This is a genomic window from Mycobacterium shunyiense, assembly GCF_058270035.1.
The window spans coordinates 53752-166848 of record NZ_JBZDPT010000001.1 but is presented as its reverse complement, the minus strand read 5'-3'; the positions used below and the strand labels follow the sequence as shown (position 1 = coordinate 166848).

The 113097-nt window shown below is 66.3% G+C and carries 113 protein-coding genes (2 of these 113 cut by a window edge); 40 read left to right on the top strand and 73 right to left on the bottom strand.

All coding sequences use genetic code 11. The features are described 5' to 3' along the window. Positions 1-225, bottom strand: the beginning of a protein-coding gene (locus tag AC4ELS_RS00865) for an SOS response-associated peptidase (RefSeq protein ID WP_448442978.1). Its footprint begins 573 nt before the window's first position; 225 of the gene's 798 nt are visible here — the first part of the coding sequence; the start codon lies at positions 223-225; the stop codon falls past the left edge of the window. A 45-nt stretch (positions 226-270) separates the two neighbouring features. Between AC4ELS_RS00865 and aroA the strand changes: the two genes are divergently transcribed. The 3 genes from aroA to AC4ELS_RS00850 are packed head-to-tail and all read left to right on the top strand — an operon-like array spanning position 271 to position 3435. Continuing rightward, positions 271-1605, top strand: coding sequence for a 3-phosphoshikimate 1-carboxyvinyltransferase (gene aroA, locus AC4ELS_RS00860; RefSeq protein WP_499045286.1), 1335 nt, complete (start codon positions 271-273; stop codon positions 1603-1605). Positions 1606-1611: 6 nt separating this feature from the next. Continuing rightward, on the top strand, positions 1612-2592 hold the full coding sequence (gene rsgA, locus AC4ELS_RS00855; RefSeq protein ID WP_064959518.1) for a ribosome small subunit-dependent GTPase A: 981 nt from the start codon (positions 1612-1614) through the stop codon (positions 2590-2592). A 36-nt stretch (positions 2593-2628) separates the two neighbouring features. Continuing rightward, a complete protein-coding gene (locus AC4ELS_RS00850; RefSeq protein ID WP_448442609.1) occupies positions 2629-3435 on the top strand; it encodes an SDR family oxidoreductase in 807 nt (268 codons plus the stop codon). A 5-nt stretch (positions 3436-3440) separates the two neighbouring features. Here the strand turns inward: AC4ELS_RS00850 and AC4ELS_RS00845 are convergent, their stop codons facing one another. The 8 genes from AC4ELS_RS00845 to AC4ELS_RS00810 form a co-directional block, all read right to left on the bottom strand. Next, the gene (locus tag AC4ELS_RS00845; RefSeq protein WP_174554268.1) at positions 3441-3839 is read right to left on the bottom strand and encodes a hypothetical protein; all 399 of its coding nucleotides are present in this window, start codon (positions 3837-3839) and stop codon (positions 3441-3443) included. 156 nt (positions 3840-3995) lie between these two features. Continuing rightward, positions 3996-5234, bottom strand: a complete 1239-nt coding sequence (locus AC4ELS_RS00840) for a fatty acid desaturase family protein (RefSeq protein ID WP_499045282.1) — start codon at positions 5232-5234, stop codon at positions 3996-3998. Positions 5235-5302: 68 nt separating this feature from the next. Beyond that, on the bottom strand, positions 5303-6439 hold the full coding sequence (locus tag AC4ELS_RS00835; protein ID WP_064886418.1) for a ferredoxin reductase: 1137 nt from the start codon (positions 6437-6439) through the stop codon (positions 5303-5305). Positions 6440-6497: 58 nt separating this feature from the next. Further along, positions 6498-7919, bottom strand: a complete 1422-nt coding sequence (locus AC4ELS_RS00830) for a metal-dependent hydrolase family protein (RefSeq protein WP_499045279.1) — start codon at positions 7917-7919, stop codon at positions 6498-6500. Positions 7920-7939: 20 nt separating this feature from the next. Beyond that, a complete protein-coding gene (locus AC4ELS_RS00825) occupies positions 7940-8449 on the bottom strand; it encodes a DUF6912 family protein (protein WP_064959520.1) in 510 nt (169 codons plus the stop codon). A 9-nt stretch (positions 8450-8458) separates the two neighbouring features. Then, positions 8459-10246, bottom strand: coding sequence for a BCCT family transporter (locus tag AC4ELS_RS00820; RefSeq protein ID WP_499045276.1), 1788 nt, complete (start codon positions 10244-10246; stop codon positions 8459-8461). A gap of 61 nt (positions 10247-10307) precedes the next feature. After that, complete coding sequence (locus tag AC4ELS_RS00815) at positions 10308-11717, bottom strand: WS/DGAT/MGAT family O-acyltransferase (protein WP_499045274.1); 1410 nt, start codon at positions 11715-11717, stop codon at positions 10308-10310. Positions 11718-11833: 116 nt separating this feature from the next. Beyond that, positions 11834-13687: an ABC transporter ATP-binding protein/permease gene (locus AC4ELS_RS00810; RefSeq protein WP_499045272.1), complete on the bottom strand. Its 1854-nt coding sequence runs from the start codon at positions 13685-13687 to the stop codon at positions 11834-11836. A gap of 156 nt (positions 13688-13843) precedes the next feature. Here AC4ELS_RS00810 and AC4ELS_RS00805 point away from each other — a divergent pair, with 156 nt between their 5' ends. Continuing rightward, positions 13844-14338, top strand: a complete 495-nt coding sequence (locus tag AC4ELS_RS00805; RefSeq protein ID WP_499045270.1) for an Rv3235 family protein — start codon at positions 13844-13846, stop codon at positions 14336-14338. Here the strand turns inward: AC4ELS_RS00805 and secA are convergent. From secA to AC4ELS_RS00755, 10 genes are all read right to left on the bottom strand, one after another. Further along, positions 14335-17202 (bottom strand): preprotein translocase subunit SecA, encoded by a 2868-nt coding sequence (gene secA, locus AC4ELS_RS00800; RefSeq protein WP_064886424.1) that lies wholly within the window; start codon positions 17200-17202, stop codon positions 14335-14337. The two genes, AC4ELS_RS00805 and secA, sit on opposite strands and share 4 nt — an antisense overlap. Positions 17203-17363: 161 nt before the next feature. Continuing rightward, on the bottom strand, positions 17364-18014 hold the full coding sequence (hpf, locus tag AC4ELS_RS00795; protein WP_499045565.1) for a ribosome hibernation-promoting factor, HPF/YfiA family: 651 nt from the start codon (positions 18012-18014) through the stop codon (positions 17364-17366). Positions 18015-18344: 330 nt separating this feature from the next. After that, positions 18345-18974, bottom strand: a complete 630-nt coding sequence (locus AC4ELS_RS00790; RefSeq protein ID WP_448442592.1) for a ComF family protein — start codon at positions 18972-18974, stop codon at positions 18345-18347. A 43-nt stretch (positions 18975-19017) separates the two neighbouring features. Beyond that, positions 19018-20778, bottom strand: coding sequence for an MtrAB system accessory lipoprotein LpqB (lpqB, locus tag AC4ELS_RS00785; protein ID WP_499045267.1), 1761 nt, complete (start codon positions 20776-20778; stop codon positions 19018-19020). After that, a complete protein-coding gene (mtrB, locus tag AC4ELS_RS00780; protein ID WP_064886498.1) occupies positions 20775-22436 on the bottom strand; it encodes an MtrAB system histidine kinase MtrB in 1662 nt (553 codons plus the stop codon). Before mtrB ends, lpqB begins: the two co-directional genes overlap by 4 nt. Positions 22437-22482: 46 nt before the next feature. Beyond that, positions 22483-23169, bottom strand: coding sequence for a two-component system response regulator MtrA (mtrA, locus tag AC4ELS_RS00775; RefSeq protein ID WP_019343547.1), 687 nt, complete (start codon positions 23167-23169; stop codon positions 22483-22485). A 52-nt stretch (positions 23170-23221) separates the two neighbouring features. Further along, the gene (locus AC4ELS_RS00770; RefSeq protein WP_064886428.1) at positions 23222-23854 is read right to left on the bottom strand and encodes a dTMP kinase; all 633 of its coding nucleotides are present in this window, start codon (positions 23852-23854) and stop codon (positions 23222-23224) included. Between the two features lie 94 nt (positions 23855-23948). Next, a complete protein-coding gene (locus AC4ELS_RS00765) occupies positions 23949-24338 on the bottom strand; it encodes a hypothetical protein (protein WP_499045265.1) in 390 nt (129 codons plus the stop codon). Between the two features lie 11 nt (positions 24339-24349). Next, positions 24350-25372: a tetratricopeptide repeat protein gene (locus AC4ELS_RS00760; RefSeq protein WP_499045263.1), complete on the bottom strand. Its 1023-nt coding sequence runs from the start codon at positions 25370-25372 to the stop codon at positions 24350-24352. Beyond that, a complete protein-coding gene (locus tag AC4ELS_RS00755) occupies positions 25369-26589 on the bottom strand; it encodes an AAA family ATPase (protein ID WP_064886431.1) in 1221 nt (406 codons plus the stop codon). Before AC4ELS_RS00755 ends, AC4ELS_RS00760 begins: the two co-directional genes overlap by 4 nt. A gap of 133 nt (positions 26590-26722) precedes the next feature. Between AC4ELS_RS00755 and AC4ELS_RS00750 the strand changes: the two genes are divergently transcribed. Both AC4ELS_RS00750 and gjpA read left to right on the top strand, forming a co-directional pair. After that, the gene (locus AC4ELS_RS00750; RefSeq protein ID WP_499045261.1) at positions 26723-28582 is read left to right on the top strand and encodes a fatty acyl-AMP ligase; all 1860 of its coding nucleotides are present in this window, start codon (positions 26723-26725) and stop codon (positions 28580-28582) included. A 523-nt stretch (positions 28583-29105) separates the two neighbouring features. Beyond that, positions 29106-30893: an outer membrane porin GjpA gene (gene gjpA / locus AC4ELS_RS00745; RefSeq protein WP_499045258.1), complete on the top strand. Its 1788-nt coding sequence runs from the start codon at positions 29106-29108 to the stop codon at positions 30891-30893. Between the two features lie 77 nt (positions 30894-30970). Here the strand turns inward: gjpA and ahcY are convergent, their stop codons facing one another. The 6 genes from ahcY to AC4ELS_RS00715 all read right to left on the bottom strand — a co-directional run bounded on the left by ahcY (position 30971) and on the right by AC4ELS_RS00715 (position 36481). Then, positions 30971-32431: an adenosylhomocysteinase gene (ahcY, locus tag AC4ELS_RS00740; protein WP_055111998.1), complete on the bottom strand. Its 1461-nt coding sequence runs from the start codon at positions 32429-32431 to the stop codon at positions 30971-30973. 136 nt (positions 32432-32567) lie between these two features. Beyond that, a complete protein-coding gene (alkX, locus tag AC4ELS_RS00735) occupies positions 32568-33191 on the bottom strand; it encodes a TetR family transcriptional regulator AlkX (protein WP_055111995.1) in 624 nt (207 codons plus the stop codon). Positions 33192-33244: 53 nt separating this feature from the next. Then, the gene (locus AC4ELS_RS00730; RefSeq protein ID WP_055111993.1) at positions 33245-33463 is read right to left on the bottom strand and encodes a rubredoxin; all 219 of its coding nucleotides are present in this window, start codon (positions 33461-33463) and stop codon (positions 33245-33247) included. Then, positions 33460-33633: a rubredoxin gene (locus AC4ELS_RS00725; RefSeq protein WP_082448908.1), complete on the bottom strand. Its 174-nt coding sequence runs from the start codon at positions 33631-33633 to the stop codon at positions 33460-33462. The genes AC4ELS_RS00730 and AC4ELS_RS00725 overlap by 4 nt, the downstream gene beginning before the upstream one ends. Further along, positions 33630-34784, bottom strand: a complete 1155-nt coding sequence (locus AC4ELS_RS00720) for an alkane 1-monooxygenase (RefSeq protein ID WP_498886164.1) — start codon at positions 34782-34784, stop codon at positions 33630-33632. The genes AC4ELS_RS00725 and AC4ELS_RS00720 overlap by 4 nt, the downstream gene beginning before the upstream one ends. 218 nt (positions 34785-35002) lie before the next feature. After that, a complete protein-coding gene (locus AC4ELS_RS00715; RefSeq protein WP_498885125.1) occupies positions 35003-36481 on the bottom strand; it encodes an amino acid permease in 1479 nt (492 codons plus the stop codon). Between the two features lie 123 nt (positions 36482-36604). On the opposite strand from AC4ELS_RS00715, the gene AC4ELS_RS00710 reads away from it, so the two are divergent. After that, a complete protein-coding gene (locus tag AC4ELS_RS00710) occupies positions 36605-37438 on the top strand; it encodes a class I SAM-dependent methyltransferase (protein ID WP_064886436.1) in 834 nt (277 codons plus the stop codon). Positions 37439-37619: 181 nt separating this feature from the next. Here AC4ELS_RS00710 and AC4ELS_RS00705 read toward each other — a convergent pair whose 3' ends face one another. After that, positions 37620-38927, bottom strand: a complete 1308-nt coding sequence (locus AC4ELS_RS00705; protein ID WP_135360962.1) for an AurF N-oxygenase family protein — start codon at positions 38925-38927, stop codon at positions 37620-37622. A gap of 297 nt (positions 38928-39224) precedes the next feature. Here AC4ELS_RS00705 and AC4ELS_RS00700 point away from each other — a divergent pair, with 297 nt between their 5' ends. Beyond that, positions 39225-40625, top strand: a complete 1401-nt coding sequence (locus tag AC4ELS_RS00700) for an FAD-dependent oxidoreductase (RefSeq protein ID WP_499045255.1) — start codon at positions 39225-39227, stop codon at positions 40623-40625. Here AC4ELS_RS00700 and manA read toward each other — a convergent pair. From manA to AC4ELS_RS00680, 4 genes are all read right to left on the bottom strand, one after another. Then, positions 40622-41848, bottom strand: a complete 1227-nt coding sequence (gene manA / locus AC4ELS_RS00695; RefSeq protein ID WP_064886439.1) for a mannose-6-phosphate isomerase, class I — start codon at positions 41846-41848, stop codon at positions 40622-40624. The two genes, AC4ELS_RS00700 and manA, sit on opposite strands and share 4 nt — an antisense overlap. Before the next feature lie 3 nt (positions 41849-41851). After that, positions 41852-42922, bottom strand: coding sequence for a hypothetical protein (locus tag AC4ELS_RS00690; RefSeq protein ID WP_064959537.1), 1071 nt, complete (start codon positions 42920-42922; stop codon positions 41852-41854). Continuing rightward, positions 42919-44307, bottom strand: a complete 1389-nt coding sequence (locus AC4ELS_RS00685) for a phosphomannomutase/phosphoglucomutase (RefSeq protein WP_498885130.1) — start codon at positions 44305-44307, stop codon at positions 42919-42921. The genes AC4ELS_RS00690 and AC4ELS_RS00685 overlap by 4 nt, the downstream gene beginning before the upstream one ends. A gap of 117 nt (positions 44308-44424) precedes the next feature. After that, on the bottom strand, positions 44425-44844 hold the full coding sequence (locus AC4ELS_RS00680) for a DUF3499 domain-containing protein (RefSeq protein ID WP_055111973.1): 420 nt from the start codon (positions 44842-44844) through the stop codon (positions 44425-44427). A 131-nt stretch (positions 44845-44975) separates the two neighbouring features. Between AC4ELS_RS00680 and AC4ELS_RS00675 the strand changes: the two genes are divergently transcribed. Then, positions 44976-45398: a metallopeptidase family protein gene (locus AC4ELS_RS00675; RefSeq protein ID WP_055111971.1), complete on the top strand. Its 423-nt coding sequence runs from the start codon at positions 44976-44978 to the stop codon at positions 45396-45398. Positions 45399-45441: 43 nt separating this feature from the next. Here AC4ELS_RS00675 and AC4ELS_RS00670 read toward each other — a convergent pair whose 3' ends face one another. After that, positions 45442-45846: a WhiB family transcriptional regulator gene (locus AC4ELS_RS00670; protein WP_064886442.1), complete on the bottom strand. Its 405-nt coding sequence runs from the start codon at positions 45844-45846 to the stop codon at positions 45442-45444. 294 nt (positions 45847-46140) lie between these two features. Here AC4ELS_RS00670 and cofD point away from each other — a divergent pair, with 294 nt between their 5' ends. Genes cofD through AC4ELS_RS00655 form a run of 3 tightly spaced genes read left to right on the top strand, consistent with a single transcriptional unit; the run spans position 46141 to position 49027 of the window. Further along, positions 46141-47130, top strand: a complete 990-nt coding sequence (cofD, locus tag AC4ELS_RS00665; RefSeq protein ID WP_499045252.1) for a 2-phospho-L-lactate transferase — start codon at positions 46141-46143, stop codon at positions 47128-47130. An 8-nt stretch (positions 47131-47138) separates the two neighbouring features. Next, positions 47139-48482, top strand: coding sequence for a coenzyme F420-0:L-glutamate ligase (locus tag AC4ELS_RS00660; RefSeq protein WP_499045562.1), 1344 nt, complete (start codon positions 47139-47141; stop codon positions 48480-48482). After that, on the top strand, positions 48479-49027 hold the full coding sequence (locus AC4ELS_RS00655; protein ID WP_499045250.1) for an NUDIX hydrolase: 549 nt from the start codon (positions 48479-48481) through the stop codon (positions 49025-49027). Before AC4ELS_RS00660 ends, AC4ELS_RS00655 begins: the two co-directional genes overlap by 4 nt. Here the strand turns inward: AC4ELS_RS00655 and AC4ELS_RS00650 are convergent. After that, positions 49024-49371, bottom strand: a complete 348-nt coding sequence (locus AC4ELS_RS00650) for a DUF732 domain-containing protein (protein WP_064886446.1) — start codon at positions 49369-49371, stop codon at positions 49024-49026. The genes AC4ELS_RS00655 and AC4ELS_RS00650 overlap by 4 nt on opposite strands. A 163-nt stretch (positions 49372-49534) precedes the next feature. On the opposite strand from AC4ELS_RS00650, the gene AC4ELS_RS00645 reads away from it, so the two are divergent. After that, positions 49535-50884, top strand: coding sequence for a hypothetical protein (locus tag AC4ELS_RS00645; protein WP_064959541.1), 1350 nt, complete (start codon positions 49535-49537; stop codon positions 50882-50884). Between the two features lie 80 nt (positions 50885-50964). Here AC4ELS_RS00645 and manB read toward each other — a convergent pair whose 3' ends face one another. Genes manB through rfbD form a run of 3 tightly spaced genes read right to left on the bottom strand, consistent with a single transcriptional unit; the run spans position 50965 to position 53814 of the window. Continuing rightward, entirely contained in the window at positions 50965-52044 is a 1080-nt protein-coding gene (gene manB, locus AC4ELS_RS00640; protein ID WP_064886448.1) for a mannose-1-phosphate guanylyltransferase ManB, read from the bottom strand. Between the two features lies 1 nt (position 52045). Further along, complete coding sequence (locus AC4ELS_RS00635) at positions 52046-52936, bottom strand: glycosyltransferase family 2 protein (RefSeq protein ID WP_064886449.1); 891 nt, start codon at positions 52934-52936, stop codon at positions 52046-52048. Then, positions 52933-53814 carry a dTDP-4-dehydrorhamnose reductase gene (rfbD, locus tag AC4ELS_RS00630; protein WP_499045247.1) on the bottom strand — a complete coding sequence of 294 codons (882 nt, stop codon included), beginning with the start codon at positions 53812-53814 and terminating at the stop codon, positions 52933-52935. Before rfbD ends, AC4ELS_RS00635 begins: the two co-directional genes overlap by 4 nt. Positions 53815-53881: 67 nt before the next feature. On the opposite strand from rfbD, the gene AC4ELS_RS00625 reads away from it, so the two are divergent. Then, positions 53882-55369: an LCP family glycopolymer transferase gene (locus tag AC4ELS_RS00625; protein WP_448442555.1), complete on the top strand. Its 1488-nt coding sequence runs from the start codon at positions 53882-53884 to the stop codon at positions 55367-55369. A gap of 25 nt (positions 55370-55394) precedes the next feature. Continuing rightward, the gene (locus tag AC4ELS_RS00620) at positions 55395-56099 is read left to right on the top strand and encodes a TIGR03089 family protein (RefSeq protein WP_499045244.1); all 705 of its coding nucleotides are present in this window, start codon (positions 55395-55397) and stop codon (positions 56097-56099) included. 86 nt (positions 56100-56185) lie between these two features. On the opposite strand, the gene AC4ELS_RS00615 is transcribed toward AC4ELS_RS00620, so the two are convergent. Continuing rightward, positions 56186-57355, bottom strand: coding sequence for an acyl-CoA dehydrogenase (locus AC4ELS_RS00615; RefSeq protein ID WP_055111946.1), 1170 nt, complete (start codon positions 57353-57355; stop codon positions 56186-56188). A gap of 136 nt (positions 57356-57491) precedes the next feature. Here AC4ELS_RS00615 and AC4ELS_RS00610 point away from each other — a divergent pair, with 136 nt between their 5' ends. Then, positions 57492-58148, top strand: coding sequence for a TetR family transcriptional regulator (locus AC4ELS_RS00610; RefSeq protein WP_448442549.1), 657 nt, complete (start codon positions 57492-57494; stop codon positions 58146-58148). A gap of 15 nt (positions 58149-58163) precedes the next feature. Here AC4ELS_RS00610 and purE read toward each other — a convergent pair whose 3' ends face one another. Then, entirely contained in the window at positions 58164-58673 is a 510-nt protein-coding gene (gene purE, locus AC4ELS_RS00605) for a 5-(carboxyamino)imidazole ribonucleotide mutase (protein ID WP_082963521.1), read from the bottom strand. Next, on the bottom strand, positions 58660-59892 hold the full coding sequence (locus tag AC4ELS_RS00600) for a 5-(carboxyamino)imidazole ribonucleotide synthase (RefSeq protein ID WP_082941845.1): 1233 nt from the start codon (positions 59890-59892) through the stop codon (positions 58660-58662). Before AC4ELS_RS00600 ends, purE begins: the two co-directional genes overlap by 14 nt. 114 nt (positions 59893-60006) lie before the next feature. On the opposite strand from AC4ELS_RS00600, the gene AC4ELS_RS00595 reads away from it, so the two are divergent. Together AC4ELS_RS00595 and AC4ELS_RS00590 are read left to right on the top strand one after the other, a co-directional pair. Beyond that, the gene (locus tag AC4ELS_RS00595; protein ID WP_499045240.1) at positions 60007-60666 is read left to right on the top strand and encodes a GtrA family protein; all 660 of its coding nucleotides are present in this window, start codon (positions 60007-60009) and stop codon (positions 60664-60666) included. Positions 60667-60725: 59 nt separating this feature from the next. Next, a complete protein-coding gene (locus tag AC4ELS_RS00590; RefSeq protein WP_499045238.1) occupies positions 60726-61334 on the top strand; it encodes a DUF421 domain-containing protein in 609 nt (202 codons plus the stop codon). A 27-nt stretch (positions 61335-61361) separates the two neighbouring features. Here AC4ELS_RS00590 and AC4ELS_RS00585 read toward each other — a convergent pair whose 3' ends face one another. The 7 genes from AC4ELS_RS00585 to AC4ELS_RS00555 all read right to left on the bottom strand — a co-directional run bounded on the left by AC4ELS_RS00585 (position 61362) and on the right by AC4ELS_RS00555 (position 67055). Further along, positions 61362-62561: an AI-2E family transporter gene (locus AC4ELS_RS00585; protein WP_499045236.1), complete on the bottom strand. Its 1200-nt coding sequence runs from the start codon at positions 62559-62561 to the stop codon at positions 61362-61364. Between the two features lie 54 nt (positions 62562-62615). Further along, positions 62616-62765: a hypothetical protein gene (locus AC4ELS_RS00580; protein WP_499045233.1), complete on the bottom strand. Its 150-nt coding sequence runs from the start codon at positions 62763-62765 to the stop codon at positions 62616-62618. Between the two features lie 58 nt (positions 62766-62823). After that, positions 62824-62997, bottom strand: coding sequence for a CsbD family protein (locus tag AC4ELS_RS00575; protein WP_499045231.1), 174 nt, complete (start codon positions 62995-62997; stop codon positions 62824-62826). Positions 62998-63154: 157 nt separating this feature from the next. Continuing rightward, the gene (locus AC4ELS_RS00570; protein WP_499045229.1) at positions 63155-63616 is read right to left on the bottom strand and encodes a hypothetical protein; all 462 of its coding nucleotides are present in this window, start codon (positions 63614-63616) and stop codon (positions 63155-63157) included. A gap of 128 nt (positions 63617-63744) precedes the next feature. Next, the gene (locus tag AC4ELS_RS00565) at positions 63745-65490 is read right to left on the bottom strand and encodes a glycoside hydrolase family 15 protein (RefSeq protein ID WP_499045227.1); all 1746 of its coding nucleotides are present in this window, start codon (positions 65488-65490) and stop codon (positions 63745-63747) included. A gap of 49 nt (positions 65491-65539) precedes the next feature. Beyond that, positions 65540-66541, bottom strand: a complete 1002-nt coding sequence (locus AC4ELS_RS00560) for an SDR family oxidoreductase (protein ID WP_499045225.1) — start codon at positions 66539-66541, stop codon at positions 65540-65542. Between the two features lie 16 nt (positions 66542-66557). Continuing rightward, a complete protein-coding gene (locus tag AC4ELS_RS00555; protein WP_499045223.1) occupies positions 66558-67055 on the bottom strand; it encodes a MarR family winged helix-turn-helix transcriptional regulator in 498 nt (165 codons plus the stop codon). 190 nt (positions 67056-67245) lie between these two features. Between AC4ELS_RS00555 and AC4ELS_RS00550 the strand changes: the two genes are divergently transcribed. The 8 genes from AC4ELS_RS00550 (at position 67246) to AC4ELS_RS00515 (ending at position 75051) form a co-directional block, all read left to right on the top strand. Then, positions 67246-69042, top strand: coding sequence for a thiamine pyrophosphate-requiring protein (locus AC4ELS_RS00550; RefSeq protein WP_499045220.1), 1797 nt, complete (start codon positions 67246-67248; stop codon positions 69040-69042). A gap of 1 nt (position 69043) precedes the next feature. Next, a complete protein-coding gene (locus AC4ELS_RS00545; RefSeq protein ID WP_499045217.1) occupies positions 69044-69502 on the top strand; it encodes a hypothetical protein in 459 nt (152 codons plus the stop codon). Next, positions 69503-70174, top strand: a complete 672-nt coding sequence (locus AC4ELS_RS00540; protein ID WP_499045215.1) for a gluconate 2-dehydrogenase subunit 3 family protein — start codon at positions 69503-69505, stop codon at positions 70172-70174. It begins immediately after the preceding gene. Positions 70175-70259: 85 nt separating this feature from the next. Continuing rightward, positions 70260-71834, top strand: a complete 1575-nt coding sequence (locus tag AC4ELS_RS00535; protein ID WP_499045559.1) for a GMC family oxidoreductase — start codon at positions 70260-70262, stop codon at positions 71832-71834. Next, positions 71831-72931: an enolase C-terminal domain-like protein gene (locus AC4ELS_RS00530; protein ID WP_499045213.1), complete on the top strand. Its 1101-nt coding sequence runs from the start codon at positions 71831-71833 to the stop codon at positions 72929-72931. The genes AC4ELS_RS00535 and AC4ELS_RS00530 overlap by 4 nt, the downstream gene beginning before the upstream one ends. Next, positions 72928-73446, top strand: a complete 519-nt coding sequence (locus AC4ELS_RS00525; protein ID WP_499045210.1) for a hypothetical protein — start codon at positions 72928-72930, stop codon at positions 73444-73446. Before AC4ELS_RS00530 ends, AC4ELS_RS00525 begins: the two co-directional genes overlap by 4 nt. Positions 73447-73588: 142 nt before the next feature. After that, positions 73589-74296, top strand: coding sequence for a GAF and ANTAR domain-containing protein (locus AC4ELS_RS00520; RefSeq protein ID WP_499045207.1), 708 nt, complete (start codon positions 73589-73591; stop codon positions 74294-74296). Continuing rightward, positions 74296-75051: a GAF and ANTAR domain-containing protein gene (locus tag AC4ELS_RS00515; protein WP_499045205.1), complete on the top strand. Its 756-nt coding sequence runs from the start codon at positions 74296-74298 to the stop codon at positions 75049-75051. The genes AC4ELS_RS00520 and AC4ELS_RS00515 overlap by 1 nt, the downstream gene beginning before the upstream one ends. A gap of 16 nt (positions 75052-75067) precedes the next feature. On the opposite strand, the gene AC4ELS_RS00510 is transcribed toward AC4ELS_RS00515, so the two are convergent. Beyond that, positions 75068-75889, bottom strand: coding sequence for a GAF and ANTAR domain-containing protein (locus AC4ELS_RS00510; protein WP_499045203.1), 822 nt, complete (start codon positions 75887-75889; stop codon positions 75068-75070). Positions 75890-76383: 494 nt separating this feature from the next. Here AC4ELS_RS00510 and AC4ELS_RS00505 point away from each other — a divergent pair, with 494 nt between their 5' ends. After that, entirely contained in the window at positions 76384-76782 is a 399-nt protein-coding gene (locus AC4ELS_RS00505) for an STAS domain-containing protein (protein ID WP_499045201.1), read from the top strand. A gap of 45 nt (positions 76783-76827) precedes the next feature. Here the strand turns inward: AC4ELS_RS00505 and AC4ELS_RS00500 are convergent, their stop codons facing one another. The 15 genes from AC4ELS_RS00500 to AC4ELS_RS00430 all read right to left on the bottom strand — a co-directional run bounded on the left by AC4ELS_RS00500 (position 76828) and on the right by AC4ELS_RS00430 (position 92180). After that, on the bottom strand, positions 76828-77619 hold the full coding sequence (locus AC4ELS_RS00500) for a manganese catalase family protein (protein WP_499045198.1): 792 nt from the start codon (positions 77617-77619) through the stop codon (positions 76828-76830). A 141-nt stretch (positions 77620-77760) separates the two neighbouring features. Next, on the bottom strand, positions 77761-78399 hold the full coding sequence (locus tag AC4ELS_RS00495) for an SAM-dependent methyltransferase (protein WP_499045196.1): 639 nt from the start codon (positions 78397-78399) through the stop codon (positions 77761-77763). Continuing rightward, the gene (locus tag AC4ELS_RS00490) at positions 78396-79175 is read right to left on the bottom strand and encodes a PIG-L deacetylase family protein (RefSeq protein ID WP_499045194.1); all 780 of its coding nucleotides are present in this window, start codon (positions 79173-79175) and stop codon (positions 78396-78398) included. Before AC4ELS_RS00490 ends, AC4ELS_RS00495 begins: the two co-directional genes overlap by 4 nt. After that, the gene (locus AC4ELS_RS00485) at positions 79172-80125 is read right to left on the bottom strand and encodes an acyl-CoA dehydrogenase family protein (RefSeq protein WP_499045192.1); all 954 of its coding nucleotides are present in this window, start codon (positions 80123-80125) and stop codon (positions 79172-79174) included. The genes AC4ELS_RS00490 and AC4ELS_RS00485 overlap by 4 nt, the downstream gene beginning before the upstream one ends. Then, positions 80122-80871, bottom strand: coding sequence for a glycosyltransferase family 2 protein (locus AC4ELS_RS00480; RefSeq protein WP_064959551.1), 750 nt, complete (start codon positions 80869-80871; stop codon positions 80122-80124). The genes AC4ELS_RS00485 and AC4ELS_RS00480 overlap by 4 nt, the downstream gene beginning before the upstream one ends. 87 nt (positions 80872-80958) lie before the next feature. Beyond that, on the bottom strand, positions 80959-81477 hold the full coding sequence (locus AC4ELS_RS00475) for a PH domain-containing protein (protein ID WP_499045190.1): 519 nt from the start codon (positions 81475-81477) through the stop codon (positions 80959-80961). A gap of 9 nt (positions 81478-81486) precedes the next feature. After that, positions 81487-82287 carry a biotin--[acetyl-CoA-carboxylase] ligase gene (locus AC4ELS_RS00470; RefSeq protein WP_448442541.1) on the bottom strand — a complete coding sequence of 267 codons (801 nt, stop codon included), beginning with the start codon at positions 82285-82287 and terminating at the stop codon, positions 81487-81489. Positions 82288-82311: 24 nt separating this feature from the next. Next, complete coding sequence (locus tag AC4ELS_RS00465; RefSeq protein ID WP_448442539.1) at positions 82312-83442, bottom strand: Rieske 2Fe-2S domain-containing protein; 1131 nt, start codon at positions 83440-83442, stop codon at positions 82312-82314. Positions 83443-83472: 30 nt separating this feature from the next. Beyond that, the gene (locus tag AC4ELS_RS00460; RefSeq protein WP_499045188.1) at positions 83473-85017 is read right to left on the bottom strand and encodes an FAD-binding protein; all 1545 of its coding nucleotides are present in this window, start codon (positions 85015-85017) and stop codon (positions 83473-83475) included. A 10-nt stretch (positions 85018-85027) separates the two neighbouring features. Then, the gene (gene casI / locus AC4ELS_RS00455; protein ID WP_499045185.1) at positions 85028-86686 is read right to left on the bottom strand and encodes a steroid-22-oyl-CoA synthetase; all 1659 of its coding nucleotides are present in this window, start codon (positions 86684-86686) and stop codon (positions 85028-85030) included. Beyond that, a complete protein-coding gene (locus tag AC4ELS_RS00450) occupies positions 86679-87242 on the bottom strand; it encodes a nuclear transport factor 2 family protein (RefSeq protein WP_499045183.1) in 564 nt (187 codons plus the stop codon). Before AC4ELS_RS00450 ends, casI begins: the two co-directional genes overlap by 8 nt. Before the next feature lie 214 nt (positions 87243-87456). Next, a complete protein-coding gene (locus AC4ELS_RS00445) occupies positions 87457-88599 on the bottom strand; it encodes a PucR family transcriptional regulator (RefSeq protein ID WP_499045181.1) in 1143 nt (380 codons plus the stop codon). Positions 88600-88633: 34 nt separating this feature from the next. Further along, the gene (locus AC4ELS_RS00440; RefSeq protein WP_498885156.1) at positions 88634-89677 is read right to left on the bottom strand and encodes a GDP-L-fucose synthase family protein; all 1044 of its coding nucleotides are present in this window, start codon (positions 89675-89677) and stop codon (positions 88634-88636) included. Beyond that, the gene (gene gmd / locus AC4ELS_RS00435; RefSeq protein WP_064886501.1) at positions 89626-90651 is read right to left on the bottom strand and encodes a GDP-mannose 4,6-dehydratase; all 1026 of its coding nucleotides are present in this window, start codon (positions 90649-90651) and stop codon (positions 89626-89628) included. The genes AC4ELS_RS00440 and gmd overlap by 52 nt, the downstream gene beginning before the upstream one ends. A gap of 68 nt (positions 90652-90719) precedes the next feature. Beyond that, positions 90720-92180, bottom strand: a complete 1461-nt coding sequence (locus AC4ELS_RS00430) for a sugar transferase (RefSeq protein ID WP_448442527.1) — start codon at positions 92178-92180, stop codon at positions 90720-90722. A 307-nt stretch (positions 92181-92487) separates the two neighbouring features. Here AC4ELS_RS00430 and AC4ELS_RS00425 point away from each other — a divergent pair, with 307 nt between their 5' ends. Further along, the gene (locus AC4ELS_RS00425) at positions 92488-92877 is read left to right on the top strand and encodes a hypothetical protein (RefSeq protein WP_499045179.1); all 390 of its coding nucleotides are present in this window, start codon (positions 92488-92490) and stop codon (positions 92875-92877) included. Next, the gene (locus AC4ELS_RS00420; protein ID WP_448442523.1) at positions 92874-93263 is read left to right on the top strand and encodes a hypothetical protein; all 390 of its coding nucleotides are present in this window, start codon (positions 92874-92876) and stop codon (positions 93261-93263) included. The genes AC4ELS_RS00425 and AC4ELS_RS00420 overlap by 4 nt, the downstream gene beginning before the upstream one ends. Positions 93264-93272: 9 nt before the next feature. Here AC4ELS_RS00420 and AC4ELS_RS00415 read toward each other — a convergent pair whose 3' ends face one another. From AC4ELS_RS00415 to AC4ELS_RS00390, 6 genes are read right to left on the bottom strand one after another with little or no spacing between them, the layout of a single operon-like run. Continuing rightward, positions 93273-93824: a YdcF family protein gene (locus AC4ELS_RS00415; protein WP_499045177.1), complete on the bottom strand. Its 552-nt coding sequence runs from the start codon at positions 93822-93824 to the stop codon at positions 93273-93275. A gap of 20 nt (positions 93825-93844) precedes the next feature. Continuing rightward, positions 93845-95008, bottom strand: a complete 1164-nt coding sequence (locus tag AC4ELS_RS00410; RefSeq protein WP_499045175.1) for a glycosyltransferase — start codon at positions 95006-95008, stop codon at positions 93845-93847. Further along, positions 95001-96314 carry an MATE family efflux transporter gene (locus AC4ELS_RS00405; RefSeq protein WP_499045173.1) on the bottom strand — a complete coding sequence of 438 codons (1314 nt, stop codon included), beginning with the start codon at positions 96312-96314 and terminating at the stop codon, positions 95001-95003. The genes AC4ELS_RS00410 and AC4ELS_RS00405 overlap by 8 nt, the downstream gene beginning before the upstream one ends. Before the next feature lie 58 nt (positions 96315-96372). Beyond that, positions 96373-97620 (bottom strand): hypothetical protein, encoded by a 1248-nt coding sequence (locus AC4ELS_RS00400; protein ID WP_499045171.1) that lies wholly within the window; start codon positions 97618-97620, stop codon positions 96373-96375. Continuing rightward, positions 97617-98861: a WcaI family glycosyltransferase gene (locus tag AC4ELS_RS00395; protein WP_499045169.1), complete on the bottom strand. Its 1245-nt coding sequence runs from the start codon at positions 98859-98861 to the stop codon at positions 97617-97619. The genes AC4ELS_RS00400 and AC4ELS_RS00395 overlap by 4 nt, the downstream gene beginning before the upstream one ends. Next, positions 98852-99430 carry a DapH/DapD/GlmU-related protein gene (locus tag AC4ELS_RS00390; RefSeq protein WP_448442971.1) on the bottom strand — a complete coding sequence of 193 codons (579 nt, stop codon included), beginning with the start codon at positions 99428-99430 and terminating at the stop codon, positions 98852-98854. Before AC4ELS_RS00390 ends, AC4ELS_RS00395 begins: the two co-directional genes overlap by 10 nt. A 413-nt stretch (positions 99431-99843) precedes the next feature. Here AC4ELS_RS00390 and AC4ELS_RS00385 point away from each other — a divergent pair, with 413 nt between their 5' ends. The 4 genes from AC4ELS_RS00385 (at position 99844) to AC4ELS_RS00370 (ending at position 103393) form a co-directional block, all read left to right on the top strand. Continuing rightward, positions 99844-100602 carry an acyltransferase gene (locus AC4ELS_RS00385; protein ID WP_498885168.1) on the top strand — a complete coding sequence of 253 codons (759 nt, stop codon included), beginning with the start codon at positions 99844-99846 and terminating at the stop codon, positions 100600-100602. A gap of 127 nt (positions 100603-100729) precedes the next feature. Further along, positions 100730-102358, top strand: a complete 1629-nt coding sequence (locus tag AC4ELS_RS00380; RefSeq protein ID WP_064886477.1) for an acyl-CoA carboxylase subunit beta — start codon at positions 100730-100732, stop codon at positions 102356-102358. Positions 102359-102408: 50 nt separating this feature from the next. Continuing rightward, positions 102409-102711, top strand: coding sequence for an acyl-CoA carboxylase subunit epsilon (locus tag AC4ELS_RS00375; RefSeq protein WP_064959661.1), 303 nt, complete (start codon positions 102409-102411; stop codon positions 102709-102711). A 43-nt stretch (positions 102712-102754) separates the two neighbouring features. Continuing rightward, on the top strand, positions 102755-103393 hold the full coding sequence (locus AC4ELS_RS00370) for a Maf family protein (protein WP_064959568.1): 639 nt from the start codon (positions 102755-102757) through the stop codon (positions 103391-103393). A 38-nt stretch (positions 103394-103431) separates the two neighbouring features. Here AC4ELS_RS00370 and AC4ELS_RS00365 read toward each other — a convergent pair whose 3' ends face one another. Together AC4ELS_RS00365 and AC4ELS_RS00360 are read right to left on the bottom strand one after the other, a co-directional pair. Next, a complete protein-coding gene (locus AC4ELS_RS00365; RefSeq protein WP_499045167.1) occupies positions 103432-104541 on the bottom strand; it encodes an alpha/beta fold hydrolase in 1110 nt (369 codons plus the stop codon). Positions 104542-104725: 184 nt separating this feature from the next. Further along, entirely contained in the window at positions 104726-105025 is a 300-nt protein-coding gene (locus tag AC4ELS_RS00360) for a hypothetical protein (RefSeq protein WP_448442507.1), read from the bottom strand. Between the two features lie 324 nt (positions 105026-105349). Between AC4ELS_RS00360 and AC4ELS_RS00355 the strand changes: the two genes are divergently transcribed. Beyond that, positions 105350-105577, top strand: a complete 228-nt coding sequence (locus AC4ELS_RS00355) for a hypothetical protein (RefSeq protein WP_234927067.1) — start codon at positions 105350-105352, stop codon at positions 105575-105577. Between the two features lies 1 nt (position 105578). Here AC4ELS_RS00355 and AC4ELS_RS00350 read toward each other — a convergent pair whose 3' ends face one another. Then, complete coding sequence (locus AC4ELS_RS00350) at positions 105579-106313, bottom strand: DUF6199 family natural product biosynthesis protein (protein ID WP_499045165.1); 735 nt, start codon at positions 106311-106313, stop codon at positions 105579-105581. Between the two features lie 103 nt (positions 106314-106416). Here AC4ELS_RS00350 and AC4ELS_RS00345 point away from each other — a divergent pair, with 103 nt between their 5' ends. Next, complete coding sequence (locus tag AC4ELS_RS00345) at positions 106417-107316, top strand: sulfurtransferase (protein ID WP_064886484.1); 900 nt, start codon at positions 106417-106419, stop codon at positions 107314-107316. 2 nt (positions 107317-107318) lie between these two features. After that, entirely contained in the window at positions 107319-107729 is a 411-nt protein-coding gene (locus AC4ELS_RS00340) for a SufE family protein (protein ID WP_064886485.1), read from the top strand. Between the two features lie 6 nt (positions 107730-107735). Here AC4ELS_RS00340 and AC4ELS_RS00335 read toward each other — a convergent pair whose 3' ends face one another. Further along, complete coding sequence (locus AC4ELS_RS00335) at positions 107736-108464, bottom strand: DUF6199 family natural product biosynthesis protein (protein WP_499045163.1); 729 nt, start codon at positions 108462-108464, stop codon at positions 107736-107738. Between the two features lie 203 nt (positions 108465-108667). On the opposite strand from AC4ELS_RS00335, the gene AC4ELS_RS00330 reads away from it, so the two are divergent. The 3 genes from AC4ELS_RS00330 (at position 108668) to AC4ELS_RS00320 (ending at position 111896) form a co-directional block, all read left to right on the top strand. Then, on the top strand, positions 108668-110461 hold the full coding sequence (locus AC4ELS_RS00330; protein WP_499045160.1) for an acetyl/propionyl/methylcrotonyl-CoA carboxylase subunit alpha: 1794 nt from the start codon (positions 108668-108670) through the stop codon (positions 110459-110461). Between the two features lie 119 nt (positions 110462-110580). Next, positions 110581-110913 (top strand): hypothetical protein, encoded by a 333-nt coding sequence (locus AC4ELS_RS00325; RefSeq protein WP_055111886.1) that lies wholly within the window; start codon positions 110581-110583, stop codon positions 110911-110913. Next, on the top strand, positions 110910-111896 hold the full coding sequence (locus AC4ELS_RS00320; RefSeq protein WP_448442500.1) for a malate dehydrogenase: 987 nt from the start codon (positions 110910-110912) through the stop codon (positions 111894-111896). Before AC4ELS_RS00325 ends, AC4ELS_RS00320 begins: the two co-directional genes overlap by 4 nt. 3 nt (positions 111897-111899) lie before the next feature. Here AC4ELS_RS00320 and AC4ELS_RS00315 read toward each other — a convergent pair whose 3' ends face one another. Then, positions 111900-112448: a nucleotidyltransferase family protein gene (locus tag AC4ELS_RS00315; RefSeq protein WP_448442498.1), complete on the bottom strand. Its 549-nt coding sequence runs from the start codon at positions 112446-112448 to the stop codon at positions 111900-111902. A gap of 196 nt (positions 112449-112644) precedes the next feature. On the opposite strand from AC4ELS_RS00315, the gene AC4ELS_RS00310 reads away from it, so the two are divergent. Continuing rightward, entirely contained in the window at positions 112645-113067 is a 423-nt protein-coding gene (locus tag AC4ELS_RS00310; RefSeq protein WP_448442496.1) for an STAS domain-containing protein, read from the top strand. On the opposite strand, the gene AC4ELS_RS00305 is transcribed toward AC4ELS_RS00310, so the two are convergent. After that, positions 113038-113097, bottom strand: partial view of an RNA polymerase sigma factor SigF gene (locus tag AC4ELS_RS00305; protein ID WP_236734879.1) — the 3' end only. Its footprint extends 663 nt past the window's final position; the window shows 60 of its 723 coding nt (coding positions 664-723); the start codon falls outside the window, past its right edge; it ends in the stop codon at positions 113038-113040. The genes AC4ELS_RS00310 and AC4ELS_RS00305 overlap by 30 nt on opposite strands.

Genomic DNA, 113097 nt, shown 5'->3' with positions numbered 1-113097 from the left:
GGACCGGATCCGGCGGGTCGATTCGTCCTCGGGCTCGCTGTGCCGTTTGACGACGCTGGAGATGGTCGTCGTCGGAGCCACGTTGTAGTTGGGACCGGCACTGTAATTCGCACCCGCGACGTCCTTGTCGCCCTTGTCCCCGGAGCTCGACGTGCTTTCATCAATCGCTTGGATCTTCTGCGCCAGCAGCGCCGGGTCGGTGGTCACCGCGAAACGTCCACACATAGTGCCCATGGTTGCAGAGTCCGCGGACAAGGCAGGATGTAGTGCGTGAGTGCACGTGAGGAGCAAACAGAACACTGGCAGGCCCCGTCGACGGCGGTGCCGGTCGACGCCACCGTCACGGTGCCGGGTTCGAAGTCTCTGACCAATCGTGCACTCGTACTGGCCGCGCTGGCCACCGCCCAGGGGCCCTCCACTGTCAGCGGCGCACTGCGCAGCCGCGACACCGACCTGATGATCGACGCGATCCGCACCCTCGGCGTCAGCGTCACGGCAGCCGACCACGACGACACCGAGCTGACCGTCAGCGGCCGCATCGCGCCGGCCCCGGATGCGCGCGTCGACTGTGGACTGGCCGGCACCGTGCTGCGGTTCGTGCCCCCGGTCGCCGCGTTGGGCACGGCCTCGGTCACCTTCGACGGCGACGAGCAGGCCAGGTCCCGGCCGATCTCCCCGTTGCTCAACGGGCTACGTGGGCTCGGAGTCGAGGTGGACGGCGACAGTCTGCCGTTCGCGGTACTCGGCCGGGGCGCCGTGGCCGGCGGCACCGTCGAGATCGACGCGTCGGGTTCCTCGCAGTTCGTCTCCGGGCTGTTGTTGTCGGGTGCGACCTTCACCGACGGGCTCACCATCGTGCACACCGGAGCCTCGGTGCCGTCGGCTCCGCACGTCGCGATGACGGTGGCGATGCTGCGCGACGCCGGTGTTCAGGTCGATGACTCGGTTCCCAACCGCTGGCGGGTCTCCCCCGGGCCGGTCGCCGCGCGGGCCTGGCACATCGAACCGGATCTGTCGAACTCCACGCCCTTTCTGGCCGCTGCGATCGTCACCGGCGGAACAGTGCGGATCGCCGGTTGGCCGTCGGCCAGCATCCAACCCGCCGACACGATCCTCGACCTGCTGACGAAGGTGAATGCGACTGTCCACCAACGTGATACCCACTTGGAGGTCAGTGGCGCCGAAGGATATGGCGGGTTTGACGCCGACCTACACGACGTCGGCGAGCTCGCTCCCACGGTGGCCGCGCTGGCCGCATTGGCCGCTGACGGCTCGACGTCGCGGCTACGGGGTATCGCGCACCTGCGCGGACATGAGACCGACCGGCTGGCCGCACTGACCACCGAGATCAACGGACTCGGCGGCGACTGCTCGGAGACCGAGGACGGCCTGCTCATCACCGCGCGGCCGCTGCACGGCGGGACCTGGCGCTCCTACGCCGACCACCGGATGGCCACCGCAGGGGCGATCATCGGCCTGCGGGTAGCCGGTGTGGCGGTGGAGAACATCGAGACCACCGCCAAGACCCTGCCCGACTTCCCGCTCATGTGGGAGCAGATGCTGGCGGGCGACCCGTCGACTGGCCCGCACAAAAAGGGGAAGTAAACCACCTTGGGAGCGCGGGATTACGACGAGTCCGATGTCCGGATCAGGCCGGGCCGGGGTACCCGTCCGCGCACCAAGATCCGCCCCGACCACGCCGATGCCCAGTCCGCGATGGTGGTCACCGTCGACCGCGGCCGCTGGGGCTGCGCCCTGGATCGCGATCCGCATCACCGCGTGGTCGCGATGCGGGCCCGTGAACTGGGCCGCACCCCGATCGTCGTCGGCGACGACGTCGACATCGTGGGCGACCTATCCGGCCGCCCGGACACCCTGGCCCGGATCGTCCGCCGTGGTGAGCGCCGAACAGTGTTGCGCCGCACCGCCGATGACACCGATCCGACGGAACGGGTGGTGGTCGCCAACGCCGACCAGCTGTTGATCGTGGTGGCCCTGGCCGACCCACCGCCGCGCACCGGTTTCGTCGAACGCGCACTGATCGCCGCCTACGCCGGCGGGCTGAAACCAGTGCTGTGCCTGACGAAATCCGATCTGGCCGCCCCAGAGCCGTTCGCCGCGCAGTTCGCGGATCTGGACCTGACCATCGTCACGGCGGGCCGCGAGGATCCACTCGATGCGGTCGCACCGCTGCTGACCGATCAAGTCACCGTGTTCCTCGGGCATTCCGGGGTGGGCAAGTCGACGCTGGTGAATCGCCTTGTCCCGGAGGCGGATCGGGCCACGGGCGAAGTCTCCGGAGTGGGCAAGGGCAAGCACACCTCCACCCAGTCGGTGGCGCTCCCGCTCGACGGCCAGGGCTGGGTGATCGACACTCCCGGCATCAGGTCGTTCGGGCTGGCACACATTCAACCGGACGACGTGATCAGGGCGTTCTCGGATCTGGCCGACACCATCGAGGACTGCCCGCGCGGCTGCGGCCATATGGGCCCACCCGCCGATCCCGAATGTGCGCTCGACACCCTGACCGGGCCGGCGGCGGGCCGCGTCGCGGCGACCCGTCACCTGTTGACCGCTCTGCGGGAAGCCTGACCTGCCCCGACGTCTCGGCGACTATGGTCGCTGAACGTGGCTACTTACGTTCTCACCGGCAGCGCCTCTGGTCTTGGGGCGGCAACCAAGAAACGGCTGGAATCCGACGGGCATCGGGTGATCGGCGTCGACCTGCGCGGGGCCGACGTGAACGTGGACTTGAGCACCCCGGACGGACGTGCGGAGGCGATCGTCAAGGTCACCGAGCTGGCCGACGGCGGCATCGACGGGTTCGTCCCGTTCGCCGGTCTGGCCGCCGCAACCGGCCGTCCGGCGGACCTGCTCATCGCCGTCAACTACTTCGGCGCCATCGAGCTGCTGGAAGGTCTGCGTCCACTGCTGGCCGGCCGGGAGAACGCGTCGGTGGTGCTGATCAGTTCGAATTCGACTACCACTCAGCCCAATTGGCCGGTGGAGCTGGCCGAAGCCTGCCTGGCCGGTGATGAGACGGGCGCCAATACCGTCGCCTCCACCTACGGCGATTTCGCGGCCCTGCAGGCCTACCCGGCGACCAAGGCCGCCCTGGCGTACTACGCCCGCACCAAGTCCGCGGAGTACATCGCCGACGGCATCCGGCTCAACGCGATCGCACCGGGGCTCATCGACACTCCGATGACCCAGGAGGGCCGCAAGGATCCGCTGACCGGTGCGGGAATGGAGCAGTTCCTCAAGACGATCCCAGCGGGGCGCGGCGGACGGCCCGAAGAGGTGGCTGCGCTGGTGGCGTTCCTACTGGGTCCCGATTCGGGTTACTTCGTCGGGTCGGTCATCTTCGTCGATGGCGGTATCGACGCCGCCTTCCGGGGCAAGGACTGGCCGAAGGTCTGGGAACTCAACATGTAACGGGGTCAGTGCTTGGTCTTGGCCTGGTCGGCCGCAGCCTGCTGCTGTTCCTGCTCGGCCTGCTGCTTGGCCGCCGCGATGGCGGCGCGCCCCTCCGGGCTCGCCGCCGAGTTGCCCGGCGTCTTGGCCGAGGCCACCCCGGCGTTGCAGTTCAGGTTGAGCAGCACGGTGTCGGTGACGGGCGCGAAGTTGTCGCCCTTGTGCCAGGATGCCTTTTCCGAGCTCGCCACCACGCAGTCGTCGTCGGCCTCGGAATCACCCGAACGGGTCGCAACGACACCCTTCATCCCGGCATCGGACAGCTCGGACTGCACGTCGGAGTATTTCTGCCCGGCGTAGTCGTCGGCCGCGGCGATACCGGTGGCCAGTGCACCGACCGGAACGGCCGAGGCGCCCAGCACCATGGCAGCCGCAAGTAGCTTCCTCACGAACGCAGAATATGAACGACGACTGCGAGGACCCTGGGAGTGCGTCGGGCAATTGCTTGGAATTCGAGCGCAACGTGAAGAAGGTGTCGAGAAATCAGCGATTTCTCGACACCTTCTTCACATTCGACCAGCTCAGCGGCGGCGCCAGCCCCGCACGGTCGCGATGGCCGTCTTCAGACCACGACGACGTCCCGTCGTCGGATCGGTGACGCCGTACCCGTCGAGCTCGGTGAACATCCGCTCACTGCGCGTTTCCGGGGCATTGTCGGCCGTGTCCTTCAGGAACCGGTCCGGCAGCGACAATTTGGCGATCGTGCGCCAGGTCTTGCCGTACTGCACCAGGAACGGTCCCGTGGTGTAGGGCAGGTCGTACTTGTCGCACAGCGCCCGTACCCGGACCGCGATCTCGGCGTACCGATTGCTCGGCAGATCCGGGAACAGGTGGTGCTCGATCTGGTAGCTCAGATTGCCGCTCATGAAGGCCAGCACCGGACCTGAGTTGAAGTTGGCGCTACCCAGCATCTGGCGCAGGTACCACTGGCCGCGGCTTTCACCGACCATGTCGGTCTTGGTGAATTTCTCTGCGCCATCGGGGAAGTGGCCGCAGAAGATCACCGCGTTGGCCCAGACGTTGCGGATGACGTTGGCCACCGCATTGGCCTTCAAGGTGGACTTGAAGGTGGCGCCGGGCGACAACGACGTGAGCGCGGGCCAGACCACGTAGTCCTTGGCCAGCTGGTGGCCGGCCTTGACGCCGAACTCACGTACCCGGACGAGCGTCGCGTTGCGATTGTCGCGACCCTTGAAGATCTTGCCGAGCTCCAGGTGCTGCAACCCGACGCCCCACTCGAAGCCGATCGCGAGAAGGGTGTTGAAGAGCAGGTTGCCGTAGAGGTTGAACGGCTTCCACTTGGCATCCCGGGTCACGCGGATGACGCCGTAGCCCACGTCGTCGTCCATGCCGAGGATGTTCGTGTACTTGTGATGCATGAAGTTGTGGGTGAACCGCCAGTGCTTGGACGCCCCGCTCATGTCCCACTCCCACGACGAGGAGTGAATCTCGGGATCGTTCATCCAGTCCCACTGGCCGTGCATGGTGTTGTGGCCGATCTCCATGTTCTCGATGATCTTGGCCACGCCCAGGGTGATGGTGCCCGCCCACCAGGCGGAACGCTTCGAGCTCGCCGCGAGCATGACGCGGGCGGCGACGTCGAGCGCACGTTGCGCCGCGATGGTGCGGCGGATGTAGCGGGCGTCCCGCTCACCACGGGAGTCTTCGATGTCTTGTCGGATCGCGTCGAGTTCGATGCCCAGATTCTCGATGTCGGCTTCGGTCAGATGCGCGAATGCGGGAACGTCGGTTACTGCCATCGTCAGCCTCCTCTCAATTACCTACGGTAGCGTAACCTACGACCCCGTAGGTTACTAGCCAGTAAAGCTTAGACATCCAGGACGCAGTCGCCGGAAGCGGCGGAAACACACGTCTGGATCCTGGTACCCGGGTCATGCTCGACGCCGGTGCGTAGATCGCGGACATGCCCTTCGACCAGGCCCACCACACAGGACTGGCAGATCCCCATCCGACAGCCGAACGGCATCTGGATCCCGACCTGCTCCCCCGCGTCCATCAACGGCGTCGCGCCGTCGATCGTGACCTCCTTGCCGCTGCGCTCGAACGTCACCGTGCCCCCGGCGCCGTGCGGAGCCGCCCGCGACACCGCGAACCGTTCCAGGTGCAGGTGCTCGGCGATACCGGCGGCCTCCCACACCTGTTCGGCGTCGTTGAGCATGCCTTCGGGCCCGCACGCCCACGCTTGACGCTCACGCCAATCGGGAACCAACTCACCGAGTTGCGCCAGATCAAGCCTGCCTTCGGTCCGGGTGCTGCGCAACAACAGCCGGTAGCCGGGATGCGCATCGTGCAGCTCCGCCAACTCCTGGCCGAACATCACATCGGATTCGGTTGGCGCGGAATGCACGTGCACGATGTCGGTGATCTGGCCCCGTCGCACCAGGGTGCGCAGCATCGACATCACCGGAGTGATGCCCGAGCCCGCCGTCACGAACAGGACCGTGGCCGGCGCCGGTTGCGGCATGACGAAGTTGCCCTGCGGCGCGGCCAGCCGCACCACGGTTCCCGGACGCAGCCCGTCGACCAGGTGAGTCGACAGGAACCCCTCGGGCATCGCCTTGACGGTAATCGCGATGGTGCGCGCGGATTTCTCCGGCGTCGAGGTCAGCGAATACGACCGCCAACGCCAGCGCCCGTCGATCAGCACACCGATGCCGATGTACTGACCGGGCTCATAGTCGAACGAGAAACCCCAGCCCGGCTTGATCACCAAAGTCGCCGAGTCAGCGGTTTCCCGCCGCACCTCGACCACCCGGCCGCGCAACTCCCGGGCCGACCACAACGGGTTGGCCAGCTTGAGGTAATCGTCGGGCAACAGCGGCGTGGTCACCTGACCCAAGATGCGGCGAAGCGCGTTCCACGCGGGACGGTGCTCGGCGCCGGCAACGGTAGGGCGAACCGTGTCGGCCACATTGGCCGAGACCTTGATCGAGTTCTTGGCCATGAACCTACGGTACCGTAGGTTACTGCCCCGTAGCTAGTCGTACGCCGGCTCTCACAGGTCAGGACGCCAAAGTGTTCTTGTACGTTTTCCCGTCCTTCATGATCACTTTGAAATTCCGTTCCGGGTCGGCAACCAGGTCCAACTGAGCCAGCGGGTCACCGTCGACCAGCAGGAGATCCGCCAACGCACCCTCCTGCACCACGCCCAGCTTTCCGGCGTACGGGCTGCGCTTGCCTGACATCGCCAGCAGTTCGGCGTTGGTTCCGGTGGCCATCGTCAACGTCTCGGCGGGCGAGAACCACTTGCCGAGCCCGGCCAACAGCGCGCCCTGTTTCGGCGCCAGCTGCGGCGAGAACAGGATGTCGGTGCCGAAGGCCGTCTTGAGCTTGTACTTGCGGGCCAACTGATAGACGTTGCTGACGCCGTCGACGATCTCCTTGGCCTTGGCGGCCTCGTCGGAGCCCGGCGGAAACGCACCGATCATCTCGGCCGGGATGGGCTGCGTGCTCAGCCAGATGTTCTTGTCCGCCATCTCTTTTGCCGTCGCCTCATCCATCAGATGGGCGTGCTCGATGCAACTGACGCCGGCGCGGATCGCCTGCTGGATGGTCTGCGGGGTGTAGGCGTGTACAGCGACATAGGTGCCCCAGTTGCCGGCCGCTTCGGTGGCCGCCCGAAGTTCGGGTTCGGTGAAGGTGGTGACGTCGAGCGGGCTGTGTGGGGACGACACCCCGCCCCCAGCGGTCAGCTTGATCTGTGAGGCACCCTGGAACAGCTGCTCGCGGGCACGCATCCGCACCTCGTCGGGGCTGTCGGCCACCATGGCGGCGCCGAGTTCCTCCTGACGCGACTGCGGGTCACCGGAATTGCGGGGTAAGTCCGCGGACGTACGGAAGTCACCGTGGCCGCTGGTGACGGTGATGATCGCGCCCGACGGGAAGATGCGCGGTCCGTCGATGACACCTTCGTCGATGGCTTTCTTCAGCCCGAAGCTCGGGCCACCGAGATCGCGCACCGTGGTGAATCCACGCATCAAGGTGTCGCCGGCCTCGGCGCCGGCCAACAGGTTGAGGTACCCCGGATCCAAGGTCGTCAGCTGTGTCACCGGCGGCCGCACGAGCATCGTGTGCCAGTGGTTGTCGATCAGGCCGGGCATCAACGTGCGCCCGTCGCCGTCGATCACCGTGGCGGCCGGATCAGCCGGGAGCTCCTCGGTGGAGATCCGTTCGATCCGGTTGCCTTTCACCCGCACATTCGACGGCGCCGACAGCCGATCACTATGGCCGTCAAAGATTTTCACGTTCCGGAAGTCCGTCGTGGCCACCTCGGCGTCCGTGGCCGGCGGCGCCAGAGGCTGCCGGGACTCCGTCGGGGCCGCCGACTCGGTCGGGCCTGCCGACGGGGCGTCACCCCCGCCGGTCGAACACGCCGCACTCGCCAAGACCACGGCCAGCACCGCCAACAGTCCGAATCCGCGCATCGAAATCCCCGTCTCGTCGATCAGAGCAGTTCGAGCAGGAACGGCAATTCCTGCGGGGCGTACCACGCCAGGTCGTGATCCTGGGCGTCTCCCACCGTGAGTTCGGCGTCCTCGTCGCCCATGTCCGCCTCGTCGATGACGTCGACCGCGGCCAGCACCGCCGACTCCGCATCGGCATTGTCGACGTACACCGCGACCACGGCATCGATCGGCAACGGCCCGGACAGCCGCACCACGGCGTCATCGAGATCAGGGCGAATCGTGACCTCCACGTCCGCCCCGGGGTCGGCCACCACGACGGCCCGCCGCGGCGGCAGGCCCGAATCGGACGGGCCGCCGGCCAGCAACCGCAGCGAGGCCAGCGCGGCCTCACGCAAGGCCACCTCGGCGAGTTCGTCGTCGTCGCCCTCGGCATAGGCCTCCCGCAACGTCGGGGTGACCGCGAAGGCGGTCCCGTTCACGACGAGCAGGTGACGGTCGGCGACCAGCTTCTGCAGGGCGACCAGGGTCGTCGGGATGTAGACGCGCACACCGCGAGGTTAATCGTCGACGGCGTCTCTGCGGTCGTCGGCTTGCGGGTCTTTCTCCACCGAAATCACGAAATCGTCGCCGTGCTGGGTGACACCGGAGACCACCGCATCGTTGACCGCCTCCAGCGCGTACTCGCGGCGCACCACCAGTGGGTCCTGGCGGAGGTCTCGCACCAGCGCCACCGCGAGACCGATCATCACCAGGACGAACGGGACCGCGACGATGATGGTGATCGACTGCAGACCGTTCAGGGCGTCGGCCCCGCCGACCAGCAGCATCACCGCCGCCACCGCGCCGGTGGCGACACCCCAGAAGATGACCGTCGGGCGGGTGGGTTTGATGGTGCCCCGCTCGGACAGCGAACCCATCACGATCGACGCGGCGTCGGCGCCCGACACGAAGAAGATGGCGACCAGCACCATCACCACGACACTGGTGACCGTCGCGATCGGATATTCACCGAGCAGGCTGAACAGCTGCCGCTCCTGGCTGCCCATTCCGGCCAGATCCACGCCGTTCTCCTGCTCGAAGATCGCCGCACCGCCGAACACGCAGAACCACACCACCGACACCACGCTCGGTACCAACAGGACCCCGGTCACGAACTGCCGGATGGTTCGACCGCGGGAGATCCGGGCGATGAACATGCCGACGAACGGAGTCCACGAGATCCACCACGCCCAGTAGAAGATCGTCCACTTCTGCAGCCAGGTGCTGACCACTTCACCTTCGGCGCCGGTCCGGGCAGCCATCTGCGCCAGCTGATCCACATAGCTGCCGATGGAGGTCGGGATCATGTTCAACATGAACATCGTCGGGCCGACCAGGAAGATGAACAGGGCTATCCCGACTGCCAGCACCATGTTGATGTTCGACAGCCATTGAATGCCACGGGCGACACCGGACACCGCCGACAGCACGAACGCCACGGTGAGGATCGCGATGATGCCGACCAGGATGGCGTTACCGGTTTCGCCGATCCCGGCGACGATGTGCAACCCGCTGCGGATCTGTAGCGCACCGAGCCCCAGCGAGGCGGCCGATCCGAACAGCGTGGCGAAGATCGCCAGCATGTCGATCACCTTGCCCCACGGCCCGTTGGCGTGTTTGCCCAGCAGCGGCTCGAATGCCGCCGACACCAGCTGCAACCGGCCCTTGCGGTAGACGCCGTAGGCGATGGTCAGGCCGACGACGGCGTAGATCGCCCACGGATGCAACGTCCAGTGGAACATCGTGGTCGCCATCGCGGTCTCGGCTGCCCGGGGATTGCCCGGGCCGCCGGTCCCCGGCGGCGGGGAGGCGAAATGCGACAGCGGCTCGGACACCCCGAAGAACATCAGACCGATACCCATGCCGGCGCTGAACATCATCGCCACCCAGGACACGGTGCGGAACTCCGGCTCGTCGTCGTCACGGCCCAGCGGAATGTTGCCGTAGCGACTCATCGCCAACCAGATCACGAAGATCACGAACCCGGACGCGGTCAGGACGAACAACCAACCGACATCGGCCATCACCCAGCCGAGGGCGTTCTTCGAGGCGCTGGCAAGCGAATCCGTGCTGACGAATCCCCAGACCAGGAATGCGAGCGCGATGACGGCGGTGACCCCGAAAACCACCCAGTCCACGCCGGCACGGCGGGTGTAGGCCTTCTGCTCTACCGGGACGTCGAGTACCGGGTGGTGGGGCACCACCTCGGCAACCGACTTGAGCGCATCTTCGGTCTTCTTGACGACTGATCTCTTGGCTTCGTGCGTGTTCTTGTCGGGTCTACTGTTTCGTATCTCAGCTGGCATGATCAATTCATCAGACCGCGAATTGCAGCTCAGGTCAAACAGCCCACGCGCTTCGCCACGATTATCTTGCTGCCTCCAGCAACTCTTCGAGGGATTCGCGGAACAGGCTCGGCAAGACGTCGACGTCGCTCATCGCGTCCCGGTCGGCGTTGATCCCGAAGTACAGCATGCCGTTGTACGACGTGACCCCGATGGCCAGCACCTGGTTGTGCAGCAGCGGCGGCACCGCGTAGGTCTCCAGCAGCTTGGTGCCCGCGACATACATCTGCTTCTGAGCCCCGGGCACATTGGTGATCAGCAGGTTGAACAGCCGAGCCGAGAAACCTGTCGCCACCCGAATGCCCATGGCGTGCAAGGTCGGCGGCGCGAACCCGGACAGGGTGACGATGGTGCGCGCATCGACCAGGCTGGCGGCGGTGGAATGCGATTCGGTGGCGTGGGCGATCTGCGACAGCCGTACCACCGCATTGCCCTCGCCGACCGGGAGGTCGACCAGGAACGGCGATACCTCGCTGATGGCCTGGCCCGGTCCCGTGGAGTCCAGCTCGGCATCCGGGTACACCGACATCGGCGCCATCGCCCGGACCGTGGTGGTCGGGTTGACCGGTTCCCCGCGCGACAGCAGCCAGTTGCGCAGCGCGCCGGCCACCACCGCCAGGACGACGTCGTTGATGTCGCAGTTGTAGCGGGCGCGCACCAGCCGGTAATCCTCCAGCCGGTGCTCGTCCACCGAGAATCTGCGGTTGCGCGAGACCGTGGTGTTGAGCGGACTGCTCGGGGCCGTGCCGCGCGCCACCGTGCGGGCCACATCGGCCACCCGACGGCCCACCGCCGCCAGTTCGCTGGCACTGGTGGCCACCTCGGTCACCGTGTCGCGCAAGGCGGCGAGCTGGGTGGTGGGGCGGGTGATCCACTCCCCGATCGCACCGAGCATCAACTGGCGGTCGCTGGGTTCGCGGGCCGGGATCCAGATGTCCTCGCCGAACTCCGGCGGCTTCTGCGCCCGATCGACGATGACGTGCCCGATCTCAAGCGCGGTCATCCCGTTGACCAAGGCCTGGTGCGTCTTGGTGTAGATGGCGATGCGGTTCTTGGTCAGCCCTTCGACCAGGTACATCTCCCATAGCGGACGGGTCCGGTCCAACGGCCGCGAGCCGAGCCGGGCGATCAGGTCGTGCAGCTGCGCGTCGCTCCCCGGAGACGGCAGCGCCGAGCGCCGAATGTGGTAGGTGATGTCGAAATCCCGGTCGTCCACCCACACCGGACGGGCGAGGCCCAGCGTCACCTCACGCACCTTCTGCCGGTAGCGAGGGATCTGCGGCAGCCGGTGCTCGACGGTCTCCAGCAGGGTCTCGTAACTCAAGCCGGCCCGCGGCTTGCGGAGGATCGACAAGGACCCCACATACATCGGCGTAGCGGTGTTCTCCAGGTGGAAGAACGCTGCGTCGGACGCCGACAGCCTGTTCACCATGCGGCGCCAACCTCCCCTTCTCGCTCCCCTTGAACCCGTCACGTTAACCGGCGAATCTGCTGCTCCGCATCACGGGTGCTACCGCGCGTCAATTTCACGCCGGAGCTACCGAGCGTTCATCCCGGGATCACCGAGAGCTCCCAGCGGCCACTGCCCTCCAACTGCAAACGTGACCGGTGATGCCGGTCGATGGTGGACCGGTGCCCCACACTGACCACCACACAGTCGGGTAACCGTTCCCGCACCAGCCCATACATGGCGTCCTCGAGTCCCTCGTCCAACGCGGAGGTCGACTCGTCGAGGAACACCACCCGTGGACGGACCAGCAGCACCCGCGCGAAGGACACCCGCTGTTGCTCGCCCAGGGACAGCACCGACGCCCAGTCGGCCTCCTCGTCCAGACGCTCGGTCAGATGCCCGAGGGCCACCGCCCGCAAGGTGTCCCGCAGTTCGCTGTCGCCCACATCGGCAATCGGCAGCGGGTACACCACCGAGGCCCGCAGGTCACCCAGCGGCAGATACGGCAGTTGGGGCAGGAACAGTGTCGACCATCCGGACGGATACTCCGCCAGTCCCCGGGCCCTCGGCCACAACTCGGCCAGACTGCGCAGCAGGGTGGTCTTACCGCACCCGGACGGCCCCTTGACCACCACGCTGTCCCCCGGGTTCAGCACCATCGACAGATCCGCGATCAGCGGACTCCCCTGCAGGTCGTCGACCTGCACCTCCGTGAGCGCCAGCGAATCGCGGGTGGCAGCGACCGAGATCCGGGGCAGCTCCCGGGCCTGGCGATCGTGAGCGAGCATCTGATCGATGCGCATCAGGGCGGCCCGGTAGACGGTGAACTCGTCATAGCTGTCCCGGAAGAACGACATTGCGCCACAGACATTTCCGAACGCCGCAACGGTCTGCAGCAGACCGCCGAGCGTGATCTGCCCGGCGAAGAACCGTGGCGCCTGCACGATGTAGGGGATCATGCCCGTCGTCACGTCACCGACCCCGCGGTTCCAGCCGTTGAGGCGCAACTGCGCGAACACGATCCGCCACATGTTGGCGATGATCTCGGCGAACCGGGAGTGCAGCAGTGTCCGTTCACGCTCCCCACCGCGGTAGAACGCAACGCGCTCGGCGCTGTCGCGCAACCGCACCAGCGCGTAGCGGAAACTGGCGCTGAACCGTTCGTTGAGGAAGTTCAACCGGACCAGGGGGCGGCCGATCCAGAACGCGATGACCGTCACCGTGATCGAAAAGATGAACGCCACGAAGACCATCGCCCGCGGAATCACCCAGCCGCCCAACTGCAATGGCCCCGATAGTTGCCACAGCACCCCGGTGAACATGACGATCAACAAAGACTTGCTCACCGCCCCGATGCTCAGGTCGACCGACTTGGTGGTGAAGGTCTCGACGTCGGTCTGGATGCGCTGATCAGGGTTTTCCACCGGCGCATCCAGAAAGCGGTTGCGGTAGAACGCATCGCCGGCCATCCAGTCGTCGACCAGCCGCGCATTGAGCCAGACCCGCCAATGGATCGAGAAGACGCGACGCAGGAAGAGGTCCACCACGGTGTAGATGACGGTGAGTGCCACCAGAATCCCGCTGATCGCAAACGACGTCATGAACGCCTGTCGCGCGGCATCGAGTTTCGCGTCGTCGTGGGTGGCCAGTGCCTCCGAACCGGCCTGCACCGCATTCATCAGGTCCGCGTACTGGTAGGTGAAAATGACCACCACCCGCGCCGCGTACACGGTGTGCCACAGGATGAACGCCAGCAGCACCCAGGTGCGCCAACTGCCGGCGCCGGTGAAGAACGGTGCGTTGACCCGCCAGAACTGTTGTCCCCACCGGGTGAACCTCGCGATCAGCACCGCCACGGCGAGGAACACCACGAACGTGATCACCCACGCCTGCAGCGTCCACACCAGCGAGCGCAGCGGCTCGGCCGGCCAATCGATGCTGGGCTGAACCATTCTGTTCCCCCTGGTTCGACGACTCTCGTCACGCTAACCGGAGAAACCGAGCGCCGGATTATCCGTGCTTCCGGCACGCCGAACCCATGCGATCATGGGTAGGTCTGCACCTCTCCAGCAGATGTCGTCCGTGATGCCGACCGCTGGAGGTTGCCTGTGACCACCCCGAAACGCGCTGCGCAGCCGCTGACCGCACCCGTCATCGACTGCGAGCCGCCGGCGCTGCCGCTGGGCGGCCCACCGCCTGACGTGCCCGCCGCCCCTTGTCCGACCCCGACCGTGCTGCACGGGCACAGCCCGCGCCGGCTACGGCTTGTGAGTCCCGAACCCGAACGCCAATTGCAGCCTGGTGCGGCACAATTCGCCGACATGGCCCTGCGCCGGGTCCTTGAGGTCGTCGACCGGCGCAGACCGCCGTCCCAGCTGAGATCACTGATGAGCCAACTGCTGCTCGACGCGGTCGTCGCCTCCACCGCATCCCGGCACGTCACCACCGCCAGCCTGCGACGGGTGGGGTTACGCCCGGCAGCCTCACCCGAGGCCGCCGAGCTGTTCGCCACCTACACCCGCGGGGCGCGCGTACGCGCCATCGCCGGACGTATCGAATTGCGCAGTGGCCGTTGGCAACTCACCGCGCTGCAGTTGGGTTAACCCTTGCGGTGCGACTTCGACGGCCGGCCGGTCTTGGCCTGCTTGCGGGCTGCTTCGCGCCGCTCACGACGCGTGCCACCACCGGCGGGCGCGGAATGCTTCCCGCCACCGCCGGACCGCTGGACCTCCGCGGTTCCGTCCTCGGACGGTCCGGTGTAGGTCAGCGGCGGAGCGTCGTTCTCGATCCCCTTGGCCCGCAATGCAGGTGCCGGGCGCTCCTTGGTGGCCACCGCACCGGAGTCGGCCTCGGCGGCTGCAGCCTCATTGGCCTCACCGGCCTTCGCCGCCGCGGCCGCAGCGAACTCGGCCAGCCCGCTGGGCGCGGCCACAGGTGCCACCTGGGCGCTCGGCTGCGAAGGCACAGCCTCGACCTGAACGTTGAACAGGAATCCGACCGACTCCTCCTTCAGCGCGTCGAGCATGCCGACGAACATGTCATAGCCCTCGCGCTGGTACTCGACCAGCGGATCGCGCTGCGCCATCGCGCGCAGACCGATGCCCTCCTTGAGGTAGTCCATCTCGTAGAGGTGCTCGCGCCACTTGCGGTCGATCACGTTGAGCAGGACGTTGCGCTCCAGCTGGCGCATGGCGCCCTCGCCCGCCAGTTCCTCGAGCTGCTTCTCGCGCTCGGCATAGGCGCGGTCGGCGTCGGCGACCAGCGCTTCGAGCAACTCGTCACGGGTCAGCTCACCGGGCTCGCCCACTGCATCGGAATCGACCAGATCGTGGTGGTCGATGCCCACCGGGTACAGCGTCTTGAGCGCCTCCCACAGCTTGGCCAGATCCCAGTCCTCGGCGTAACCCTCGGCCGTGGCGCCGTCGACGTAGGCGGTGATCACGTCGACGAGCATGTCGTGGGCCTGTTCCTGGAGGTTCTCGCCCTCCAGGAGCATCCGCCGCTCTTTGTAGATGACCTTGCGCTGCTGGTTCATCACCTCGTCGTACTTGAGGACGTTCTTGCGGACCTCGAAGTTCTGCTGCTCGACCTGGGTCTGCGCGCTCTTGATCGCGCGGGTCACCATCTTGGCCTCGATCGGCACATCGTCGGGCAGGTTCAGCCTGGTCAGCAGCGACTCCAGCGTCGCACCGTTGAACCGTCGCATCAACTCGTCACCCAGCGACAGGTAGAACCGGGACTCGCCCGGGTCACCCTGGCGGCCCGAGCGGCCGCGCAGCTGGTTGTCGATACGCCGGGACTCATGACGCTCGGTGCCCAGCACATACAGCCCACCGGCCTCGGTGACCTTCTCGGCCTCCTTGTTGGCCTCTTCCTTGATGGCCGTGAGGGTGTCGTCCCAGGCGGCCTCGTACTCCTCCGGGGTCTCCACCGGATCCAGGCCCTTTTCCCGCAGCCGCTTGTCGGCCAGGAAGTCGGCGTTGCCGCCGAGCACGATGTCGGTACCACGACCGGCCATGTTGGTGGCGACGGTGATGGCGCCGAGCCGACCGGCCTCGGCGATGATGTTCGCCTCCTGCTCGTGGTACTTCGCGTTCAGGACGTTGTGCGGAATCTTGCGCTTGGTGAACTGCCGCGACAGGTACTCGGAGCGCTCGACGCTGGTGGTACCGATCAGCACCGGCTGTCCCTTTTCATAGCGCTCGGACACGTCGTCGACGACCGCGATGTACTTGGCTTCCTCGGTCTTGTAGATCAAATCGCCCTGATCGGCGCGGACCATCGGCTTGTTGGTGGGGATCGGCACCACACCCAGCTTGTAGATCTCGTGCAGCTCGGCGGCCTCGGTCTCGGCCGTGCCGGTCATGCCGGACAGCTTGTCGTAGAGCCGGAAGTAGTTCTGCAGCGTGATCGTGGCCAGCGTCTGGTTCTCGGCCTTGATCTCGACGTGCTCCTTGGCCTCGATGGCCTGGTGCATGCCCTCGTTGTAGCGGCGTCCCAGCAGCACACGGCCGGTGAACTCGTCGACGATGAGTACCTCGCCGTCGCGGACGATGTAGTCCTTGTCGCGCTGGAACAGCTCCTTGGCCTTGATGGCGTTGTTCAGGTAGCTGACCAGCGGCGAATTGGCTGCCTCGTAGAGGTTCTCGATGCCCAGCTGGTCCTCGACGAACTCCACGCCCAGCTCGTGCACACCGATGGTGCGCTTGCGGATGTCGACCTCGTAGTGGGTGTCCTTCTCCATCATCGGGGCCAGTCGGGCGAACTCGCTGTACCAGTTGGAGGCGCCGTCGGCGGGACCCGAGATGATCAGCGGGGTACGGGCCTCGTCGATGAGGATCGAGTCGACCTCGTCCACGATCGCGAAGTTGTGGCCACGCTGGACCATGTCCTCGACCGAGTGCGCCATGTTGTCGCGCAGGTAGTCGAACCCGAACTCGTTGTTGGTGCCGTAGGTGATGTCGGCGTGGTACGCCGTCCTGCGCTCCTCCGGGGTCAGGCCCGAAAGGATCACGCCGACCTCCAGGCCCAGGAACCGGTGCACGCGGCCCATCCACTCGCTGTCGCGTTTGGCCAGGTAGTCGTTGACCGTCACCACGTGCACGCCCTCGCCGGACAGCGCGTTGAGGTAGGCCGGCAGCACCGCGGTCAGGGTCTTGCCCTCACCGGTCTTCATCTCGGCGACGTTGCCGAAGTGCAGCGCCGCGCCGCCCATGATCTGGACCTCGAAGTGCTTCTGGGACAGCACCCGCCACGCCGCCTCACGGGCCACCGCGAACGCCTCGGGCAGCAGGTCGTCGAGGTCCTCGCCGTCGGCGATCCGCTTCTTGAACTCGTCGGTCTTGCCTCGCAGCTCGGCGTCCGAGAGCTTCTCCATGTCGTCGGACAAGGTGTCGACATAATCGGCCACCTTCTTGAGGCGCTTGACCATGCGGCCTTCACCGAGACGGAGCAACTTCGACAGCACGCTATTTCCCCTGTGGGTTCGATGGATCCCGTGGGCGGGATCGCACGGGCTTAGTTGACGTCCATCGTAGGTGACCGGTCGAAGTCGCTGGTTCTGCTGGCGCCAAGAGACAAAATCGCACCCCGGAATGCTCCGAGGTGCGATTCTGCGCCTTCTGGCGGTCAGGCCAGACGGATCAGCCCGTAGTCGTAGGCGTGGCGGCGGTATACCACCGACGGGCGATCACTCTCCTTGTCATGGAACAGAAAGAAATCGTGGCCGACCAGCTCCATCTCATAGAGGGCGTCATCGACGGTCATCGGCTTCGCCGGGTGTTCCTTGGTCCGTACGATCCGGCCCGGCTCATGGTCGTCGAGGCCATCCGCCAATCCGCCATCGACCGTCGCCGTCGGCTGCTGTTCGAACAGCGTCTCGTGCGCGGTCGCTTCGGCCAGTGAGACCGGGGTCTTGTCGCCGTAGTGGATCTTGCGGCGGTCCTTGCTCTTGCGGAGCCTGCTTTCGAGTTTGCCGGCCGCTGATTCCAGGGCCGCATAGAAGCTGTCTGCGCAGGCCTCGCCGCGCACCACCGGGCCACGGCCGCGGGCCGTGATCTCGACGTGCTGGCAGTTTTTGCGCTGACGGCGGTTACGTTCGTGGTCGAGTTCGACGTCGAACAGGTAGATGGTGCGGTCGAACCGCTCCAGGCGCGACAACTTCTCCGAGACGTAGATACGGAAGTGATCGGGAACTTCGACGTTTCGACCTTTGACCACAACCTCTGCGTTCGGCTCCGGGGTGGTGTCGCCGACCTGCTCGTCGGGGTCGACCACCATGGTGGCGCTTGTGTCCGGGGAATGGGTTGACATACTCGGCAACTCGTTTCTCTCAGTTGTCACACGCGTTCACGCGTGCCCTACTTCTCAACGAATCGAGATGGTGCCGATGGGCCGAATAGTTTGCTCCACCCATCGGCGAAAGGTGTCGGGTACTCACCTCCTACCGTTTGGCAGTGAAGTGGCGCCGCGTTCGGGGGGCGCCGCCGTGAGTCGTTCACGGGTGGTTGCTGCCGACGGTAGTCCGTGTTCACCCACTCGTGCCACCAATTTCAAATACGTGTTCTCAGTTCTTCATGTGGGTTTGATCTCAGCGAAATGACGCGCGCGTCAGGCATGCGAAATCGCCAGTACAGCAGCCACGTCGGCCCCCGAAGTGGTAAGCATCCGCACCGATTCGGCCGCCGTGGCTCCGGTGGTGACGATGTCGTCGACCAGCACCACTTCACCCACGACCGGCCTGATCAGACGCACGCGGCCGGCGATGTTGCGCTCGCGGGCGGCGCCCGACAGGCCCACCGAATCACGCACCCACGGCCGCAGGCGCAGCGCGGGCACCACGCCGACACCCGGCAGTCCGGCAACCGCCGCCGTCGCGATCCGGCGGACCGGATCACCACCGCGCCGACGAGCCGCGACGAAGCGGGTCGGTGCCGGCACCAGTGTCACCGGAGTGCCGACGACGCCCCAGGTCAGCAGATGCTGCAGGCCGGCACTCAGCGCATCGGCCAGCGGGACGATCAGGTCGCTGCGGCCGTGTTCCTTGGCCGCCACAATTACGCGCCGGCGGATACCGGCGTGGCGGCCCAGGGCAAACACCGGCACCCCCGGATCGGTGCGCGGAGTGACCAGGTGCGGCTCGTCATCGGCGACGCTCAGCTGCGCGGCACACGTCGCACACCACCTGGTCGACGGTGCCCCACAGCCGCCGCACTCCAGCGGCAGGATGAGGTCGAGCATGCCGGCAGTCTGCGCGCCGGCACCGACACGGCGCGGGGGTCGGTCAGCCGGGCAGCACCGGCAGCGAGCCGGGAACCATCAGCGGACGCACTTCGACCCAGCCGGGGTTGTCCTCACTGACCGATGCGGACAGCTGCATCACCCCGCGCTGATCGGCGACATAGACCGTCGACGGATTCGCGGCCACCGTGCCCACCGGGATCTGCAGATTGCGGCTGGGACCGTCCGAGTTCACCCCGTCGAGATTGACGTAGGACACCGGGTGCGCCGGATCGGTCCGGCTGACCACGATGTCGTCGCCGGTACGCCAGGACAACGACACCACCGTGTTGCCCAGTCCGAAGCCGAGACGCCGCGGATAGGTCAGCAGGAACTGGCCTTCCGGGGTCCGCTCGATTCCGGCCAGGATCACCTGCCCACCGATCACCATCGCCGCGCGGGTGCCGTCCCGGGACAGCTGCAGTTCGGTGATCGGGCCGGGATATCGGGTGACCACGGCCGCCGCGTCGACGGGGATACGCGCCGGCACACCGGACGCGTCGCGGATGGCGCGGACCACATTGACGTCGTCGACCACCACCCACACGGCTTGGTCCAGCGACCAACTTGGGCGGCTCAGGGTCCGGCCCTCGATGGCCATCGCGGTGGGGCCGCCCAGCGGGCCCATCCACAGCGAGGCGGCAGTCGCCTCCGGGGCATCGGGCAACACAACGACAGACGCCGCATCCTGACCATTGCGTGACACCGCTGCCGACTTTTGATTGGGTGCCGAACCGAACGCGCCAGGCACGCGGGTGGTGCTCTGCCCGTCCAACGCCACCAGCGATCCACCGACCAGTGCGTGCAGGCCTGCGGCCGCGCCAGGCACCGCACCAGGGTCCGTGGCCGCGACGTCGGAGGTCTCCCAACCGTCGGCGAACCGGTCGTCCAGCGGGGCACCGTCGACGTTGATCACGTACGGCCCACTGATCCCGGCCCGCGACAGGGTCCAGATGATCTGCGCGGCAAGCAGTTGCCGGCTGTGCGGATCGGTGGTCGAGAGATTCTCGAGGTCGATTCGGGCGCCGCCGTAGCCGCGCCCCACTCCGGTCTTTCCGCCGTCGGCCCGGGTGACCGGACCGCGCAGCCGCAATGGTGCGTCGAGCAGGTTACGCACGGCCCTGGCGATCTCCGGGCGGGGCCCGGAGACCAGTTTGGAGATCAGTTCGGTGGCCAACTGGTCGGGATCGGACACCGCGACATAACGGGGATCGGGCACGACCGTGGTCCCGGTCGGGTCGACGAAGTAGAGCGTGTTGCGCTTGTAGGTGGACTGAAACTGTTGCCAGTCAAGGAAAACGCCGTTGGGCAGCCGGTCGATGCGCCAGCCGGCCGGAGTCTGGACGAGCTCGATCGGACCGGGATCGGGCAGTGCCCCCTCCCCGGTCTCGAACACCCCCATGTCGGAAAGGGACCCCAGGATGTCTGCCCGCATGCTCACCGAAACCCGGTCTGCGCCGCGGGTTTCGACGAACACCACCCGGTCGAGCAGCAGTGCGCTGCCGGCGTCGTCCCACGAGCTGGACGCCGACTCGGTGAGGAACTGCCGGGCCGCCAGGTGCCGGTTTGCGGGATCGGCGGTGGCCTTGAGGAATTCGCGCAGGAGAACATCGGGGTCCATGCCCGGCGCCGGTTTGGGCAGGTTCGGTGGTGCCGGCCTGTCGACGGTACCGATCGCTTGCGGGGACGACGAATTCGGAATTCCCGCGCATCCGGACACCAGAACTACCAGACCGACGACCACCACCGTCAGTAGGCGCTTCACACGTTCTCCTCCGCATGCTCCCGGTCGCGGTTGGGGCGCTGCCGCGACTTTTGCTGTTGCGAAGCAGGTTTCAACGGCAGCGGACTGGTGGTCACCTTGTGGCCGCGCACCAGGGGCAGCGTCAGACGGAAGCAGGCTCCCTTGCCCGGCTCACCCCAGGCCTCCAACCGGCCCTGGTGCAGGCGCGCGTCCTCGATGCTGATGGCCAGGCCCAGGCCGGTGCCGCCGGAGCGGCGTACGCGGGACGGATCGGACCGCCAGAACCGGCTGAACACCAGCTTCTCCTCGCCAGGACGCAGGCCGACACCGTAATCGCGCACGGTGACGGCGACGGTGTCCTCGTCGGCAGCCATCCGGATGCGCACCGGTTTGCGCTCGGCGTGATCGATGGCGTTGGCGATGAGGTTGCGCAGGATGCGTTCCACCCGACGCGGATCCACCTCGGCGATCACCTCGTCGCCCGGCATGTTGACGTCGAGCTCGACCTCGGCATCGGCCGCCAGGTGCCCGACGTTGTCCAGCGCACTCTGCACCGTCGTCCGCAGATCCACCGACTCCACCGACAGCTCGGCCACACCGGCGTCGTGGCGGGAGATCTCCAGCAGATCGGCCAGCAGTGTCTCGAACCGGTCCAGCTCGTTGACCATCAGCTCGGTTGACCGGCGCAGCGCGGGGTCGAGGTCCTCGCTGTGATCGTGGATGAGGTCGGCGGCCATGCGCACGGTGGTCAGCGGGGTCCGCAGTTCATGGCTGACATCAGAGGTGAAGCGGCGCTGCAGGTTTCCGAATTCCTCGAGCTGTTGGATCTGGCGCGACAGACTCTCGGCCATGTCGTTGAACGACACCGCGAGCCGGGCCATGTCGTCCTCGCCGCGCACCGGCATCCGCTCGGTCAGGTGGCCTTCGGCGAACCGCTCGGCGATCCGTGAGGCGGACCGGACCGGCTGCACGATCTGACGGGCCACCACGAGAGCGATCGCCGCCAGCAGACCCAGCAGCACCACGCCGCCGGTCGCCATGGTGCCGCGCACCAGGGAGATGGTGCTTTCCTCGTTGTTCAGCGGAAAGATCAGGTACAGCTCAAGATTGGGCACCGATGAGGACGCCGGGCTGCCGACGATCAGCGCAGGGCCGGAGAACGCATCGGTGGCGACCGGGGTGTACTGGTAGCTGACCTGTCCGGCCTTGACGAAGTCACGTAGCGCCTTGGGCACCTGTTGCACCGGCCCGGCCGCAGCGGCTTCGCGCGGCCCGTCGCCGGGGACCATGAGCACCGCGTCGAACGCGCCGGCCACATCCGCTCGGGCGTCGGCCTTGCGATCGATCAGGGTGTTCCGGGCCAACTGGAGGCTGCTGTCGAGCGACCTGCTCTCCTCACCGCCGACGATGCCGCCGACTGTGACGCGGGCCCGTTCCACCTCTTCGGTGGCGGCCTTGACCTTGACCTCGAGGATCCGGTCGGTGATCTGGCTGGTCAGCACGAAGCCGAGCACCAGGATGACGGCGAGCGAGAGCCCCAGGGTCAGCGTCACGACCCGTAGTTGCAGCGAGCGACGCCAGACCAGGCTCACCGCCCGTCCGAGCGTCCCCAATCCGCGCAACAGCGGACCAGAACCTCCCCAGCGACCACGAATGCGACGTCTGGAGCTGAAGATCACGGCCACCGCCGGGCGGTGAGTGTCACGGCGACGGCGAGCCGTCCGATCACGGTGGTCCGGCCTTGTATCCCACTCCTCGAACGGTCAACACCACCTGCGGGTTCTCCGGGTCTTTCTCGACCTTGGCCCGCAACCGCTGGACATGCACGTTCACCAAACGGGTGTCAGCGGGGTGGCGATATCCCCACACCTGTTCGAGCAGCACATCACGAGTAAACACCTGGCGTGGTTTACGTGCCAGCGCCACCAGCAGGTCGAACTCCAGCGGCGTCAGCGAAATCTGCTCGCCCTGCCGGGTCACCTTGTGGGCGGGCACGTCGATCTCGACATCGTTGATCGAGAGCAGCTCGGCAGGCTCGTCCTCGTTGCGGCGCAGCCGCGCGCGCACCCGGGCCACCAGCTCCTTCGGCTTGAAAGGCTTCATCACGTAGTCGTCGGCGCCGGACTCCAGGCCGAGTACCACGTCAACCGTGTCGGTCTTGGCCGTCAGCATGACGATCGGCACGCCGGAGTCGGCACGCAGCACCCGGCACACGTCGATCCCGTTCATGCCGGGCAACATCAGATCCAACAGGACCAGGTCAGGCCGCAATTCGCGGACCGCTGTGAGCGCCTGGCTGCCATCGCCGATGACCGCGGTGTCGAATCCTTCACCACGCAAGACGATGGTGAGCATCTCGGCCAGCGATGGGTCGTCGTCGACGACAAGGATCCTTTGCCTCATGGTGTCCATGGTGTCACCCGACAGCGATAAAACCGGGGTACCACACGCGGGTTTCTCCGCTTTATCTGCTGCTTAGCCGCCCCGCCAGGGCTGCCGGGTCCACATCCGGGCCCGCGACCGCCCATCGGCCGCACCAGTCGGCGGCTGCCAGCGCGGCATACACCGCACCGGTGCGCTGTTGCAGCCCGCCGTCGCGCTCGTAGGCGTCCTTGGCGCGGTCGGCCTCGGTGTTGGCGCGATGCTCGGCCCGCGCAGCAGCCAGCTCGGTGGGGACATCGAGCAGAATCTGCCAATCCGGGCTGGGGAGTTTGAGACGGTCGAACTCGAGCTCACGCACCCAGGCCACCGCTTCCCCGTCGGCGCCCTGGTGGAGCCGGGCCGCGCTGTAGGCGGCGTTGGACGCCACGTAGCGATCCAGGATGACGACGTCATAGGCGGCCTGCAGGTGTTCGATCTCCTCCCGGGCACCGGCACGGTCGAGCGCGAACAGGGTGGCCATCGCGTAGACGGATCCGGCCAGATCGCCGTGGGCGCCGTGCAGCGCCTCGGCGGCCAGGTCCGCGGGCACCGAGCGGTGATAGCGCGGGAACGCCAGACTGCCGACGGAGAGGTGGTCGGCCTCGAACGCCGCCCGCAGGCCGCCCGTCAGCGTACGTTTGCCTGCGCCGTCGACACCCTCGATCGCAATGAGCACCCCGCGAGCCTAGCTCTGCGGCGGCCGTCGCCCCCCAATGTCACACCAGAGTGGCGCCAGCCCTCGAGCGTCACGCTGGAGTGGCGGCCGCGCGTCAGCTCGGCCGCTGCGCGGGCGGCACATAACCCGGCGTGAATCCGCGTTCCTGCACAATGAGATTCAGTCCGCCGAGCGAGCACTCCTCGATGTCGTCGAAGGCGATGTCGGGTTTCAGGTCGGTGTGGAAGATGGGATGGCCGTCGGCGTCGTAGCCGCCGTAGCCCTTGTCGGCGTAGACGTCGACGTACTTCACGAGGCCCATGGCGTCGGCAGCCCGACGGGCGTAACCCTCACCGCCCCCGGACCAGAGCATGATCCGCGTGTTCCTCATGCACGCCAAGGTGATCAGCAGCGTGCGGATGCGTTCGTTGGCCACGTAGCCATCGGTGATCGTGTTGTCCCGCAACGTCCCGTCGATGTCGAAAGCGATCGTCACCTGCTTCATTTCCATCCCCCCTATTGACCGCTCAGCCAGCCATACACCCGCAGACTCACGGCCCCGAACAACAGCAACGGGCCCAGGACGTCTGTCAGCGGAGTCGATCCGACCGCTGCAGTGACCGCTCCGGCGACGATCGCGAACCCCAGGAACCCTAGCCGGACGGCCAGGAAGGTTCGCTCACGTAACACTGCGTACAGCGTCGGGCGTGGCACGCTGCGCACCAGCCAGGCGATCACCGCCACCAGCCCGAGCGACAGCAAAGCAGTGAAAATCCTTGGTACCACAGTCGGTTGGGAATCTCCGTGCACGGCCATCACGGAGATCATCGCGAGGGCCAGCAGGATGACGCACGCGGTGGAGACGCGCAGAACCCGGATCAGCACCACCCCGATGTTGCGGCGGGCCAACGCGCCCAGTCCCGGATCCAGCCGGCCCGCCCCGAGGAAACCGTTGATCGACGTCGTCAGTTTGCCCCACTTCAGCCTGGCGACCGCCAGGTTGTGAACCGCCGAAGCATGGTCGGGTTCCAACCGCAGGGCCGCCTGGCAGCTGTCCTCGGCAGCGGTGAAACTCCCCAGCGCCCGGTGGATGTCGCCGCGCAGCACCAGCGAGTCCGCGGACTCCGGGTACAACCGGAGGGCTTCGTCGATCACGTCGAGCGCCTCTCGCGAACGCCCGGCCTCGTGCAACAGACTGGCGTAGGTGTAGTGCACGGAATAGATGTGCGGATTCTCCGTGGCTGCTTTCCACGCCATCTGCAGCGCTTCCTGCCGCCGTCCCTGTCCGTTCAGCGCGAGGGCATACACACGCATCACGTGTTCGTCGCCGGGAGCGGCGGCCAACGCCGAATGCGCGGCCTGCGCCGCCCGCTGATAGTCCTTCAACCCCAGGCACGCACGGGCGTACTGCGCAAGGAGTCCGGCATCGTTGGGGGCTTCGGCCAACGCGGACTGCAGCACTTCGGCAGCCCGCTGGTAGTTTCTGGTGCCCAGATACGCCTCGGCGACATCGCCGGGGCCTGCGGCTGCCGACGTCACCGAAGTTTGTTCCGCCGCATGTATTTTGCGAGATCGTCGTAGGTGCCGTCGCGGTTGCTGAACTCCACGACGTTACGTGCGGTCTCGAACCACGGTCCGGTCGACGGCCGGATCTGCGCCACCGCGGCGTCGATGTCGGACATCTGAACGGGCCGCACCTGACCGCTTCGCAGAGATTCGGCCATCGCCAATTGCGTTGCGGTATCACAGACATGGGCCAGGTCGGCGCCGGAGAAACCGTCGGTACGTTTGGCCACCGACGCCAGGTTGATGCCCTCCACCGGCCGGTCCTGCAGATGCAACTTCATGATCGCCGCACGCGCATCGACGTCAGGCAATGACACGAAGATCATCCGGTCGAACCGGCCGGGCCTGCGCAGCGCGGCGTCGACATCCCATGGAGCGTTGGTGGCGCCCAGCACGTAGACACCGTCGTTGTCGGATGTGGCCGAATCCAGTTCTTCCAGAAGGGCGTTCACGACGGTCCGTAACCCGGCAGACCCGCTCAGTGCCGAACGACGATGACCGAGCGCATCCACCTCGTCGAAGAACAGCACGCAGGGCGCGTTGCGACGCGCGTTGTCGAAGATCGCCCGGACACTGTGTTCGCTCTCGCCGAGCCAACGGGACAACACGTCGGCGATCCCGACCTGATAGAAGTTCGCCCCGAGTTCGCCGGACACCGCCTTGGCGATGTACGTCTTGCCGCATCCGGGTGGGCCGTACAGCAGCAGTCCGCCGCGCGCGGACACCTTGAATGCCTTCATCAGCTCGGGATTGCGGATGGGGCCCAGCAGTGAGAGCTCGAGCTGTTTCTTGACCTCGGCCATCCCCGCGATGTCGTCGAGCCGGACCGACGTGCGCTGCAGTGCGTCGTAGTCGTTCTCGTTGACGGCTTCGGCGGGTTCGGTGACGAATGCCGGTTTGACGATGTCGGCGACCTCCTTCTCGGCCGCCGTCCAGTCGAAGCCCCGAGCGGGCTCTGCGGGCGCAGCAGGCGCTGACGCGCCCGCCAGGCCGGCGCTGCACTGCTGCAGCAGCGTCACGGCCCGGATGTTCGAGGCGTCCTGGGCCAGCACTGCGCTGCAATGTGTCAGCGCCTCGGCATAGCGGCCCCGTTCGACCAGCAAAGTGGCCAGGTGCAGGCGCAACTCTGCCAGCTCCGGGCTGCGTTCAACAGCGGCAGCTAACTCCTGGATGACTGCGTCCTCAGCCATGCAAACCCCCGATCGATCGCTGGTGAAATCCTATCCGGAGCTCGACGCCGCCTCCTGCGGGTAATCCGAGGGCCCTCCGGGGCGTCCGGTACGGTCGCCTGATCCCAGGAATCGCCGACGTATGAGGTAGCGGATGCACCAGAACACAGTGCTCGCGGTGAAGCCCGCCGCAGCAACCCTGCTGGAGATGCTGCAGCAGCGGGCCGCGACGTATCAGGACAAGGTTGCGTTCAGCTTCTCCTACGACGGCGACGACCAGAACCGCACCCAGCTGACCTACCGCGACCTGGATCGACGGGCCCGCGCGATCGCGTCCACCCTGCAAGAACTGGGCGCTGCCGGTGAACGCGTTCTGGTCCTGTGCCGGCCCGGCCTGGATTCCGTCGCCGGGTTCTTCGGCTGCATCTACGCGGGCGCTGTCGCCGTGCCGGTGCACGAGCGGCTGGCTCCGCGTCTGTCCTCGGTGGTGCCCGACGCACATGCGCGCTTCGCCCTGGCCACCGCCGAGACGCAGGCGAAGATCAAGGCCGCCATCGATGAGTTGGCCGAGGGGCGTGACCTGCGGTGGGTCCGCACCGATGAGGTGGACGGCGCTTCCGCAGACGGCAGCGGCTGGACAGCACCCGATGTCGACGCCGACGCGATCGCCATGGTGCAGTACACGTCTGGCTCCACCACGACCCCGAAGGGCGTCGCCCTGACGCACCGAAACCTTATGCACAACATGGAGTCGATCCGCCAGGTATGGCACGGCGACGACACCGCAACCAGCGTGTTCTGGCTGCCGTCCCACCACGACATGGGGCTGATCGGCGGGATCCTCTCGATGATCTACGTCGGGTGCACCACCCATCTGATGTCGCCGTCCTCCTTCGTCAAACGGCCGATGGGCTGGCTCGAAGCGATCTCCCGGCTTCGCGCAACCTTCACCGCCGCACCGAACTTCGCCTACGACCGGTGTGTCGACGAGAGCACCGCAGAGCAGCGCGCGGCGCTCGATCTGTCCAGCCTGGCCACCGCCATGAACGGCGCCGAACCGGTACAGGCCGGCACGCTGGAGAAGTTCGCCGAGGCGTTCGCACCGGCGGGCTTCCGGCCGGAGGCGCTGTGTCCGGTGTACGGGCTCGCGGAGGCGACGTTGCTGGTGTCCGGCGGGTCGGACTCCGCGTTGCCGGTCGTTGCACACGTCGATCGCACCGGCCTTCAGGTCGATCGCGTCGTCGACGTCGACCCGGGACATCCGGCTGCTCTGGCGTTGGTGGGATGCGGTCGTCCGCGAGGCGGCCAGGACGTGGCCATCGTCGACCCGCAGACCCACCAGCCTTGTGGGGCAGACGAAGTCGGCGAGATCTGGATCGCCGGTCCCAGCGTCGGTTGGGGCTATTGGGCCCGACCGGACGAGACGACGCAGACGTTCTCGGCGACGCTGCCAGACGAATCCGGCGGCCCGTTCCTGCGCACCGGCGATCTGGGTTTCCTTCGTTCGGGCGAGCTGTACATCACGGGACGCTGCAAGGACCTCGTCGTCATCCGTGGCGGCAACTACTACCCCAACGACATCGAGCGGACGGTGCAGGACTGCCATCCGGCACTCGTCTCGGGCCGCGGCGCCGTCTTCACAATCACTCCCGGCCTGGGCGCCGTCGAACAGATGGTGATCGTGCAGGAGGTGGCGCGCCGACGAGAGGGGTCGGCCGACCTCGCCGCGGTGGCCGATGCGATCCGGACCGCGGTGACCACGCGATACGGAGTCGAGCCGAATTCGGTTCTACTGGTGGAACATCTGTCGATTCCGACGACGTCGAGCGGCAAGATCCAACGGGGCCGGTGCCGGCAACAGTTGCTCGACGACGAGATCGCACCCGTGGCGCACTGGCGTAGGCCGTCGGCACTCGATGACCTCGCCAAGGCCAGGGAACTCGAGGCGGCGATCCAGATTGCCGAGCTGATCAAGGCGGAGGCGGCCCGCCAGCAGGCCGCCGGCCAGAACTGACTCAAAAGCTGACCAAGATTGTTAGCTGACCGTGGCCACCCGACCGGGTGGCCACGGGTTGTCGCGTCCGAATCTGGTCGGCACGACCCAGGCACGGCCCGTACCGCGAGCCACGGTTTCCGCCCACCCACGCACAAATGACGCTGCACCGAGATGCCTCGACCTCGCGCGCCTGCCCCATCCGAGCCGGATGACCGACTACCGGCAGCACGCCCGGAACGGGGCTTGATCGCATGAATCATGTTGTCAGACAAATTTTTTGACAGACGACACACGATCTCGCCGGGCGCTCGGCGACGCGAATCGATACCTCACCCCGAGGTCGTTCGCGACATAAGAAAATGTCTAATTATTAGCCCAAATCAGGTTCGAGCCCAGCGAGCAGCGGATTCCCGCGCCGCAACGCGTTGCTCGAAGGCGCGGAACCTTAAACTGGCTACATTCGTTGCCCAAATTTTGCATCTGCAACTACTTGGCCAGGCTATGGTCTGTCCGATTATTTACAGATGCGAAAGGAGATGCCGTGCATCTCGTTGCTCAGCCCCACACTGCCGTGGGTGCAAAGCAAGAAACCACCCGTCACTGGCTCACTGCAGCCGGAGTCGTTGTCGCCGCTGCCGGAATGATCGCTGCCACGCCGGGGATCTCCCCGGTCCAGGCCGGCGTTCAGCACGACATCCAGGCCGACGCGGTCCGGCTGACGGCGGGTTGGGACCCCTTCGCGCCGTTGCAGGCGGCCTTCGACACTGCGAAAGCCAACGGCACGATCCTGGGCGACAACTTCCTGTTGGCCCCGGGAGTCGGACTGCAACAGGCGATCGCCAACCAGATCGGTTACGCCAAGCAGCTGTTCGACGACCCGTCGAGCTTCGAGGCCGTGTCGCAACAGTTCGCAGCCAATGCGATGAAGGTGCTGACCGGTCTCACCCTGATCGGCGCGGACGAGGAAACCAGGGACGCGGTGGTCAAGCACACCCTGGGTGGTATGCACGGCATGGCGCTCGACATGTTCCCCGGCTTCCTGGCCGAAGGTGTTGACCCCGAGGCCTTCTCGGCGGTCATGAGTGTCTTGGCCTCGCCGCTGAGCGGTGTGCTCATCGGCTCCATCGGGCCGGTCGTCAGCCCCGCGGTGGCGCTCCTCAACAGTGCCGTGGCGATCTCAAACGCGCTTCAGGCCGGTGACTCGACGACGGCGCTCTCCAGCCTGCTCGGGGTACCGGCCGGCATGGTCGACGCGTTCCTCAACGGTGCCAACCTCAACCTCGATGCGCTGGCGCCCATGATCAACGATGCGGGGCTGATCAAGGACACCGTCACCATCGCCGGGCTCAACATCGCGTTCGGCGGTCTGCTCACCCCGGGCTCCACCGACCGGAGCACCTACGAGTACACCGACGAAGACGGCAACAAGGTCACGATCCCCTCGGTCGGCGGCTCGATCTTCAACAGCCTCGGCATGGATATCAAGCTCGGTGCCCTGCCCATCTCGGTCAAGGGTGAGGCCGTCGGCCCGATCGGCGCCCTGCAGGGTCTGTCGCAGACGGTCGGCGTGCTGCTCGGCAGCGGCTGGGACGATTGGGACGGCAAGGGGAATGCTCCTGCCCCGAAGCCCCCGCTGTTCGGACTGCATCCGCTCGCGACGGGCGACATTCTGAGCGACACCGCCGAAAGTGCAGGCGTCACCAAACTTCGTGAAGCGTTGAAGGGTGCCGCTGTCGAGAACATCGTCAAGAAGCTGCAAGGCATCACCACGGGCACCGAAGAGGCCGCCGACCTGGCTCCGGTCACGGATGCCGACAGTTCGGTCACCGACAGTTCAGCCGCCAACGCCATCGCAGCGGCCAACGAGCTGACGCACACAACCGTGAACAAGACCGTCACGGTGTCGTTGGAGAAGCCGGCCGCCGTACCCGCGGCCGCGGATGCCACCAAGGCCCCCGCCACCACCAAGGTCGATACCGCCGACGAGACCAGCGCCACCGACGAGACCGCCGGAACGGCAACGGAATCGGCTGACGATGCCGGGACCGTAGTGAAGGCGACGCCTAAGGCCCAGACCCGCCTGAAGGCGCCGTCTACCCGGCCGGCCGGCCCGACGGACAAGGCCCCGCGCAGCAATCTGGTCAAGGGCGTCAAGGATGCGGTGAAGAACGTCCGCAACGGGCTGGGCGCGAACGGCACCCGCAAGTCCAGCGAATCTGCCTCCAGCTCAAGCGGTTCGAGTGCAGGTGCGTCCAGCTCCGGTTCCGAAGCTACCAAGCCCGCCAAGAAGGACGCCCGCAGCAAGAGCAAGCACGACAACAAGAAGTAATCGGCCAGCAGACAGAAAAATGCCCCAAATCGCTTGATTTGGGGCATTTTTCCGTCTGGTCGCGCTACCTCAGTGACTCAGTAGCGGTAGTGCTCCGGCTTGTACGGGCCGTCGACGTCGACGCCGATGTACTCGGCCTGCTCCTTGGTGAGCTTGGTCAGCGAGCCACCCAGTGCCTCGACGTGGATGCGCGCCACCTTCTCGTCGAGGTGCTTGGCCAGGCGGTAGACCTCGTTGTCGTACTCGTCGTTCTTGGTCCACAGCTCGATCTGGGCGATCACCTGGTTCGAGAAGCTGTTGCTCATCACGAACGACGGGTGCCCCGTGGCGTTTCCGAGGTTGAGCAGCCGGCCCTCGCTCAGCACGATGATCGACTTGCCGGTGTCACCGAAGGTCCACTGGTCGACCTGCGGCTTGATGTTCAGGCGCACCGCACCCGACTTCTCCAGGGCCGCCATGTCGATCTCGTTGTCGAAGTGGCCGATGTTGCCCAGGATCGCGTGGTCCTTCATGGCCTTCATGTGCTCGAGCAGGATGATGTCGAAGTTGCCGGTCGCGGTCACCACGATGTCGGCGTTGCCGATCGCCTCTTCGACGGTCACCACGTCGTAGCCGTCCATCAGCGCCTGCAGGGCGTTGATCGGGTCGACTTCGGTGACCTGAACGCGCGCGCCCTGACCGGCGAGCGACTCGGCACAACCCTTGCCCACGTCGCCGTAACCACAGATCAGCACCTTCTTGCCGCCGATCAGCGCGTCGGTGCCACGGTTGATGCCGTCGACCAACGAGTGCCGGGTGCCGTACTTGTTGTCGAACTTGCTCTTGGTGACCGAGTCGTTGACGTTGATGGCCGGGAACGCCAGCTCACCCGCGGCGGCGAACTGGTACAGCCGCAGCACGCCGGTGGTGGTCTCCTCGGTGACACCCTTGACCGACGCGGCGATCTTGGTCCACTTGTCCTTCTCGGTCTCGAAGCGCTTGCGCACCAGGGACAGGAAGACCTTCCACTCGGCCGAGTCGTCTTCCTCGGAGGGCGGGACCACGCCGGCCTTCTCGTACTCGGCGCCACGCAGCACGAGCATGGTGGCGTCGCCGCCGTCGTCGAGGATCATGTTCGCCGGCTCGCCCTCCCAGGTGAGCATCTGCTCGGCGGCCCACCAGTACTCCTCCAGCGTCTCGCCCTTCCAGGCGAACACGGGGGTGCCCTTGGGCTCCTCCGGGGTGCCGTTCGGACCGACGACGACCGCCGCGGCGGCATGGTCCTGGGTGGAGAAGATGTTGCAGGACGCCCATCGCACTTCGGCGCCGAGAGCAACCAGCGTCTCGATCAGCACCGCGGTCTGCACGGTCATGTGCAGTGAACCGGAGATGCGGGCGCCTTTGAGCGGCTGGACGTCGTGGTATTCGCGACGCAGCGCCATGAGGCCGGGCATCTCGTGCTCGGCCAGGCGGATCTCCTTGCGGCCGAATTCGGCCAGCGAGAGGTCGGCCACCTTGTAGTCGATACCGTTGAGGCTGTCGGCCTTCAACTCGGTCATGTAGAGCCCTCTTTCAGTCGTGATTGCTTGCACGCGCGCAGACGCGCCCGACGGCGACGCCACACGCAGATACCTCTAGCCTGCGGGCTCGCGGGACAGGCGCTCATGCGGAGTAACGGCAGCGGCGCTCTGACAGCTACGGGGTATCTATGACACCGTAGCGCTCGGCGAAAGGCGTCATGAGTCGGGCCAGGTCACCGGCCACGTCGTGGTCCGCCTCGGGCGGCATCGACACGTAACTCATCGCCAGGCGCACGATCGCCCGGGCCAGCACCCCGGCGTCCTCGTCACTGGCTTTCATCCAGCTGTTCTGAAAGGTTCCGGTCAACCGGGCGGAGCATCGGGAGATGATCGGGCCGCTGCCGGTGGTGATGATCTGGAGCAGGTCGGGCTTGGAAGCGCCGGTGAGCAACGAGATCACCAGCGGATCGGCGGCCGATTCCAGGAAGAACGCCCGGAACCCCTCCAGGAACGCCGCGTGCACCTCGCCGACGTTGTTGTTGATCGCGTTGTCGACCGCGTCGACCAGCCGGTCCGCCAGACGCATGGCATAACCCTCGGCCAGCCCCTGCCGGGAGCCGAACTCGTTGTAGATCGTCTGACGGCTGATCCCCGCGACCTGGGCCACGTGCGAGAGCGTGATGGCCGACCAGTCGCGGGTCAACAGCAGTTCCCGCATGCCGTCGAGAATCGAATCGCGCAGCAGCACCCTGGATGCCTCCGCATACGGGATGCGCTGTTTGTCTCGCGGCCGACTCACACGGGCGACAATATCGCTTTCCGTCCGTGTTTCGAGCGCGTCGCTCGAAGCCGTCAAGGCCGTGCGACCTCGACCATCTCGAAATCGGTCTTCGCAGCGCCACAATCCGGGCAGCTCCAGTCCTCGGGGATGTCATCCCATCGGGTCCCCGGCGCGATGCCGTCCTCGGGCCAGCCCTTGGCCTCGTCGTACTCGAATCCGCACTGGACGCAGATGTACAGCTTGTACGGCTCGGTGCCGGTCGGCTCCTCGCGCAAGCGCTCGTCGGTCATTTCACTGCTCCCATCGGTTCGAAGTCGACCTTCTCCCGCACCGCACAGTCCGGGCAGCACCAGTCGTCGGGCACGTCGCTCCATGGCGTTCCGGCCGGGAACCCCTCTCGCGGAGCGCCTTTCGCTTCGTCGTACACGTAGCCGCATCCAGGACACTCGTAGGCGCTCACGCGGCATCACCGGCCCCGTAGCGCGCCAACACCTTCGCCCGCAGCCGCGGCTGGATGTTCACCTTGGTGATGTCACCGTCGTAGTGCTCCAGCACCCGGTGGTCCATCAGCTTGCGCCACAACGGCGGCAGGTAGGTGAGCCCGATCAGCGACGCATACCCACTGGGCAGGTTGGGTGCGCCGTCGATGCTGCGCAGGGTCTGATACCGGCGGGTGGGGTTGGCGTGGTGATCGCTGTGCCGCTGCAGGTGATACAGGAACAGGTTGGTGACGATGTGGTCGGAGTTCCAGCTGTGCACCGGGGCGCACCGCTCGTAGCGACCGCTGGCCGTCTTCTGCCGCAACAGCCCGTAGTGCTCGAGGTAGTTCACCGATTCCAGCAGGCTGAAGCCGTAGATGGCCTGGATGACGATGAACGGGATCAGCGCGGGTCCGAACACCGCGATCAGGACGCCGAAGAACACCACCGACATGGCCCACGCGTTGAGCACGTCGTTGGACCAGTGCCACGGCGACTTGTCCTGCCGGCGCAAGCGCTGGGCCTCCAGCTCCCACGACGAGCGCAGGCTACCGAACACGCTGCGCGGCAGGAACTCCCAGAAGGTCTCGCCGAAACGCGCCGACGCGGGATCCTCGGGTGTGGCGACCCGCACGTGGTGCCCACGGTTGTGCTCGATGTAGAAGTGGCCGTACCAGGTCTGGGCCAGCGTGATCTTGGACAGCCAGCGCTCCAACGAGTCTCGCTTGTGCCCCATCTCATGCGCGGTGTTGATGCCCACCCCTCCGAGCACACCCACCGACAACGCAATACCGATCTTGGCCGGCCAACCGAGTCCGCCGTCGAACCCGAGCCAGCTGAGATCGGACGCCGTGAACAGATACGCGCCCATGACGACGCTCGCGTACTGGAACGGGATGTAGAGGTAGGTGCAGTACCGGTAGTACTTGTCGTTCTCCAGCTGCTCCATCACCTCGTCGGGCGGGTTCTGGCCGTCGGGCCCGAACCGCAGGTCCAACAGCGGCAGCAGCACGTAGAGCAGGATCGGCCCGATCCACAGTGGCACCTGGGCGGCGGTGTGCCAGCCGAGCTGGTTGAGCCCCCAGATCAGCGGCAGCATCACGAAGATCGCCGTCGGGGCGATCAGGCCCATGAGCCACAGATGCCGCTTCTTGTCCCGCCACTGCCCGACGTCTGCGACGTCCGGTCCGCTCGAGAGTTCCGCCACCACGATGAGCCTCCTTGTGTGAGTGCTGTCACTGCGATGACTTGACTATAAGCGCGCCTATGTCTCTTGTCTAGACATTGACCTACCTTTTGTAAAGTGACCCAGGCCACGACGGATCCACTGTGGTCGAGCGTCGATTTCAGCTACTGCGACGGCGTCGCCGCGACTTCCCTACTGGCCAGCGTCGAATGGCTCCGGCCGTACACGGCGTACACCACCACCCCGATCACCATCCAGAGCAGGAACCGGATCCAGGTCAGCCCGGTGAGGTTGAGCATCAACCACAGGCACGCCAGGATCGCGGCGATCGGCAACACCGGCACCCACGGCACGCGGAATCCGCGCTTCAGGTCGGGCCGGGTCCGCCGCAGCACGATCACCCCGGCCGAGACCAGCACGAAGGCGAACAGCGTGCCGATGTTGACCATCTCCTCGAGCCGGCCCATCGGGAACACCGAGGCGGCGATCGCCACCAGCACCCCGACGATCAGGGTGATGCGGACCGGCGTCCCGTGGGTGCCGGTCACGGCCAGCTGTCGCGGCAGCAGACCGTCGCGCGACATCGCGAACAGCACGCGGGTCTGTCCCAGCATCAGCACGATCACGACCGTGGTGAGCCCGGCAAGCGCGCCGATGGAGATCACCTTCGCGGCCCAGTGCACACCGTTGGCTTCGAAGGCAGTGGCCAGGTTGGCGTGGCCGTCGGGTGCATCGCGCAGCACGGTGTAGGACACCATGCCGGAAAGCACCACCGACACCGCGACGTACAACACGGTGACGATCCCGAGTGAGGCCAGGATGCCGCGGGGTACGTCACGCTGCGGATCGCGGGTCTCCTCGGCAGTGGTTGCGACGACGTCGAACCCGATGAACGCGAAGAACACGATCGAGGCACCGGCCAGCACCCCGTACCAGCCGTAGTGGCTGCCCGCCGCGCCGGTCAACAACGAGAACAGTGACTGGTCGGCCCCGCTGGCCCCCTCGCCGGCCTCGTTCGGCGGAATGAACGGGGTGTAGTTGGCGGCCTTTATATAGAAGGCGCCCACGACCACCACCAACAGCACAACCGACACCTTGATGACGGTGATGACCAGGCTGAAGAGCGCTGACAACTTGGTGCCCACCGCCAGCAGGACCGTCACCAGCGCGATGATCACCAACGCGCCCCAGTCGATCTCCAGACCACCGAAATCCGCGATCCCGCCCCCGAACCCGAACACGGTTCCGAGGTAGCTCGACCACCCCTTGGCCACCACCGCGGACGCGACGGCGAACTCCAGGATCAGGTCCCATCCGATGATCCACGCCGCGAACTCCCCGAACGTGGCATAGGAGAAGGTGTACGCGCTACCGGCCACCGGCACGGTGGAGGCGAACTCGGCGTAGCACAGGGCGGCCAACCCGCACGCGACGGCGGCGATGACGAAGGCAATCGAGATCGCAGGCCCGGTCAAGTTGCCCGCCGTGGAAGCGGTGATGGTGAAAATGCCCGCACCGATGACGACCGAGACACCGAACACCGTCAGGTCCCACCAGGTGAGGTCCTTGCGGAGCCGGGTCGACGGTTCGTCGGTGTCGGCAATCGACTGTTCGACAGATTTGATTCGCCGAAGGGCAGACATCCCGTCATGCTCCCATCACGGTGGCGGTGAAACCGGTAGGACTCTCAAACTTCGCCGAACCGTGCCCTGCCGCGAGAGTGGGGCGTACGTCACACTCGGCGCCGATCGTGATACGGTCCGCGCATGGCTGAGCTCCCCTACTTCGACCTGCTGATCGATGAACGGCAGGAAGGTGGCGAAACGGGCCAGCTGTGGGAAAACCAGGTGCACTGGGGCTACTGGGAAGATCCCAAGACCGCCAAGGGCACCCGGGATGACTACATCGCGGCCATGGAGCAGATGGACCATGTCCTGTTCGCCGCCGGAAAGGTTGCCGACGGACAGAAGCTGCTGGACGCCGGCTGCGGGTTCGGTGGGACCATCCAGCAGATCAACGGCACCTACTCGGACATGGACCTCACCGGCCTCAACATCGACCCGCGCCAGCTCGCGGCGGCCGAGGCCCAGACCAAGCCCGTCAACGGCAACAAGATCGGTTGGGTCGAGGCCGACGCCTGCCAGTTGCCGTTCGAGGACAACTCCTTCGACCGTGTCCTGGCCGTCGAATGCATCTTCCACTTCCCGTCCCGCGAGAAGTTCCTCGCCGAAGCCGCGCGGGTGCTCAAGCCGGGCGGGTACCTGGCGGTGTCCGACTTCGTACCGACCCTGATGTTCTTCGGGAAGACCCCGATCTGGATGGCGATCCGTCCCCGGATCGCGAAGTCCTACGGAACGCTCGGGAATGTCCCGCTGCGGGGTTACCGGTCCATGGGTAAGCGTGCGGGGCTCGAGCTCGCCGAGAAACGCAACATCCGGAAGAACACCTTGCCGACGTACCCCTTCCTGCTCAAGTTCTTTCGCGAGCAGGGGTCAGCAGACGCTCAGAAGACGATGATCGTCGGCACACGCTGGATGAAGTGGCTGTCCAAGGCCGGGCTCATCCAATACCGCGTGTACACGTTCCAAAAGCCCGCCTGACCGGTAGCCGGATCGGCCTGAAACTCCTCGACTGACGCGGCGCCGCCCGCGCAGGCCGTCATGCGCCGAGGCCGGCCGAGACCAGGGGCACCAGACTCACTCAGGCTCAGCGGTTCTCGCCGGATACGCGTCGCAGGACGTTGCCGGTCGGCAACGTCCTGCGCAAACGATTCAGGTTAGCTCAGAGGGTGGGCATGAATTCGGCGAGTGCCAGGATCATGAAGACCACCAAGGCGAGTCCGATCAGCCCGCCGGCGGGAATCATGGCCACGCACACCACTATCCACACAAAAAGCCTCGGCCATTCGAACGGCTGGTTGCCCATCACACCGCCGCGGCGCTCCCGGAACGTGTGATAGGCCGCCCACACGCCCGCGCCGGCAGCGGCGCAGCCGATGATCTTCAGGCCGTCCGGCGCCACCAGCAGGGCAACGCCCGCCATGATCGCCACGGCCGCAAGGCGGGCCGCCACTGCCGTGCGAAGCCCGGTCACGCGCGTGATCGCCGAGCCGCGATCCGGCTCACCGCGGTACCGCGGTAGCCGCCCGTCGATACCCAACATTCGCCAGATCCAGCGCGACCACACCGTCCGCAAACCGAGGTCCTCGGCTACTCGCCGAACATCGGCAGCCGATTCAGCCATCATCTGGCGCGACTGATCGCTCCGCCAGAACGCAGCCTTGAAAACCCGTCGCGGAACACCGAATTGCCGGGCAAATGTGCGCGGCGGCCCCATCATCTCCCCGATCAACCACCGCAGAAAGAACGGGAAAAGAATTGCGTACCACGCTCGCTTGCGCCGACTGACGCTCTGCATTCGCTGAGCCAGAAGGTCGTCGGCAAACGATATATGGCGCGCTTCCTCGGCCAGGTGAATGTAGGTGATCTTGTTCAGCAGCGGCGGCACGTGCGCTGCGCCACGATGCTGCAGCGTCTGCTGGAAGTGCAGCGGCTGTTCACCGCACAGCACCCCGATGAAGTGAATCATGTTGGCATAACCGCCGATAAAGCCCAGGATCGGTCCGATAAACCGGGACCCTCGCCGCATTCCTGGCACGTCCTCGCCAGTGCGGTTGACGAATTCCTGGAACATCTGGATGTGATTGCATTCGTCGATCAGTTCGTGGAGCAGATACTGGAATACCGGCGAACCATTCGGCATCTTGCCGGCGTAATGCACCACTCCTCGAATCAACATCATTTCAAATTGGAGGGTGACCTTCAGGGTGTTCGCAGTTACCCAGCGTCCCATGTCGATACGGCGCTGCAAAGGCTGTTGGGCATACCATTCAGTAGCCGCGAGCGGAGCACTGTCCGGGTCGAGTTGCCATCGCGGGTCGTCGTCTGCCAGCGCGTTTTCGGGTGCGTCCCAGTCGATGTCAACGTACGGATCGAAGCGTCGACGGACCGTCGCACGAGAGAGGGCCTCCACCCTGTCGAAATAGAGGTCCCCCGTTGCCGTGCCGTCCGCGTCGCTGACCGTTGTCATTGCCCCATCCGTTGACTGTGAGTTTCCTTGCAGAGGGTATCAACTTGAGAGCCATATCACGCCTCCAGCCACAGGATTGTGCCACGAGTTGTTGCACGTTCGTTAGACAGGCCCACTGGGCGGGACGCCCGGTTGCGCCACCCGGGTGCGCGGACCGTGCCGCAGCGCAGCGCAGGCCCACACCCGGACACCCAGGAGCACACTCCCCAATCGAGGACGCGTGGCCCGTCGTTACAGTTGACGCTGCTTCTGATTTTTGTGCGCCGGACGCCGTGGGCCCAGTACCGTGTCGATCTAATGCACAGCTCATCCAGAACCCTCGCGACCCACGCCGTTGTCATCGGCGGCAGCATCGCCGGGCTGTGCGCGGCCAGGGTCCTCGCCGATCACTACGGCCACGTCACCCTGTACGAGCGTGACGAGCTGCCGGATCAGCCCGTCAACCGCGGCGCCATACCGCAGGGCCAACATGTGCACCTCCTGATGGCTCGCGGGGCCGACGAGTTGGAGGCCCTCTTTCCCGGATTGCTCGTCGACATGGTGGCCGCGAACGTTCCGGTGGTGGAGAACCGACCGTCCTCCATCCACTTCGAGGCCGGCGGGCACCTGCTCGGTACCGGACAGACGCTCGAGTCAAACTTCACCGCGTACGTGCCCAGCCGCGGACAGCTGGAATGGCAGATTCGCAGACGGGTGTCGGGATTGCCCAACGTTCAGATCCTGCGACGGGGAGTGAGCGAACCGCAGTACGACCCCGGTACCGAACGGGTCACCGGCCTCGTGCTCGACGACGGTGAACAGGTTGCGGCAGACATGGTGGTCGACGCCTCCGGCCGCGGCAGTCGGCTGCCAGTGTGGTTGGAACAGTGGGGCTACGAGCGACCGCCCGAGGAATCGATCAAAGTCGGGGTCACGTACGCGTCACAGCGGGTCCGTATCCCCGCGGAGCTGATCAACGAGAAAATGGTCGTCGTCAGTGCGGCGCATGACAGCGGTCTTGGTATGGGCATGCTGTTCCACGAGGATGGCATCTGGACGGTCACCGCGTTCGGTGTCGCCAAGGCCGAGCCACCGAGCGATTTCGCCGGCATCAAACAACTTGGTGGCACCGCGCTGCCACCGCACCTTGCGACGGCGTTGCGCGCCGGTGAAGCGGTGGGTGACATGAACTTTCACCGTTATCCGGTGGCCAAGTGGCGGCGCTACGACAAACTGGACCGGTTCCCTGACGGGATCTTTCCGTTCGGCGATGCGGTGGTCAGCTTGAATCCGACGTACGGGCAGGGCGTGACCATGTCGACCGTGCAGGCGGCCAATCTGCGCCAGGTGCTCGCCGAAGGAACCCAAGATCTGGTTCGCCGACTGGCACGGCGCACCGCGAAAACCACCTACCCGGTGTGGATGATGAACTCGGTTGCCGATCAGGTGAAGCACGGGGCGGAAGGCGACAAGGCCTTCTGGTACAGCCCGTTGTTCGGTCTCTTCGACCAGTTCCTCGGCGCAGCCGAAACGGATCCCGTTCTGGCCGAGTGGTTTCTGCGGCGTACGAGCATGCTCGACAGCCTGTGGCTCACTCCACCCCCACGGATCGCCGGACGTGCGATCCGCCACAACATCAAGGCGTGGCTGGCCGAACGCCGCCGGCGCCCCAATGGCTCCGAGCAGTCGGTTACCGCCCGCGGCCGATCTGCCGGCTAGATCCCGATCGTCACGCGGAACAGTTTCGTCGGCTCGGCCGCGGTCAGCCGGATGGGACCGTCCTCGGCCGCCACCCACGCCGCCGCGCCACGCTGCAGCGTCAGCTTGTCGTCGTCGGCATAGATCACGGCGGCGCCTTCGATACACAACAGCAGCTGCGGACCATCGTGGTGGGAGTGCACGTCGATCTCGTCACCGAGGTGCTCACCGTCGACCGTCAGCGCCGACACCGCGAATTCCTGCGCGGGCGTCCGATAGATGGTTTCCGTTCCCTCCGTGACGGTTTCCGACCGCAGCCGATCTTCCGGCGTCGGGGTGAAGTCCAGCACCCGCAATAGTTCCGGCACGTCGACGTGCTTCGGGGTCAGCCCGCCGCGCAGCACGTTGTCCGAGTTCGCCATCACCTCAACGCCGACACCATGCAGATAGGCATGCAGATTTCCGGCGGGAAGGTAGATGCCCTCGCCGGGTCCCAGGCTGATGCGGTTCAGCAACAGGGAGGCCAACACCCCGGCGTCGCCGGGGTATCGTTCACCGAGTTCCAGCACCGTCTTGACCTCGGCTGCGAATTTCTTTGCCCCGGAACGGATGTAGTGGACCGCCCCGTCGAGAACGGCCGGCACCAACACGTCGAGATCGGGCTGCGGCGCGGTGATCCAGGTAGTGAACAGGGCCCGCAACCCGTCGGCATCGGACTGATCCGACAGCAGGTTGATGAATGGATCGAGATCCGAGACCGCCAGCGCACGCATCAACTCGACCGTGCGGTCTACCGGGCGGAATCCGGCCAGCGCATCGAATTGTCCCAAAGCAACCAGCAATTCGGGTTTGTGGCTCCGGTCACGATAATTGCGGACGGGTGAGGACACCGGGATGTCGAGTCGGTCCTCGCGGTCGAAGCCCTCCCTCGCCTGCGCGGCACTTGGATGGGCCTGCAACGACAACGGCTCATCTGCGGCCAGCACCTTCACGAGGAAGGGCAGCGCATCGCCGAATCTTCCGATCGCCACGCTGCCCAGTTGCCCCTCGGGGTCGTCCTGTACGGCCTGGAGCAACGACTCTTCACCGTGTTCGGTCTGTAGCCACGCCGGGTCCTGCGGATGTGCGCCGAGCCACAGCTCGGCCTCCGGATGGATTGTCGGACTGGGCCTTCCGGTGAAATCAGCGATTGCAGTGCGCGAACCCCAGGCATAGGTCCGCACCGCTCCCCGTAGCAGATGCACGTCTTATCCTCGAACCAGTTTCAAATACACGGCCGTCATCTCCAAGCGGACAGCCAGAACCGCCAGTTGTTGTTCCGGGCGCCCCACCGGCAGGGTCGTCCCAGCCTGGTCCGGCACATCCTCGGCACCGATCATCACGATGTCGTCGAAGCCGCTGACCCTCGCCCCCACCAGTTGTCGTTCGGTATCGGTGATCAAGGCGAACGTACGCATGCGGCGCGGTAGCGGTCCGTCGATCTCCTCGTCGTGGAACAAGGACCGGGTCTCAGGGTGGGCGACCGCGCCGCTGCCGATCGCAGCGAGAACGTCACCCAGTCCGGCGGCGGCCACCACTTCACCCGCCAGCCTCAGCATCACCGTCGCCCCGTGCCGGGCCAGCGCCAGGGTGGCCGGATTGTCACCGGCCAGCACGACCGCCCTGTCCGACATCCGTTCGGCCAGGGTCTTGGCCGGGTTGGTGAACAGGTCCCGTCCGGCGCTGTTGCGAAGGGCCTCGGCATCCAATTCGTCTGCGAGCGCGGCCAGATCCACGCGCATACCGTGATCCACCACTTGCAGCGCGGCCAGACCCGCGGCCAGGTATCGAGTCAGTCCGAAGTCGTCGGGAACCCACAACCTGGGTGCCAGCACCACCGCGCGTCCGGCCGCGACATCACGCAACGGGCCCTCGTGCGGCGCCACGATCAGCACCCGGGCCCCGCGACGCACCCCGGTGGCCGCCGCGTTCACCAGAGCCGGATCGCCCGGATCGTCACCGGCCACGATCACCACGTCGAGTGCCCCCAGCCACGGCGGGGTCTCGGCGGCCACCACGATGGGAGCGGCGATCGATGCGCCGAGAACGGCGGCCAACATGGCGCCTGCATTCTCGGCAGCGCCGCGACCGGCAACCCAAATCACCGTCCGCGGAGGATGATCGGCGTGCAGCGGGTCGAGCAGTCCTTCGGCCACTGCCGCGGCGGTCGCCCGAACCTGGGCACCCGCCATGGCCGCCGCCCGTAGCAGACCGTTGCGATCGGCGGCCAGAAGTCCGTCACCGTCGTCCAGGTCGACCGTGGCGTCCACGGCGTTCACGGCACCGGCTCGCTCACCCCACGGATCTGTCCCGAAACTCTGTCGACGAGGGCGGCGACGTCCTCGGCAGTGCGTGCTTCCACGTTCAGGCGCAGCAGCGGTTCGGTATTCGACGTGCGCAGGTTGAACCAGCTGCCACCGCCGAGATCGACGGTGACGCCGTCGAGGTGGTCGATGGACTGGATCGAGCCGGAGAACGACTTCAGCACCGCATCGACACAGGCCGGCGCGTCGCTGACGGTGAAGTTGATCTCGCCGGAGGCCTCATAGCGCTGATAGTCCGCCATGAAGTCGGACAGCGGACGATCCTGCTCGCCCAGGGCGGCCAACACGTGCAGGGCCGCGAGCATGCCGGAATCGGCGCCCCAGAAATCACGGAAGTAGTAGTGCGCCGAGTGTTCTCCGCCGAAGATGGCGCCGGTCTCGGCCATCAGGCCCTTGATGTAGGAGTGCCCGACCCGGGACCGCACAGGAGTGCCGCCGCGCTCGATCACCAACTCGGGAACGGCGCGCGAGGTGATCAGATTGTGGATCACGGTGGCACCGATTTCCCGCTTGAGCTCACGGGCGGCCACCAATGCGGTCACCGCCGACGGCGACACCGGACGGCCGAGTTCGTCGACGACGAAGCAGCGGTCGGCATCACCGTCGAACGCCAGGCCGATATCGGCGCCGCTGGCCAGTACGTGGGCCTGCAGGTCGACGAGGTTGGCCGGATCCAGTGGGTTGGCCTCGTGATTGGGGAAGCTGCCGTCGAGTTCGAAGAACAACGGGAGAATTGTGGCCCCCGGGATCGGCCCGAGCACCGCAGGCGTGGTGTGGCCGGCCATTCCGTTGCCCGCGTCCACTGCGATGCGCAGCGGACGCAGCCCGGCCAGATCGACCAGGGAGCGGAGGAAGGTGCCGTAGTCCACCAGCACATCGCGATCGGAGATCACACCGGGCGGCCCGTCGTGGGCAGGCACCCCCGAAATCACCTCGTCGGAGATCGTGGACAGTCCGGTGTCCTTGCCTACCGGTTTGGCTCCGGCGCGGCACAGTTTGATCCCGTTGTACGCGGCCGGGTTGTGGCTGGCGGTGAACATCGCTCCGGGGCAGTCCAACAGGCCCGAGGCGAAGTAGAGCTGATCGGTCGAGGCCAACCCGATGCGGACCACGTCCAAGCCCTGGGCTGTCACGCCGTCGGCGAATGCGGCCGCCAGCGTCGGCGAACTCTCTCGCATGTCATAGCCGATCACGACCTGTGTGGCGCCCTCGGAGCGGACCAGGCGAGCGAACGCACCGGCGACGTCGGCCACGAACGCTTCGTCGATCTGGCTACCGACCAGACCACGGACGTCATAGGCCTTGATGACATCGTGAACAGCCGCCGCTGGCCTAGACATATAGCTCCTTGTGAAACGGGATCGTTGGCGCCAGCCTAACCGTCGGGCGGCGCCGACACGTTCACTACTCTTGGGCCGGTCGTCGTCTAATCAGGATCTAATCAGGGCTAGTCCGTACTAGTTGTCGGGGTCCGGCAAGACCCGCAGGTGCCCGCGACGGCGGCCGTTGGTCTCGGCGGGACGCGCCTGCGGCGCCATCACCGCACTGGCCCCCACACCGGTGGAGGGATCGGAGAATCCGGCCACCACCCCGCTGTGGGGAACCGCACCGGGCTGGCCTTCACGCACGGCGTCGGCGAGTGCGACGAGGTCGTCCTCGTCGGGGTGGGTGGGCAGCGGGCCGGCATGACGGACCAACTCCCAGCCTCGCGGTGCCGTGATCCGGCCGGCGTGGCCGACGCAGAGGTCCCAGGAGTGGGGTTCAGACACCGTGGCCAGGGGTCCGACCACCGCCGTGGAGTCGGAGTAGACAAAAGTCAACGTCGCCACGGCATAGTGCGGGCACCCGGGCCGGCAGCAGCGACGGGGAACATTCACGCAACAGAGATTACTTTGGACGGTCGCTGTGCGGTGCCGGACACGCGCAGCCGTCGGGTCCCCGATCCCGAACCGTTACGATCATCGCCGTGGCCCAGCGAAACCCATGGCGATCGCGTCGCGGCCGCGACATGCGCGGACCGCTGCTGCCGCGCTCGGTTCCCGGCTGGCGTAGTCGGGGCGAGCGGTTCGACATGGCAGTACTGGAAGCCTATGAGCCGATCGAGCGTCGGTGGGCGGCGCGGATCAAAGAACTCGATGTCGCGGTGGATGAGATTCCGCGGATGTCTCCGAAAGATCCCGAGGGCGTGCAATGGCCGCCCGAGGTCATCGCCGACGGACCGATCGCGCTGGCGCGGTTGATACCTGCTGGGGTTGATGTCAGAGGAAATGCGACCCGGGCTCGAATTGTCTTGTTCCGCAAGCCCATCGAGCGCCGGGTCAAAGGATCCGATGAGCTAGCTGACCTGCTGCATGAAATCCTGGTGGCCCAGGTGGCCACCTATCTGGGAGTCGAACCGTCAGTCATCGACCCAACGATCGACGACGACTGACGTCGAGCGCTACATCGTGCGATGAGCGCTCGGCCGGAGAGCGTCAGATGATGCCGCGCTTGAGGCGCCGACGCTCCCGTTCGGACAATCCTCCCCAGATGCCGAAGCGCTCATCGTGCGCGAGCGCGTACTCCAGGCAGGCATCCTTGACTTCACAGCCCAGGCAGATGCGCTTGGCCTCGCGGGTAGACCCGCCCTTCTCCGGAAAGAACGCCTCCGGGTCGGTCTGTGCGCACAGCGCACGTTCCTGCCATTGGTCGTCTTCGTCTTCCGGATCAACATCAATGTGTTCGGGAACCGAACTCACCGGAACCAGACTCAGTTGAGGACGTCCGGCCGCCCCCAGCGGTGTCGGTCCCACGTTGATGTGCGGTGCGTTGTCTACCGAGCCGAGTAGCCGATCGTCAAACCGGACCACATGATCGAAATCGCCGCTCTCATAAGACATTATCCCCCGCCTCCTCACTCGGTCTCGTAGATCCTAAGTGGAGCCCCACTACTGCGATGTGCGGTCACCCCATTCGAACAGTTGATCGAATCTCGGTCCGCGACACCGGAATAGGTCACCAACCGGGAAATGACACATCTGTGATTACACACGTGTTAGCTGCCAGGGTCAAGCGCCAGGACGCGAATTCATACCATCTCGTAATGTCAAATCGGCGCGTCGCGACATCGGCGTGTCCTGCCCGTGACGACGTCGTTTCCATCCGCACGCTCTCAACGCTTAGGGTCGGACGTTGTGAAGATCACCGTTCTGGTCGGCGGCGTCGGAGGCGCCCGGTTTTTGCTGGGCGTACAGCACCTGTTGGGCCTCGGCCAGTTCGCCGGGACCGACAGCAAGCAAAAACATGAACTCACCGCGATCGTGAACGTCGGTGACGACGCCTGGATGCACGGCGTGCGCATCTGCCCGGACCTCGACACCTGCATGTACACGCTGGGTGGCGGTATCGACCCCGAACGCGGCTGGGGTCACCGCAATGAAACGTGGCACGCCAAGGAAGAACTCGCTGCCTACGGTGTGCAACCCGACTGGTTCGGACTCGGCGACCGGGACTTGGCCACCCATCTGGTTCGCACCCAGATGCTGCGCGCCGGCTACCCGCTGTCACAGGTCACCGAGGCATTGTGTAAGCGCTGGTCACCGGGGGCGCGGTTGCTGCCCGTCACCGACGACCGCAGCGAGACCCACGTGGTGATCACCGACCCCGAGGATGGGGAACGGCGGGCCATCCACTTCCAGGAGTGGTGGGTGCGTCACCGCGCGCAGGTGCCCTCACACAGCTTTGCGTTCGTCGGAGCGGAACAGGCAACCGCCGCGCCGGGCGTCCCCGAGGCAATCACCGACGCCGATGCGGTGTTGCTGGCGCCGTCGAATCCTGTCGTGAGTATCGGACCGATCCTGCAGATTCCCGGCGTCCGCGGCGCGCTGCGCTCGACCAAGGCGCCGGTGGTCGGCTACTCCCCCATCATCAATGGAAAACCGTTGCGCGGCATGGCCGATGAGTGCCTGTCCATCATCGGTGTGGAATCCACGTCACAGGCCGTCGGCCGGCATTTCGGCGCCCGGTCGGGCACCGGAATCCTGGACGGCTGGCTGATACACGAGGGCGATGAGGCCGACATCGAGGGAGTTCAGGTGCGCGCGGTGCCACTGCTGATGACCGACCCGTCGACCACCGCCGAGATGGTGCGGGCCGGCCTTGACCTGGCCGGCGTTGCGCTGTGAGCACTGCTGTGAACACCGAACACGGCTCCGGCGACAAGGTCGAGATCCTGCCGGTGGCAGGGCTTCCTGAGTTCCGCCCCGGAGATGACCTGGCCACCGTTCTCGCCGAAGCGGCACCTTGGCTGCGCGACGGTGATGTACTGGTGGTCACCAGTAAGGTCGTCTCCAAGTGCGAGGGCCGCATCGTCACCGCTCCTTCCGATCCGGAAGAGCGGGATACCCTGCGGCGCAAGCTGATCGACAGCGAGGCGGTTCGGGTACTGGCCCGCAAGGGCCGGACGCTGATCACCGAGAACGCGATCGGGCTGGTCCAAGCCGCCGCCGGCGTCGACGGCTCCAATGTCGACTCGAACGAGTTGGCGCTGCTGCCGGTCGATCCCGACGGCAGCGCGCAGGCACTACGTGTCGGCCTCCGTGAGAAACTCGGCGTCGCCGTCGGCATCGTGATCACCGACACCATGGGCCGCGCCTGGCGCAACGGCCAGGCCGATTTCGCGATCGGCGCGTCCGGGCTCACCGTTCTCCACGGCTACGCCGGAGCGCGCGACCGGCACGGCAATGAGCTGCTGGTCACCGAGGTGGCCGTGGCCGACGAGATCGCTGCCGCAGCGGATCTGGTGAAGGGCAAGCTCACAGCGATCCCCGTCGCCGTCGTGCGTGGGCTTGAGCTGACCGACGACGGGTCGAACGCGGCCACATTGCTGCGCTCCGGTGAGGACGACCTGTTCTGGCTGGGCACAGCCGAGTCGATCGAGCTGGGACGCAGCCAGGCTCAGCTGCTGCGTCGCTCGGTGCGCGCGTTCTCCGACGAGCCCGTCGACCACGCGCTCGTCGAAGCCGCCATCGGCGAGGCGCTGACCGCACCCGCGCCGCACCACACCCGTCCGGTGCGGTTCGTCTGGGTGCAAGACGGTGCCACCCGCGTCCGGCTCCTGGACCGGATGAAAGACAAGTGGCGGGACGATCTGAGCGGCGACGGCCGAGATCCCGAGTCCGTCGAGCGGCGCCTGAACCGCGGTCAGATCCTGTACGACGCTCCGGAACTGGTGATTCCGTTCATGGTTCCCGACGGTGCCCACAGCTATCCCGACGAAGCCCGCACGCAGGCCGAACACACCATGTTCACCGTCGCCGTGGGCGCGGCGGTGCAGGCCCTGCTGGTGGCGCTGGCGGTGCGTGAGGTGGGCAGCTGCTGGATCGGATCCACGATCTTCGCCGCCGATCTGGTCCGTTCCGTGCTCGATCTCCCGCCGGATTGGGAGCCCCTCGGCGCCATCGCGATCGGTCACCCCGCCGATCCGCAGCCGCCCCGCGACCCGGTGCCCACCGACGGCCTGCTGGTCGTGAAGTGAGCGCCGAGAGCCTGCACGCCTCCGCCGTCGAGGTGTTGACGCAGTGGCAGACAGCCGATCCCGGTCAGGACACGCTGCGACATGCGGTGCTGTCATTTCTAGCTGCCCGTCCGGATGCCTGTCTCCGGGCGTGCGTTCCCGGTCACATCACCGCCTCGGCGCTGGTCGTCGACCATACCGGCACCCAGACACTGCTCACCCTGCATCCGCGCTTCGGCCGCTGGCTGCAACTCGGCGGGCATTGTGAGGAAACCGATTCCGACATTCGCGCCGCCGCGTTGCGCGAGGCCACCGAGGAGTCCGGGATCACCGGGCTGATCATCGACACACAACTGGCCGCGCTGCACGTGCACCCGGTCACCTGCTCGCTCGGGGTACCGACCCGCCACCTCGACATGCAGTTCGTGGTAAGGGCCCCCGAAGGTGCCGAGATCGCCTGCAGTGACGAGTCTTTGGATCTACGGTGGTGGCCGTTGGAGGCGCTGCCCGAGGGTACCGACTTCGGGTTGACCCAGCTTGCCGGCACCATGACCGGAGCCCCCTAGCGCGGCGCCTGCGTGCAGTAGGACCGACGGGCCGCGCGCAGTGCAACTGCGGCTTGATCCGGAGCAGCGCCGTACTGGCCCGCCATCTGATCGATCACCGCCTGTGCCGGCGTACCGGTATAGAGCAGGCGGCACATCTCCCGGCCCACCATCAGCAACTGGTCATCGTCACCGGGGAACACCCCGCGCGTGGCTTTGAGGTAGGTGTTGTCTTCCCCGGTCAGCGGGATGGGCCAAGCCACCGCCTCCGGTGCGGTGATTCCCAGAACCCCTCCGAGCACCACCAGAGCCGCCAGCGGCGCCACCCCATTGCGCCGCAATACGTTGAACATGCCGTTGGACATGACCCTCCCCTTCTGCCGATAGAAGCCTAAGGCCGCCGGGGGTCCGGCAAACACACTTTTTCGGCGCCAGAGGCCGCCGAAGTTAGGTAGTCGACTACTCAAGCGCTGCTGGGCCCGATCTTCCTACCGTTGATACGCCACGGAAATACGGGTGGGAGGCACCATGAGCCTGCAGATCGAATCCCCTGCCGAAGACTCCGCCGGCGGCAAGAATGGCGACAAGCCGCCGGAGCAGCAGACTTCGCAAGTCGAAACCCCGCTGGGTGTCCGCCCCCGGGTCACAGAGGCTCTGCTGCTTATCTGCCTGACTGTCCAGACCGCAGTAGTTCTCTGGCTCGCGGTCTGGGACGCCACGCTGACCCGTTCAGCCTGGGATCTGTTAGGTGCCGCACTGCTTCTCGGTATCGGGATCACATGCGCGCTCGCGATCGGCGCGATACTGAGAAAATCGTCGAGCGCGTTCCTCACGGCGATGACAAGCCAGATCTTCGTGGTCTGTCTGGCGGCGTACGTGTGGCTCGTCGACGAGCGCAGCCCGGTCCGGCAACTGATCGGTATCACCGGGACGGCGCTGGTCTTCGGCGCGGTTGCTCTCTTCTGGATGGTCTACCTGGCCAGGTACACCCATGGAGCGATCAACCGGGGCGCGGTGGCAGTCGTCGCATTGTTCCCGGTGTTGGGACTGGTCCAGTTCTGGCTGCAATCGGACTACCTGCCTGCGCGTTCACTTCCCCTGGTCGATGTGCAAGCCGAACTGACTCCAGTGGGTTCCTCGGGTTCGATCATCCACTTGTCCGCCAACCTCACCATCCATAATCGCAGTTCGGTAGCGGTCGACATCCCGGCGGGCGTCATGCGGATAAGGGCATACCCGTTCGGGGTCCCGGAGGAGCCTGCGACCACCAATACGGTTGCCTCGTACCTGGATCCGGTGGGAAGCATGATCGGCGACTACCGCCAGATCCCGGTCCTGCCCAGCGACTCCAAGTTGCTGTATGCGGGCAGCATCGGCGCCGCTGGGAAGTTCCTGACGCCCGGGTCCACCACAGGCGCGCAGATGATTCTCGATATCAACCCGCAGACTGTGCGGTTGGTCCAGATGGGTGTCAGCATCGTCGCCGTGACCCGCCGCGCTGTGCAGGACACCCGGACCTGCTACGAACCCAAGAAGTCCTACACCGAGGACATTGAAGCGTTCCTGAAAGAGGCACGCCGGCTGCATGATTGGGTGGGTGGTGGCCAGGCGCTCTGCACCGAGACGCAATTCGCGGCCAGGGGTGCGATCGAAGAACTGGTCTCCGACCACCCGGTGCTGAGGATCTCCACCGTGGTGGACCACCCCGTGTTCACGACGCCGATGTTGGTACCGCTTCTGGGCACCAAAACCTCTCTCGACGATCCGGCGGGCGGGATGGACGAGGCCGCTACCATCGAAACAGCGACGCCCTCAGGGATATTCGGCGGAGGTGCCGAATATGCACCTGCCGACTCCGACTTGCACAAGACGGGCTGAGCACCACCGAGGCTACGGTTTATGACGCATTTCCGCCGATTCTCGTCAGATAGCGCAGTTTCGGCGCAGTAGCCGCGATCTCAGACGTCGGTGGAGTACCGGATGCCGCCGTCGGGGATGGACACCCCGGGCCACACCCTGGCACCGCGCAACAGTTCGCAGCGCGCACCGATGTCGGCACCGTCGCCGATCACGCCGTCGCGGATCAGTGCGCGCGGACCGATACGGGCACCGAAGCCCACGATCGAACGTTCAATCACCGCACCGGCTTCCACGCGCACCCCGTCGAAGATCACCGCGCCGTCGAGGCGGGCGCCCGCACCGATCTCGGCTCCGCGGCCCACCACGGTGCCGCCGATCAGCAAGGCGCCCGGCGCGACCGCCGCACCTTCGTGGACCAGTGACTCACCACGCTGGCCGTTGAGCGCCGGCGACGGCGCGATGCCACGAACCAGATCGGCAGAGCCGCGGACGAAATCGTCCGGCGTGCCCATGTCCCGCCAATACGAGGCGTCCACATACCCGCACATCTTCAGTCCGCGGGAGAGCACCTCGGGGAAGATCTCGCGCTCGACCGACAGGGCCCGTCCGCGCGGGATCTCGTCGATCACGTTGCGGTTGAACACATAACAGCCCGCATTGATCTGGTCGGTCGGCGGATCCTGGGTCTTCTCGAGGAACGCGGTCACGAACCCGTCGGCATCGGTGGGCACGCAGCCGAACGCCCGCGGATCGCTGACGCGCACCAGATGCAGCGTGACGTCGGCCTGGTGGGTGTCATGGGACTGGAGCAACGCGCCGAGATCGGCCGCCGACAGCACGTCACCGTTGAACACCATGGCCGTGTCGTAGCGCAGCTTGTCGGCCACGTTGGCGATGGCGCCACCGGTGCCGAGAGCCTCGGTCTCGGTGACGTATTCGATCTCCAGCCCCAGATCCGAGCCGTTACCGAAAGCTTCCTCGAAAACCTCGGCCTTGTACGAGGTGCCCATCACGACATGTTTGATGCCGGCCACCGCGATCCGGGCCAGCAGATGGGTCAGGAACGGCACGCCCGCCGTCGGCAACATCGGCTTGGGCGCCGAGAGGGTCAGCGGCCGCAGCCTGGTGCCTCGTCCACCGACGAGGACGACGGCGTCCACCTCCGCGGGATTGATCACGTCAGTGCCCTTTCGCCTGTTTACGTCGTGAACTACCGACCACCAGGCCCGCACGTGCTGCCAGCGCGCCCCGAATTGTCCACCGTAACGGCGCCTGCCAGGGCGCCGGGTATCGATCAGCCAAGAAAGTGTAGGTACTGCGGTGATGGGCGGCCAAGTTGCGCGCCGGGTCACGGCCGGTGGAGTGCCCCTTGTGGTGCAGCACCTCCGCCGTCGGGACGTAGACGTTCTGCCAGCCGGCCCGGGCGATCCGGTCACCGAGGTCGACGTCTTCCATATACATGAAGTAGCGCTCGTCGAACCCTCCGACCGCGTCGAAGGCGGCCCGGCGCATCAGCAGGCAGGAACCGGACAGCCAGCCGACCTCGCGCTCACTCGGGTCCTGCCGGTCCTGGCGGTAGGCCGCCGTCCACGGATTCGACTTCCAGAACGGGCCCACCACGGCATGCATGCCGCCACGGACCAGGCTCGGCTGATGGCGCGCCGACGGGTAGACGGAACCGTCGGGATCGCGGACCAACGGTCCGAGCGCCCCCGCGCGCGGCCACCTCTTCGCCGCGTCGAGCAGCAGGTCGATCGAACGTGGGCCCCACTGCACGTCGGGGTTGGCGACGATGAAAAATTCCGGGCACTCCGCATCCGAGATCTGCTCGGCGCCGCGGTTGACGGCGCTGCCGTAACCCAGATTGCTGCCGGTTCGGAGCAGGCGCACGTTCGGGTAGCGCTTCTCGGCCTGCTCGGGTGCGCCATCCGTTGAACCGTTGTCAGCCATCACGACCGTCACCGGACGGTCGGTGGCCAGGGCGAGGGAGGCCAGGAAACGGTCCAGGTGTCGACCCGGCGAGTACGTCACCGTCACCACCACGAGCGGGCGGGCCGCATCCTCAGTCACGGCGTAGAGGGTAGCGGGCCGGACGGGCTCTCTTTTCCAACCGCTGCTGCCAGGGCTTCCCGCCAATCGCGCAGCGGGGTCAGGCCCGCTTCGGCGGATCGGCGCGCGGACAAGACTGTGTAGGCCGGGCGCGGCGCGGGCCGCGGGTGACGGTCACTCCCGACCGGCCGGACCCGCTCCGGATCGGCACCGACGGCCGCGAAGGTCTCTCGCGCCTGGTCGAACCGGCTGGCCGACCCCGCGTTGGCCGCATGCAACACGCCGGGTCGCACACCGCCGTCGGCGATCTGCAGCAGAGCCGTCACCAGGTCGCCGGTGTAGGTCGGTGACCCGATCTGGTCGGCGACCACATCCACGGGGCCGTCGCCGGCGGCCAGCCTGCGCATGGTCGCCACGAAGTCTTTCCCGTCGCCACCGCGGTACACCCATGCCGTGCGAACGACGTACGCATCGGGTTTGGCGGTCAGCACCGCCTGCTCCCCGGCCAGTTTGGTCTGGCCGTAGATGTTGACCGGCCCGGTGGGGTCGTCGACCTCATAGGGGGTGCGACGCTGCGCGGCGCCGAATACATAGTCGGTGGAGATGTGCACCAGCGCGGCACCGGCGCCGGCACACGCCGTAGCGAGGTTGCCCGGGCCCACGACATTGACCGCGTGGGCCCGGTCCTGGTCGGTTTCTGCGGCGTCCACCTGCGTGTATGCCGCGCAGTTGATCACCACATCGCCGGACTCGACGAACCCTCGCACTGTGTCGACGTTGGTGATATCACAATCGGCAGAGCTCAGGGCCAGCACGTCACGACCCTCACGACGTCCCTGATCAGCCAATACGCGGCCGACCATGCCGCCGGCCCCGGTGATCACAATCCGTTGCGCCATGCGACCGAGTCTGGCACGCCGGTCCGCGTTACCCGGCTCACGTCCAGGCCGCAAGTAGCCTGGGCACGTGCGCATCCCCCTCCTTCGCTCCCTTGCTGTCGCCACGGCGTCGGCCGTGGTGCTCGGAACAGGGGTGGCCTGGTCCCAGATCCGCTCGTTCGAATCCGGCATCAACCACATCAGCTCGGCGGCGCTCGGCGGCGGCGGTGAGGACGGCGCCATCGACATCCTGCTGGTCGGGATGGACAGCCGCACCGACGCCCACGGCAACCCGCTGTCGCAGGAAGAGCTGGACACCCTGCGCGCCGGTGACGACGTCTCGACCAACACCGACACCATCATCCTGATCCGCATCCCCAACAACGGGAAGTCGGCCACCGCCATCTCCATTCCTCGCGATTCGTACGTCGAAGCACCGGGCTGGGGAAAGATGAAGATCAACGGCGTGTTCGGGGACGTCAAGCTCGACCGCATGAAGCAGCTCGTCGAGGTCGAGGGCGAGGATCCGGCGGTCGCCGAGCCCAAGGCCACCGAAGCCGCTCGCGAGGAGCTCATCCAGACGGTCGCCTCGTTGACCGGCGTCACCGTGGACCATTACGCCGAAATCGGACTACTCGGCTTCGCGCTGATCACCGATGCCCTGGGCGGCGTCAATGTCTGTCTCAAAGATGCTGTCTACGAACCGCTCTCCGGTGCCGATTTTCCCGCCGGCTGGCAGAAACTCAACGGCCCGCAGGCACTGAGCTTCGTTCGGCAACGTCATGACCTGCCGCGCGGCGACCTCGACCGGGTGACCCGCCAGCAGTCGGTGATGGCGTCGCTGGCCCATGAGGTGATCTCCAGCAAGACGCTGTCCAGCCCGGGAACGCTGGGTCGGCTGCAGGATGCCGTGCAGCGCTCGGTGGTGATCTCCGACGGCTGGGACATCATGAATTTCGTCGAACAGCTGCAGAAGCTTGCAGCCGGCAGCGTGGCGTTCGCCACCATCCCGATCCTGCGTGAGGACGGCTGGAGCGACGACGGCATGCAGAGCGTCGTCCGGGTGGATCCCGACGAGGTCCACCAGTGGGTGTCGAGCCTGCTGCAGGACCAGGACCAGGGCAAGACCGAACAACTCAGCTACTCACCGGAGAACACCACCGTCGAGGTGGTCAACGGCACCGACATCAACGGCCTGGCGGCCGCGGTGTCACAGGTACTGGGCAACAAGGGATTCGTGCCCGGTGCCACCGGTAACCACGAGGGCGCCCCGCCCGCGTCCAGCCAGGTGCTGGCCGCCAAGAGCGATGACCTCGGCGCCCAGGCGGTGTCCAAGGATCTCGGCGGGCTGCCGGTGAACGAGGATTCGTCGCTGCCACCCGGTGCGGTACGGGTGGTCCTGGCCGCGGATTACACCGGCCCCGGCTCCGACGGCATGGATCCGACCTCAGGCGCGGGCATCGTGGATCCGGCCGCGGCCGGCGACAGTTACAGCGATACCGGCGAACAGACCCCGCCACCACCGCCGTCGCCGATCCTCAATGCAGGTTCGGACGATCCCAAGTGCGTGAACTGATCGTCCTCGAGTAAAACCAGAGGCTATGAGCACAGTCAGCGCTGCGATTCTGGATCCGTTGTTGGCCGCGGACCCGGCAGGCCCACGGATCACGTACTACGACGACGCGACCGGTGAGCGCATCGAGTTGTCGGCGGTGACCATGGCCAACTGGGCCGCCAAGACCGCCAACCTGCTGCGCGACGAGATGGGCGCCGGCCCGGGAACCCGGGTGGCGGTGCTGCTGCCCGCTCACTGGCAGACGGCCGCGGCGCTGTTCGGGATCTGGTGGATCGGCTGTGAAGCAGTGCTGGACGGGGACGCTGACATTGCTCTGTGCACGCGGGACCGGCTCGACGAGGCCGACGACGCGGTGTCCGGAGGCGAGGTTGCAGTGCTGTCGCTGGACCCGTTCGGCAAGCCGGCGCCCGATCTGCCGATCGGGGTCACCGACTACGCCACCGCGGTGCGGGTCCACGGTGATCAGATCGTGCCCGAGCGGGTTCCGGGCCCGGCCCTGGCCGGGCGATCGGTGTCCGAGGTATTGGAAGCGGCCAGAAATTCCGCTGCCGCACAGGGTTTCACCGCCGACGACCGAGTGCTCTCGAGCGCGGCGTGGGCCACTCCAGACGAGCTCGTCGCGAATCTGATCGCAGTGTTCGCCGCCGGGGCGTCACTCGTGCAGGTAGCCAATCCCGATGTGGACGCACAGGAACGGCGTCGCACCACGGAGAAAGTCACCCGCGGCTAGATCAACGTGCCCCGAAAAGCCCGATGGCCAGTTACCGCACGGTCTTTCGATGAAAGCGTGCGCCAACTGGCCACTGGGCGTCGGAACTACTTCAGCAGGGCGCGGCTCATGACCACGCGCTGAATCTGATTGGTGCCTTCGTAGATCTGGGTGATCTTGGCGTCACGCATCATGCGCTCGACCGGGAAGTCCACGGTGTAACCGGCGCCGCCGAACAGCTGCACCGCATCGGTGGTGACCTCCATGGCCACATCCGAGGCCAGGCACTTGCTCGCCGCCGAGATGAAGCCGAGGTTGCCCTCGCCGCGCTCGGCGCGTGCCGCGGCCGAGTACACCATCAACCGCGCGGCCTCCACCTTCATGGCCATGTCGGCGAGCATGAACTGCACGCCCTGGTTGTCACTGACCGGACGGCCGAACTGCTTGCGGTCCTTGGTGTAGGCGATCGCCGCGTCCAACGCACCCTGAGCGATACCGACGGCTTGCGCGCCGATGGTCGGGCGCGTGTGGTCCAGTGTGGCCAGCGCGGTCTTGAACCCGGTGCCGGGATCGCCGATGATCCGGTCCCCCGGAACCCGGCAGTTCTCGAAATACAACTCGGTCGTCGGGCTGCCCTTGATGCCGAGCTTGCGCTCCTTGGGGCCGACGACGAAGCCCTCGTCGTCCTTGTGGACCATGAACGCCGAGATGCCGTTGGCGCCCTTGTCGGGGTCGGTCACCGCCATGACGGTGTACCAGGTCGACTTGCCGCCGTTGGTGATCCAGCACTTGGTGCCGTTGAGGATCCAGCCGTCACCGTCGGCCTTGGCGCGGGTCCGCATGCCGGCGGCGTCGCTGCCCGCCTCGCGCTCGGACAGCGCGTAGGACGCCATCGCCTCACCCGAGGCGAGCGACGGCAGCACCTGCTTCTTCAGCTCATCCGAGCCGCGCAGGATCAGACCCATGGTGCCCAGCTTGTTGACCGCCGGGATCAGCGACGCCGAGCAATCCACCCGGGCCACTTCCTCGATCACGATGCAGGCCGCGACCGAGTCCGCTCCCTGGCCGCCGTACTCCTCCGGCACGTGAATCGCGTTGAAACCCGAGGCGTTCAGGGCCTGCAGGGCTTCTTCCGGGAAACGCGCATTCTCGTCGACGTCGGCAGCGTGCGGGGCGATTTCCTTCTCCGCCAGCGCCCGAATCGCCGCCCGAAGCTCCTGATGCTCCTCCGGCAGCTGAAACAGATCGAATGATGGGTTACCGGCCCAACCAGCCATGATCTTCTCCTTCGCTTTCAGCCCTTGGCTCTCTTGGTTTCCATCGTTGCCCGGACTGCACATCGAGTACATCGCCCTGCTACTTTTGGTACCCAGTACCATAGCATCGGCACTCAGTACCATGAAAGGTGCACTCATGCCCGACCTGCCAAGTACCCGGGAGCGCCTGGTGAGCGCGGCATTCGAGCTGTTCGAGGAGCGTGGATACGAGGCCACCAGCGTCGACGACATCGCGACACGGGCGGGGGTGGGACGCACCACTGCGTTCCGTCAGTTCGGGTCGAAAGAGGCGTTGATCTTTCCCGATCACGAGGCGCTGCTACGCCGCGCAGACGAGAGATTGTCGGCAACGCCGGCCGAAGCGCTCCCCGCCGAGGTCATCGCGGTGGCGACCACCTCGGTCTTCGAGAACTATCTCGCCGAGGGCGAGCGTGCCCGGACGCGGTACCGGCTCACCCGCTCGGTACCTGCCCTGCGCGACTTCGAAACAGCCGTGGTGTCGCGGTATGTCCGGCTGTTCACCAAACACCTTCGGACCGCGCAGACCGAGGATTGGACGGCGGGCCTGCGCGCCGAACTGTTCGCCAACGCCGTCGTCGCCGCACACAACCATGTTCTGCGCCGGTGGTTGCGTGGCGATGTGACCAACCCGCGGTCAGACCTGGCCGAGGCGCTGGCCGCCACCTGGCCGATCTACCGGGGCGGTAGCGGCCGCACCGCCGTTGTGGTGATGTCGACCGATGAACCGGTCGAGTCCCTGACGTCTCGTATTCGCGAGCTCATCGGGGATTGACTCACTGTCGCCCGGTCAGCCCAGCAGGCGATCGCGCAGGGCGGCGTCCTTCTCCAACACCATGGTTTCCAGATCCGCCTGGAATTTCACCATCCGGGCCTGTAGTGCGGGATCTGACGAACCGAGGATTCGTACGGCCAGCAAGCCCGCATTGCGTGCTCCGCCAATGGAAACCGTGGCCACCGGCACCCCGGCCGGCATCTGCACGATCGACAGCAGCGAGTCCATGCCGTCGAGACGGGCCAGCGGCACCGGGACGCCGATGACCGGAAGCGGTGTCGCGGACGCCACCATGCCGGGTAGGTGCGCCGCGCCACCCGCTCCGGCGATGATCACCTCGATCCCCCGGTCTGCGGCGGTCTTGGCGTAGTCGAGCATCCGCTGCGGGGTGCGGTGCGCGGAGACGACACCGACCTCGAACGGCACCTCGAACTCTGCGAGGGCGGTGGCCGCGTCGGACATCACCGACCAGTCACTGTCGCTGCCCATGATGAGGCCAACCCTGGGGCCGTTACTCTGCGCCATGTTCATCCCATCCGTCGGTCCACTCGCCGTGCGACAACCAGTGCGCCGCGCGCACCGCACGCTCGCGAAGTTCATCCATATCCGTGCCGATGATGTTGACGTGTCCGAGTTTGCGTCCGGGCCGCTCGCCCTTGCCGTACAGGTGCACCTTCGCGTCGGGGATCCGCGCGAAGAGGTGGTGCAGGCGCTCGTCCATCGACATCGTCGGTGTCTCCGGAGCCCCCAGCACGTTGGCCATCACCGCGGCCGGGGCAATCGCAGAGGTGTCACCCAACGGGTAGTCCAGCACGGCCCGCAGGTGCTGCTCGAACTGGCTGGTGACCGCGCCGTCCATGGTCCAGTGCCCGGAGTTGTGCGGCCGCATCGCCAACTCGTTGACCAGCAGCGTGCCGTCGACCGTCTCGAACAACTCGACCGCCAGCACCCCGACGACGCCGAGTTCGTTCGCCACTCGCAGGCCGAGTTCCTGTGCGGCCGAGCCGAGTTCGTCGGACAGTCCGGGAGCCGGGGCGTACACCTCGACGCAGATACCGTTGCGTTGCACGGTTTCGACGACGGGCCAGGCCGCCCCCTGTCCGAACGGCGAGCGCGCCACCAGCGCAGCCAGTTCCCGGCGCATCGCGACACGTTCCTCGGCCAGTACCGGTACCCCGTCGGCCAGGTAGCCGGCCACGACCTCGCGCGCGGTCGCCACGTCGTCGGCCATCACCACGCCCTTGCCGTCGTAGCCGCCGCGCACCGTCTTGATCACCACCGGGCCGTCGATCTCCCGCACGAATTCCTCGACGTCGGCGACCGAGGTGATCTCGGCGAAGCGCGGCACCGGGACACCCAGGCTGTGCAGCTTGCGACGCATGAGCAGCTTGTCCTGGGCGTGCACGAGCGCCTGCGGCGGCGGGTTGACCGTGATGCCTTCGGCCACGAGTGTGTCCAGGTGTTCGGTGGGCACGTGCTCGTGGTCGAACGTCAACACCGTGGCGCCGTCTGCCGCCCGGCGCAGCGCGTCCAGGTCGGTGTGAGAGCCGATGACGACATCGGGAGTGACCTGCGCGGCGGATTCGTCCGGTCCGGCGGACAGCACCCGCAGGGTCTGCCCCAGCGCGACGGCCGCCTGGTGGGTCATCCTCGCGAGCTGGCCGCCGCCGATCATCACCACTGTCGGATTCCGCCTGCTCACGGGCGAAGGCGGCTTCTGGGGAGTTGTCGGCACGCACTCCATGGTGTCATGCGCGAATTCATGACTTCGTCATGACCGGCGCATTGACCTGCGGTTAAGGTCCGGGGCCCGCAACGATGCGGCATCTGACGGGGCATTTACGTACACTGCCTAGTTGTGTCCTTTGCCGATGCGACAATCGCTCGATTGCCGCGGTTTGTCCGTCCCTACGCCGAGCGGCATCACGAGCTGATCAAGTTCGCGATCGTCGGCGCGACGACGTTTGTCATCGATTCGGCCATTTTCTACACCCTCAAACTCACGGTGCTGGAACCCAAACCGGTCACCGCCAAGATCATCGCCGGCATCGTCGCGGTCATCGCCTCCTACATCCTCAACCGGGAATGGAGCTTCCAGAACCGCGGCGGCCGCGAGCGCCACCACGAGGCCTTGCTGTTCTTCGCGTTCAGCGGCGTGGGTGTGCTGCTGTCGATGCTGCCGCTGTATTTCTCCAGCTATGTGCTCGGCCTTCGGGTTCCCGAGGTCTCACTGACTGTGGAGAACATCGCCGACTTCATCTCGGCCTACATTCTGGGCAACCTGCTTCAGATGGCCTTCCGGTTCTGGGCGTTCCGCCGTTGGGTGTTCCCCGACGAGTTCGTCGACAAGCCCGACCTGGCACTGGAGTCCACACTCACCGGCGGCGGCTTCGCCGAGGCTTTCGAGAACCATGCCGAGCGCAAGTCCGCCAACGTGACGCCGCTACGCCGGCCGAGCCGCCGCGCGAAGACGCGTGAGCTGGGCGATGATTCGGACCCGGTGTCGAAGAGTTCCTGACAGCAGTTGTCAGTCACATGTGAATCGGATCAGCGCCGTTGTTCGCTGTCATGATCCTGGTGCACCCTCAGAAGTGGCGACCGATCGAGGAGGACACCGTGGTCAACGACATGTTCGTGATGGAGATCCCGATCCTGGAGAAGATTCTGCGGACGGTGCTGGTCTACGCGGTGATCATCGTGTTGTTCCGGCTGACCGGCAAACGCGGCTTGGCCAGTCTCAACACCTTGGATTTCGTGGTGATCTTCCTGTTGAGCAACGTTGTGCAGAACGCAATCATCGGCCCGGACAACAGCCTGCTGGGCGGGGCGGTAGGTGCGGTGACTTTGGTCGCGGTCAACACTGCGCTCAACCGGCTGATCGCCGCCAGTTCAGTCGCAGCCCGGGTGTTCGAGGGCACGGCGACGACCGTGATCAGTGACGGTCGGGTCGACGGGCGGGCGATGCGGCGGCTCGGTTTGCGCCGCGCCGCGCTGGAGCATGCCGTCCGGATCCAGGACGGGGACACGACCGACGATGTGGAGCTGGGCCTGTTGGAGCCCAGCGGCCAGCTTGTCCTCACTCTCGCACCCCGCGCGCAGCCAGCGACCCGCGGCGACCTTGCGCTGCTACTCGCCCGCCTCGATCACATCGACCAGCAGTTGACGATTGCTCGCGGTCAGTGGTGAAAGTGACGCGCAGGAAAGGCGCCGCGTTCATCGCCGGTCGAGCTGCGGGAACAGCGTCTCCCGCGCAAGGAGCAGGATTGCGGCGGCGATCGGAATTGCCAGTAGTGCACCGACGATGCCGAGCAACGCCGCACCGAGCAGGACCGCGACGACCGTGACCAGAGGCGGCACCTGGACGGTCCGCCCGATGATCCGCGGCACCAGTAGGTAGTCCTCGACGAGTCGCAGCGCAACAAAGAACACGACTGTGGCGAGTGAAACGGGTACCGACACAGTCAAAGCCACCAGGGCCACGACGATGCCGGCGAGCGTCGACCCGACGATCGGGATCAGGTCCAGCACAGCGACGAGCACGGCCAGCAGCAGAGGGTAGGGCACCCCGAAGGCGATCAGCCAGATGAAGGTGAGGACTGCGGTGATCACCGAGATCAGGATGTTTCCCAGTACGTATCCGCCGACCTTGGCGAGAATTTCATCGCCGATCAGGATCGTGCGGGGACGCCGGGAATGGGGTGCCAGCCGATAGAGCGACGCGCGGATCCGGGCGAAGTTGGCGAGGAAGTAAGCGGTGAGGACCAGCACGATCATGGCTCCGCTGACGGCGCTGAACACGAATTCCCCGGCACCGACGATCCCGCCGACGACGTTGGGAACGTTTCCGCCACCGAGCGACTCCTGGAGCTTGTCCTGGAGGTGGAATCGACTGTTGAGCTGGTCGATGGCGGGGTAACGCTGCTGGAGGTGCTGCAGGTAGTCCGGGGAGTTGTGGACGAGTGCGCTGCCCTGGGTGACCATCGGCGGGATTGCGGCCGCCAAGAATCCGGCGAGCATGCCGAAGGCCACCAGAAAGACCAGGGTCACAGCTGCCCAGCGTGGAATGCAGTGCCGCACCAACCAGGACACGGCGGGCTCGAGACCGATCGCGAGAAATGCGGCGATGACGATGAGGACCAGAACCCCGCGGGCGGTGATCAGCAACTGGATCCCGCCGTAGGTGATGGCCACCCCTGCCGCGGCGACCATGCCGATCATGAACGGCGACTTTCGGTTGAACCTGGGACCAGCCTCACCCAACGGATGGGCGGGTGAGCTGATCCGCGCCGCGTGTTCCTCCGCGGCGACGATCGCCGGACCCTCGGCCTCGCTGTGGGGTTGGCCCACGGCGTCGCCGTGGGCCGCCGCCGCACCCACAGCCGTTGGCGGCGAATCGTTTTCAGGTTCAAGCATCGGAACCTCCGGCACCTTGGCGAAGTGCGCCCTCAGTCCCGGTCCGCTGCCGGCTCAGGCGTTTCGTTTGACCCATCCCACGATCGCTGTTGCGACGAACAACACCGCGCCCACCACGATCAGCCAGAAGAGCCCTTTGACGAACACCCCGAGCAGGATGAGGATCAGCCAGATCACAAGCAACGCAACAATGAGACCGATCACGACGGACTCCTTCCAGTACTCCGTACAGAGCCCTCCCGGAGCCTGTGCGGACAGCGAGTCACTTCTTGAAGGCGTCCTTGACCTTCTCGCCGGCCTGCTTCAGGTTTCCCGTGGCCTGATCCTTGTGACCCTCGGCCTCGGTGTCCCGGTCCCCTGTTGCCTGACCGACCTTCTCCTTGGCCTTTCCAGCCAACTCTTCGGCCTTGTTCTTGGCCTTGTCGACGGCGCTCATGTGCTTCTCCCTATTTTCGGATGGCTGGCCGTGCCGCGGGTTCGCGGCACGAGATGACACAGCGTGGGAACAACATTCGCCACACGGCCAACGTTCGGATACCCATCCCGGCGATGTCTAACCGTTCTCGCGGAATCGCGGGTGGACGGATGACTCCCTACCCGCGTTCGTTCGGGTTCGACAGGCGGCCGGCGGCGGGCCGCGCTGCTTCAGATCCACGCCCGGCCTCCGGTGCGCGAGGCCGCTCGAGCGACTCAGCTTCCGTTGACTCGTAGTCCGGATCGATCGCGTCGGCGCGTTCCCAATCCTTGTTGAGTTCCTCACGCGACGCGGCCGCATCGGCGGTGCGCGCCCCCGCACGTTGTTGCAGGCGTGCCGCCTCGGCCGCCTTGGCATCCGCTTCCGCCGCAGCCACTCGAGCTTTGGCTGCAGTCTCCTCGGCCAATGCCTCTCGCTGCCCGACCTCGAAGGACGCGTCTCTTGCTTTGTCCCGCATGTCAGCTGCTTCACCGCGGTGGTGTTCGGTGCGTCGGCGTAGCAGCGCCCAGGTACCGAAGGCCAGAATGGCAACGACGACGACCGCGACGATGATCCATACGATGGTATTTGTGGTGTCCATAATCGGCTCCTCACCGGTGGTGCGCTGCGGCGCGGCGAGAGAACTCGACCCGGCCGCCCAGCGGGTGCGGCCGTCTGGTGCGCTGATAGTGAGATTGCCCCGTCGGCGCGCGCGCCAAACGTCGAGCATTACCGGGCGAGTCGGGCTGAGGTCTCGATCATGAGTGCGTGGACGAAGGCTTGGGGGAGGTTGCCGCGCATCTGATGCTGGTGGGCGTCGTACTCTTCGCTGAACAGTTGTGGTGGCCCGCAGGCGGCACGGGTGCGCTCGTACCACGCTCTGGCGTCGATGGCCTCTCCTTGTTGGTCGAGGCTGAGCGCGACCAGGAATCCGCAGAGCAGGAACGATCCTTCGGCGTCGCTCAGCGGCCGGTCGTCGTGCCGGAAGCGGTAGGCGTAGCCGTCGCGAGTGAGGTCGTGCAGATAGGCGCGCAGGGTCGCCGCGACGCGCGGATCGTCGGCTGGGATGGCGCCGCGGAGCGCGGGTAGCAGCAGTGCGGCGTCCAGGGCGGGGTCGTCCGGGGAACGTTGCCAGTGCCCGTCGGAGTGGAGCGCGTGGGTGGCGGTGTCGGCGACGATATGGTCTGCGAGGGTGAGGAACTCGGCGGACCGAACCGGGCTCGGATAGACCGCGGCGATGCCACGCAGTCCGGCGGCGGCCGTGAGGCGGCTGTGGGTCCACGCCCGGTTGTCGATCTCCCAGATACCGGCGTCGGGCTGGGTCCAGCGGCGGCTGACGGCCGCGGCGGCAACGTCGGCCGCGCGCCAGTTCTCGGTGGTCAGGCGGTCGTGGCGGGCCGCGGCGGCAAACAGCAGCAGAGCCTCGCCGTAGGCGTCGAGTTGGAACTGCCGGTTGACCCAGTTGCCGACGATGTCTGCTCCGCCCGGGTAGCCGGCCAGGTCGAGATGGTGCTGGTCGGGCACCGGCGCACCGGTCGTCGTGTACGCGGGTGCGAGTTGGTCGCCGTGCTCGAGGAGCCGGTCGCCGACGAATCCGACGGCGTCATCGAGCAGGGGGTGCGGCCCGGCGGCGGCGACGGCCTGGCCGGCGTAACACTGGTCACGGATCCACACATATCGGTAGTCGTAGTTGCGCCCGGCTTCGGCGCGCTCGGGCAGGCTGGTGGTCGCGGCGGCGACCATTCCCCCACCGGCGGAGGTCAGCCCACGCAGCACCGCGTAGCTGCGGCGCGTGTCGCGGGGCGCCAGTACATTCTCCAGCGCGGGAACGGCGTCGTGCCAAGCGGTTTCGGTGGCGCGCCAGGCCTCACCGGGATCGACGGGACGCCCCGGCAAGGTGTCCTCGCTCAGTTCCAGCACCAGGTCGTGTTGCTCGCCTGCCTCAAGATGCAGGGCGGTGTGCAGCACCTGGGTGTTGCGTCGCGGACGGGCCGCACCACCGCCGCTCCACCGCACATTCAATCCGCCGCTGCGGCCGGTCCACACACCGTGATGGCGGTGCAAGTCGGTCAGCTCGTGTTCGCCGTATCCGGCCCGCGGCGCGAAGGACACCGTGAGTGTGGTGGCCCGTTCGACGGCATGGATCCGCCGCAGCAGAACGACGCGTCCCGCCTCGCCAGGAAAGGCAAGTGCCTCACGGCATTCCACGATGCCGTCCTCGGTGACCCAGCGGCTACGCCAGATCATCGACCGGTCCTCGTAGTACCCGCCCCACACGTAACGGCCGGTCGGTGTGACCGAATACTGGCCGGCGCCGCCGATCAGAGACGTGAAGACGGCGTCACTGTCCCAGCGGGGCACGCACATCCAGACGATCTCCCCTCGTGGCCCGACCACGGCACCGCGTTCCCCGTCGGCCAGCAGCGCGTACTGCCGCAGTACCTCCGGCGGGAATTGGTCGCTGGTGCCGTTCATCACGCGGTCCTGGCCACCATGGCGCCGGCCGCTCGCCGGCGCTGGGTCATCACCGGCGCCGCCATAGCAACGCCGCGGCAAGTGCGCCCGTACCGGCGACCGCGGCACCTATCGGGCCGTGATGGTGGGAGGCCCAGAGTTGCGGATCGCGGTCGTGTGACGTGTCATCGAAGACGCCGTGGGTGCCGAAGTCCCGACCGTCGCGGCCGTCGGCCGGGTCCCACAGATTCACCGGAGCGTCAGGGTCGCGGCGCTGCTTCGTCTGCTGCGAGTCGAAACCGGTCTTGGCGAGGTAACGGTCCAGCAGCCCGGGGGCGATCGCGTTCGCGGCCAGGGTGAACATTGTGCTGGCCCCGACCCAGTACTCGCGTCGGTGGGGATGGTCGGCGGCGAACAGCACACCGCGGGCAGCGAATTCGGGTTGATAGATGGGTGGGACGGGTTGGGCGTGACGGGGCAGCCGGGACAACACCCAGGAGAACTGCGGGGTATTGACCGCGGGCATCTGCACCATGGTGACGTGCACGTTGCTCTGGTCATGCAGCAGTTCGCAGCGCAGCGCTTCGTGGAAACCCTGGATGGCGTGTTTGGCACCGCAGTACGCGCTCTGCAGCGGGATGCCGCGGTAGGCCAGAGCTGAGCCGACCTGCACGATCGTGCCCCGGTCGCGGGGCTTCATGTGTTTCAGGGCCGCCATGGTCGCGTACACGTAGCCGAGGTAGCTGACCTCGGTCACGCGCCGGTATTCCGCGGGGGTGATCTGGTCGAACGGGGAGAACACCGAGGTGAACGCGACGTTGACCCACACATCAATGGGACCCAGCTCGGCCTCCACACGGTCGGCCACCGCGAAGACCTGGTCCGGGTCTGCCACGTCGGCGGGCATGACGTGCGCGCTGCCGCCGGCCCGCTCGACTTGCGCGGCGGCACCGGCCAGGCCTTTTTCACCCCGCGCGACGAGCACCACGGTGTTCCCGCGGGCACCGAACGCGATGGCGCTGGCCCGGCCGATACCGCCGCTGGAACCTGTGACCACGATGATTGGCGGCATTGAAATCAACTCCTCGTTATGTTGTCCACCCCATTGCCCACATGTCGGGTTCGGACGGTTCGCCGCCGGCGGCGGCGAATTCCTGTAGCACCGAGACGAGTTCGGCGCGCCGCGGCTTGGTCAGCTGCGCAAGGATGGGGGTGATCGCGGCCCGACGATGCTGCATGACGGTGCGCACGACCCGTTCCCCGCCGGGGGTGAGCGTCAAGATCAACTGGCGACGGTTGGCCGGGTCGTCGGCGCGATGGATCAGTCCTTCGGCCACCATCCGGTCACACAGCCGGCTGGCTCTGCTCGGGTGCAGGTTCGCAGCGGTGGCCAGTTCGCCCAGTGAGACGGACCCGCGACTGGAAATGACCACCAGGGCGCGCACCTGCGAGACATCCGCGACGCCTTCCACGGCGGCGATGGATTGCGCACTGAGCGCCACCAGGATCCGGCACGCGGCGAGCACAGCGTCCGCTTCTTCGTCCCGTACACCGGTGCGACGCGCCGCTGGGCGCATATTCGTCATCCACCGAGTCTCCACTCAACCATTGCCGTTCGCAACAATTGCGAGCCGCAACAATTGCGCGTACACCGGAGTGGAGAGGTTTTCGGTGTTCCGCCGTGGGGTATCACGTCTACCGACTTCCGGTTCGAAGGGCATGAAGTCCGAGCTCGGTCGTGGATTTCCCGGGCCGATGGCGAACGAGAGGACGACGATGACCAAGACCGTCGCAGACGTGCTGCTGGCGCGGCTACGTGAATGGAATATCAAGCAGGTCTTTGCCTTTCCCGGTGACGGCATCAACGGATTGCTCGCCGCGTGGGGGCGAGCCGACAACGATCCGCAGTTCGTCCAGGCCCGCCATGAAGAAATGGCCGCGTTCGAGGCGGTCGGCTACGCGAAGTTCTCCGGACACGTCGCGGTCTGCGCGGCAACCAGCGGGCCGGGGGCGGTTCATCTGCTCAACGGCCTGTACGACGCGAAGCTCGACCACGTCCCGGTAGTAGCGATCGTTGGCCAGACCGAGCGCAGCGCCATGGGCGGGTCCTACCAGCAGGAGATCGATCTGCTCACCCTGTTCAAGGATGTCTGCAGTGACTACGTCCAGATGTGCACCGTGCCAAAGCAATTGCCCAACCTGATCGACCGCGCGATCCGTATCGCACTCAGCGCGTCCGCCCCGACCTGCATCATCGTCCCCTCCGACGTCTTCGACCTGAAATACGAGGCGCCCGAGCATGCGTTCAAGCAGGTGCCCTCCAGCGTCGGCATGTCGTCCTCGACGGTGACAGCCGACCCCGTCGCGGTACGCCAGGCCGCCGACCTCCTCAACGCCGGGGAGAAAGTCGCGCTGCTGGTCGGACAGGGAGCTCGCGGCTGCGTCCCCGAACTCACCCAGATCGCCGACCTGCTGGGCGCCGGCGTGGCTAAGGCACTGCTGGGCAAGGACGTGCTGTCCGATGAACTGCCGTGGGTGACCGGCTCCATCGGGCTGCTCGGCACGATTCCGTCGTACAAGATGATGATGGGCTGCGACACGCTGCTGACCGTGGGCTCCAACTTTCCCTACACACAGTTCCTGCCCAACCTGGATCAGGCCCGCGCTGTGCAGATCGACCGCTCCGGTGCATGGATCGGGATGCGCTACCCGTATGAACTGAATCTGGTCGGTGACGCCAAATCGACGCTGCAGGCGTTGATCCCGCTACTGGAACGCAAGAGCGACCGCTCCTGGCGCGAAGCCATCGAAGAAGACGTTGCCGACTGGTGGGAAACGGTGCAGCGGCGAGCCATGACCGACGCGGACCCGGTCAACCCGATACGCATCTTCCACGAACTGTCCAAACGTCTGCCGTCGAATGCGATCGTGGCCGCGGACTCGGGAAGCTCCGCGAACTGGTATGCCCGGCAATTGAAATTCCACGGCGACATCCGCGGTTCACTGTCGGGGACACTGGCCACGATGGGCCCCGGCGTGCCGTATGTGATCGGCGCCAAATGGGCGCATCCGGACCGGCCCACCATCGCGATGGTCGGCGACGGGGCCATGCAGATGAACGGCATGGCCGAACTCATCACCGTCGCGCACTACTGGCGGCAATGGGCGGACCCGCGGCTGATTGTGGCGATCCTGCACAACAACGACCTCAACCAGGTCACCTGGGAACTCCGCGCGATGGGGGGCGCACCCAAGTTTGCCGAGTCCCAGACCCTGCCCGACGTCGACTTCGCCGCCTTCGCCCGTAGCCTCGGCCTGGCGGGCGTCAACATCGACACCCCTGATGCGATCGGCCCGGCTTGGGATCAGGCGTTGGCCGCCGATCGACCGACGGTGCTCGACATCAGATGTGACCCGGACGTTCCGCCCATCCCGCCGCACGCCACCTTCGCCGAGGCCAAAGCCACGGCCACGGCGGTCTTGAAGGGCGACGAGAACTCCTGGGGCTTCATCAAACAAGGCGTGAAACAGAAAGCGCAGCAATACCTTCCCGGCACCAAGGAGGAGGATTGACGTGCGCAGGCATCGTAAGACGATGGTCGCCGAGGCGGTCCGCGATGTCCGCACCGGCCGGTTTGAACGCAGCCTGTCCGCCCTGACCGCGGCAGGAGCGGTCATCACCGCGGCCGAGATCTACATGTCGCATGACGGGGCCAGCTTCGGCAACAAGATGATGTGGTGGCCCATCGTGATCGTCCCGACAGCAGCCCCGGCCGGGATAGCGTCGGTGTTCTCCCGCCGCGCTGCACGCACCGTGCTGCCGCTCGCCTCGGCGGCCATCGTCGTCAACGGTCTGCAAGGCACCTACCTGCACCTGCGGGGCGTCGCGCAGCGCCCCGGTGGGATCACCCGCTACAACCTGGAGTCCGGTCCGCCGGTGTTCGCCCCGCTGCTGGCCTCCCTGGTCGGCGGCATGGGCCTGTTGGCCGCGGTGCTGCGCCGCGAAGGCCATCAATCGCAAGGCGATGGGTAGATGCCATTCCGCGGCCGCGGACGCCATGCCGTCACCCCCCAGCACCGAGGCCGCTACCCGGGCTTCGACGTACTGGATCACGTCGAAGCCTGGGATGACGTCACCGCCGGGGTCGTCCTCGGCCGGCTCGCCCTGCCCGGCTCATTGGCGTTCTTCACCCCTGAGGAGGCTGGGATCGCGGCGCCTCTGCTGGATCTTCTGCTCGCCCAGGACACCGAGCCACGGGTGCCCGTGCTGTGCCTGATCGACGCCCGACTGGCGGCCGGCGAGACCGATGGCTGGCACTACGACGATCTGCCCCAGGACGCTCAAGCGTGGCGTGACACGCTGCATTTCCTTGGTGAGGACGGTTTCTCGCGATTGCGCAGTGATGAGCAAGCTGCGGCGATCCAGACCGTCCAAGATCTCAGCGCCCAGGACCAGACCTGGCATGGCCTGTCCGCCGGCCACGTGTGGAGTCTGTGGACCCGCTACGCGTGTACCGCGTTCTACTCCCACCCCTGGGCGTGGAACGAGATCGGGTTTCCCGGTCCGGCGTACCCGCGCGGCTACCTCAATCCTGGCGTCGACTCGCGCGAGCACTGGGAGGTCGCCGACCACGGCACCGAGGACAGCGACGTCGATCCGGTCCCGTTCGCCGACCGCGTGGAGCGGGACCGCCGTGAGAAGTAACTACCGGAAGATCCGCGCCCGCAACGACTCGGCGTGGTTGATCCCCAACGACGGATCGCGCACCAACCACCAACTGCGGGCGGACATGCGCCGATACGACGAGGACGACGAGGTCGACCTGGTGGTGGTCGGCGCGGGAGCCGGCGGCAGCGTGCTCACCCAACGACTGGCCCGGGCGGGCTGGCGGGTGGTCTGCCTGGATGCGGGCCCGTTCTGGGACCCCGACACCGACTGGGTTTCCGATGAACGCAGCTCGCACACCCTGTACTGGACCGAGCCGCGACAGATCGGTGGCGACGACCCGGTGCCGTTGGGCTCCAACAACTCCGGGCGTGGGGTGGGGGGATCGATGGTCCACTATGCGGGGTACACCCCCCGCTTTCACCCGTCAGACTTTTCGACGTTCACCGACGACGGCGTCGGCGCGGACTGGCCGTTGGATTACCGCGACCTCAAGCCGTTCTACGAACTGATCGAACAGGAACTACCGGTGGCCGGACAGGACTGGCCTTGGGGTGACCCGCACAGCTACCCGCATCACCCGCACCCGGTCGGCGGCAACGGCGAGATCTTCCTGCGCGGCGCGAAAGCCGCGGGCATCGACGCCCGGGTCGGTCCGGTGGCAATTCCCAACGGGCGCTTCGGCAATCGGTCGCACTGCATCTACCGCGGCTTCTGCCTGCAGGGGTGCAAGGTCAACGCGAAGGCCAGCCCGCTGATCACGCACGTCCCCGACGCATTGGCCCATGGTGCCGAGATCCGCCCCGACGCCATGGTCACCCGCATCGTCGTCGACGACCGTGCCGGCGCCGTGACCGGCGTCGACTACCGCCATGCCGGTCGCGAGCACCACCAACGGGCCCGTGCCGTGGCCGTCGCCGGATACTCGATCGAGACGCCGCGGCTGCTGCTGCTGTCCGCCACCGAGCGCTACGCGGCCGGACTGGGCAATGACCACGACCAGGTCGGGCGCTACCTGATGGTCCAGGGCGCGCCGCAAACCGCGGGCCGCTTCGACGACGAGATCCGGATGTACAAAGCGCCGCCGCCCGAGGTGTCCAGCGAGCAGTTCTACGAGACCGATCCCACCAAGGGATACAAGCGCGGCTGGTCCATCCAGACGGTCAGTCCCCTGCCGATCACCTGGGCCGAACACGTTATCGCCCAGGGACATTGGGGTGCCGCATTGCGGGAGTACATGCGCGACTATGTCCATTGGGCGACCTTGGGTGCGTTGTGTGAATACCTGCCTCAAGCCGACAACCGGGTCACCCTGGCCGATGAGAAGGATCGGCACGGGCTGCCCGTCGCGCACTTCTCCTACAGCCAGTGCGACAACGACAAGCAGTTGACCAAGGCCGCCACCAGCGCCATGGAGGAAATCCTGCGGGGCGCGGGCGCGACCGAGGTGATGACCATCGACCGCTACGCCCACCTGGTCGGCGGAGCTCGAATGGCCGCACGCGCCGAGCACGGCGTGGTGGACCGCGATCACCGGGTCTTCGGAATCCCCAATCTCTACATCGTCGACGGCAGCACGCTGCCCACCCAGGGCTCTGCCAACCCGGCCCTGACCATCATGGCGCTGGCGGCCCGGGCCGCCGACCGGCTGATCACGCTCGGGCGCCGTGGCCTCACCGAACAGCAGAGTGCGCCATGACCATTCGCGATGGCCCAAAGATCACTGGTCTCACCACCGCCGTGTACACGTTCCCGACCCCCGAGCCGGAGGCCGACGGCACCTTGGCGTGGGAGGCCACCACCGCGGTCACCGTGGCACTGACCGCCGGCGGGCAGACCGGGCTGGGTTGGACGTACAGCAGCCCGGCCGCGGCTGCGGTCATTCGCGGCGAGCTGGGCGACGTGGTGCGCGCCCGCGACGCCCTCGACGTCGCCGCGGGCTGGTCGGCGATGCACCGCGCCGGCCGCAACCTGGGCACCCGCGGCCTGGTCATGCAGGCGATCAGCGCGGTCGACATCGCCTGGTGGGACCTGAAAGCCCGGCTGCTCGGCGTTCCGCTGTCGGCGCTGTTGGGCCGCTGCCGCAGTGAGGTCCCGATCTACGGTTCCGGCGGGTTCACCACCCTTTCTGACGACCAGCTGGCCGAGCAGATCGAATGCTGGCAGGACGCCGGGTGTACCGCGATGAAAATCAAGATCGGCGAATCGTGGGGTACCCACATCGGCCGTGATCTCGCGCGCGTCGAATGGCTGCGAAAACTTGCCGGCACCCCCACCGAGCTTATGGTCGACGCCAACGGCGGCTACCGCGTGGGAGCCGCCCGCCGTGTCGGCGCAGCCCTCGACGACCTCGGTGTCACCTGGTTCGAGGAACCCGTCAGCAGCGACGACACCGAAGGTCTGGCGAACCTGCGCACGGTGTTGCGCTGCGATATCGCCGCGGGCGAATACGCCGCCGACGTCTACGACATCCGGGCCCTCATCCCGGTGGTCGACTGCCTGCAGCTTGACGCCACTCGCTGCGGGGGCTTCACCGGCTGGCTCCGCGGTGCCGCGCTGGCCCAGTCGCAGAACCTTCAGGTTTCCGCGCACTGCGCGCCCTCCCTGCACGCATTCGTGGCCGCCGCCGTGCCGAACCTGCGCCACGTCGAATGGTTCATCGACCACGCCCGCCTCGAACCACTGTTGGTGGACGGGCTGCCCACCGTGCGCGGCGGGGCACTGCATCCCGACGACACCCGACCCGGACACGGCATGAGCCTTCGCTACGACGCCGAAAAGTGGTGCACGACATGATGCCTCCACCTGGCTCCTCGCGGCTCGTCGCGGTCAACCTTGATCGGTCTCACTTCCGGGTGGCACGGTGGTGGCTCCTCGCCGAGGGAATCCTGTTGCTGGCGTTGGGTATTGCCGGACTGATAGCGGGCCGGACCCGCCCTGCGGGTTCCGCGGGCGGCTCGGACTGGGAGCTGGCCTTGACTCCGATCCACTGCTGGCTGCTGATCGGCTTCGGGGCGCTGGCCGCGCTGGCCACCCTGCATCGTCGAACCACATTGGCCGCCACGGTGTTCGGGGCGATCGGTGGACTGTTGCTGTTTGCCATCGGAACAGCCAGCCTCGGGACGCCCGCCGGCGGGCACTCCACGCTGCGGTTGTGGAGGTTCGAGGTGGGTGACAGTGTACTGTCCTGCGTGCTGACGGCCTACAACTTCGCGTTGTTCCTGTGGCTGGTGGCCAACGCCGTGGAAGGCCCGGACTGGGTCCGACGTGATACCGATAAGAGGAATGGCGAACATGGTGACCGGCAATGAGCAGGACGACCGGCCGCGTGTTGTCGGCCCGGCCCCGGTGAAGCAATGACATCGTGAACCCGATGGAGGATCGTGGACTTATGACGCCCCCGCCTTCTGCGGTTCCCGACTCGATCAACGATGGCAGGGCCGGTGGTTAGGGGTGGCCATCTTGGAGCAGTTGCTAGAAGCGGTCGGTAACGAACGCGGTGCCGGCGCAGCGGATCGGTTGTGCGAGGCCTGCGTCGGTCTGTTTGGGGTGGACGGGGCGGCGATCTCGCTGGTGTTCGACGGCGCCAACACCGGCACCCTGGGCGCCAGCGGCCCGGCTGCGCGCGTTATGGACGAACTGCAGTTCACTTTGGGCGAGGGCCCGTGCCTGGACTCGGTGGCCGAGCGCACACCGGTGCTGGTGGTGGATCTGGCCGACCCCGAGCACCATCGGTGGCCGGCGTACAGCCCCGCGATGCTGGCCCAGGACGTCCGCGGAGTATTCGCCATTCCGGTGGTGGTCGCCGGTCAGTACCTCGGCGCCCTGGACCTGTTCCGCGCCAACCCCGGCTTGCTGGGTGGCGACCAGCTCGCCGGTGCACTGGTCGCCGCCGAACTGGCGGAGATGTCGTTTCTGGACCTGCTCGACGCTGATCTGCATGCCGCCGCCACCGATCCCGACAGCACTGCATGGGCCGGACTGAACGCTCTGTCACGCGCGGAAGTCAGCCAGGCCACCGGCATGCTGGTCGCCCAACTCGACGTCGAACCGGCGGTCGCGCTGGTGCGGCTACGCGCCCATGCTTATGCCACCGGCGCCTCCGTCACCGTAGTGGCCCGCGACATCCTCGCTCACCGCCTTTATCTGGAGGCCCACTGATGACCGACCCGTCGCGGGAAACCCGCGTCCTGGACGCGGTGGTATCGCTGGTGGACAGTCTGCTCGATGACTTCGATGTCGTCGACGTGCTCACGGAGCTCACCGAACGATGCGCGAAGCTCCTCGACATCGCCTCCGCGGGGCTGCTGCTCGCTGATCCACGCCGCCAGCTGCACCTGATGGCTGCCACCTCTGAGGCGACCCACGACCTGGAGCTGTTCCAGCTGCAAGCCGATGAAGGCCCGTGCCTGGACTGCTACATCACCGGCCGGCCCGTCTCCGTCGCCGACCTGGCCGCCGCGCAGACGCGGTGGCCGCAGTTCGTCGCCGCGGCCGCCGACGCCGGGTTCGCGTCGGTGCATGCGGTGCCGATGCGCGCCGCCGGCACCGTGCTCGGCGCGCTGGGCTTGTTCGGCGCCGAGCACGGTCCGCTCAACGATGCCGACCAGCTCCTGGCCCAGACTCTGGCGCACATCGCCTGTGTGGCGATCTTGTCCGAACACGCCCCCACCCCGGACGCCGTGGCCCCCCGGTTACGTTCCGCATTGACCAGCCGTGTCGTGGTCGAACAGGCCAAGGGGTTTCTCCGCGAACGCCTAGACGTGTCGGTGGAGGACGCCTTCACCCTGCTGCGCCGCTACGCCCGCGCCCGCGGCGAACACATGACGGTGGTAGCGCGGCGCCTGCTCACCGTGCGGCAGGACCGCGAGACGATCCTGGACGCGATGCGCCAGATGATGTCGACTCCGACTTGACGGTGCTCATCGGCCATCACGGTGGAGGTCCGGGGTCTGCATTCCGGGAGCGGGCGCGGCGTACCGCTTCCTCGACGATGCGACGTGCGACTTCGTGCAGTTTGGTGTTCGTCGTCTGACTGATCTGCCGCAACCGGTCGAACGCTTCCTCGGGGGTGGCGCCGGAGCGGGCACGGATGATGCCGATGGCCTGATCGATCATCGTGCGACCGACCAGAGCATGCTGCAGCTGTGCGGCGGTGGCTCGTGCCTCGGCGATCACCTGCGCGTTGTAGACCGACACCGCGGCCGGCCCGGCGAACTGCGATCCCAGCCGCACCGCATGTTCACCGAACACGTCATTGTCGTAGGCGTAGCAGTTGACCGAGCCGACCACTTGATCGCCGATCAACAGCGGCAACGACAGCGACGAGGACACCCCCAGCCGGCCCACCCGGCCGCCGAACCGCGGCCAGCGCCGATCAGCACCGAGCGAGCCGCTGATGACCGCAACCCGATCCTGCATGCAGGTGATGCAGGGGCCTTCCTGCAGCGTCTCATACTGGATGAGGTCGATCTCGCGGACGAACGGCGCAGTCACCGCCCACGCCGCAATGCCCATCATGGTGCCCTTCGGCCGGATCAACGTCACTCCCGCGCCATCGACACCAGGAATCGCTTGCGCCGCAAACCCCGCTACCGCCTCCAACAGATCATCGAGACTCAGACCGCCGGTCACCAGCTCCGCCAGCCCCCGCAAACCCTCGGCGAGATCGACCTCGTCGGAGACCAGCTGGGCACGAGTCAACTCCGAATCGGCCGGAACCTCGCGCCCCGGCTGAGCGTCGAACTCCGTCACCACACGCGACTCCCAACTGTTCGGCCGCGACAGCCGGAGAGCGGACGAACCCCGACGGCGTCACCTCTGAGCAATACGCACCCCAGGTGATCCTCAATCCTAATTGACGCACCTACACGGTCACCGAAATCCTGACGTCTTCGGAACGGACAGTATGAGCGGCGCCTAAGAATGTGACGCCGGCGTTTGACAAGGTTCTGGTCCGGGGGTTACCTGGACTGTGCTGAGAATGCAGCCGGCCTGGGGCCGGTGCCACCGCCTGACGGCCGTGGCACCGCAATGGCGACGCCAGCCGCCCACACGTTGATCTGCTCCGTGTGACCAGGAAGTTTCTCATGCGACACCCAAATCTTCACCGGCTCAACGGCCTTGGTACCAGGGGCGGCACAGTCGGCACCGGCGGAACCGTGCCGATACGACGACCAGTGCTGCATCAAGAAGCGCTGCACCGGCATGCAGCACCACCAATGTCGCAGCACCGAAACGAGACTGACATGACTGCTCTTCAAACCCCAGCCTCCGGTCCTGACAGCCCGACCGTCGGCGATGACCGGGTCCGGATGCGGGCATACTGCCACCGCGGAGGGACGGTGGTCACGGTCAGCGGCGACGTCGACGCCGCGAATAGCGGTCGCGTCCACGACTTCGCGAAAAGCTTCGTGACCGCCGGCGACACGCTGATCCTTGATCTGGCCGGCGTCGATTTCTTCAGCGCGCGGGGCATCGGGGTGTTGATCGGCGTCGATGACGCCTGCCGCACCGCCGAGGTGCCGTGGACGTTGGTTCCAAGCAGCGGCGTCAGCCGCGTACTGCAGCTGACCGCAAGTGATTCCATCCTGCACACGGCGAGTTCGGTCTCTGTGGCACTGCGGCAGCTCACCGCCGGCAACTAATTCGCTCATCCCGCAACAGAATCAGGACCGCAGCGACCTCCCGGCTTATGCAGAGGCGTGGGTCGCAGGTGCGTCATCGAGGGTGAATCCCCAGGCGCTGTTGGCCTCGGCGAGGTCGAAGCCCTCGGTGTCTCCTCCGCCGTTTTTTCCGGTCACACCGAAGTTTCCCGAATCCGCGACGTACGCGTGCCCGGCCACTTTGGTGCCAGGCAGGGTACCGGGCGGAAAGTTCGATTCGATCGAGTCCAGTGCAGCTTCGAACATTTTCTGATGGGCGATCTCGCGGGTCATCAGGAAGGTCAGGGTGTCGGTGGCTCCGGCATCGTCGGTCAGCTTGATCAGCCGCTCGTAGACGATTTTCGCGCGGGCTTCGGCGGCGATATCGGAGCGCAGGTCAGCGGCCGGCTGGCCAATGGTGTCGATGTAGGCGGCAGTGAACGGAGTGCCTTGGGAATCCGTCAGCCGGGGGCCACCGCCGCCCAGGACGTTGGCGCCGCTGCCCAGTGCCAGGGTGGCACAATCGGGCATCTTGCCGTCCAACAGCTCACCGAGGTAGGTCCCCTCGACCTGGTCCACAAGTTCGGAGGGCGAACCCTTGAGCAGCAGCGCCAGTGTTTGAGCAACCATCTCCAGGTGGGACAGTTCTTCGGTGGCGATGTCGAGCAGCATGCTGCGCCGTGGCCCATCGGGTTCGTTCCAACCCTGCAGGAAATACCGCATCGCCGCGGCCAATTCACCGTTCGGGCCGCCGAATTGTTCGAGCAGTAGCTTGGCGAATGCCGGGTTGGGCTCGTCGACCCGAACCGTGTACATCATCTTTGTGTTGTGCAAGAACATGGTCGTCCCCTTCAGGGGCTTGGATGGGAACGTGGGCTGTATCCCGACACACGCCCGGCCTGATTGGCTGATACCCAACTGGTACTACTACCCAACTGGTACTACCCACCAGCGCAGCGATTCAATCCACCTGACCCGTGGTCAACCGGCTCCCGGCACACCATTGCGCGCAGCGACCGATGCTGCGCTATGGGTGTCGAAAACTTCGATGACGACATCGCGGTCGCGGTAGCCGCCGATCGAGATGAGCCCCGGCGTCGCCGCGATGATCCGGTTGGCCCGATCACCGCTGAGCGGATATTCGGCCACGTCGTGACGCCAGTGTGCCGCTATCACCGTCGCACCGCGGGCCAACCGCGGACACTCGCGGCGGAGCAGCTGGGCCAGCGACTCCTCCTCCAGGTAATACGCCACCTCAGAGAGCACTAGTAGGTCGAACGGTCCTGGTGGCCAAGGATCGTCGAGGGAGCCACGCGACAGGGTGACACGATCCCGAAGCTCGTCACGGCCGCTGTCGGCACGCAGTCGCGCGTCGGCGATGTCCAGCGCGGCTCCCGCCACATCCATCGCGGTGACGTGATCGCAGCGCTCGGCGAGCAACGCCGTGAGGGTGCCGATCGAACAACCCGGCTCGAAGGCATGCCGATAGCGCCGCTGCGGCAGCATCGACAGCGTGATCGCGTACTTGCGTTGCTCATACCAGCGGGTCGCCAGCTGCCATGGGTCGGCCGAGGTGGCGTACATGCGGTCGAAGTATGCGTCGGGCAGGCGCTGCGTCAACGGAACACCATCTCCCCGACCGCGAGCAGCCGAGGCAAAACGAACGGCGGCAATGCTGGGCTCGCATCAGGTGCCGGCGGGTGGAACTGACTGCGGAAGCATTGCGCGGCAGCCTGTTTACGCCCCACGGCGAAGGCCGTCAAGGGCACCATGAGCGCCCGGTCCCAGGGCACTGCGGAGTCTCCGGGTGTGGCCCAGTGCCACATCCAGACCGGGTACTCCAGCAGGACCGCCGCGGTGCGGTGCGCAGCCGTGGCGGCCGCCCGCCCAACCGCCTCGTGATCGGGGTGCCCGTCACCGCGCCACGTCGTTACACACCAGGTGCCCGGCGGGCACGCCTCGAGTATCCCGGTCAACAGATCGGCGAGAGAGTCTTGGTGGCCGGCGAGTTCGCCGTCGGGTAATGCGAGTCTGATCGGCTCCCCCGCACCGAGAATCCTTGCTGCCTTTCTCAACTCGGTGCTTCTGGTCCGTTCCAGTCGCACCCGGTCGAATGGGGTGATATCCCCGTGGGCGGCTCCGCCGTCACTGACAGACACCACCCGGACATCGATATCCCGCTCCGCCAGCAGCGCCGTGGTCGCCCCGAAGCCAAGGGTCTCGTCGTCGGGATGCGGTGCCACCACCACCAGCGCCGGGCATGTCGTGAGGTCGAGCTCACCGAAGGAGCGGTCCCAGGCTGTCCAGGCGTGCCCGGGGGTGCCGCCGCAGCTCAGCGGCCGTGATCCGAACCGTGCTGCGTTGCCGCACGATTCGGAGGTTTCTGCGGCGGTCATCGGCGCTCCCCCGCCAGTTTTCCGAGCGCGGCGAGGTCACGCTCGGCGTGGCTCTGCCGCACGTAGATCGTCAGATCCGCGACACGACGCGCGTGTTGGGCATCCTGGCACAGCGGCGCGGGCCCGAGTGCGCGGCCAGTGCGGGTAATCGCTTCGTCGACAGCGGTTTCGGCGACGGCGCGGGTTCGCCGGGCCAGCAACTGGGCGGACCCGGACCGGTCGAAGGGGTCTGCGTCAGTCGCCACAGCCGCCGCGGCCAGCATCGCCTCGGCGGCGGCGATGGCCGCGTCGACAGCGCCGAGGTGGGCCAGGGCGTGCGCATCGACAGCTCCGCGGGCGACGCGGTCGTACAGGGGTGCGGCGACCGCGCGGGCGGCGCCGAGCCAGCACGCCGCGACGCCGATCGCGCCGTGCCAGAAGCCGGGACGATCCAGATAGTCGCCGGGACCACCGACGGGTACCCCGAGCACATTGCTGAATTGGACCGAGCGGGTGTCACTGGCCGCCATGCCGGCATTCCTCCAGGTACTGGGCAGGGGCTGCACCCCGGCGCTGTCAGTCGCCACCAGGTACAGCCCGCGGCGGCCGTCGTCTCGGCGAGCTGTGACCAACGCGTGTGTGCAGAGCCCCGCTCCCGAGCACCACGGTTTGGTTCCTGACAGTCTCACTGTGTCTGTTTCGCGGTCTCCCGTGGTGTGGGCGTTGAGTACGGCCTCCGGGTCTTCGGCGGCCCACACCGCCCACAGCTCGCCTGGGGCAGGCGGTTTGCCCCCGAGCTCGTCGAGGATCGCGACCGCGTCGACGTGAGCTTCCGCGAGTCGCCCGGCGACGACGTCGATTTCCGTCAGCTCCGCAAGCCGCTGCCAGCGCCGCGCCGTCGCACCGGAACCTGGTAGTGGCAACTCCAGCCGGCCTGACTCCAGCCAGTTCCGGACCAAGCTCGCCGTCATGCGGAATCCCTTTCTGCCGAAGGGAATACGGATCGCGATAAATCGCGGAGGTAACTGGCGAAGCCGCCGGGAGCGCGGCCGTTCCGCCGCGCTGACGTGGTGACCGACAGCGACGGGTCCCGCCGTATCCGATAGGAGGCGGTCTCGAACCTTTCGACCAGTTCGACATCCTCGCCAGTCGTCAGCGGGTGGAAGCCGCCAACCCGCCAGTACGCGTCGGCACGGAAACCCATGTTGGCGCCGTGGATGTGGTTGTGACTGTTGCTGCCCCGCATATCGGACTCGTATGCATGCAGGTACCGACGGACCAGTGCGGCGGGGTGATGCCGCCAGTCGGCCACCCGCACCACCCCCAGCACCATGTCGGCAGCCGGCGCGGTCTGACGCAGCAGCCAGTCGGGGTCCACTCGGCTGTCGGCGTCGGTGGTGGCGTACCAGACACGCGAGTCGTCGACGTGGTTGCTCAGCGAGTGCGCGTAGGAGAAACCGGCGGCTCGGCTCGCACCGACGTTGCCCGCCTCGACACTGACGAAGTGGACGTCGCAGCCGAACTGGCCCGCCAACTGGGCGCTGCTGTCGTCACAGGAATCGAGGACGACTACGACCAGCACCGGCCCCTGCCAACATGCCGCGGCCGTGGTGATCCCGCGCAGGCAGCGAGGCAACACTGCAGCTTCGTTGTGGGCCGGTATCACCACCACGGCCTGATCGAAGGCGGTCTCCAAGTGGTTCGGCCGTGCGGTCATGGCTGATAGATAGCCATTTCCACCCGATTCCACACCCACTGGCCCCAGTGGCGGCGGCAACTGGCCCGGCCGTCACCCGACGCAGTGTCAGCTGGGCGACTCTTCGGACCCCAGAGTGTCGAAAACTTCGTGATACAGCAGTGAATGCACCTGTTCCACACGCGGAATGTCGTGGAATTCCAGGGGATCCTGCGACGCTGATTCGATGATCAACGTGCCGGTGCGCATCAGCCGGTCGGTCAGCCCGTGGCGGAATTCGACGCTGTTGATCCGCGCGAGCGGGATGTCGATGCCCGAGCGGGTCAGGAGGCCGTGCCGGAACATCACCCGGCGGTCGGTGATGACGAAGTGGGTGGTCCACCAGTTCAGGAATGGCCAGACCGTCAGCCAGCCGACCACGATCAGCCAGATCGAGCCGATCACGATGAACAGGACGTTCTTGGCGGTGGCCTGCCAGTCCATGGTGTTGACCACGGCTGCGACGAACGCCGAGGCCGCAGTGATCAGGACCAGGACCAGGACCGGTCCGATCAGGCGTTTCCAGTGGGGGTGCCGATGCAGCACCACCTGCTCGTCCTTGGCCAGCACATTCTCCGGGTAGCCCACGGCAGAACTCTACGACTCCTCGGGGCGCAGGTGCGTGATGTCGCCCGCAGACAACGTGACCTGTTCGGTTGCGGTGTCGATGATCAGGCGCCCGAGATCGTCGACGTCGACGGCAGTGCCCACCAAGGTGTTGTCGCCGGGAAGGATCGCGCGGACGCGGCTGCCGATGGTGACGCTGCGGGCACGGTAGTCGGCCGCGAGCGACGGATCGTCATCGCGCCAGGCGGTGATACGTGCGTCGAGATGACGCAGCAGGGCCCGCGCGAGCGGCGTGCGGTCCACGGTCGCCGTGCCGAGTTGGGTGAGCGAGGTGGCGCGCGGATCGGGTGCTTCCTCGGCGGTCATCGTCACGTTCAGGCCGAGGCCGACGACGATGACCGGAGCCGGCGAGGCCACCTCGGCGAGGATGCCGGCCAGCTTTCCGCCGCCGGGCCCTACCAGGACGTCATTGGGCCATTTCAGGCCGACCCGCGTCCCGGCGACCTCGGCGACCGCATCGACGGTGGCCAGGCCGGTGGCCAACGGCAGCCACCCCCAACGGTTCGGGGACACCGCCGAGCCGTCGACGCCGAAGGACACGATCACCTGTGAGCGGGGCGGTGCTGACCAGTGCCTGCCGTGTCGGCCGCGGCCGGCGTGCTGATGCTCGGCGAACAGCACCGCGCCGGCGATGTCCTCGCCCGACGCCGCCCGCGCCAACAGGTCGGCATTGGTTGATCCGGTCTCATCGACGACATCGACGCGCCGCCACGACAGGCCCTCGAGCCCGTCGCGCAAAGTCGTCACGTCCAACGCTGGCCTTGTGTTCATCGCGGCCAAGCTTACGGCGCGACGTCAGTGGGAAGCCCGGGCAGCGTTGGGCGCCGCGAGGTTGTCGGCGACCTCCTGGTGCCACAGCTCGTTGGCATGCGTGGTGTCGACCTCCTGCTCGAAGCGGTCGGTCATGTCCGGTGTGACATCGGCGAGATCGACGTAGAACTGCTCGTACCAGCGGCGGTGGTGGTAGACGGGGCCGTCCTCCTCGGTCAGCAGCGGGTTGTCGATGCGTGCCTTGTGTTTCCAGATCTCGACGTCCTCCATGAAGCCGTCACCGAACGTCCGGCTCATCGTGGCTGCGAGTTTCTCGGCCTTGTCGCCGGGCATCGTTGGATTCTGCTGGACCGCGACACCCCACTGCAGCACGAACGAATCGTGCGTCACCGGGTAGTGACAGTTGATCAGGGCGATCTCGACGGTGAAGTTTGGGGCAAGGTCGTTGTGCAACCAGTTGATCATGTAGGCCGGACCGAAATACGTTGCCTCCGAACGCAAGTAGGTGCCGTCCCAGAGTTCTCTGGTGGCGTAGTCCGGCCGTGGCTTGGACTCCATGAACTGGCTGGCCGTGTGGCCTTCGATGACATTCTTGAAGTACGTCGGGTAGGCGTGATGGATGTAGAAGAAGTGCGCCATGTCGACGTTGTTGTCGACGATCTCGCGGCAGTGGGACCCTTCGATGAGAATCGAATTCCACTGCCACGGCGACCAGATCCCGTCCTCATAGCCTTCGATGGTGGGCGGCGTCAGCTCGGCCGGGGGCGTCGAGCCCTCTGGATCGTGCCAGACCAGCAGCTGGCCGTTGACCTCGGTCGTGTCCCACTTGCGGGTACGCGCCAGTCGCGGTGTCCGCTTGGCATATGGCACCAGCTTGCACTTTCCGTCGGCGCCCCAACGCCAGTCGTGGAACGGGCAGGCCAGGTTGTCGTCCTTGACCGAGCCCATCGACAGGTCACCGCCCATGTGCCTGCAGTACGAGTCGAGTACGTGCAGTGCGCCGGCGGAGTCGGAATAGACGACCAGCTTGGTGCCGAAGGCTTCGATACCGTGCGGCTTCCCGTCCCGAAACGTGTCAGCGAGGCCGACGCAGTGCCAGCCGCGCGCGAAGCGCGTCATCGCAACGCCGGTGTCGATTTCCCGGATGTCACTCATTGCTACCTCGGTTCTTCGCGCAAGCGCTCATCACATGTCTCTCCCTAGCATGTCTTTGACCGCCAGGTGGCTGAACAGCATGCTGGTTCCGATCGGATTTCCGCCGCCCGGATAGGCGGTGCCGCTCGGGGCGGCCATGGTGTTGCCCGCGGCATACAGTCCGGCGATCACCTGACCGTCCCCGTCGAGCACCCGGGCCGCGGTGTCGGTACGCAACCCGCCCTTGGTGCCCAGGTCGGAGATGCCGAAAGCAGCGGCGTGGAACGGGCCCTTCTCGATCGCGACGAGTGGGGATGCGCCGCCGGAGAACGCCCGGTCGTACGCCTCGTCGCCGCGCCCGAAGTCCTCGTCCGAGCCGGCGTCGACGAAGCCGTTGAAGCGCGTCACGGTGGCAGTCAGGTTCTCGGCGGGAATGCCGATCTTGGCGGCCAGTTCCTCCAGGGTGTCGGCGGTGTGCCACAGCCCGGCGTCGAGGTAGCGCTGCGTGTCGACCATCGAGACGTTGGTGGCCTTGACGGGAGGGACTTCCCCCTCCCGGTCGTCGTAGATCATCCAGTACGGCAACGTCATCGAACCGTCGGCCAGCCGCGGCAGGATTGCCCGGCCGATCCGGTCGTAGGCGGCAGATTCGTTGACGAAACGCTGTCCGTTCTGGTCGACGAAGATACCGCCGGTGAACCACAGCGCGAACGCCGAACGGCCGTCGGGGTGCGTCAACCCCGGGGACCACCAGGCCTGCTCCATCAGGTCGACGTCGGCGCCGACGGCCATCGCCGCCTGGTGTGCCTGGCCCAGGTTGGCCGGCGGCCCCATGGTGTCGCGGGCGACGCCAGGAACCCCGTGTTCACGGCGCAGTTCGTCGTTGCCTTCGAAGCCGCCGGCAGCGAGCAGCACTCCGCGGCGGGCCCGGATCGCCCGCCGCTCGCCGTCGGATTCGACGATCGCACCGGTCACGGTCCCGTCCTCGACCACCAATTCGACCAGCGGGGTGTTGCGGCGAAGTGAGGTATTCGGGTACTGCTCAATGGCTTTGAGGAACCGGGCGATCAGTGCCCGGCCGCCGATGAAGTAGTCATCCGGCTGCTCGGCGCCCAGCCGGTCGGCGTCCAGCGGGCCTCTTACCAGCTCGCGCAGGTGCGGGGCTTTCTCCACCTTCAGTGGGCGGGCCGCGATGTGGCGCTGGCCGTCGGCGCGAGCCTTGGGCGCCTTGCCGAAGTAGTCCGGCCACGGCATCGGCGCGAACTTCAGATTCTCGTCGGCTTCCAGGTACTCGATCAACCCGGCGCCGCCGCGGACGTAGGTGTCCTGCAGCTCCCGCGGCGTACGGTCCCCGACGACGGCGTGGTAGTACTCCAGCGCATCTTCGATGGTGTCGTCGGTGCCCGCCCGCTTCAGCACCGGGTTGCACGGGAACCACACGCCGCCGCCACCCGAATACGCTGTGGTGCCGCCGTATTTGTCGCTGGCTTCCACCAGGGTCACCGACAGACCCTCGCGAGCCGCGGTGTAGGCGCCGGTCACGCCGCCACCTCCCGATCCCGCGACCAGGACGTCACATTCCTCTGCCCATTTCATGCGGACCGCCTCATAGGTAACGCTGCCTCCCGTACTGCGCGAACTCGGCGTCCAGCGCCTGCTTGCCATCGTCGCCCATGGCCAGATACGCCGGTGCTCCGCGTCCCGCCCACCGGTACACCACCTCGTCGGTGTGCCAGCGTTCCTGCTGCAGTTTCCGTTTGAGCACCTTGTTGGACCCGGTCACCGGCAGATTCTTGGATACCCGCAGGAAACGCGGAATTGCCTTGGTGCCCAGGTCATCCTGTTCGGACAGGTAGGACACGAAGGCGGCGGGGTCGAAGCCGGCGGGATCGGCCACCTCGATCGCAGCCATCACCTGATCGCCCGAGCGCGGATCGGGCACCGCGTAGACGCCGGCCGCCACCACATCGGGATGGCGGCGCAGCACCCGCTCGATGTTGAGCGCGGAGGTGTTCTCGCCGTCCACCCGGATCCAGTCGCCGCGACGGCCCGCGAAGTAGATGAACCCCTGCTCGTCGAGATAGCCGAGATCCCCGGTCCAGTACCAGCCGTTGCGGATACGTTCGGCGTTGGCCTCGTCGTTCTTGTAGTAGCCCTCGAACGTGCGGGTGCCGAACTTGTCGACGATCTCCCCCACCGCGTCGTCGGGGTTGAGGACCCGGCCGTGCTCATCGAAAACCGCAGGCGCACAATCGTTCAGCGATTCAGGGTCGATGATCGCCACCCCCTCATGCGCGGGCCGGCCGAGCGCACCCGGCGGCATGTCGGGGGCCAGCACCACTGCCCCACCGCCTTCGCTGGAGCCGTAGCCCTCGAACAGTTCGGCGTCGAAGCGGCGGCGGAACTCGTTCTGGTCATCAGGCGACGCCTCGGTACCGAAGCCGCGGACCAACGGGTTCTCGGCATCGTCGGGTTGTTCGGCGGTGGCCATCAGATAGCCGAGCGCCTTTCCCACATAGGTGAAGAACGTCGCGCCGAAGTACCGCACGTCGGGCAGGAAACCGGACGCCGAGAAGGATGGCGTCAGGCACACCGTGGCACCGACGGACAACGCCGGCGCCCACAGCGCCATGATGGCGTTGCCGTGGAACAGCGGCATGCAGCAGTACTCCACGTCCTCGCGCACATGGCCGAACTTCTCGGCGGCCGCATAGCCGATCCGGGCCAGCCTGCCCTGGCTGCAGATGACGGCCTTGGAGGCGCCCGTCGTTCCCGAGGTGAACAGCAGCAACATCAGGGAGTCCTCGGTGACCCCGGGCGCGACCGCAGGGGTGACACAATGTGCGTCGAGTTGCGCCGCATGGTCCGGGCCGTCGACCACCAGGAACCGGTCCGGCGCCAACCCGACGTCGAGGTCACGCAGACGCGCGGCACCCGCGGTGTCGGTGACGATCAATTGGCAGTCGGCAAGCCGGATTTCGGCTGCGAGCTCGGCGGCGCCCCGGGTCGGGTTGATCCCGACGATGGTCGCCCCGACCAGGGCCGCACCACCGAGCCAGAACAGGAAGTCCGGCACGTTGTCCAGCAGCACGCCGATGTGCAGCGGGCCGTCCACCCGCATCGCCTCCGCCAGCGCACCACGCGCCGCGGATTCGGCAACCACCTCGTCCCACGTCCAGTCCCGGTCGCGGGTGCGCAGGCCGACGTGTTGGTCGCCGACCCGGTCGAGCAGCAGTGAGGCGATGTCGGTTCGAGCGTCAGGCATTGGCTTGGGCGGCGGCGCGCTTCTGGTCGATGTAGGCCTGCGGCAGGTCCTCTTCGCTCAGCTTGGTCACGCTGACCGGGCCGGTCTGGTAGGCGTCCTCACCGACGATCAGGCCGTCGGCGTCGATCGGCCAGTTGATGAGCTGACGGAACAGCAGCAGGTAATCGCCGGCCGGGTCTTCGACCTCGACACCGATCGCCTGCGCGGCCGCGCCCGGGTAGATCATCTTCATCCAGCCTTCGGTCATCACCAGATCATCGTCGAGGGCGAGGCGATCGATCTCGAAAACGAGATGGTTGGCGCCACTGGCCACGAATTCCTCGTAGTAGGCACGCACGCCCTCGGTGGTCTTGGGGCCCATATCGGCGTTCGCGTACCAGAAGTGGTAGTCCGGGTTCGGGGCCAGGGTGGCCATCAGCCGCTCCATGTCGGGCTCGGCCTCGGCCTTCATGTGCTCGAGAACGATGCTGAGCACCTGACGGTGCCGCTCGTTGGTGGTGACGGCAAGACGCTCTTCCACGGGGACCCAGGTCTTGGTCGGGTCGATAACGGCCATGTCGGCCTCCTTGTCGGTTGTGAGCTCGTGTGGGCTGCACCGCAATCTTTGGCCAATGAGGTGATGGTGGTCACCCGCCATGCGTCGGTCTATTCCACCAATTCATCCGACAGTTGTCGACCGGATCGAGCTGCGCCTGCCGACTGGCCACTTATGCCACGGCCATCGCGATATGGCGTGCCATAAGTGGCCACTCGCCGGCGAGGCCCGGCGCCTACAGCAGGTCCGCATCGGCGAGTTCGGCCGAGGACATCGCGATCCGCCGCACCATGAGCACCAGCGTGCCCAGGAAGCGGTCGACAGGGTCGTCGAAATCCCATCCCATTGCGGCCTGCACACGCGCCAGCCGCGCCGCGACGGTGCTGTGGTGCACGTGCAGTTCGGCGGCGGTCCGCCGCAGCGAGCCGTACACGAAGAACGCCTCGGTGGTCCGCACGTCGAGATCCCCGGCAGGAGATGAAGCAATCTCGTTGATATGGGCCACATCTCGGTTGCGACGCACCCGGTCGATCGGCAGGTCGGCCAGAAGTTCCAGTGAGCTCAACCGCTCGTAGGCCACCACCCGCCTGCCGAATCCCGTTGATGACGCGAACCGCAACGCGCGCACGGCCTCATGCCACGACGTCGACGCGCTGAATGCGTTTCCCACGGAGCCGATTCCGACCCACGGTCCCGACGCGGTGCCGACATTCACCACTGTCGGGAACTGCTCGACGATGACGCGCTCCAGGCGGTCCGAGAACTCACGTATGTCGAACGGTCCCTGACACACGATGGCCGTCGCGTTACCGATGACGGCGGACCGCACCGCCGGCGCGGGCAGCTCGCCGGTGATGAGCCGCACCGTCTCCCGCGGCGGATGTCCCGATGCCGCCAGCACAAATGTCGGCCGGCTCTCGTCGAGCCCCAACAGTCGGATGGCCCGGGCCCGGTCTTCACGGTGCTCTTTGGCCGACAGCACGACCTCGAGCAGTGCCGGGTCCCCGAGGTGCGGTGTCCCGCTCACCCCGGTCCGTGCCGCGACGCGACCCAGTACCCGTCGCAGCCGGTCCAGCAGCACCTCGTCCAGCGGATGCCCGGATCCGTCACGTTCCACCCAGACGAGCGTCTCGTGCTGATCCGATGTCGGCGCGGCGGTGTCGTCGATCGGATCGAGCCGTCCCGACGCGTCGTAGCGGACAACGGTGCCGCCGGGCCAGCGGACCCCGACCGGGCAACCCGCCGTCAACGCGGCAAACTGCACGGCGGCGTCGGCGTTGACCTCCTGCTCCTCCAGCCCGTCGAATTGCGCGATGAGCCGCAGCACCGATGCGGGGTCGGTGCCCAGTTCGGACAGCACCAGCGGCCCGGGGGTCATGGTCGAGAGCGTAGGCCCACGGCTGGGCAGGCCCTCAGGCGAGTGCCACCCGCCTGACGTCCGCCCGATTCTGTCGGTACCACGCCAGGGTCTGCTCGATCCCGTCATGCAGCGAAATCGACGGTTGCCAACCGCTGTCCCGCAAGGTGCTGATGTCCAGCAGCTTGCGGGGGGTGCCGTCGGGCTTGCTGGTGTCCCAGGCCGTCTCGCCCTCGTATCCCACTGCAGTCGCGACGAGCTGCGCTGTCTCTCGGATCGAGTGGTCTGTCCCGGTGCCCACGTTGACCTGTTGTGGCCCGTCGAACTGCTGAAGCAGATGTAGACAGGCCGACGCCATGTCGTCGACATGCATGAACTCACGGCGCACGGTGCCGGTGCCCCAGTTCGTCACCTGGGACTTGCCCGATTCCTTCGCTTCTTCGTACCGGTGGATCAAGGCCGGTAGGACGTGCGAGGTCGTCGGGGAGAAATTGTCACCGGGCCCGTACAGGTTCGTCGGCATTGCCGATATCCACGGCAAGCCGTATTGCCGCCGTACCGCCTGGACCGCCACGATTCCGGCGATCTTCGCGATCGCGTAGGCATCGTTGGTCTCCTCCAGGGATCCGGTCAGCAATGCATCCTCGGTGATCGGCTGTGCTGCCATCTTCGGGTAGATGCATGACGATCCGAGAAAGAGCAGACGCTGGGTGCCGTATTTGAGCGCCGCGTCCATCACGTTGGTCTGTATCCGCAGATTCTCGGAGATGAAGTCCACCGGGTAGGTCTTGTTCGCCAGGATTCCACCGACCCGCGCCGCCGCCAAAATCACCACCGGTGGTTGGGTTTTCGCGAAGAACTCGAATGTCGCCGCCCGGTCGGTCAGATCCAACTCACGGTGCGACCGGCCGATGAGATCGGTAAATCCCTCCGATTGCAGCTTCCGGTGGATCGCGGACCCGACCATGCCCCGATGGCCGGCGATGTACGTCGGCGCTGCGGGGTCGAGCGGATGTGCCGTGTTGACAAGGTCATTCCGAAGCAATGTCAGCCCCACCCCGCCAAGGCCGGCGTGTCGATCCATGGCTTGCCGAGGCATTCGAGCTGCGCGATGTCGGCCTCCACCATGATCTGTGCGAGTTGGGGCGTACGCACCGTCGGACTCCAGCCGAGCAGCCGGTCGGCTCTGGCGGCGTCACCGACGAGCGCATCGACCTCGGTGGGACGCAGGTAGCGCTCGTCGAACCGGACGTGCCGTTCCCAGTCCAGGCCCGCATGTTCGAAGGCGGCGACGAGAAAGTCGCGCACGGTGTACCGGTCGCCGGTGGCGAGCACGTAATCTTCGGGCTCATCGACCTGCAGCGTGCGCCACATCCCCTCGACGTATTCCGGTGCGTAACCCCAGTCGCGGATCGCGTCCAGGTTGCCGAGATAGAGGTGCTCATCGATCCCGGCTTTGATCCGCGCGGCGGCTCGGGTGATCTTCCTTGTCACGAAAGTCTCACCACGGCGCGGTGACTCGTGGTTGAACAGGATCCCGTTGACGGCGAACATCCCGTAGGCCTCGCGGTAATTCCGGGTCATCCAGTACGAGTAGACCTTGGCTGCCCCGTAGGGCGAGCGCGGATAGAAGCTTGTCTGCTCGTTCTGCGGAGGGGGTGAACCACCGAACATCTCTGAACTGGAGGCCTGGTAGAAGCGACACGGAACCTTCGAGATCCGCACGGCCTCCAGCAGTCGTGCGGAACCGATACCGGTGGTGTCACCCGTGTGTTCGGGTTCGTCGAAGCTGACCCGCACATGCGATTGTGCGGCCAGGTTGTACACCTCGTCCGGTTCGATGGTGCTCAGCAGGGTTACCAACCGCGCGCCGTCGCTGAGATCGCCATAGTGCAAGAACAGTTGCGCGTGTGGATCGTGTGGATCGACGTACAGATGATCGATCCGAGCGGTGTTGAAGGACGAAGACCGACGGATCAGCCCATGCACCTCGTAACCCTTGTTGAGCAGGAACTCGGTCAGGTAAGAACCGTCCTGACCCGTGATTCCGGTGATCAGGGCTTTCTTCTTCACCTGATTCACTGCGTGTTCTCCTTAATCTCGTACACCCGTAAAGCATTGGGTGGATTTGCTTTTGGAGATCAGTACGCTCCCTGGCTGAGCAGCACTGCCCGCACGGTCTTGGCGATGATGACCAGGTCGGCCACCATCGACCAGTTCTCGACATAGGAAAGATCCAGCCGCACCGATTCCTGCCAAGACAGGTCCGCCCGTCCACTGACCTGCCACAGACCGGTGATACCCGGCTTGACGAGCAATCTGCGCTGAACGTCGCCATCGTAGGTTTCGACCTCCTGCCGCAGCGGTGGACGAGGGCCGACGACGCTCATTTCCTGCCTGAGCACGTTGACGAACTGTGGCAGCTCATCGATGCTGAGCCGGCGGAGGATCTTGCCCACCGATGTGACGCGCGGATCGTCCTTGATCTTGAAGAGAACTCCGCCGGAGCTCTCGTTCAGGTTTTGCAGGCTCTCCAGTTGACGATCCGCATCCGAGACCATCGTACGGAACTTCAGCATTGCGAACGGCCGGCCGTCGATGCCGATGCGTTCGGCCGTGTAGAACACCGGTCCCCGGCTGTCGAGCTTGATGGCGATCGCCGCGGCCAGCAGCACCGGGGAGGCAACGACGAGTGCGGCCGCCGCGAAAACGAAGTCAAATGCCCGTTTCTCGAATCGTTTCGCGCCGTCGTACTGCGGCTTCTCGACATGTACCAGCGGGAATCCGGCTACCGGCCGCATCTCTAGCCGCGCCCCGGAAACGTCCATCACACCCGGCGAGACCACGAGGTCGACTCCCATCGCCTCCAGGTCCCACATGAGTTTCCGAATCCCCTCGTAGCCGAAGTGGTCGACGCCCGTTACGGCTACCGTGTCGGCGCCGCATTCTCGGATGGCGTCCAGGACATACTCCTCGCCACCCATGATCGGGATTTCCTGATCGCCCACGGTGAGACGTTCGCCCGCGGGCGCTCCATAGCCTGGAATGCCCACTGCCACAATGGCGTATCCGGCGCGCGGATCGCGGGTCAACTCCTGCGCGAGATAAGAGACCGCATCGGCATCACCGATCGCCATCACCGCCGTCTGATAACGCCCCTCCGCCCGTTGCTTGGCAAGGTAACGACGCCAACCCCACCTGGTCAGGCACAACGTGACGGTTCCGGTGGGCAGCGCAACCGCAAGGTAGCCGCGCGCAATCTCGAGCTGAAGTAGGAACGCAATTATCGCGATGCCCCCGAAGGTCCAGAAAGACGCAGACGCAACGCGTTTGTACTCCTCGGCACCCGCCCCGGTCACCCGCGGCGACCTGGTTCGACACAGCGAGAGCGCACCCAGCCAGATGGCGCCGAACAGTATCGAAACGGACGTGATGTATCCGTCGGTGCTGGAAAGATCCGGCGCTTGCCCGAAACGGACGTACTGCGCCAGCACCACCGCCGCGCACACCACGAGAACGTCGGTGATCAGAATGTTGACCAGGTACTGCCGTTGCCATCGAGTGCGTTTGAACACTTCTCGCGGCATCGTCACGACGGTCATTTTTTGTCGTGCACCTCCCCGGCCCATGGCCGGCGGGAATGCCTCGCAATCCACTCATACGCGCAATTGCGGCAATCTTTACAACAACAACCGCGCGACCCTGGGCGTCGTACATCGATTATGCGGTCCGTTTGCAATCTAACAGTTCCTCATCGTTGTCGGCCGGGCAGGTTTGGGGCAGAGCGGCACGAAAGGACTCAATTCAGCTCGCTTTTCGAGCACACGCTGCGAAAACGCACACAGTGGCAACGGATGTTGTGACAACCCACACCACGACGTCGACCAGCGGCGGTTAACCTGATCAGCGATGACCTCGACTTCGGCCGGCAGTTGGCAGCTGCGGTGGATCATTGTGGGCGCCGTAGGCGGAGCTGTGGTGCGCCATCTCGCGATCCAGATATGGGATACGCCCGCCCATCTGCTTCTGATCACCCTGATCGTAATGACGATCTCCGGTTTCGCGATGGGCGCCGCACTCACTTGGCCTGTGCGCCAACAGTTCCGGTCCTTCACCTGGGGCGCAGCCGGAGCTGCGGCCAGCCTCAGCGGCTACAACGCCCTCGCCATCGACCAGCCTGCGCTGAGCGCACTCACGATGCTGCTGTTGGCACCCGTGTGCGCCTTGTCGGGTCTGTGCGGCGGCGCAGTACTGGGATTGCGAATGAGCCCTGCGAGAGGCGAGGACACCCTGCCGTGATCACCGATCTGCTGCTGGTTGCGGCAGGTGCTGCGGCGGGCGCCCCTGCTGCGGTCTACCTCTATCGAAATGCCGACAGATGGCGCATCATTGCGATCAACTCTGTGGTGTGCGCCCTGCTGGGGTGTCTCACCGCCCTGCAGACCACGATGGATTCGCCGCCTCCCGTCCTGCTCGTCGGTGAGGGACTACTGGTGACGGCGGCGCCGATGACCACCGTGTTGCTCCCGCTGGCCGCGATCGACCCGCGCGGGTACCCCTGGCAGACGATCCGCCGCACTGCGCGCACCCTCGCGTTAACCGCCATGTACTGCAGCGCATTTGCCATGATCGGATATCTCAGTGTCTATGTATTCGCGGGCGTCCAGTACAAGCTGAAGTGGTGACTCACCGGCTCAGTCACACTTCTTCGACTCCATCACCGCCTTTCCCAACGCGAAGAACTGGTACAGGTAGGTGTACTCCCACGAGCCCGCAGACAGGCGGTATTCGCGCGGTATTGCGCGCATCACGGTGGAGTCTGCCGAGGAGGAGAAACAATGCTCGAAGATGAAACGGGCCCGGGGTAAGTGGTACTGCCAGGAAGCGACCACCACAGTGGCCCAGCCTCTTTCGCGGGCCAACTGCCGAATCAGCTTCGCCTCACCGAGGGTGGTAGAGGGCTTCGGTGGCACGCACAACACTTCGACACCTGGTGGACGCCGGTTGCACGCCTTCTTCATCACCGGATCCGATGACCGATATGGGTTGGACAACACCAACACTGGGGCGACGCCATCGCGGACCAGTTGAAAGCCATAGTCCTCGCGGCCATCGTGCTCACCACCGAGAACGAACACCGCGTCGGCCTTACGCAAGTCGTCCTGCGGTGCGTAACGGAACACCACCGTGCCGACGGCAGCGACGAGAAGCAGAAGAACCACCACGGCAGTGGCGACAACGGTCACGCCGATACGCAAGCGCCGAGTCAATCGTCCTCCCCCACATAGACGGCGGCCAGGTCGCGAGCGATGGCTTCCATGCTGAAGACCGCGGCAGCAGTCTGGCGCGCAGCAGCGCTCATCTTCTCCCGCAGCTGCTGGTCGATGATCAATGTGCGCATCGCCTCGATCAGAGCATCCTCCGATTCATCCACCACGATTCCGCTACCAGAAGCACGCACCGTTTCCGCCAGCCCACAGCTCTCGGTGATCACCACAGGCAATCCGACCGACATCGCCTCCAGCACCGACATCGGAAAGGGTTCATCGACCGAGGGCAATACGTAGATGGACGCGGCAGCCATCCGCGCCACCGTACGGTCCGGTGGCAACGCTCCCTCCCAACGGATCTCGTCGGACCGGCTATCAGATCGCGCGATGGTATCGAGAACCTCGGTCCCCTCGCCTTCGTCGGGACCGACCAGGGTGAACCGCGCATCGCACCCCGCCGCGAGCAGGCGGGCGGCGGCTTTCGCAAAGAGCACGGGACGTTTCCGTGCCTGTAACCGCGCCAGGTACAGCACCTCGACGCACCCGGCCGTCCGGTCGGCACGGGCAGCCGCGTGCGCCCCTTCGTACCCGGGAACGCCGTTGCGAAGGTGCCGCACCGCAGCCTCGGGTTGCACGCGTAGCAGTGCGGCCCGCTCGTCTTCGGTCAGATACAGAACGGCGGCTGCTCGGCGCAGAATCGGCCGGGTCAGAATGCGGTCCAGGATCGGTGCAATCGGATGACTGCTGTCGGTGACCATTCCGTGGGTCTGCACGACCAGGCGCTTCCGCAGCATCAGCGCGATCGCGGCCGCCGGCAACGTGATCAGATCGCGTGCCAGGTGCACATGGATCACGTCGAAAGACTTGCGGTTGCGCATCATCCAGCCGAGCAGCGCCGGAGCGAGCAATCCGGAGAATCCCAACATGGGAATGATGCTGCGGGCCTTCGCGAGTCGGACCGGAACCCCGTCGAGCACGGTGGGAATCTGCGGATAGCCGCGCACCGCACCCGCGACCAGGGTTCGATGACCGGCCGCGCGCAGTTGTCGGGTTAAGTTGAACGCCACCCTGACCGGCCCGCCGTAGGCACCGTCCGGCGTGATCAGCGTAACGACGTGAAGCACGGCCGGCCGAACCGCACCGGTGAACTCCTCACTCATCGGACCTGCGGCCTCTCATCTCCGCTTCGAGGACATCGACCGTCGGCCAGGCAATCCCGGTCTTTTCCAACGGCTTTTGCAACTCGACCGCAGCGTCCTGGCCGGCAGAGGGCGCCTCAGTCGCGCCGTGCCATGCAACGCGCCGGGCGAGCCCAACACCGACCAGAGCGGCGAGAACACCCGCCACAGCCAGCGAGATGGCGATGGCGACCGCTGTGCCCACTGCCAGTCCGGCGCACAGGCACAGACCGAGTTGCAGGCCGATCTGGAATAGCTTGACCCGCAAGACCGTCCTGCTCATGCCCCGCGCCTGGAAGAAGCTGTACACGCTGACCATCCAGCACATTGCCGCGCATTCGATCCCGAGATAGACGACGAGTGCCGAGGCATACGTCCACGTGTCGCCCAGGATGGCGGAGCCCAGTCGGCTCGGGATGAGGGCCAGGCACAGGCCTGCCACCACGGTCAAACCCGACGTCGCGATGGATGTCTTGACGAGTACCCGCCACTGCTCGCCGATCGATGCCGCTGCACGGCGGACATGCGGAACGAACACCAGAGGCAATGCCGACACCAGCATTGCAATCGGCCCGAACAGTGTCGCCGCGCCGCGCAGCCCGGCCGCCGCGGTGCCGCTCACCACTACCGTCACGGTCAGTGTCACGAGGGTGGCACCAACCTGGTTGAGCGCATAGACAATTCCGAATCTCAGCCGGGCACGGTCATACGTGCGCCACCACCCGACGAGGCGATGACCCCGTGGTCTGGTCTGCAGGACCCGCATCAGCACCACCGCCGAAACGAGTCCGCCCACACCCCACAGGTACACCGTGACCACTGCCGACATCCCGGAGGTGATCAGGTTGACCAGGTAGACGGCCAGGATCCACACCACCCAGAACCCATCACAGACGGCCGCGGCGAGTGGTCTGCCTTGTGCGATCGCGACGAATCGCAGCACATCCTGGGCCAGGACGGCAACCAGGCTCACGGCGAACGCCACACCGATCCAGATCTGGCCGAAAACTCCTGACAGGACCAGCAATACCGCGCCCGCGACGACCGATGTCAGCAGCGACCAACTAATCGCGTACCCGCCTTCGGCCGATATCTCGCGCCGGTACATGTTGCTGGTCAGCAGCAGCGCGGTACCCAGCGCCCCCCGGTTGAAGCCGATCCAGGTGGTGGCCACCGTGACGAGCAGGGCGACGATCCCGAACTGCTCGGCCGGTGAAACCTGGGCCACCGCAAAGACCATCAGCGCATTGCTGGCGCTCGACAACACCTGGTCGGCGGTGGTGATCACCCCTGTCGAGCGTGTTCGCGGCCCACTCTCAGTCGACGGCATCGGTGTCCGAACCATCTCACCGCCCCGCCCGACTGTTCGGTGTTGCAATCTGGCCCATGCGCACCAGCGGCGAATCTGTCGCCACGATCCGGTCGAGGACCGCGGAAATCTTCTCGGGGTCGAAGGTGCTTGCGTAGTACGACGCGGTGAGATGCAGTTCGGAGTCGACGCGGTTGACGGCCAACGAGATCTGGTTCGAGTAGCGCACCGGCGCCTTGCGGACGAAGTGGTGTCCGTTCGGCGTGGTCGCCCAGGAAATCTTGCTGCCCGCAGCCGAGTTGGCGTGGTCGGTCACGACGATCCGGGCCCGTCGGCTGTTGGTCTGCCAACGGGGAAGGTCGGCTGGACGGGTACGGAGCCGCGCGGCATAGGCCATGCCGTACCGGACCAGGGCTCGGCACCCGTGCGTGTACTCGCTTATCGCACCGGCCACCAGGGCCGGGTCGTAAGGTGGCGCAACCTGTATGGGCGCGATGCCGACGAAATTCGCCAAGGTGCCCGCCCCGGGCGGAAGGTACCGCCCCAGGTCGACCAGGAGGCCGACCTCGTCTTCCGGCGTTATTCCGTGGCTGCACAGTCCGTCCAGAAAGGCCGAGAGGACGATGGCCGCCAGCGGTGCGCGTGGCAGGCAGATGTCACGGTTCGCCCGCACCTCTTCCAGGAAGCCGGGTCGGCTTCGGGCGTATGCCAACGATTCCGGTTCATCGAATTGCCCGGTGGGAACCACGGCGGCACTGCGGCGCAGCGGTTCGTCCAGTGCCCGCAGCAGGCGCATGGGTTCTTTGCGCGCGGTGTGGGCAAAGGCACGCAGGCCAGGGTTACTGGTGGTCGCCACGGGTGCGGGTTCACTGAATCCGTGACTTTCCGAGCCGGCCGCTGCGATCACCTCGCTGAACAGCCGTCCGCCACCGAGACCGTGGTCGAAATTCAGAAACAGCCATCGGTCCGCGATGTGGACGTGCACGGTAGCCGGCGGAACCGCCGGACCACCGGCCAGCAGGTCGAGCATCGCCCGGGCGGGGTCAGAAATATCCGGGGCCGGGCCGCTGGTCAGCACCACCCCGTCGCACGCCGGATCGAAATCCCAGTGCCGCGACCTGCGGGTCGGACGCAAGCCTAGGCGGTTCTGCGGTCCCGCCACAGCGATGGTCTGCAGCCGCGCTTTGAGCAGGTCCGGCGGGAGCACCCGCTCCAGCGGCCCCACCAGATAGGTGGCCGGCTGCCCGGCGTAAAAGCAGTCGTTGCGACTTACCTGAATATTCATGCCGGCAGTCCTCGGGCAGCGGAAGCCAGATCGCTCACCCACTTCTCATACTGCGCAACCGCGTTGGCGGCGCCGAGGCGATCGCGGGCATATCGCGCCCCGCAGGAGCCGAATCGCTGCCGGGTCGGCTCATCGCCGGCGAGCTGTCGCACCGAGTCGACAAGGGATTCTGGATCACCCGGCGGAATGACGAGTCCGGCTCCGGATGCACGAAGCTCTTCGGCGCTTCCGCTGGTCGGTTCCGTGGCGGCGATAATCGGCTTGGCCGCAGCGAAGTACGACGTCAGCTTGCTCGGAACGGCCATCTCGCCCACTCCGGGACGCTCGTTGACGAGCAGGATGTCCGCGGCAGCCAGCGCCGCGCGAAACTCGCCGTCAGGCAACGGGTCGATCAGTTGCACGGCTTCGGCGTCCCGGGCGATAGCGTCGAGCAGGCGACGCTGGTTACCGTCGCCGACCAGGACAAAGCGGATGTCGCGGTCGTCGGCCTCCACGTCACCGGCGAGTTTCCCTGCGGCAACCACGTTTTCAAGGCCCTGCTTCACGCCCATATTGCCGGTGTGCATCACGATGGTCTCGTTGGGCTGCCAACCGTACTTCTCTCGCACCGCCGACGGTGCGCTCGCAGGGTCAGCGTCGTCGATATGGGTCCAATTCCGGATGACAGCCAGATCGTTACTGCGCACGCCGATCTCGGCCAGTGAATCGGCAAACCGTGGGTGAATGACCGCGACGCCGGTTGCGGACCTCAGGACCGTCGATTCCAGCCGGGCGGCCACCGCGGCGGACCGCCCTCCGACCGCCCCGGTTTCCACCACGCCCTTGCTGTACACGTCCTGCACGATGACCCCGACCGGGGTCTTCGACAACCGGGCCCGCGCGACCACGGGAGCGGCGGACAGCAGCGCGGGACTCACGGTGATCACCACGTCGGGGTCATCCCACTTGTGGCTGGCCACAGCAGATCCGAAGCTGGCCTCCATCCGGATTCGGCCCAGTGCGCTCTGCTCGTCTGGCACGTAATGGCCGACGCGGTGCACAGTCACACCTCGCATCGCCTCGGTACAGCGGCGCACGCCTTGGTACTCCTGGGCGACACGCCACTGGGGGTAATGCGGCAACCCGGTGATCACCGTGACGTCATGTCCACGCTCGGCGAGTCCTTCGGCAATCCCGGTGGTATACGGGGCTATTCCGGTCACTTCCGGCGCGTAGTTGATACCGATGATGGTCACCCGCATGCGGCCCCCTTAGTCGGCCGCGGCGGGAACAGCGTGTGACCGGCCGGAACGTCCTGGGAGACAAGAGTGGTCGCGGCGATGGTCGCGCCGTCGCCGATTCGCACCCCCCGCAACACGGTTGCGCGGGCAGCCAGCCAGACCTGGTCACCTATCACGATGGGCCCATTATCGAACTCGAACGTCGGACTGGCCCGATCATGGCTACCGGTGCACAGCAGAACATCTTGGGAGACACACGAATTCGATCCGATTTTCACATTTTCGAGGTTGAGAATCCACGCACCCTCACCGATCCACGAATACGCGCCCACGTCGAGCTTCCACGGCCAGTGGATTTTGACGCCGTGGCGGATCAGCGCGCCGATCCCGATCCTGGCGCCGAATGCCCGCAGTACGGCAACCCGCACCCGGTTCGGCATCCACCACCGGAACAGAACGGATCGCGAAACGACCAGCCACATGATCTGCACCGGCAGACTCCGGCCGCGGTCATAGCCCGTCCCGGCGAAGCCGGAGAGCGCAAATCGATTGCCGGTGGAGGGCAGTTCGCTCGATGACGTTGATGACATTGGCGCGATCAGGTGAAAGCTCCCGTCCCCTTGGCGGCGCACGGAGGTCCACAAAAACAACGATTGCGCAATCACGCGACATCACAATGTTCGCTTGTCGGACGTCCCCCGGCGCCGTACCGGCATTTTCATCACGACCCCGGTCACTGATCCAGGTCGTGGGCACCCAGTGTCTGCGACACTGACGTGACGTCCCGACCATACGCAACGACAAGCGATCTCGCACCCGTCACCTGTCAGAGCGTGGATCAGCACTTTCGGGTCGTCGTCCTGATCTACCCCGAATCAGCTGTGCCCACACGGATATCGGTGTGTACCTCATCTCGTGGCCTCCGTGATCCGCCCCACAAACTGTCGTAGCGGTAAACGCGTGAGTGGTCCGGCGTCAGTAGATTCGGCAGTACCGACCGACGATGTCCGCCATGGGACCACTGGCGGAGAAAGGCGTATCGATGCTGGAAATGCTTTGCTGGCTTCTACTTCCGCCGTCGTCGTTCAAGAACCGGGTACTGCGGTTGTTCGGTCATCGAATCGCCGGCACCGCCAGAGTCGGTCCGACCGTTGTCCGCAACGTCGGGCGCTTTGAGCTGGGCGAAGGCACTCGGATCGGAGCATTCAATGTGGTCCGCGGGCTGGGGTTGGTGCGTTTCGACGACTACGCGGCGATGGAATCGTGGAATTGGATATCGGCACACCCCGCCTTCCAGCAACTCGACGCTCGGGCCGGGACGCTGTTCCTCGGCTACGGCGCGAAGCTGGGCAGCAGGCACTACGCGGACTGCTCCGGCACGATCGTCGTCCGCGAGTACGCCGCGGTCGGCGGCAACCGGTGCCTCCTGCAGACCCACGAGCCCGATTTCGCCCACAAGCGCCAAACGGTCGGCCGGATAACCGTCGGACACCACTCACTGGTCGGCAGCCGAGCCGTGATGCTGAAGGACAGCCACCTTCCCGATCAGTCGCTGCTGGCCGCCAATTCGACCCTGACCCGCGGATCGACACCTGAGTCGAAGCGCGGGCTGTACGCCGGGTCGCCGGCCACCTGGAAGCGGGAGACCCATGGTGAGTACTTCGACCGCGACACGCTCAGCATGACCGAACATGTGATCGACAGCCCCATGGGTGTGCTGCCCGAGGACCGTGCGCTCGACACCGGACCGTTCGGTCCCTGACCGGCCTGCACGCCCCGCGAACCCATTTGCCCCATGCGTGGACACGTCTCAGTCCGGACGGAACGTGACGCGCGCCACGCCCACCTCTCTTAGACCAGTCTTAGGGTTACCGATAGCATCGTGACCCATGACGAGCGTTACCGAGCCGTCCGCCGAGCACCAGGTGGACATCCACACCACTGCAGGCAAGCTGGCTGATCTCAAGAGGCGGGCCGAGGAGACGCTGCATCCTGTCGGCGAAGAAGCCGTGGAGAAGGTGCACGCCAAGGGCAAGCTGACGGCCCGAGAGCGCATCCTCGCGCTGCTCGACGAAGGTTCGTTCGTCGAGCTCGACGCGCTCGCCAAGCACCGCAGCACCAACTTCGGCCTGGAGAACAACCGGCCGCTGGGCGACGGTGTGATCACCGGCTACGGCACCATCGACGGCCGCGACGTCTGCATCTTCAGCCAGGACGCCACCGTCTTCGGCGGCAGCCTCGGCGAGGTCTACGGCGAGAAGATCGTCAAGGTCCAGGAGCTGGCCATCAAGACCGGCCGCCCGCTGATCGGCATCAACGACGGCGCCGGCGCCCGCATCCAGGAGGGTGTGGTCTCCCTCGGCCTGTACAGCCGGATCTTCCACAACAACATCAAGGCCTCGGGTGTCATCCCGCAGATCTCGCTGATCATGGGCGCGGCGGCCGGTGGCCACGTGTACTCCCCCGCCTTGACCGACTTCATCGTCATGGTCGACCAGACCAGCCAGATGTTCATCACCGGCCCCGACGTCATCAAGACCGTCACCGGCGAGGACGTCACCATGGAGGAGCTGGGCGGCGCCCACACCCACATGGCCAAGTCCGGTACCGCGCACTACGTCGCCTCGGGTGAGCAGGACGCCTTCGAGTACGTCCGCGATCTGCTGAGCTACCTGCCCCCGAACAACTACGCCGAGCCGCCGCACTACCCGGTCGCACCGGCGCAGGGCTCGATCGAAGAGACCCTGACCGACGAGGACATCGAGCTCGACACGCTGATCCCGGACTCCCCGAATCAGCCGTACGACATGCACGAGGTCATCACCCGCATCCTCGACGACGACGAGTTCCTCGAGGTGCAGGCCGGCTACGCGGGCAACATCGTGGTCGGCTTCGGCCGGGTCGACGGTCGCCCGGTGGGCATCGTGGCCAACCAGCCCACCCAGTTCGCGGGCTGCCTCGACATCAACGCCTCGGAGAAGGCCGCCCGGTTCATCCGGACGTGCGACTGCTTCAACATCCCGATCGTCCTGCTGGTCGACGTCCCAGGCTTCCTGCCCGGCACCGACCAGGAGTACAACGGCATCATCCGCCGCGGCGCCAAGCTGCTCTACGCCTACGGTGAGGCCACGGTCGCCAAGGTCACCGTCATCACCCGCAAGTCCTACGGCGGCGCGTACTGCGTGATGGGGTCCAAGGACATGGGCGCCGACGTGGTCGTCGCCTGGCCGACGGCTCAGATCGCCGTGATGGGCGCCTCGGGCGCGGTGGGCTTCGTCTACCGTTCCCAGCTCAAGGACGCGGCCAAGAACGGCGAAGACGTCGATGCGCTGCGCCTGGAACTGCAGCAGACCTACGAGGACACTCTGGTCAACCCGTACATCGCGGCGGAGCGCGGTTATGTCGACGCGGTCATCCCGCCGTCGCACACGCGCGGCTACGTGGCCAATGCGCTGCGACTGCTGGAGCGCAAGATCATCCAGATGCCGCCGAAGAAGCACGGGAACATTCCGCTGTGAGCGGGGCGAACGATTCAACCGCTGTGAGCGGGGCGAGCGATTCAACCGCTGTGAGCGGGGCGAACGATTCAACCGCTGTGAGCGGGGCGAGTGAGGCGACTGTGGCCGACGAAACCGCCGCCGAAGAGGTCAAGGCCGACCACGAGGCACACATCAAGGTGCTGCGTGGTGAGCCCACCGACGAGGACATGGCGGCGCTGATGGCCGTCCTCAGTGCCGCCGGTGGCGGCGGCGACGCCGGCCCCGTGGTGCGGGAGCGCAACCTGTGGGGCCACCCGGTGGACAAGCTGCGCTACTCGATCTACAGCTGGCAGCGGGTGACGCTGCTGGAGCGCACCCACATGCGGCGCTAGTGGGCCGTTGATGAGCGCTTGCGCGAAGAAGAGACAGCACTGAATGACCCGGGTCGTCCTGGGTTCGGCATCGACGGGCCGGCTTGGCGTTCTGCGCCAGGCCGGCCTCGATCCGTTGGTGGTGGTGTCGGGTGTCGACGAGGACGCCGTCATCGCGTCATTGGCCGATGCGCCGCCCGAGCGCGTCGTGAGTGCCCTGGCCGCAGCCAAGGCAGACGAGGTGCTCACCCATGTACCGGCCGCCGTCTCCGCGGACTGCGTCGTCATCGGTTGTGACTCGATGCTGTTTCTCGACGGACGCTTGTGCGGCAAGCCCGGGGATGTCGATACCGCGCGGCAGCAATGGCAGGCCATGGCGGGCCGGACGGCCCAGCTGTACTCCGGTCATGCCGTACTCGTGGTCCGCGACGGCGCCGTCGCCCACCGGCTGGCCGATACCGGTGTCACCGCAGTGCATTTCGGCTCGCCGACGGAATCAGATCTGGAGGCCTACCTGCGCAGCGGCGAACCACTCGGTGTGGCAGGCGGTTTCACGCTCGACGGGCTGGGTGGCTGGTTCGTCGAAGGTATCGAGGGCGATCCGTCCAACGTGATCGGGCTGAGCCTCCCGCTGCTGCGCCGGATGCTCGCCGAGTGCGGCCTGTCCGTCGCACGACTCTGGGAGGCTTCGGCGCAGCTCTGAAGGCCGAGGGGCGCCCTCACACCCCGGGGGTGAAACCCTCATGCCGGGCGTGCGACCCGCCTTCTTCTGGCCGTGCGAGCTGCGGCGATCCGCACGACCTCCTTCGACGCCCGCCGGATCAGCTCCATCTCGACGCGCTCGACACGCTGACGCCGACCGGCACCGATCGTCTTGGCTCCGGCGGAGAGCCGGTGCACCCACGCGTCGGGTTCGATCAACGCCGTCTCCCACGCCTGCGCGTCGCGCCAGTCGTCCAGGCCGACTGCGGTGGCCTCGCAGCGCAGGGCTGCACCGAGTTCGCGATCGAGAAGTTGGCGCACCGCATCGGCGCACCGCCACGGATCGTTGATCAGCCAGGAATGGTAGGCGCCGGGTATCCGGTACAGCGTCGCGTCGGCCTCGTCCGCCAGTTCCACCGCGCACTCGAACGGCACTATGCCGTCGCTTTCCCCGTGCAGCACCATCGTCGGGACCTCCCGATCCCGTAACTTTCGCAGTAGGGAGCCGCATTTGTCGGATCGCATCAAGGCGCGCGCGGCGCCGACGAAACCGGTGTGCGGCAGCATCTTGCCCATCGACACCGCGGTCAGCATTCGCAGGTATCGGTTGACGGCGGCCACTTTCATCCAGATCGGGTCGCGATACATGTCGGAGACGGCTCCGGCCACGGCGCGCATCATCAGCCGCGGTGACCGCATGGTCGTCTCAAGGGCGGCGTCGAACGACGCCCCTGCCGCAGCGTCGATGAGTAGCGCCGCAAGTACTCGGTCGGGTGCGATCGCGGCGAGTTGTATGACTATCCGGCCGCCCATCGAATGACCGGCGAGGACGGCACGCCGAATACCGAGTACATCGAGCGTGCGCAACACCAAATCAGTGCGGTCGTTCAATTCATCTGCCTCACAAGGCAAATCGACAGTGTCTCCATGCCCGGCAACGTCGATCGCCACGACGAGAAATCCGAGTGCGGCGATACGGTTGAGCAATCGCAGGTAATGCCGCCGGTTGAGGCCGAGGCCGTGCAGGAAGACCATGGGCACGCCGTGGCCCCCGATCGAGACCCCGACCTGGAGGCCATCGTCGAGTTCGAGCACGTGATGCTCGAAGCGCACCCTTCGTCCCGCGAGATCGGTTGCCACCGCGTCCATCCCGGCTCCTTCGTTTTGGAGCGGGTGTACCCCGACAGGGCATTTGCAAACCTGATGGACGAGAACCGCCGCCACAGCACCTGCTCGAGTAGCCTCATGCGTTGGGGCCCAATGCAGTTCGGTTCTACGCCACCGCCCCCTGGCAATCAGCCCACCGGGACGCGAGCTCGGTAGTCGACCTTGCTCATCCGCCCGCTGCCGGCCGCGGCGGGTTCATCACGTTGGGCGATTCGGTGTGCAGGCGCTCGACTGTCGGCTTCAGCTTCATCCCGGCCGGAAGGCCTGAGCTCGCTGGGTAGATCGTGACTCGCCAGATGCTGTTGAGATCGTTCGCGGTGAAACAGGTCTTGTCCAGACACGGCACGCATTGCCGGTTCGGGCCGCACCCGTCGGCGACGGGAATTCCCAGTTTGTTGATGATGCGATAGATGTTCTCCGTATTGCCACCCACCAATGCGGTGCTACCCGCCGGAAGGTCTGTCACGGCTTGAGCTATCGGCGCCCACACACGAGCGCGATGGCCGTTGCGATTCTGCGGGCGGTCGCGGTTGCTCGGTTCGATCTTCCAGTCATCGATGGACCTTCCAGTTCGCAATCTCACGGAACTCGGTTGCCGCCTTGCCATTTGGCTGACGCTGGCGAGCAAGCTTGCCGATGGCTCGCCGTCCGTCGCATGCAAAATCCCACTGACCGGAACCGCCTACCCTTGTTACCGGTGATGCAGCAGTGACCAAACTGCAACCTTTCGAATGGCGGCACGCCGTGCCGATGTCCCGAATAGTCTCAACCTCGGGTTGACACTGGGCCGATGCCAGTCGAAGAAACAATGTGGGATGTTCGCGTAGCACGCGACTTCGAGACCTGCGATCTGGAGCGGCTGCGCGCCGCATTCGCCGACATCATCTCCAAGCGCCTGTCTCCCGGCAAGCGTCTGCTGCGGGTGGTGACCTGGTCTCAGAACGGCGGCTCACTGTTCCGCGCCAACAACGGCGCCCGCCGATTCGCCGTGGCCTACGAGGTGGCGTTCACCGCGTGACTCACCGCCTGGGCGGCGCGTCGAGTTTCGGCACCGCGTTGCCGGGCTTGGCAGGCACGAGAACCGTCCCGTGCGGGTCGACGATGGGCGAGTCGGTGACCAACTGCACCCCCGGATCCAGATAAATGGGCTGCGTCTCGATCTCGGTCGACTCCGCGATATCGCGGGTGCTACACGCGTCGGACGCGGCGCTGTCGACCTGCGGCACATCAGGCTCCCAGCTCAGGTAGGCCGTGATCGGCGCCGGATTGACGCCTCCGGGCGCAAACCGGCTGACGTGGGTCACGCACTGGTAGCGGCCCTTCGGGTTGTGCATGAACTCTTTGAAGCCACTTTGAAACACGTTCGGCGGTTGCAGGTAATACACCTCAAGGACCCGTGACGCCCCTTGCGGCTTCTCCACATAGCCGATGATCGGAAGCGCCCCACGATTCTCCGGCGGCGGTGGCTTGTACGCCGCCACCGCCGCGTCCCAGTCGTCTTTCTTCTTCTGCTCGGCCTCGGCCTCGGTCTTGTCGCGGTCCGTCGACCACGCCAGCCAGGCCAAGATGAGCGCTGCGACGATGACGAACAAGCCGCCGAGGGCCTGCATGCCGTAGCCGGCTTCACTGGGTTCGTTGGCATCGGGATTCTTGTATTTCCACGATTCGGTGGCCCACCAGATCTTCCTCGGCCGTAGCAGCATGAACAGGCCCAGCGGGATACCGATGACAAGGCAGAGGATCGCAAGCGCCACGACAAGCAGCCTAAGGCCGCACAACGGGCCCCGATGCGGCAATCCGCGCCGGTCACCGACACTGCCACACCGCGAATATCCGGACCGACGGTACGCTCATGGTGTGCCGCTGCCTGCTGATCCCAGCCCCACTCTTGCCGAGTACGCCCATCCGGAGCGCCTGGTCACCGCCGACTGGCTGGCCAGCAACCTGGGTCGGCCCGGCTTGGCCATCGTCGAATCCGACGAGGATGTCCTCCTCTACGACACCGGCCACATCCCCGGTGCGGTCAAGATCGACTGGCATCTCGACCTCAATGACCCCAATGTGCGCGATTACATCAACGGTGAGCAGTTCGCCGAGCTGATGGATCGCAAGGGCATCGGCCGCGACGACACCGTCGTCATCTACGGCGACAAGAGCAACTGGTGGGCGGCCTACGCCCTATGGGTGTTCACCCTGTTCGGCCACCCCGACGTGCGCCTGCTCGACGGCGGCCGCGACCTGTGGGTTTCCCACGGCCGCGACACCACGCTCGAGGTGCCCACCCGCCAGTCCAGCGGCTATCCGGTCGTGGAGCGCAACGACGCCCCGATCCGGGCCTACCGCAACGACGTGCTGGACATCCTCGGCAAGCAGCCGCTGATCGACGTCCGCTCGCCTCAGGAGTACACCGGCGAACGCACCCACATGCCCGACTACCCGGAAGAGGGCGCGCTTCGCGGCGGGCACATTCCGACCGCGAAGTCGATCCCATGGGCCAAGGCTGCCCGGGACAGCGGCCAGTTCCGCAGTCGCGCCGAGCTTGAGGAGCTCTACGGCTTCCTCAAGCCGTCCGACGGCGTGACCCCGGAGACAGTCGTCTACTGCCGCATCGGTGAGCGCTCCAGCCACACCTGGTTCGTGCTGACGCACCTGCTCGGGCTTCCCGGGGTGCGCAACTACGACGGATCGTGGACCGAGTGGGGTAATGCCGTGCGGGTCCCGGTGGCTGTCGGACCGGATCCGGGCGAAGCTCCGTGACCATGCCGGCCGCCCTGGCCGAGGTTGTCTCCGACTTCCAGGAGGTGGCCGGCCAGGACAAGTTGCAGCTGTTGCTGGAGTTTGCCAACGAGCTGCCGCCCTTGCCGGCTCATCTTGAGGAAGCGGCGATGGAGCCGGTTCCGGAGTGCCAGTCCCCGTTGTTCCTCGATGTCGACGCGTCCGACCGGGGGAAGGTGCGGCTGTACTTCAGCGCTCCCCCGGAGGCTCCTACGACGCGCGGCTTCGCCGCGATCCTGGCCACCGGTCTGGATGGTCAGTCCGCCGATGACATCTTGGCGGTGCCCGACGACTTCTACACCGCGCTGGGCCTGGCGGCGTTGATCAGCCCGCTGCGGCTACGCGGTATGTCGGCGATGCTGACGCGGATCAAGCGGCGGCTGCGCGGCGCCTGAGCGGCGTCAGGGATTCGTTCGCAGTGCCTTGGCGAGCTTGGGGACGATGTTGCCCCGCGCCGCGGGCATCACCTCGGTTCCATCCTTGTCGGCGATCGCCGAGTCGGTGACGATCGTCGCCTCAGCCGTCACGTCGCGCAACGACACCGCGTGAACATTGAGGCCGGCCCGGGGGCGGCACCTGTCCGACTTCGACATATCGCCGAGTTCCTTTGGCGCCCAATAGAGTTCGGGATACACACTCGCCCGGTCGCCGTCGGCCTTCGTCACGCTCGCCGAGGTGTAGCACGGGTAGCTGAACTTGTCCGACATCGTGCGAACGTACTGGTGCACCGCCTCCCCGGGCGCCAGGTAATACACATAGACCCGCCGCATGCCGGTGGGCGTTGGTTCGGCGAAATAGCCGATCACCGGCAGCCGACCACGCTCTTCCGGCGGTGGCACCACGAAGGCCGCCTCAGCCGCCTTCCGCTGCGCCTCGGCCTCCTGCTGGCGTTTGCCGGCCGCCGACTTCGACATCCCGTCCCCGATGAGCAGACCACCCAGAACGAGCGCCAGGAGGATGAGCAGGACACCGCCGACCCGCGTCATCCCGTAAGCCGTGTCGCTCGGTTCGTTGGCCGCGGGATTGCGGAACCTCCAGGACTGCGTGGCCCACCAGATGCCCCGCGGTGCCGCCGCCATCACGCCGCCCACCAACACGCCCACGACAATCAGAAAAATCCCCACACTCACGGGCCAACAGTAATAGCGTCGGACCGTCGGTCGAGACAGGATTTCAGCCCGTCAGCAGGACTGATGTGTTCACAGAGAAATCCAAGGCGAAACCTACTCGCCGGTAACCGATACCGGTTTGGCGAGCGCCAAGGTGCGGCGCATAAACTGCCCGCGATAGATTCTTAAAGACGTTTCTTAGAGAACACTGCCGAGGAGGCACCGTGGCCAACCACGCCAGCTCAAAGATCTCCAAGGTGCTGGTCGCCAATCGCGGGGAGATCGCGGTCCGGGTGATCCGCGCCGCGAAAGACGCAGGACTGGCCAGTGTGGCCGTGTACGCCGAGCCTGACGCCGACGCACCACACGTACGGCTTGCCGATGAGGCTTTCGCACTGGGCGGCCAGACCTCAGCCGAGTCCTACCTGGTCTTCGAGAAGATCCTGGACGCTGCCGCGAAGTCCGGCGCCAATGCCATCCACCCGGGTTACGGCTTCCTGTCGGAGAACGCCGACTTCGCGCAGGCCGTGCTCGATGCCGGGCTGATCTGGATCGGGCCGAGCCCGCAGTCGATCCGGGATCTCGGTGACAAGGTCACCGCGCGTCACATCGCCGCCAAGGCCAAGGCACCGCTGGTGCCGGGCACCCCGGACCCGGTCAAGGACGCCGACGAGGTCGTGGCGTTCGCCAAGGAGTTCGGTGTGCCGGTCGCGATCAAGGCCGCCTTCGGCGGTGGCGGTCGTGGCATGAAGGTGGCCCGCACGCTTGAGGAGATCCCTGAGCTGTTCGAGTCGGCGACCCGTGAGGCCGTCGCCGCGTTCGGTCGTGGTGAGTGCTTCGTCGAGCGCTACCTGGACAAGCCGCGCCACGTCGAGGCCCAGGTGATCGCCGATACGCACGGCAACGTCGTCGTCGCCGGTACCCGCGACTGCTCGCTGCAGCGCCGCTTCCAGAAGCTGGTCGAGGAGGCCCCGGCCCCCTTCCTGACCGACGGGCAGCGCAAGGAGATCCACGAGTCCGCCAAGCGCATCTGCAAGGAGGCCGGTTACTACGGTGCGGGCACCGTCGAGTACCTGGTCGGCCAGGACGGCCTGATCTCCTTCCTTGAGGTCAACACCCGTCTGCAGGTCGAACACCCGGTCACCGAGGAGACCTCGGGCATCGACCTGGTCCTGCAGCAGTTCAAGATCGCCAACGGCGACGCCCTGGACATCACCGAGGACCCGACCCCGCGCGGCCACTCGTTCGAGTTCCGCATCAACGGTGAGGATGCCGGCCGTGGCTTCCTGCCCGCCCCCGGCCCGGTCACCAAGTTCGAGGCCCCGACCGGCCCGGGTGTCCGGATGGACTCCGGTGTAGAGAGCGGTTCGGTCATCGGCGGTCAGTTCGACTCGATGCTGGCCAAGCTGATCGTGTCCGGCGCCACCCGCGAGGAGGCCCTCGCCCGCTCCCGCCGCGCCCTTGCCGAGTTCAACGTCGAGGGACTGGCCACCGTCATCCCGTTCCACCGGGCCGTGGTGTCCGACCCCGCCTTCATCGGCGACGAGGACGGTTTCACCGTCCACACCCGCTGGATCGAGACCGAGTGGGACAACACTGTCGAGCCGTTCACCGGTGGCGACCCGATCGAGGAAGAGGACACGATTCCTCGCCAGACCGTGGTCGTCGAGGTCGGTGGGCGTCGCCTCGAGGTGTCGCTGCCCGGTGACCTGGCGATCGGCGGAGGCGGCGGCGCTGCCCCCGGCGCGATTCGCAAGAAGCCCAAGGCCCGCAAGCGCGGCGCCAGCGGCGGTGCGGCGGCCTCGGGTGACTCGGTGACCGCGCCGATGCAGGGCACCGTGGTCAAGGTTGCTGTCGAGGAGGGCCAGGAGGTGGCCGCAGGCGACCTCGTGGTGGTTCTGGAGGCCATGAAGATGGAGAACCCGGTGACCGCCCACAAGGACGGCGTCATCACCGGGCTGGCCGTCGAGGCCGGTGCCGCCATCACCCAGGGCACCGTGATCGCCGAGATCAAGTAATTCTTTTCCCGCCGAATGGCCACTTGTGGCACGGATTCTGTTGAATCTTGTGCCGTAAGTGGCCATTCGGCATTCGTGACAGCATTCGTGAAGGCGTTTGACGCCAGGGTGGAGGTCCCGTGGAACCTGTGGAGATCAACAACGGCCAGTGGTATCTGCGCGGGCTGCGCGCCGACGACCGTGTCGACGACCGGCCGGCGCTCACCGACCTGGGTGAGGACGACCTGGACTACGTGCACGATGCCGCCGACGGCTGGGCCGATGACACCCGGTACACGTGGGCCGTCTGTGAACCGACCAGCGGCGAACTGCTCGCGGAGGTCATCCTCGATCCCGTCACCGGATTCCTGAGCAGCCGGGGCAGGCCGGGATTCGAGGACGCCGCCGCGATCTCAGAGGACACCGTGCGGCGCTACGCGACGCAGGTGCTCGGGCTGGAGGTGCACACGTGACCGCCCCCAAGGTCGTCACGGTCACCGGCGCGGCCGGTCAGATCGGCTACGCCGCGCTGTTCCGCATCGGTGCCGGTGCCCTGCTGGGACGCGACGTGCCGGTGAAGCTACGCCTACTGGAACTGCCTGCGGCGATCCGCGCGACCGAGGGCGTGGTCATGGAGCTGGTCGACAGCGCCTTCGACGGGCTCGTCGACGTCGAGATCTACGACGACCCGGTGCAGGCGTTCGACGGCGTCGACGTGGCGCTGCTGGTCGGTGCCCGGCCCCGCAGTAAAGGCATGGAACGCGCCGACCTGTTGGCGGCCAACGCCGCGATCTTCGCCGAGTCGGGCAAGGCCCTGAACGCAGGCGCGGCCACAGATGTGCGCGTCGTCGTGGTCGGCAACCCGGCCAACACCAACGCGTTGGTTGCCGCGGCCCACGCGCCCGACATTCCGTCCGAGCGATTCACCGCGCTGACCCGGCTCGACCACAACCGCGCTGTCGCCGCTCTGGCCACGCATGCCGGTGTGCACGTCACCGACGTGTCCCGGGTGACCGTATGGGGCAACCATTCCCCGAGCATGTACCCCGACATCTTCCACGCGGTGGTCGACGGGCGCCCGGGAGAAGAGTACGCCGCTGACACCGACTGGCTGACCAACGATTTCATCCCGACCGTGGCCACCCGCGGCACCGCGATCATCGAGGCGCGTGGCACCTCGTCGGCGGCGTCGGCTGCCAACGCCGCCATCGACCACGTCCGGGACTGGGTGGACGGCACCGACGCCGACGACTGGACCTCGGTGGCTCTGCCATCCCCCGGCGTCTACGGGGTGCCTGAGGGCGTGGTCGCCTCGCTTCCGGTCCGCGCGGTCGACGGCCGGTGGGAAATCGTCGAGGGCCTGGAGATCAACGAGTTCTCCCGGGCCAGGATCGACGCGTCGGTGGCCGAGCTCCTCGAAGAGCGCCACGCAGTCGAACAATTGGGCCTGCTGTAGCGGTCAGCGCATGTCGATGTCGAGGCCGGTGGCGAGGTCACCGCACTCCACCGCGACGACGTCGTCGCGGCCGCCGAGAAATGCCCGGGCGCCCTGGTCTCCGTCCAGGGTGCCCGTGAGCTCAGCGAGGTGCCTCCGGGCCACGACGACGGGGTGGCCCGGACGGCCCTCGTAGATGGCGCGGGCCAGGCCGGAGCCGGAGCCATGCGCCGCAGCCAGGACCCGGGCGACGACGTCGGCGCCGATGTCCGGCGTATCGACGGTGTGCAGGATGACCCATTGCGCATCGCCCGCGGCGGCGAGCCCTTCGCGGACCGATGCGCTCATGCCGTCGGCCCAACCTGCGGCCACTACGGCGCGGGCCGGCGCAGGCACGTCCACCACGGCAGCGCCCAGTACCACGATCACATCGTCACAGCCGCCACCGGAGAGTGCGGACACCGCACGGCGAAGCCAAACACCCTCTTCGGCAAGAACTTTCGGCATCCCGAAGCGGCTGCCCGCACCGGCGGCCAGCACCACCCCAGCGACGGCTGCGTCGGCGTTCGGCATGCGAACAGTCTGAACTGGAACTCTAAGAATCCACTCAGACAAATTGTCCGATGACCTTGATCGCGGTAGGGTCCAAGGCAGGTTGAGTTCACAGCCGCGGCGGGCGTCAACGGCATACGCGCGGGAACTCGCATTCTTGTCGATCGACGCCGCACCAACAGTTCGAATACGCGTATTACGACTGATGGAGCTAAGAATGACCGTCTTTTCGACAAACGCACTGATCGACCGGACCGACAATTCGCAGGCCGGGTTTTCGACCCGCCGACTGCCGCCGTCAACCGCGGTGATCAGCGCTCACGGTGAGATCGATGCCACCAACGCAAACGAGTTCGCCGGCTACGCATTGCGACACACCGGCGAGGTCGAGCGGTTGGCCGTCGACTTGACCGAGGTCGAGTTCTTCGGCACCGCAGGGCTTTCCGCTCTCAAGGCCATCGAAGCACAATGCTCCGTCCGCGATATCGACTGGGTTCTGGTGCCCAGCAAGCCGGTAAACCGACTGCTCTGCATCTGCGACCCCGAGTCGGACTGGCACACGTGCTACAGCGTGGCTGCGGCCCTGTCCACGCTGAACGGCAAAACCCCGCTACTGCAGCTGGTCACGAAGTCGCGCTAGCGATTTCGCCAGCAGCCTCGATACGTGCAT

Bases quoted from the DNA above. Each gene is read 5' to 3' on its own strand.
- AC4ELS_RS00385 (WP_498885168.1), top strand. From the start codon at position 99,844: ATGTCCGCCATGGGACCACTGGCGGAGAAAGGCGTATCGATGCTGGAA.
- AC4ELS_RS00830 (WP_499045279.1), bottom strand. From the start codon at position 7,919: ATGCGCGGATTCGGACTGTTGGCGGTGCTGGCCGTGGTCTTGGCGAGT.
- AC4ELS_RS00555 (WP_499045223.1), bottom strand. From the start codon at position 67,055: ATGACGAATATGCGCCCAGCGGCGCGTCGCACCGGTGTACGGGACGAA.
- AC4ELS_RS00765 (WP_499045265.1), bottom strand. From the start codon at position 24,338: ATGAAGCAGGTGACGATCGCTTTCGACATCGACGGGACGTTGCGGGAC.
- AC4ELS_RS00685 (WP_498885130.1), bottom strand. From the start codon at position 44,307: ATGTCTAGGCCAGCGGCGGCTGTTCACGATGTCATCAAGGCCTATGAC.
- AC4ELS_RS00370 (WP_064959568.1), top strand. From the start codon at position 102,755: ATGACCCGGGTCGTCCTGGGTTCGGCATCGACGGGCCGGCTTGGCGTT.
- AC4ELS_RS00600 (WP_082941845.1), bottom strand. From the start codon at position 59,892: ATGGAGTGCGTGCCGACAACTCCCCAGAAGCCGCCTTCGCCCGTGAGC.
- AC4ELS_RS00750 (WP_499045261.1), top strand. From the start codon at position 26,723: ATGCACCAGAACACAGTGCTCGCGGTGAAGCCCGCCGCAGCAACCCTG.
- AC4ELS_RS00470 (WP_448442541.1), bottom strand. From the start codon at position 82,287: ATGAACACAAGGCCAGCGTTGGACGTGACGACTTTGCGCGACGGGCTC.
- AC4ELS_RS00515 (WP_499045205.1), top strand. From the start codon at position 74,296: ATGACCGACCCGTCGCGGGAAACCCGCGTCCTGGACGCGGTGGTATCG.
- casI (WP_499045185.1), bottom strand. From the start codon at position 86,686: ATGCCTGACGCTCGAACCGACATCGCCTCACTGCTGCTCGACCGGGTC.
- AC4ELS_RS00445 (WP_499045181.1), bottom strand. From the start codon at position 88,599: ATGACCCCCGGGCCGCTGGTGCTGTCCGAACTGGGCACCGACCCCGCA.
- AC4ELS_RS00840 (WP_499045282.1), bottom strand. From the start codon at position 5,234: ATGGCAGTAACCGACGTTCCCGCATTCGCGCATCTGACCGAAGCCGAC.
- AC4ELS_RS00535 (WP_499045559.1), top strand. From the start codon at position 70,260: ATGCGCCGATACGACGAGGACGACGAGGTCGACCTGGTGGTGGTCGGC.
- AC4ELS_RS00365 (WP_499045167.1), bottom strand. From the start codon at position 104,541: ATGGACGCGGTGGCAACCGATCTCGCGGGACGAAGGGTGCGCTTCGAG.
- AC4ELS_RS00310 (WP_448442496.1), top strand. From the start codon at position 112,645: ATGACCGTCTTTTCGACAAACGCACTGATCGACCGGACCGACAATTCG.
- AC4ELS_RS00480 (WP_064959551.1), bottom strand. From the start codon at position 80,871: ATGACCGCACGGCCGAACCACTTGGAGACCGCCTTCGATCAGGCCGTG.
- AC4ELS_RS00525 (WP_499045210.1), top strand. From the start codon at position 72,928: ATGATGCCTCCACCTGGCTCCTCGCGGCTCGTCGCGGTCAACCTTGAT.
- AC4ELS_RS00755 (WP_064886431.1), bottom strand. From the start codon at position 26,589: ATGGCTGAGGACGCAGTCATCCAGGAGTTAGCTGCCGCTGTTGAACGC.
- AC4ELS_RS00615 (WP_055111946.1), bottom strand. From the start codon at position 57,355: ATGGCTGGTTGGGCCGGTAACCCATCATTCGATCTGTTTCAGCTGCCG.
- AC4ELS_RS00710 (WP_064886436.1), top strand. From the start codon at position 36,605: ATGGCTGAGCTCCCCTACTTCGACCTGCTGATCGATGAACGGCAGGAA.
- AC4ELS_RS00700 (WP_499045255.1), top strand. From the start codon at position 39,225: ATGCACAGCTCATCCAGAACCCTCGCGACCCACGCCGTTGTCATCGGC.
- AC4ELS_RS00560 (WP_499045225.1), bottom strand. From the start codon at position 66,541: ATGCCGCCAATCATCGTGGTCACAGGTTCCAGCGGCGGTATCGGCCGG.
- AC4ELS_RS00620 (WP_499045244.1), top strand. From the start codon at position 55,395: ATGAGCACAGTCAGCGCTGCGATTCTGGATCCGTTGTTGGCCGCGGAC.
- AC4ELS_RS00610 (WP_448442549.1), top strand. From the start codon at position 57,492: ATGCCCGACCTGCCAAGTACCCGGGAGCGCCTGGTGAGCGCGGCATTC.
- AC4ELS_RS00715 (WP_498885125.1), bottom strand. From the start codon at position 36,481: ATGTCTGCCCTTCGGCGAATCAAATCTGTCGAACAGTCGATTGCCGAC.
- AC4ELS_RS00450 (WP_499045183.1), bottom strand. From the start codon at position 87,242: ATGGCCGTTATCGACCCGACCAAGACCTGGGTCCCCGTGGAAGAGCGT.
- AC4ELS_RS00390 (WP_448442971.1), bottom strand. From the start codon at position 99,430: ATGTCATCAACGTCATCGAGCGAACTGCCCTCCACCGGCAATCGATTT.
- AC4ELS_RS00650 (WP_064886446.1), bottom strand. From the start codon at position 49,371: ATGTCCAACGGCATGTTCAACGTATTGCGGCGCAATGGGGTGGCGCCG.
- AC4ELS_RS00440 (WP_498885156.1), bottom strand. From the start codon at position 89,677: ATGCCTCGGCAAGCCATGGATCGACACGCCGGCCTTGGCGGGGTGGGG.
- AC4ELS_RS00570 (WP_499045229.1), bottom strand. From the start codon at position 63,616: ATGGACACCACAAATACCATCGTATGGATCATCGTCGCGGTCGTCGTC.
- AC4ELS_RS00465 (WP_448442539.1), bottom strand. From the start codon at position 83,442: ATGAGTGACATCCGGGAAATCGACACCGGCGTTGCGATGACGCGCTTC.
- AC4ELS_RS00810 (WP_499045272.1), bottom strand. From the start codon at position 13,687: ATGGTTCAGCCCAGCATCGATTGGCCGGCCGAGCCGCTGCGCTCGCTG.
- AC4ELS_RS00460 (WP_499045188.1), bottom strand. From the start codon at position 85,017: ATGAAATGGGCAGAGGAATGTGACGTCCTGGTCGCGGGATCGGGAGGT.
- AC4ELS_RS00400 (WP_499045171.1), bottom strand. From the start codon at position 97,620: ATGAATATTCAGGTAAGTCGCAACGACTGCTTTTACGCCGGGCAGCCG.
- AC4ELS_RS00730 (WP_055111993.1), bottom strand. From the start codon at position 33,463: ATGACCGACGAGCGCTTGCGCGAGGAGCCGACCGGCACCGAGCCGTAC.
- AC4ELS_RS00835 (WP_064886418.1), bottom strand. From the start codon at position 6,439: ATGGCCAAGAACTCGATCAAGGTCTCGGCCAATGTGGCCGACACGGTT.
- AC4ELS_RS00380 (WP_064886477.1), top strand. From the start codon at position 100,730: ATGACGAGCGTTACCGAGCCGTCCGCCGAGCACCAGGTGGACATCCAC.
- AC4ELS_RS00500 (WP_499045198.1), bottom strand. From the start codon at position 77,619: ATGTTCTTGCACAACACAAAGATGATGTACACGGTTCGGGTCGACGAG.
- mtrA (WP_019343547.1), bottom strand. From the start codon at position 23,169: ATGGACACCATGAGGCAAAGGATCCTTGTCGTCGACGACGACCCATCG.
- AC4ELS_RS00410 (WP_499045175.1), bottom strand. From the start codon at position 95,008: ATGAGTGAGGAGTTCACCGGTGCGGTTCGGCCGGCCGTGCTTCACGTC.
- AC4ELS_RS00670 (WP_064886442.1), bottom strand. From the start codon at position 45,846: ATGTCTTATGAGAGCGGCGATTTCGATCATGTGGTCCGGTTTGACGAT.
- AC4ELS_RS00820 (WP_499045276.1), bottom strand. From the start codon at position 10,246: ATGCCAGCTGAGATACGAAACAGTAGACCCGACAAGAACACGCACGAA.
- rfbD (WP_499045247.1), bottom strand. From the start codon at position 53,814: ATGGCGCAACGGATTGTGATCACCGGGGCCGGCGGCATGGTCGGCCGC.
- AC4ELS_RS00845 (WP_174554268.1), bottom strand. From the start codon at position 3,839: ATGGTGCTGGGCGCCTCGGCCGTTCCGGTCGGTGCACTGGCCACCGGT.
- AC4ELS_RS00790 (WP_448442592.1), bottom strand. From the start codon at position 18,974: ATGCTCGACCTCATCCTGCCGCTGGAGTGCGGCGGCTGTGGGGCACCG.
- ahcY (WP_055111998.1), bottom strand. From the start codon at position 32,431: ATGACCGAGTTGAAGGCCGACAGCCTCAACGGTATCGACTACAAGGTG.
- AC4ELS_RS00490 (WP_499045194.1), bottom strand. From the start codon at position 79,175: ATGACCGCCGCAGAAACCTCCGAATCGTGCGGCAACGCAGCACGGTTC.
- AC4ELS_RS00540 (WP_499045215.1), top strand. From the start codon at position 69,503: ATGCCATTCCGCGGCCGCGGACGCCATGCCGTCACCCCCCAGCACCGA.
- AC4ELS_RS00575 (WP_499045231.1), bottom strand. From the start codon at position 62,997: ATGAGCGCCGTCGACAAGGCCAAGAACAAGGCCGAAGAGTTGGCTGGA.
- AC4ELS_RS00815 (WP_499045274.1), bottom strand. From the start codon at position 11,717: ATGGTGAACAGGCTGTCGGCGTCCGACGCAGCGTTCTTCCACCTGGAG.
- AC4ELS_RS00315 (WP_448442498.1), bottom strand. From the start codon at position 112,448: ATGCCGAACGCCGACGCAGCCGTCGCTGGGGTGGTGCTGGCCGCCGGT.
- AC4ELS_RS00585 (WP_499045236.1), bottom strand. From the start codon at position 62,561: ATGCTTGAACCTGAAAACGATTCGCCGCCAACGGCTGTGGGTGCGGCG.
- AC4ELS_RS00425 (WP_499045179.1), top strand. From the start codon at position 92,488: ATGACCTCGACTTCGGCCGGCAGTTGGCAGCTGCGGTGGATCATTGTG.
- AC4ELS_RS00530 (WP_499045213.1), top strand. From the start codon at position 71,831: ATGACCATTCGCGATGGCCCAAAGATCACTGGTCTCACCACCGCCGTG.
- AC4ELS_RS00485 (WP_499045192.1), bottom strand. From the start codon at position 80,125: ATGACGGCGAGCTTGGTCCGGAACTGGCTGGAGTCAGGCCGGCTGGAG.
- AC4ELS_RS00705 (WP_135360962.1), bottom strand. From the start codon at position 38,927: ATGACAACGGTCAGCGACGCGGACGGCACGGCAACGGGGGACCTCTAT.
- AC4ELS_RS00340 (WP_064886485.1), top strand. From the start codon at position 107,319: ATGCCGGCCGCCCTGGCCGAGGTTGTCTCCGACTTCCAGGAGGTGGCC.
- purE (WP_082963521.1), bottom strand. From the start codon at position 58,673: ATGGCGCAGAGTAACGGCCCCAGGGTTGGCCTCATCATGGGCAGCGAC.
- AC4ELS_RS00430 (WP_448442527.1), bottom strand. From the start codon at position 92,180: ATGACCGTCGTGACGATGCCGCGAGAAGTGTTCAAACGCACTCGATGG.
- hpf (WP_499045565.1), bottom strand. From the start codon at position 18,014: ATGGTGGTCGACCCCGACGAGCAGGTCGGCGACACCACCCCGGAGCCG.
- AC4ELS_RS00565 (WP_499045227.1), bottom strand. From the start codon at position 65,490: ATGAACGGCACCAGCGACCAATTCCCGCCGGAGGTACTGCGGCAGTAC.
- AC4ELS_RS00505 (WP_499045201.1), top strand. From the start codon at position 76,384: ATGACTGCTCTTCAAACCCCAGCCTCCGGTCCTGACAGCCCGACCGTC.
- AC4ELS_RS00550 (WP_499045220.1), top strand. From the start codon at position 67,246: ATGACCAAGACCGTCGCAGACGTGCTGCTGGCGCGGCTACGTGAATGG.
- AC4ELS_RS00355 (WP_234927067.1), top strand. From the start codon at position 105,350: ATGCCAGTCGAAGAAACAATGTGGGATGTTCGCGTAGCACGCGACTTC.
- AC4ELS_RS00645 (WP_064959541.1), top strand. From the start codon at position 49,535: ATGAGCCTGCAGATCGAATCCCCTGCCGAAGACTCCGCCGGCGGCAAG.
- AC4ELS_RS00675 (WP_055111971.1), top strand. From the start codon at position 44,976: ATGCGCGGACCGCTGCTGCCGCGCTCGGTTCCCGGCTGGCGTAGTCGG.
- AC4ELS_RS00720 (WP_498886164.1), bottom strand. From the start codon at position 34,784: ATGGGCCTGATCGCCCCGACGGCGATCTTCGTGATGCTGCCGCTGATC.
- AC4ELS_RS00395 (WP_499045169.1), bottom strand. From the start codon at position 98,861: ATGCGGGTGACCATCATCGGTATCAACTACGCGCCGGAAGTGACCGGA.